Genomic DNA, 114037 nt, shown 5'->3' with positions numbered 1-114037 from the left:
AAGACGAAGGCTTCGATGGGGCCGATGTCGCGCTCGATAGTCTCCACCAGTTCGATCACCGCTTCTTCCTTGCGGGCGTCGGAGGCAAAGCCGTGGGCCTCGCCGCCTTCGGCGCGGATGGCATCCACCAGCGGCTGCAGTTTGTCCGCCGAGCGCCGGGTGACGCAGGCGACGTAGCCTTCGCGGGCGAAACGGCGGGCGATGGCGCCGCCGGTGGCATCGCCGGCGCCGATGACCAGGACGACTTTCTTGTTCGACATTCTCGTTTCCTCTGGGGTGCGCGAAATTTGGTAAACGGTCGTTAGGTAAACGAACGTTATGTTAATATTCGACGCATCGTCAACCGCTTCGACGGAGGCGCTCCATGCGCTACTCAGCAACCCACAAGGAAGAAACCCGCCAGCGCCTGCTCGACAGCAGCGGCTCGCTCGCCAAGCAGGGCGGTTTCGCCACCACCGGCGTGGACGGGCTGATGAAGGCCGTGGGGCTGTCCGGCGGGGCGTTCTACAACCACTTCGGTTCGAAGGACGAACTGTTCGCCGCCATCGTCGAGCGCGAGCTGAGCCAGAGCGTCGAGCGCCTCGCGGCGAAGGGCAAGGTGCTCGACCGCGCGCGCCTGGAGCGCGGGTTGAAGCGCTACCTGAACGTCACCCATGTGCAGGATTCGGCTGCCGGTTGCGCGATTCCGGCGCTGGGCGCGGAGATTGCCCGCGCCGACGAGTCAGTGCGACAAAGCGCCGAGGATGCGCTGGTGGAATTGCAGCAGGCCTGGGCTGAGGTGCTGGGTTCGGCGGAAGACGCCTGGGCATTGCTGGCGCAGTGCGTCGGCGCGCTGGTGCTGGCGCGCATGGTGGCCAGCGAACAGGCACAGAAGGCGATCGTCGAGTCGAGCCGGGATTTCCTGCTACAGCATCTGGACGAAGCTGTGCGGGATTAACACTTGCAGGAGCGAGGGGACGCCTCGTTCTTGCTCGCGAACAAACCCTCGCTCGGGGCCGGGTTCGCGAGGCCGAATCCGTTCCCTTCGGATAACGGCATTCCCCACATCCCTGTGGGTCACAAGCTCGCTCCTACAGAAAAGCAATCCGGCGCGAGATCAAATACCGCGAACTGCGAGGTCCGCGCCCAGCAGCAACAGCCCGCCGAAGAAGCAGCGGCGGAATGCCAGCGGGCTGATCTGCGAACGCAGCCAGGTGCCCAGGTACATGCCTGCCAGCGCCGGCAGCAGGGCCAGTAGGGACAAGCCGAGCACATCCGCCTGCAACAGCGAGCCGTGCTGGCTGAGGGTGATCGCCAGGGCCAGCGTCGAGACGGTGAAAGACAGCCCGAGCGCCTGCACCAGGTCGTCCTTCTCCAGGCCGAGGGCCTGCAGGAAAGGCACGGCGGGAATCACGAAGACGCCGGTCACGGCGGTGACGCCGCCGGTGATCAGACCGATCACCGGCGATAGCCAGCGCTCGTGCTGCGGCGCCACGCTGAAGCGTTGGTTCGACAGTCCCAGCAACGCATAGAGGATCAGCGCCACGCCCAGCAGCGGCGTGGCTGCCGGCCAGTTTCCCCCCGCCAGCAGCCAACCCACCGCCAGCGTTCCGACGACGATGCCGAGCAGCATCCCCCACAACCGTTTGAGCAACCCGAGGAAGCGCGGGCCGGCAGCCAGCTGCCAGATATTGGTGACGGTGGAGGGGACGACCAGGATCGCGGCAGCCTGCATCGGCGGCATCACCAGCCCGAGCAGCCCGACGGCGACCGTGGGCAGGCCGAGCCCGACCACGCCCTTCACCAGGCCGGCGAGGAGGAAGGTGAGGACGATCAGTTCGAGGTGTTGCGGGAGGGCGTCGAACATGGCCGGGCCTTGTTGAAAGCAAGGCCGGCAGGATACGAGGGATTGGCAGTCAGGGGAAAGCGCGGGTGGCTCTCTGTAGGAGCGAGGTGGACGCTCAGTTCTTGCTCGCGAACCCGGCCCCGTAGCGGAGTTGTTCGCGAGCAAGCTCGCTCCTACAGAAAAGCGGTTTGCCGGATCAGATGTTGGCCACCGGCTGATACGCCTTCGGCTTGAAGTACAGCGTCTCGCCACGCGCCAGGCCAGTCAGGCTGTCGTGGTCCTTCACCACTTCGGCCTCGATCAGCTCGTCCTGGCCGTCGACCTTGAGGGTCACGCGGGTGATCGCGCCCAGCGGGCGGATGTCGCGGACCTCGGCGGCGCGGTGCTCGGCCACTTCGGAGCGCGACAGCGAGATCTCGTGTGGGCGGAACAGCACGTGCTCGTCCCCGCCGAGGTGCAGGCGGTTGGAGTCGCCGAGGAAGTGGTAGACGAAGTCGCTGGCCGGGTTCTCGTAGACCTCGCCCGGCGAGCCGATCTGCTCGATCACGCCCTTGTTCATCACCACGATGCGGTCGGCCACTTCCATCGCTTCTTCCTGGTCGTGGGTGACGAACACGCTGGTCAAGTTGATCTCCTCGTGCAGGCGCGCGAGCCAGCGGCGCAGCTCCTTGCGCACCTTGGCGTCGAGGGCGCCGAAAGGTTCGTCGAGCAGCAGGATCTTCGGCTCCACCGCCAGGGCGCGGGCCAGGGCGATACGCTGGCGCTGGCCGCCGGAGAGCTGCTCCGGGTAACGGTCGGCGAGCCAGTCCAGCTGCACCATGTTCAGCAGTTCGTGGACCTTCTCGGCGATGCGCGCTTCGCTTGGGCGTTCCTTCTTCGGTTTCATGCGCAGGCCGAAGGCGACGTTGTCGAACACTGTCATATGGCGGAACAGCGCGTAATGCTGGAACACGAAGCCGACGTTGCGATCGCGCACGTCGTGCTGCGAAACGTCTTCGCCGTGGAAGACGATTTTGCCGGCGTCCGGGGTTTCCAGGCCGGCGATGATGCGCAGCAGGGTGGTCTTGCCGCAGCCGGACGGGCCGAGCAGGGCGACCAGCTCGCCGCTGTGGATGTCCAGGTTGATGTCGTTCAGCGCCTTGAAGGCGTTGAAGTTCTTGCTGACGTTACGGATCTCGATGCTCATGGCTGGGCTCTCACTTATTCATCGTCAGCTTTGACTTTGGTGCGGGACAGGCGCGACTCGCTCCACTGCTTGAGCAGCAGGATGACGAGGGCCATCAACAGCAACAGGGTGGCAACGCTGAAAGCGGCGACGTGGTTGTACTCGTTGTAGAGGATTTCGACGTGCAGCGGCAGGGTGTTGGTGACGCCGCGGATGTGCCCGGAGACCACCGACACGGCGCCGAATTCGCCCATGGCCCGCGCGGTGCACAGCACCACGCCGTAGATCAGGCCCCATTTGATGTTCGGCAGGGTCACGTGCCAGAACATCTGCCAGCCGTTGGCGCCGAGCAGGCGCGCGGCTTCTTCTTCCTGGGTGCCCTGTTCCTGCATCAGCGGGATCAGTTCGCGGGCGACGAAGGGGAAGGTGACGAAAATGGTGGCCAGGACGATGCCGGGCACGGCGAAGACGATCTGGATGTCGTGCTCGCTCAGCCACTCGCCGAAGTAGCCCTGGGCGCCGAACAGCAGCACGTAGATCAGGCCGGCGATCACCGGCGAGACCGAAAACGGCAGATCGATCAGGGTCACCAGGATGCTCTTGCCGGGGAACTCGAATTTGGTCACGCACCAGGCGGCGGCGACGCCGAACACCAGGTTCAGCGGCACCGAGATGCCCACGGCGATCAGCGTCAGCTTCAGCGCGGCCAGCGCGTCGGGCTCCAGGATGGCTTCGAAGAAGGTGCCGAAGCCCTGCTTCAGCGCCTCGCTCAGGACCACGAACAGCGGTAGCAGCAGGAACAGCGCGAAGGCCAGCCAGGCCAGCGCGATCAGGGCGCGGCGGCCCCAGACATTACCCCGGCGAGCAGCGTTGGCAGCGGCCGCGGCGGAAAGGCTTGCGGTACTCATGGCGCGCTCCTCAGGGCGTTTCGATGCGGCGCTGCAGCAGGTTGATCAGCAGCAGCAGGACGAAGGCGACGACCAGCATCAGCACGCCGATGGCGGTGGCGCCGGTGTAGTCGTACTGGTCCAGCTTGACCATGATCAGCAGCGGCAGGATCTCGGTCTTCATCGGCATGTTGCCGGCGATGAAAATCACCGAGCCGTACTCGCCGACGCCGCGGGCGAAGGCCAGGGCAAAGCCGGTCAACCAGGCGGGGAGCAACGCCGGCAGCAGCACGTGACGGAATACCTGCAGCGGCTTGGCGCCCAGGCAGGCGGCGGCTTCTTCCACTTCACGCGGTATGTCCGCCAGCACCGGCTGCACCGTGCGCACCACGAAGGGCAGGACCACGAAGGTCAGCGCCAGGGTGATGCCCAGCGGGGTATAGGCGATCTTCAGGCCGATCTCGGTGGCGAAGCGCCCGACCAGGCCGTTGGGCGCATACAGCGCGGTGAGCGCGATGCCGGCCACGGCGGTGGGCAAGGCGAAAGGCAGGTCGATCATCGCGTCGATGATCTTGCGGCCGGGGAAGCGGTAGCGCACCAGCACCCAGGCCAGCAGCGTGCCGATCACGCCGTTGATCAGGGCGGCGATCAGCGCGGTGCCGAAGCTCAGCTTGAGCGCGGCGATGACGCGCGGCGCGGTGATGATGGTCCAGAACTGATCCCAGGAAAGCTGGGTCGTCTTGAGGAACATGGCCCCCAGCGGAATCAGCACCAACAGGCTGAGGTACACCAGGGTGTAGCCCAGAGTCAGCCCGAAGCCGGGTATGACCGGGGAGATGCGTCGCGACATTGTCTGTCCTTTCTCGTGAACGCGTTAAGCCCCCGCCATGGGGCGGGGGTTTTCGTTCCGGCGGGCTGTGCACCGCCCGCCGGATCGGACCGCCCGGCGCAGGGCCGGGCGGGTGGCGCATCACTGCGCCTGGTAGATCTTGTCGAAGATGCCGCCGTCGTTGAAGAACTTCGGCTGTGCGGATTTCCAGCCACCGAAGTCCTTGTCGATGGTCACCAGGTTCAGTTTCGGGAACTGGCTGGCGAACTCGGCAGCGACCTTGGCATCACGCGGGCGGTAGAAGTTCTGCGCGGCGATGCGCTGGCCTTCTTCGCTGTACAGGTACTTCAGGTATTCCTCGGCGACCTTGCGGGTGCCTTTCTTGTCGACGGTCTTGTCGACCACGGCCACCGGCGGTTCGGCCAGGATCGAGATGGACGGAACGACGATCTCGAAGTTCTCGCCACCCTGTTCCTTCTTGGCCAGGAAGGCTTCGTTCTCCCAGGCCAGCAGTACGTCGCCAATGTTGTTGTTGACGAAGGTGATGGTCGAACCGCGGGCGCCAGTGTCCAGAACCGGGACGTGCTTGTACAGGTTCTGCACGTATTCCTGGGCTTTCTCGTCGCTACCGTATTGCTTCTTGGCCCAGGCCCAGGCGGCCAGGAAGTTCCAGCGGGCGCCGCCGGAGGTCTTCGGGTTCGGGGTGATGACTTCCACGCCCTGCTTGGTCAGGTCGCCCCAGTCCTTGATGCCCTTGGGGTTGCCCTTGCGGACCAGGAACACGATGGTCGAGGTGTAGGGCGTGCTGTTGTCGGGCAGGCGTGCCTGCCAGTCGGCGGGCAGCAGCTTGCCCAGCTTGTTCAGTTCGTCGATGTCGCCGGCCAGGGCCAGGGTCACCACGTCGGCCTTCAGGCCGTCGATCACGGCGCGGGCCTGCTTGCCCGAGCCACCGTGGGATTGCTGCACGGTCAGGTCATCACCGCCCTGGGCCTTCCAGTGCTTGATGAAGGCGGCGTTGTAGGCCTGGTACAGCTCGCGGGTCGGGTCGTAGGAAACGTTCAGCAGTTGGGTGGCGGCGGATACCGGGCCGGCAATCAGGGCGCTGGCCAGTGCGGCCAGGGCGAAACGGCGGATGGACATGTGCAGCTCCTGAAAAAATGCAGTTCTTTATGTTTGTTGGGCAGGGTCTTTCGGGGGAGGGGCGTTGTCAGCCACGCATTCGCGGCTGACAGCTGCAGTACCGGTGGGGCAGTTTGCTCATGGCGAGGCTCCGGTGGTCCAGTCATGCCCCTTGATAAAGGGACGAAAGGCTCAGGCGGGCTTGCCCGGGCTCTGTTGCAGGCGGAATTTTTCCTTGCGCTCGATCTGCACGACCTGGCCGTTGTGCACGGTGATCTCGACGGCGCCGAAACGCAGGCCACGCAGGGCGCTCTGCACTTCGCGCAGGATGTTGGCTTCGTCCTGGCCGTCCAGGCTACGGAGGGTTGCGCTCATGGGTATCTGCTCCTAATGGGTTGACCACCGGCCGATTCACCAACGGCGCGTGCGGTGTGAGCGCATAGTAAGCAGGAGCTGGATATTCTTAAAAATACTGTTTAAGAATTTTTATATATCAGAAAGTTTTTAGCCTGTTTTAGGCCGTGTCGCGCGGCAATTGCGGCAGCAGGAGCTCGGCCGGCTGCGGGGCGCCGTACCAGTAGCCCTGGCCGAAATTGCAGGCATGGGTGAGGAGGAAGGCGGCCTGGTCCGGGCGTTCCACGCCCTCGGCGACCACCTGCAGCCCCATGCTCTGGCCCAGGGCGATCACTGCGCAGGCGATGGCGGCGTCCTCGGAGTCGTCCGGCAGACCAGCGACGAAGCCCTGGTCGATTTTCAGCTTGTGTACCGGCATACGCTTCAAGCGCATCAGCGAGGAATAGCCGGTGCCGAAGTCGTCGATTGCCAGGTGCACGCCCAGCAGGCGCAACTGGCAAAGCAGTTCCAGCGCCTGGTCGAAATTTTCCATCACCGCGCTTTCGGTGACTTCCAGCTCCAGGTGATGCGGTGCCAGGCCACTCTGTTCCAGGGCCAGGGCCACGCGTTCCTCCAGGCCGCCGCGGCCGAACAGTCGGCTGGAGACGTTCACAGCGATGAAGTCCAGGTGGATTCCGTCGTCCAGCCACTGGCGCATCTGCCGGCAGGCGCGCTCCAGTACCCAGGCGTCGATGGCGGTGATCAGGCCACTTTCCTCGGCCACCGGGATGAATTCGCTGGGGGCAATGAGGCCGTGTTGCGGGTGCTGCCAGCGCACCAACGACTCGACGCCGACCATGCGGCCGCTGGCGAGGTCGTGTACCGGCTGGAAATACAGGCGCAGTTCGTCGTGGTCCAGCGCATGGCGCAGCGCCGACTCCACCTGCACGTGGGAGCGCGCGCGGGCGGTCAGCTCGGGGGTATAGAAGGCATAGAGGTTGCGTCCGCTGGCCTTGGCCTGGAACAGCGCGGCGTCGGCGTGCTGCATCAGGTGATCGACGTTGCGTGCATCCTCGGGGAACAGGCTGACGCCCAGGCTCACCGACATATAGATGAGCTGGCCATTGACCTCGAAGGGCGCGCTCATCGCCTCCAGCAGGCGCTGGGCGAGGCTGCTGGCGTGATGCGGCTGCTGGCTTTCGAGGACCACGGCGAACTCGTCGCCGCCCAGGCGCGCCAGGGAGCAGCGCTCGTCCAGGCAGTCTTCCAGGCGCTCCGCCACGGCGCGGATCAGCAGGTCGCCGATGTTGTGGCCGAGGCTGTCGTTGATGTGCTTGAAGTGGTCCAGATCGATGCTCAGCAGCGCGCCGCCGCTGCCTTCACGTTCGGCGCGGGCCAGCGCCTGCTCGATGCGCTCGCGCAGCAGCAGGCGGTTGGGCAGGCCGGTGAGCGGGTCGTGGTGGGCGAGGAAGTCCAGCTCGTGCTGGGAGCGCTTGAGGCTGCTGAGGTCGGAGAACACCGCCACATAATGCGTCAGTTCGCCTTCGTCGTTGCGCACGGCGCGGATGTGCTGCCACTGCGGGTATACCTCGCCGCTCTTGCGGCGGTTCCAGATTTCGCCGCTCCAGACACCCTGTTCATGCAGGGCGGTCCACATGCGCTGGTAGAAGGCGGCATCCTGGCGGCCGGACTTGAGCACCGAGGGCTGGCCGCCGAGCACGTCTTCGGCGCTGTAGCCGGTGATGCGCGAGAAGGAGGGGTTGATGTGCACGATCACGCCGCGAGCATCGGTGACCAGCAGGCCTTCCTGGGTCGCCTCGAACACGGCGGCGGCCTGGCGCAGGTGGTCTTCGTTGCTGCGCTGGTGGGTGATGTCGCGGTTGATACCGGTCAGGCGCAGGGGGCGGCCGTCTTCGGCGCGGGTCAGGCGACCGCTGCTGCGTACCCAGCGATAGCTGCCGTCGCCGTGGCGGATGCGGTAGACGCACTCCAGGTGGGTGCGCAGGCCCTGGATGCAGTCCTGGTGGAGGGCGAGGATGCGCGCGCGGTCGTCCGGGTGCAGGCGGTTCTCCCAGAGCAGCAGGTCATCGCTCAGGTGCTCCAGGGGCAGGCCGATCAGGTTGGCATAGCCGGGCGAGTAGTAGATGCGCTGGGATTCCAGGTCCCAGTCCCAGATGCCGTCCTCGACCACCGCGAAGGCGCGGCTCAGGCGCTGTTCGCTGTCGGTCAGCGCGGCAAGGGCGGCGTGCTGCCGGCGAAAGTGCCGCCAGAGCAGAAAGAACAGCAGCAGGAAGGTAATCGCGAGGAAGACGTACTTCTTCAGCTCCAATGCCCGCGCCAGCGAGGCCGGGTCGCGCAGGACATTTTGTAACCATTGGTCACCCAGCCAGACCCATAGGGTGGCGGCGACCAGGTACAGGAAGCTGATGCGCAGGGCGCTGAGGCGTGGATTCATGCGGTAGTGGGTTGGAATTATTGGCTGAGCAGTATAAATGATGGCCACTTGGCCTTGTTCGTATCTAAAAGACCGGATGGTAATCCGGACCCGCTTAGTGATAATGCGGGCTGGCTTTTCCCGGCAACGCATGCCCAGCAAGGCGTTGCCCACACCCCTTCCGAGGTACAGTATCGCCTATGTGGTACAACGGTTTCCTTGATCTGTCGCCGTGGCAATTGGTGGCGGTCACCCTGATCCTGACCCATATCACCATCGTCGGTGTCACGGTCTACCTGCATCGCTATTCCGCGCACCGGGCGCTCGAACTGCACCCGGCTCTGAAGCATTTCTTCCGCTTCTGGCTGTGGCTGACCACGGCCATGAACACCCGCGAGTGGACTGCCATCCATCGCAAGCACCACGCCAAGTGCGAGACCGCCGAAGACCCGCACAGCCCGGTGTTCAAGGGCCTGGGCACCGTGCTGCGTACCGGCGCCGAGCTCTATCGCAAGGAGGCGGAGAACGCCGACACCCTGCGTATCTACGGCAAGAACTGCCCGGAAGACTGGATCGAGCGCAACCTCTACTCGCGCTTCCCCATCGGCGGCGTGGTGCTGATGGCGATCATCGACCTCGCCCTGTTCGGCGTACTCGGCATGACCGTCTGGGCCGTGCAGATGATGTGGATCCCCGTGTGGGCCGCCGGCGTGATCAACGGCCTGGGCCACGCCATCGGCTATCGCAACTTCGAGTGCCGCGATGCCGCCACCAACCTGGTGCCCTGGGGCATCCTGATCGGCGGTGAAGAACTGCACAACAACCACCACACCTACCCGAACTCGGCGAAGCTGTCGGTGAAGAAGTGGGAGTTCGACCTGGGCTGGGCCTGGATCAAGGTGTTCAGCTTCCTGCGCCTGGCCAAGGTGGCCCGCGTGGCGCCCATCGCCCACCGCGTGGAAGGCAAGGGCAGCCTGGACATGGACACCGCCATGGCGATCCTCAACAACCGCTTCCAGATCATGGCCCAGTACCGCAAATTGGTGATCGGCCCGCTGGTGAAGCAGGAACTGGCCAAGGCCGACGAGTCGGTGCGCCACCTGTTCCGTCGCGCCAAGCGACTGCTCTCGCGGGAAACCAGCCTGCTGGAAGAGCGCCATCACGCGCGCATCCAGGACCTGCTCGCGCAGAGCCAGTCCCTGCAGGTGATCTACGAGAAGCGCCTGGCGCTGCAACAGATCTGGGTGAAAACCAGCGCCAACGGCCACGACATGCTCGCCGCGATCAAGCAGTGGGTGCACGAGGCGGAAGCCAGCGGCATCCAGTCGCTGCGCGAATTCGCCGAGCAGCTGAAGACCTACTCCCTGCGCCCTGCCGTCTGAATGGCGGAAGCGTCCTAGGACGTTGAGAGATGCGTCTCAAGAAAAGCCCGCCGTTCGGCGGGCTTTTCGTTTAATTTGCAGCAGCCTGGCGTAGTTTGCGGTCATAGCCCCGGTCAATGAACGGGAGGACGCTGATACATGGATGAGAATAAATTGCCGGCCGATCAGGAAGAGGCCCTGCTGGCATTGCTGCACAGTCGCGCCGAGGTGACGCGCCTGAAGGAGCGCGAACAGCTTTTCAGCGCACTGCTGGCCAGTGTGAACTCGGTGCTCTGGGCCTTCGACTGGCAGGCGCAGCGCATGGTCTATGTCAGCCCGGCGTACGAGCGCATCTTCGGTCGCTCCGCGGCGCTGCTGCTGGCGGATTACAACGAGTGGCGCAACTGCATCTATCCCGATGACCTGGATTACGCCCAGAGCACCCTGCAGGAAGTACTCGAGCGCGGCGCCATCGAGCAGCGCGAGTACCGGATCCTGCGGGCCGACGGCGAGGTGCGCTGGCTCAGCGACAAATGCTTCGTCAGCCAGCACAGCGATGCCGGCCTGCCGCTGATGATCGTCGGCATTGCCGAGGACATCACCGACAAGAAGCACCTGGAAACCGAGCTGCACCGTCTGGCCACCACCGACGTGCTGACCCAGAGCAGCAACCGCCGCTACTTCTTCGACAGCGCCGAGCAGGCCTTCCGCGACTGCAAGGCGACCTCCACGCCGCTGGCCTTCCTGCTGCTGGACGTGGACGACTTCAAGAAGATCAACGACGTCTACGGCCACCAGGTCGGCGACGTGGTACTGCAACGCATCGCCCAGAGCGGTGCTGGCGCGCTGCGCCGCGGCGACCTGTTCGGGCGTATCGGTGGCGAGGAGTTCGCCGTGCTGCTGCCCGGCTGCGACGAGAACATGGCGCGGCAGATTGGCGAGCGCCTGCAGCGGGAAGTGCAGCGTCTGCGCTTCAACGAGGCCGAGCATTTCTTCAGCGTGACCATCAGCCAGGGGCTCACCCTGTTGCAGCCCGATGACCAGAATCTTTCCGCGCTCTACAGCCGCTCCGACGCGGCGCTGTACCAGGCGAAACGCACCGGCAAGGACCGCATAGTTCAGGGATGAAACACATCCGCCGTGTCCGCGGCGGATACATTAATACTTTCCGACTAATACTTTTAATGCAGATTCGAAAGTGTACGTTTATGCTGTCAAAACGCCTGTGTCGGGTTTATGGCGCGTTATAAATCAATAAGTTACAGAGACTGATTTGCCTTCTGTCGGATTCCTGGCGTAGTGGCGCTTCCTACGTTGACATGCCTTTGTTCCCCCCTCTATTACTATCCACATAGCAATATCGTGTGGTGTCCGGATGAGACACCTCAGGGAGTAGTCGCAAGAGCAGTAAGGTCAAGGAAGATTCTGCCCCCCTCTTCTTCCTGTCATTTTCCTATCGCTGCCTGACAACTTTCGCCAGCCTTCTTTGCTGCGGAAGCGCGATAGCTTTTTGCTGTTGTTTTTCCAGATTTTCGGAACAGGCCGAAGGGCGGTAGCTTTGCCCAGTGAAAACTAGCGGCCACTCCAGGGACGAACAGTTGATTGTCGTTGTTTGAATCGGGTCGTTCGAACTCGGGCGGTAGCCTTGTCTTCGAATTTTGTGAAAGGCCCGGTGCAGAGCTTCTCCTGGATTGGAGTCAGTGACGATGGCCGCTCGAAGAATGGATAACGACGGAACTTTGCGTTCCCTCGAAGCAGGCAGAAAGAACAGCCCGTTGCACTCGGAAAGTGTTTCTTTCACGGGGCTGCGAAAGTCTGGCGTCAAACTTTGCGGTATTCATGAGCAATATGCTTTCGCCCGCTTAGTTAATTTGGCGATGAGTTATGCCATGTATCCATGGTGTAACGATTCTGAACTTTCGTCGAAACTTTCCCTGCGTCATTCAGTGCCTGTTTCATTGTCGAAACACTCACTTCCATTTATCCCCGAAGTTACCTCGCCGGCATCCGCCATCCATTCCGAAGACTCTCCCGCCACCTTCTCGACGAGGGTGCGCGTGCCTGCGGCTGCGCCGCGAGTGACGGAATTCCGGCGCGAGCGCTGCCACCCTGCCGGCCGACAGTGCCGGTATCACGAAAGCCGCGCGCCCCGTCGCGCTGGGAGTCAAGGCTGATGGCCGAGCAATCTCTTCGTTCCAACTATGCCTGTGTGGTCGGCGGCGCCGGCCCGGCAGGCATGGGGTTCCTCTTCAACGCCTACAAGACCGGCGCGCTGGCGAGCCTCGCCCGTGATGGCCTGCTGGTCGTGGACGCTGCACTGGCGGTCGGCCGTGGCCGCCTGGGGGACTATCACATCACCGCGAACTCGGTGGGCGATGTGTTCCTCGACTGCCTGCGCGATCCGGCGTTGTTGCCCATCTTCGCGCCGCTGGCGCATTCGCCCGCGTTTCGCGCGCTGCAGAACGATCCCCATGGTGCGCCGATGCTCACGCAGGTGGGCGAGTTGCTGGCCCATGCCTCGACCCTGTTCATGCGCTACGTCACCGAGCACCTGGGCGTCGAAGTGGCGCTGGGTACCCGCATCGAGAAGATCACCGCGCAGGACGACGGCAGCTTCCAGCTGGCGCTGCGCAGTGGCTCCCATAGCGTGCAGATCGGCGCCGGCACACTGGTGATGAACCTCGGCGGGCGGCAGAACCGCGAGTACCTGAACTGGAGCCTGGCCGAGCAGGACCTGCACCTGGCCCACGACGGCCCGACGGTTTACTCCTCCGACGCGCTGCTCAGCCTGAACCCTGCCGAGCTGGTGGAGCTGTTCGGCGACCGGGTCACCCCGGGCACCCGCTTTACCGTGGTCGGCGGTTCCCACAGTGCCTTCTCGATCCTCGACAACCTCGCGTGCGCGCTGGACTGCCTGGGGCTGGAGCAGATCACCCTGCTGCACCGCGCGCCAATCCGCCTGTTCTTCGAGAGCGTCGAGGAAGCCCGCGCGGCTGGCTACGTGGTCGACGAAGGCATGGATGTCTGCCCGGTCTCAGGCCGGGTCAACCGTTCCGGCGGCCTGCGCTACCGCGCCCACCAGGTCGGCACCGACGTACTGGCCAACGGGATCGTCAGCGGCACGCGGGTGAAGGTCGAGCTGCTGTGCCTGGAGGACCGCTCGCCCGCCGTGCGCGAGCGTCTGGCGCAGGTCTGCAGCGAAGACGGCGTGATCGTCCAGGCCATCGGCTACCAGCCCTGCCTGCCGGCGCTGCGCCGCGCCAACGGCGAGCCGCTGCAGGTGCGCGAGAGCAAGGGCGGACTGGATTCGGACGCCGCCGGCTGCCTGCGCGATCTCAATGGCCGGCCGATTCCCGGCCTCTACAGCTTCGGCCTCGGCTCGGGCCTCGCGGCCAATCCGATGCTGGGCAGCGAGCGCTCCTTCGACAGCCGCATCTATGGCGTCTGGCAGTTCCACCATGACGCCAGCGGCCGGGTCATCGAGGCCCTGCAGGAGCACCTGGCCAGCCGCGCGACGTCAGCCGTGCAACCCATGGAAAGCGGCATCGACGACGCGCCTTTCGCGCTGTCGGCGCTGGGCTGAGCGGCGCGCACGCCGGCTGCGAGCTAACGGATTTTCCATCCAACAGAGGGATGCGACCGTGATTAATGTGACCAAGACCTACCTGGGCAACCTGGACAAGTTCAAGGCCTATGTGGAACAGATCTACGCCTCCGGCTGGATCACCAACCACGGCCCCTTCGTCACGGAGTTGGAAGAGCGCCTGCAGGATTACTTCGGCGTTCGCCATGTGATTCTCACCAACAACGGCACCATCGCCCTGCAGGTGGCCTATCGTGCCCTGGGCGTGACCGGCAGTGCCGTCACCACCCCCTTCAGCTTCGTTGCCACCAGCAGCACGCTGCAGTGGGAGAGCATCCGTCCGCGCTTCGCCGATATCGATGCGCGGACCTGGAACCTCGACCCTGCCCGCATCGAAGCCAGCCTTGCGCCGGATACCACCGCCATCGTCGCCACCCACGTGTTCGGTAATCCCTGTGCGGTGGAGGAGATTCAGGCGGTGGCCCAGCGCAACCGGTTGAAGGTGATCTACGACGGCGCCCACGCCTTCGGTTCGCGCTACCGCGACCGCTCGGTCCTGGCCTGGGGCGATGCGACCACCCTGAGCTTCCACGCCACCAAGCTGTTCCACACCATCGAGGGCGGCGCCATCGTCACCTCCGATGACGAGCTGGCGAAGCAGATTCGCCTGATGTGCAACTTCGGCATTGCCGGCGTCGACCAGATCGTCGGCCTGGGGATCAACGCCAAGCTCAACGAGTTCTCCGCGGCCATGGGCTTGTGCGTGCTCGACGAGATCGACGACATCCTCGCCCAGCGCGAGGAAATTGCCGCCCGCTACACCGCGTCGCTCAGTGGCTACTACGACCTGCAGGCCAGCGAGAGTTATGCCCGGCTGAACAACAGCTACTACCCCATCGGGCTGCGTGACGAAGCCCAGGTGCTGCGCGTGCGTACTGCGCTGAACGAGATCGGCGTCAACCCGCGGCGCTACTTCTACCCGTCGCTGGACACCCTCGATTACCTCGCCCCGCAGGTGCCGCAGGTGCAGTCCCGCGAACTGAGCCAGCGCATCCTCTGCCTGCCCCTGTACCCGGGCCTGCCGCAGGAAATCCAGCGCGCCGTGATCGAAGTGCTGCTGCTGGAAAGCGGCCGCGTCGCGGTCGCGGTGTAAGGGGACGATGATGCGCACCGCACGCTCGCTGTCGATGGTCCGCAACACCCTGCTCAACTATGCAGGGCAGGCGTACGCCATCGTCATCGGCATCCTGATCCAGCCGTTCTACCTCGGCCACCTGGGCGCCGAGGCCTACGGCCTGATCGGCTTCTTCGCGGTGTTGCAGACCTGGTTGCTGCTGCTCGATGTCGGCTTGTCGCCGGCGCTGGTGCGCCAGGTGGCCCACGGCCGTGGCGCCCGTGGTCGTAACGTGAGCGGCGAAGGTCAGGACCAGGCACGCCTGCTGCGTTCGTTCGAGCTGATCCTGCTGCCGCTGACGGCCGCCAGCACCCTGGCCGTGTTCGGCGGCAGCGGCTGGATCGCCGGGCAGTGGCTGAACGTGCAGCAGTTGTCGCCGGAACTGGTGGCGCAGTGCATCAGCCTGATGGGGCTGCTGGTCGCCCTGCGTCTGTACGCCACGCTGTACCGCAGTGCACTGCAGGGCCAGGAACTGCACGCCTACATCAATGGCGTGAACGTGTTCATCACCACCCTGCGTTACTTCGGCGGCCTGTTGCTGGTGGCGCACATCAGCCAGGACCCGCTGGTGTTCTTCCAGTTCCAGGTTGCGGTATCGCTGATCGAGGCGCTGCTGCTGGGCGGCAAGGCCTACCTGTGGATGGACGTGCGCCTGCTGACCCGCTTCTGCTGGGACACGGTGCGCCCGGTGCTGCCCTTCGCCCTGGGCATGTCGCTCACCTCCTGCCTGTGGATCGTGCTCACCCAGCTGGACAAGGTCCTGCTGTCGAACCTGCTGCCCCTGCAGCAGTACGGTTATTTCTCCCTGGTGGCGCTGATTTCCGGCGGCATTCTCAGCCTGGTCAACCCGCTGGCGCAGTCGCTGCTGCCGCGCATGACCATGCTGGTCGCCGAAGGGCGCCACGACGACATGCAGCAGCTCTATCTCAAGGCGAACCGCTTCGTCTGTGTGCTGCTGTTCCCGATGGTCGCGGTGATCGCTGCTCATGGTCATGACCTGGTCCTGGCCTGGAGCGGCGATGCCGTGGCCGCCAGTTGGTGCCGGCCGATCCTCGTCTGGTACGTGCTGGGCGCAGGCCTGCTGGCAGTCGCCAGCTTCCAGTTCTACCTGCAGTACGCCCATGGCCAGCTGCGCATGCACGTCTGGTACAGCGTCGTTTCCACCCTGGTGAGCGTGCCGCTGGTGATCGCCAGCGCCTACCTGTACGGCGTCGTTGGCGTGGCGCTGTGCTGGTTCGGCCTGCGCCTGGTGTCGTTCCTGATCTGGCCGCTGATCGTGCACCGCACCTTCGCTCCGGAACTGTACGGCACCTGGCTGCGCGACACCCTGCAGATCGCCGCGCTCAGCGCCGCCGGCCTGCTGCTCAGCGAGCCCTTCTACGCGCTGCTGGCCCGCTCGGGTGAGCGCCTGTGGCTGCTGGCGGCGCTCGCCGCGTGCGGCCTGATCACCCTGTTCCTCGTTGGCGCGGGCTCTGCCCCGGCTCTGCTGCGCCTGTTCAAACCGTCCCACAAGCCGAGTGTCTAGACATGGATATCCGCTCCGAGCTGCAGATCCTCTCCAACTGGCCGGAAGACCCGAAGCCTCTCTTGAGTGTCGTTTGCCTGGCCTACAACCAGGTCAACTACATCGGCCGCACGCTGGACAGCTTCCTGGAGCAGGTCACCGACTTCCGCATCGAAGTGCTGGTCAACGATGACGCCTCCACCGACGGCACCAGCGAAGTGATCGCCGACTACGCGGCGCGCTATCCGCACATCATCAAGCCGATCTTCCACAAGGAAAACCAGTACTCCAAGGGCCTGTCCCACGGCCTGCCGGTCTTCCGCAAGGCGCGCGGCCGCTACATCGCCTACTGCGAGGGCGACGACTACTGGACCGACCCGCGCAAGCTGCAGATCCAGGTCGATTTCCTCGAGAAGAATCCCGACTACGTCATCACCTACCACGACGCCTACACCTTCAACGAGGACGGCGTGATCAAGCCGATGCAGCTCACCGGCAAGTTCCGCCGTGACGCCAGCCGCCTGGAGCTGCAGCAGGCGCGGGCGATCTCCACGCTGACCACGGTGTTCCGCAACGTGCTCACCGAAATGCCCGAGGAGCTGCTCACCACGCGCATGGTCGACCTCTGCTGGTGGTCGCTGCTGGGTGCCTACGGCAAGGGGCGCTTCATGGAGGAAATCCGTCCCGCCGCCTACCGCGTGCACAAGGGCGGGATCTTCTCCATGCAGGCCGACCGTGTGCAGCAGCACATGACCCTGCACACCTACTACTGCCTGTCGCGCTACTACCAGCGCCTGGGGAACCAGGAGCTCAACGAGTATTTCCTGATGCAGGTCTGCCGGATGTCCATGGCCGCCATTTCGCCCATGCGCAAGGTGCAGGCGTTCCTGATGTTGATCGGCAACCACGGCGTCAACCTGCTCAAGCGGCTGAACCCGATTCAGGCGCGCTGAGCCGCGCTACCTCAATGGAGGATGGAAGTCCATGAGTGTCATGCCCCGCTCGTCCCTGGAAACGCTCCAGGACACCCGCATCGATGTCGCCGGCCTGCTGCGCCTGCTGTTCGATCACAAGAAGATGATCCTCGCCGTCACTGGCCTGTTCGCCGTACTCGGGCTCTTCTATGCAGTGGTCGCCACGCCCATCTATGTCTCCGGCGCGATGATCCAGATCGAGCAGAAGAAGAACGGCCTCAACGGCACGCCCGAGGTGATCAATCGCCCCGACTCGGTGTCGATCGCCTCCACTGAGATCGAGCTGCTGAAATCCCGCGCGGTGCTCGGCAAGGCGGTCGAACTGCTGAAGCTGGACATCGTCGCCAAGCCCAAGCGCCTGCCGCTGATTGGTGACTACCTGGCGCGGCGCTACCAGCCGGAAGCCGGCCAGACCCTCGCTGCACCCTGGCTGGGCATGGGCGCCTACGGTTGGGGTGGTGAGCAGATCAAGGTGTTCTCCCTCGACGTGCCGGAGGAATACCTGGGTGAGCCGCTGACCCTGGTGGCCGACGGCGGCGACGCCTATCACCTGCTCAACGCCGATGGCCAGCTGCTGCTGCGCGGCGAGCTGAAGAAACCGGTGCTGGAGAAAGGCTTCAGCATCGAGGTGGACGAACTGGTGGCACGCCCCGGTACCGAGTTCATCGTGGCGAAGAACCGCCTGCTGACCACCACCCTGAACTACCAGAAGCTGCTCAAGGTGGCCGAGGCGGGCAAGGACTCGGGGATCATCTACATGACCCTGGAGGACCCGAACCCGCTGCAGGCTGACCGCATCCTCGACAAGATCAGCCAGCTCTATGTGCTGCAGAACGTCGAGCGCAGTTCCGCCGAAGCCTCCCAGCGCCTGCAGTTCCTGCGCTCGCAGCTGCCGGTGGTGCGCATGGACCTGGAAAAGGCCGAAGCCGCCTACAACGCCTACCAGACCACGGCCAAATCTGCCGACATCAGCGTCGAGACCCGTGGCGTGCTGGACCAGGTGGTGGGCATCGACAACCAGCTCTCCGAGCTCAAGCTCAAGCGCGCCGAGTACGACCGCCTGTACACCCCGACCCACCCGACCTACCAGGCCCTGCTCAAGCAGATGAGCAGCCTGGAAGACCGCAAGGCGCAACTGCAGAAACGCATCCAGACCCTGCCGGCGACCCAGCAGGAACTGCTGCGCCTGTCCCGTGACATGCAGGTCACCCGGCAGACCTACACCACCCTGCTGAACAAGGCCCAGGAGCAGGACATCATCCGCGCCGGCACCATCGGCAACGTGCGGGTGATCGACACCGCCCAGGCCAACGTCGAGCAGCCGGCCAAGCCCATGCGCAAGGTCATCGTGCTGCTCGCCACCCTGCTCGGCTTCTGTGTCGCCCTGGGCATCCTGTTCCTGCGCCAGGCCTTCTACCGTGGCGTGGAGAATCCCGAGGCGATCGAACAGCTCGGCCTTTCCGTGCTCGCCGCGATTCCCTACTCGCGGCAGCAGGAGCGCCTGGAGAAGGAGCGCAAGGGCGACATCCTCGGCCATACGCCGAAACTGCTGGCCGCCTCCACCCCCGGCGACCTGGCCAACGAGGCCATCCGCAGCCTGCGCACCAATCTGCACTTCGCCCTGCTCGAAGCGCGCAACAACGTCGTGATGCTCACCAGCCCCGCGCCGGGAGCCGGCAAGTCGTTCGTCTCCAGCAACCTGGCGGCCATCGTCGCGCAATCGGGCCTGCGCACCCTGCTGATCGATGCCGACATGCGCAAGGGCTACCTGCACCGGGTATTCGGCCTGACCCCGCGCCACGGCCTGTCCGACGCGCTGAGCGCGCACCGCCCACTGAGCGAGGTGATCCTGCCCACCGAGGTGCCGGAGCTGGACTTCATTTCCTGTGGCTTCGCCGCACCGAACCCGTCCGAGCTGCTGATGCACGACAACTTCGCCCAGCTGCTGCGCGATGCCTCGTCGATGTATGACCTGGTGATAGTCGACACCCCGCCGGTGCTGGCGGTGACCGACGCCGCGCTGGTCGGCCGGCTGTGCGGCATCTGCCTGCTGGTGACCCGCTTCGGCCAGAGCCCGGCCAGCGAGATCGACACCGCGCGCCGCCGCCTGGGGCAGAGCGGCATCCACCTGCAGGGCGCGATCCTCAATGGCGTGAAGCGCAAGGCCTCCACCGCAGCCTACGACTACGGTGCCTACGCCTATCGCTACGACGCCAAGGACTGAAGCCGCAGGCAGGGAAGGAGTACCGACATGGTCCATATCGTCAGCCTGATGCAGCCGTACCTGTTCCCCTACCTGGGGTACTTCCAGCTGATCGCCGCGAGCAGTCTGTTCATTCTCGGCGACAGCCTGCAGTACACCCGGCGCGGCTGGATCAACCGCAATCGGGTGCTGGTCGGCGGCAAGATCTGGCAGTTCAGTTTTCCCCTGGAACAGGGCTCGCAGACCCAGGCGATCAACGAACGACGCCTGAGTGACGAGATGCGGCTGACCAACCAGCGCTTGCTGCACACGATCCGCCATGCCTACCACCGTGCGCCGTGCTACGAGCAGGTGATGCCGCTGCTGGAGGAAATCCTCGAACACCCCGAGCGCAACCTGTCGCACTTCGCCGAGCACTCGATCCGCCGCATCTGCCAGTACATGAAGATCGACACGCCGATGACGCGTGTCTCCGAGCTGGACCTGGCCGACGACATCGGCCGCGACCAGCGCCTGATCGAAGCGGTGAAGCAGACTGGTGGCGACGTCTACCTCAATCCCGAAGGTGGCCGCCACCTGTACTCGCCGGACGTGTTCAACGCCCACGGCCTGGAGTTGCAGTTCCTGCGCATGGAGCCGGTGAGCTACCCGCAGTTCGGCCCGGATTTCGTCCCCAGCCTGTCGATCATCGACGTGCTGATGTTCAACCCGCCAGACGAACTGCAGCGCCTGCTGGGCCGCTACACCGTGGAGCGGCCCGCGCCCTCCTCGGACATCCTCGGAGAGTACGAATCATGAGCGCCGTCGCCATCTCCACTGCCGGGCAATACCGCTGGTACCTGATCCAGACGAAGCCGCACCAGGAGCTGCGCGCCGAGGAGAACCTCGGCCGCCAGGGCTTTTCCTGCTACCGCCCGGTGGTGGGGCAGGGCGGCCGGGCGCAGCCGCTGTTCCCCGGCTACCTGTTCATCCGCCTCGATCAGCAGCACGACAACTGGTTCCCGATCCGCTCCACCCGTGGCGTGGCGCGCCTCGTCAGCTTTGGCGCGCAGCCGCTGGCAGTGGCCGACGACCTGGTGGAAGGCATCCGCCAGCGCCTGGCCGCCATGCCGGAGCGCCGTGCCAGCGGCTTCCACGAAGGGCAGATGGTGCGCGTGAAGTGCGCAGGCGATTGCGAAGTGGATGCGATCTTCCTCTGCGAGGACGGCACCGAGCGCGGGTTGATCCTGCTCAACCTGCTGCAACGCGAACAACGCATCCGGGTCCCGCTCAGCCAGCTCTCGGCGGTGGTTGGCAACGACGGCTGGCGCGCCTGAGGCGCTCGACTCTCACAGGATCAACTGCAAGGAGGTGTGGCGAGATGAATGGATCGACCGTGCTGGTGACGCTGACCTATGGCGACCGCCTCGAGTACTTGGAAGAGCTGCTGGCCCGCGCCTTCCGCGAGAAGGACATCACCCGCGCCATCGTCGTCAGCAATGCCTCGGTGGCTGAACTGGACCAGTTGTTCATGCTCTGGCCCAACCGCGTGCAGGTGATCGAGCTGGACAGCAACACCGGCTCGGCCAATGGCTATGCCGTGGGCATCGAGGCCGCGCTGAAGAGCGGCTGCGACTTCATCTGGCTGATGGATGACGACAACGCGCCGACGCCGGGCTCGTTCCCGCTGCTCAAGCAGCGCCTGATCGATTGCGCGCTGCGCCATGGCACCGACAACACGGCCGTGCTGGGCTTCCGCCCGACCCACCAGGCCGACGTCGCTTCCGGAGTGCCGACCCGTTTCATCACGCCGCCGCGCTCCAGCTACTTCGGTTTCCACGTTCGCCAGCTGCCCTACAAACTCTGGCGCCGCACGCCCTGGGGCAAGCCGAAGCCGCGCCCGGCGCAGCCGCTGCTGGAGCTGCCGTTCGCCTACTACGGCGGCCTGCTCGGGCATGCCGATCTGTTCCGCCGCATCGGCCTGCCGCGCCGCGACCTGGTGCTCTACGCCGACGACACCGAATACACCTTCCGTATCGGCAACCTGGGTGGCCACCTCTACCTGGTGCCCGAGGCGGGCCTGGATGACCTGGAGAACTCCTGGAACATCAAGGCGCGCACCTCGAACATCTACGAGACCTACCTGCTGGGCAGCTCCGACCTGCGCGCCTACTACGCCGCGCGCAACCAGGCGTGGTTCGACAAGAACCTGTGGGTGACCTCGCCGCTGATGTACCGCTTCAACCGCTGGGTGTTCATCCGCCTGCTGCACTTCTTCGCCCGCCGCCACCAGCGCGAAAGCCGCCTGGCCCTGCTGCTGCAGGCGATCCGCGATGGCGAAGCCGGTGCGCTCGGCATGAACCGGGCCTACCCGCTATGAGACTGCTGCTGCTCAACACCCTCTACGCCCCGCACATCGGCGGCGGGGCGGAGGTCATGCTGCAGCACATGGCCGAGGGCCTGCGCGCACGCGGCCATGAGGTGCAGGTGCTCTGCACCGGGCCGGACGCCGGCCTGCAACGCGAGACGGTGAACGGCGTGCCGGTGCTGCGAGCCGGCCTGCGCAACCTTTACTGGCCCTTCGACGACAAGAGCCAAGGCGCGCTGAAACGCCTCGCCTGGCACGGGCTGGACCGCTACAACCGCGGCATGCGCAGTCTGCTGGCGAAGGTGCTCGAAGAGGTCGAGCCGGACGTGGTGATCTGCCACAACCTGTCGGGCTGGTCGATCTCCGCCTGGGATGCGATCCGTGCCGCCGGCCTGCCTATCGTGCAGGTCCTGCACGACCAGTACCTGACCTGCCCGCGTGGTGTGCGCTTCAACAAGGGCCGCCATTGCGAGCAGCAATGCGCCCCCTGTGCGTTGTTGCGGCGCTCCCATGCTGCGGCTTCGAGCGATGTCGACGCGGTGGTCGGTGTCAGTCGCTACCAGCTCAATACGCTGCTCGACGCCGGTTACTTCTCCAGCAGCCAGACCCACGTGGTGTACAACGGCTCGCCGATGGCAGAAGTGCCTGTCGCGCCGCCGGCTTCCGGGCGCCGCCCGTTGCGCTTCGGCTTCATCGGTGCGCTGACGCCGAACAAGGGCGTGGAGTGGTTGATCGAGCAGTTCCAGGCGCGCGGCGACAATGCCTCGCTGCTGATCGCCGGACGCGGCGACGCGGCCTACGTGAACCAGCTGAAGTCCGCCGCCGACCCGCAGCGCGTGCACTTCGTTGGCTACCGCAAGGCCTCCGAGTTCTTTACCGAGATCGATGTCGCCGTGGTCCCCAGCCTGTCGCCGGAGTCCTTCGGTCTGGTGGCGCTGGAGGCCTGCGCGCATCACCTGCCGGTAATCGCCTCGCGCATGGGCGGGCTGGTGGAAGTCGTCCAGGACGAGATCAACGGCCTGCTCTGCTCGCCCGAGCAACCCGGCTCGCTCGGTGACGCCATCCAGCGCCTGGCCCGGGACCCCGCGCTGCGCCAGCGCCTCGCCTCGCGAGCCCATGAATACGTGGCGCCGATGCTCAGCCTGGAGCGGATGCTCGACGAGTACGAAACCATCCTGCGCCACACCCTGCTTACCCGCGGAGTCCAGCATGGAACTGCAATCCCCGTATCCACGCTTTGAGCTCGACCGTCGTGTGACCTTCGACCGCTCGTTGCTGGCGCTCGGGGTGCTGGTGGCATTGCTGCTGGTGGAGACCTTCAACGGCGCGTTGCGCTTCTATACCGACCAGGCCGGACTGTCGGCGATCGTCTACCTGCCCAAGGTGGCCTGCATCATCGCCGTGGCCTGGGAGTTGATCACCCGCCCGCAGCAGCGCGGGCTGTGGCTGTTGCTGATCCTCGCCGCGGCTTCGCTGCTGCTCGGGCGGCTGCATGGCGCCGAGTTCAAGAGCGGCTTCTTCGCCGTTTTCATTTACGCGCCGCTGCTGTTCGGCCTGCTCTGCGGCCCCTACCTGGAAATGCATCGCAAGGCGGTAGGCTGGATCATCGCCTTCTGCCTGGTCGCCTCCCTCATCGGCATCGCGCTGGACCTGCTGATCAATGTGCCGTGGAAGGGCTACACCTACTCCATGGGCGGCGTCGAGGTCAGCGCCAACCGCTCCTGGAGCGCCTACGGCCTGGATCGCATCGCCGGCTTCTCGCGGATGTCCTCCAGCCTGGCGATGATGCTGGCGGTGTTCAGCCTCTACCTGGGGTCGTTCCGCCTGCCGCTGCTGGCACGCGGTCTGCTCTACGCGGTGGCGCTGGTGGGCATCGTGCTCACCACCAACAAGTCCTCCGCCGGCGCCTTCTTCCTCGCCCTGATGGTGATGAGCATTGCCCGCCAGCGCCTGCTGTTCCTGTTCGCCGCGCTGCTGGTGGTTCTCGGCGCGCTGCTGCTGCCGCTGTACGGCCTGTATGCGCAGGTCGACCCCTACCTGGCCAGCGCCACTGGCGACAACCTGATGGGGTCGATGGTGGATCGCCTGGTCAACACCTGGCCGAACCTGATCAAGGTGATGGACTACAACGGCTGGATCTACACCGGCGCCGGGCTGGGCATGACCGGCAGCGCCTATGCCGCCTTCCCGATCTTCGGTGTCGAGCAGCTGGCAGTGGCCGACAATTCGCTGCTCTACCTCTGGTGCCTGTTCGGCGTGGCCGGCGTCGCCCTCTACCTGCTCGGGGTGCCGATGCTGATGCGCCTGCAGCGCCAGCCCGGCCAGGAAGCCCGCGCGCTGCTGGGGATCGCCTATTGCATCCTGCTGATCGGCTGGACCAGCGACGTACTCGAATCGCCCATACCCAGCCTGTTCCTCGGCCTGGCCATCGGTCGCGCCCTACGCCTGCCGGGTGAGGCCGCGCCGCAACCGGCGCCCCGCACCCTGCGCCTGCAGGGCGGCATGCTCAGCCTGCTGGCCTGCGCGCTGCTGATCGGCGGCCTGCTGCAATCGCCGCGCACCCTGGCCAACCAGGCGCCGGTGGAAAACCCCGGTGCAGCGGAATTCATCGTCGGCGCCAGCACCCACCAGAACATCCGCGCCGGCAACCGTGATGGCATCAATCGCCTCGGGCGCGAGGCCGGCATCACCTCGTTCCGCGACGACGCCTACTGGTCCAGCGTCGAGCGCGAGCGCGGCAAGCTGGCCATCGATGCCGCGTGGCGCGCACAGCTGCGCAGCACGCGCAGCCTGGGTATCAGCACGCTGCTGATCCTGGGCAACGAGAACCAGTTCTACGGCAATGCCAAGCCGCGCGACGACGCCTCCCGCGAGGGCTACCTGCGCTACGTGCGCTATGTGGTCCGCAGCTTCAAGGGGCAGGTCGCCTTCTACGAAGTGTGGAACGAGTGGGACTCGGAAAACGCCACCGACAAGGACTTCAGCGACGATTACCTGACCCTGGTGCGCGCCGCCGCCAAGGTGATCCGCGAGGAAGACCCGCAAGCCAAGGTGCTCGCTGGCGCCGTCACCCTCAAGGGCATCCGCCAGGGCTTCGCCGAACGCATCGCCGGTGGTGGCGTGCTCGATGTGGCCGATGGCATCTCACTGCACCCGTCGGTGTATTGCGAGGGCGAGATGTCCACGCCCGAGGCCTGGCTCAACTGGTTCCAGGGCGTCAACCAGAAGCTGGAAAACGCCGCCGGCAAGCCGGTGCCGCTGTACTTCACCGAATTCAGCTGGCCGGCCCACGAAGGCGATTGCGGCATCAGCCGCGAACGCCAGGCCGCATACCTGGCCCGCGCCTATGTGCTGGTGCGCAGCCTGCCCAATGTGAAGGGCGCCTGGTGGTATGACCTGGTGGACGACGGCATCGACCGCACGGACATGGAACACAACTTCGGCCTGCTCACCGCCAGCGGCCAACCCAAGCCGGCCTACCACGCCATGGCCAGCGTCGCCGACATCATCGGCCGCTACCGCTTTGTCGGCCGCGTGCCCAACCAGGACCCGAACGTCTACCTGCTGCGCTTCGCCAAGGCCAGCGAGGAAATCCTGGTGGCCTGGACCCTGGGCCACGAACAGATCCTGAACATCACCAGCAAGCCCGGCAGCAGCGACACCCTCTGGCGCCTCGACGCCGTGGAGGGCATCGCCCGCCGCGAGGGCCGGCCGGTGCCCTGGCAATGCCCCGCAGGCGGCGGCGATTGCCAGGCCAGCATCCGCATCGACGAGTCGCCCACCCTGGTGCGCAGCGCGTCGGCCCCGCAACTGTCGCTGCGCTGACGCCTCGCGGAGAACCCTTCATGATCGTGATCAACGCGCGTTTCCTCACCCAGCAGTTGAGCGGTGTGCAGCGCTTCGCCGAGCAGATATCGCTGTCGCTGGCACGCCTGCGCAGCGACCTGCACTTCGTGGCGCCGCCAGGGGAAATCCTCCGCCCGGAGATCGCCCGACAACTGAACGTCGAGCAGGTCGGGCGCAACGGCGGGCACCTCTGGGAGCAGGTCGACCTGCCGCTATGGCTGGCGCACCACGGCCGGCCGCTGCTGGTCTCGCTGTGCAGCACGGCGCCACTGGCGTACTCGCGGCAGGTGATGACGCACCACGACATTACCTACGTGCGCCACCCGGAAAGCTTTTCCTGGAAGTTCCGCGCCCTGTACCGCGTGATGATTCCCCTGCTGCTGCGCCGCTCGCTGGCGCAGGTCACGGTCAGCGAATTCTCCCGCCAGGAGATCGCCACACACTATGGCGTCGACCCCAAGGGCATCCATGTGATCGCCAACGCGGTGTCCGCCGAGTTCTGTACCGGCCTGGAACCGGCGACGCCCGAGCGGCCCTATGTACTGGCGGTTTCCTCGCCGGCCACGCACAAGAACTTCCAGCGGCTGATCGAAGCCTTCCGCCTGCTGGGTGAGCTGGACGTGGAGTTGCGCATCGTCGGCGCCGCCAACCGCAGCTTCGTCGACGCGCAGCTGCAGCAGAGCGGGCAGGGCGATCGCGTGCGCTGGCTGGGACGGCTGGACGACGACCAACTGATCGAGCAGTACCGCCACGCGGCCGTCTTCGCCTTTCCGTCGCTGTATGAAGGTTTCGGCATTCCACCGCTGGAAGCGCAGGCCTGCGGCTGCCCGGTGGTCGCCGCCAGCAGCGCCTCGATTCCCGAAGTGCTGGGCAACTCGGTGCTGTACTTCGACCCCCTCGACCCTCCCGGCATCGCTGCGGCCCTGCGCCGCGTGCTGCTCGACCACCAGCTGCGCGCCGACCTTTGCCGGCTGGGGCAGGAGAATGTCCTGCGCTACTCCTGGGACATCTCCGCCCTGCGCCTGTCGAGCCTGATCGACACCTTTCTGATGGAGCGCTCGGGCTACCCGGCGCGCTTCGACGCCAAACAGATCGCCAAGCAAGGAGGCAGATCATGAAGGGCATCATCCTCGCCGGCGGCTCCGGCACTCGCCTGCACCCGATCACCCTGGGCGTGTCCAAGCAGCTGCTGCCGATCTACGACAAGCCGATGGTGTACTACCCGCTCTCGGTACTGATGCTCGCCGGCATCGACGACATCCTGCTGATCTGCACGCCCACCGACCTGCCGAACTTCCGCGCCCTGCTGGGTGACGGCGAGCAGTTCGGCGTGCAGCTGCAGTACGCCGTGCAGCCTTCGCCGGATGGCCTGGCCCAGGCCTTCCTGATCGGCGCCGAGTTCATCGGCGATGACTCGGTATGCCTGGTGCTGGGCGACAACATCTTCTACGGCCAGGGCTTCACCGAAACCCTGCGTGAAGCGGCGGCGCGCACCCAGGGCGCCACCGTGTTCGGCTACCAGGTGGCGGACCCGGCGCGCTTCGGCGTGGTCGAGTTCGACGACCAGGGACGCGTGCTCTCCATCGAAGAGAAACCGCGCGTGCCGCGTTCGAACTACGCCGTCACCGGCCTGTATTTCTACGACAACCGTGTGGTGGAGATGGCCCGCCAGATCCGCCCTTCGGCCCGTGGCGAGCTGGAAATCACCGACATCAACAACCTCTACCTGGAGCGGGGCGAACTGCACGTGAGCCTGCTCGGTCGCGGGTTCGCCTGGCTGGACACCGGCACCCACGAATCGCTGATGGAAGCCGGCCATTTCGTGCAGACCATCGAGCAGCGCCAGGGACTGAAGGTGGCCTGCCTTGAGGAGATCGCCTTCCAGCAGGGCTGGCTCAGCGAAACGTACCTGGCCCTGCAGGCCGAGCGGCTGAGCAAGACCGGCTATGGCCGTTACCTGCAGCAGTTGCTGCTGGACAAGCGACAGTGAATTCGCACCCGGCGAACCCGAGGCGGGTTCGCCGGCCCTGCGCCCGTTAACGGACTGCGATAACGAAGCAGCGGCACAAGGAGCGATGCCGGACATCGCGAGGTCATCATGCCCAACAAGACAAAAGGAATTCTGCGTGCGCACCAGTCACTGATCTCGCTGGCGCACCGCCTGAGCGACATCCTGGTGATCGTGCTCAGCGGGGTGATTCTGCTCAGCGCCGGCAATGGCGTTCTGGACGCACAGATCTGGGTCTCGGTGCTGCTCTGCGTCATGCTGTTCCACTGGCTCGGCGAGCTGAACCAGCTCTACGGCTCCTGGCGCGGCGAGTCGCTGCTGCGCGAGTCGCTGAGTGTCACCCTGTACTGGTCGCTGGCGTTCTTCGCCGTGCTGCTGCTGGACATCTCGCTGCGCCACGTGGAGCTGGAGGAGCCGCGCCGGCTGGGGTGGTTCGCCGCCGCGCTGCTGATCATGTGCGGCTATCGCCTGGCCATCCGCATGTTGCTGCGCGTCGCCCGGCGCCATGGCTTCAACAGCCGCAACGTGGCCATCTACGGCACCGGAGAGGTCGGTGCTCGGCTCGCCGAAACCATCCTCAATGCCCCGTGGATGGGGCTGCGCCTGATCGGCTTCTACGACGACCGCCCGCAGCAGATGGAGCTGGGCGAGCGGGTGCCGGTAAAGGGGGATCGCCTGGCGCTGATCGAAGCCGCGCGCTCGGGGCAGATCGACAAGGTCTACCTGACCCTGCCCCTGTCCCGCGAGCCGCTGCTCAACGAGCTGATCCGCGAGCTGTCCGATACCACGGTGTCGGTGTACCTGATCCCCGACCTGTTCATGTTCGACCTGCTGCACGCGCGCAGCGAAAGCATCAACGGCCTGGCCACCATCAGCATCTTCGACACGCCCATGGATGGCCCCAACGCCGTGCTCAAGCGTATCGAGGACGTGGTGCTGGCCTCGCTGATCCTGCTGCTGATCGCCGTGCCCATGCTCTTCATCGCGGTGGCCGTGAAGCTCAGCTCGCGCGGCCCGGTGCTGTTCCGCCAGACCCGCTACGGCATGGATGGCCGGCCGATCCGCGTCTGGAAATTCCGCAGCATGACGGTGATGGAAGACGGCGCCGCCGTCATCCAGGCCTCGCGCAACGATTGCCGCATCACCCCGCTGGGCGCCTTCCTGCGGCGCACCTCGCTGGATGAACTGCCACAATTCTTCAACGTCTTGCTCGGCGACATGTCCGTGGTCGGCCCACGCCCCCACGCCGTGGCGCACAACGAGCAATACCGGCGTCAGGTCAGCCGCTACATGCTGCGTCACAAGGTCAAGCCGGGCATCACCGGCTGGGCCCAGGTGAACGGCTGGCGCGGCGAAACCGACACCCTGGAGAAGATGCAGAAACGCATCGAGTTCGATCTGGACTACATCGAGAACTGGTCCGTCTGGTGGGACCTGAAGATCGTCCTGCTGACCCTGTTCAAGGGTTTCGTACACCGCAACGCCTACTGAGTTTTCACACTCGTTTCAAGGAAGGATTGCCATGAAAAACCTGCTCGCTTTCAGCTTTGTAGTCGGCAGTCTGGCGCTACAAGGCTGCGTGTTCTCCCCCGGTCAGTACATGACGGATTCCGATGTCCAGCGCGAGGCGCAGAAGCAGGGGATGAACATTACCCTCGTGCCTATCACGCCACAGGTGCTGCAGCGCCAGGAGGCCTCGTTCGCCGCCAGGCCCGGTGTGCCCGCGGAGCTGCTGAACTACCGCCCGCCGCAACAGGACTACGTGATCGGCGGCGGCGACGTACTGCTGGTGACCGTCTGGGACCACCCGGAACTGACCAGCCCCGGCTCGACCCAGCAGATGGAAGCCAACGGCCGCGTGGTCGGCGCCGACGGCAACATCTTCTTCCCCTACGCCGGCGTGGTGCGAGCCGAAGGGCAGACCCCGGCACAATTGCGTTCGAGCCTGGCCCGCCGGCTGGCGAACAAGGGCATCGTCGACCCGCAGGTGGATGTCACCGTGCTGCGCTATGCCAGCCAGCACGTGGTGTTCTCCGGCGCCTTCCAGAACGGCGGCCAGGTCGAGCTGAACAACACGCCCACGACCCTGGTGCAGGCGGTCAGCAAGGCGGGAGTGATTGCCGGCGAGGCGGACCTGTCCGGACTGACGCTCAAGCGTGACGGCCGCGAATACGTGATCGACGTCGACGCGCTGAACCGCTCCGGCTCGACGCTCAGCGGCATCTACCTGAAGAACGGCGACCAGGTCCACCTGCCCTACAACGACCGCAAGAAAGTCTATGTGGTCGGCGAGGTGGAACGCCCGCAGGTCGTGACCTACCGCACCACCGGCCTGTCACTGCTGGAAGTGCTGGGCAACGCCGGCGGCCTGGCCCCGGAAACCTCCGATGGTGACTCCGTGTACGTGATCCGCGGCAACCCGCAGCAGGCCGATGGCAAGGGGCAGGGTACCTTCCAGGCGCAGGTCTTCCACCTGGAAGCCAAGCGTCCGACCGCCTACGCCCTGGCCAAGGACTTCGCCATGCAGCCGCAGGACGTAGTGTTCATCGGCCCGGCCAACATCACTCGCTGGAACCGCTTCATCAGCCAGCTGCTGCCGTCGGCCTCGATCGTCGCCACCAGTGCGGCAGTGGGCAACTGACGCCCAGGCCTGATACCGGCGGGAATGCCAGGCTTCCGCCCACAGCAGTCGCGAATATTCCTACGGCTGTGGGCGGTTCTTTGGAATCGACTCTTCATCACCGACTGGCCATCATCGCCGCCATCCGGTGCCGAGCAGCACCACTCCTACTGGCGGAAGCGATTCCGCCGCTCTCCTTTGGGGTCTTCCCCTAGCACAAGGCCCCGAACCCGCCCGCGTTGCAGCGCCGGCGGGTTTTTTTTGCCTGGCGTTCCACCGTGTATGGATTCCTACGCCGGAGTTGCCTTTGGAGGTACCTCCAGCGATGAGCAGTCGAACGCCGCTGAGAGGCGTATCATATATTCCATAAAGACATTACATATTAAGAATTAATTCTTTTTGGATTTATGAAGGTTCTTTTATCGTTGCCCTGCGTTGCCGCGAGCTGTCTCGGACAGAGCGGAAGGGGTTGGCGGTTTGCCGCCGGCCAGAGGTGATGGGGTGGCGGTTTTCCGCTGATCCGGCCCTGGGGAATGGCTCGAGAGTCGAGCCGGAGGCCGGAAAGACGGGAGTGTCGGACAGGGTAGGCCGGTTGGCCTGGGGATTGCCTTGTCAGGTGGCGAATGCCCAGCGCATCGCCACAACAACAAGACACGAGAATCGATCCATGCCCTTCCCATCTTCTGCCGTATCCCTGTCCGCCTGCCTGCGCGTCGCTCCAGCCTAGCGGGGCGTCGAAACAACCAACGAATCCTGCATGCCCGTCGTGCTCGCCACGTCGCGGCCGCTGCCTGCCATTCGGTCGGACTCCCGGGGGAGCCAGTCGTTGTTGCGAATGGCGTGTTTCCAAGATCAATAAAATGGGGAAATTCCAATGAAAAGCCGCACTCTCACGCAATCGGGCCTCGCGCTCGCCATCGCTGCCGCAGGCCTCGCGCAATCCGCCGTCGCCGCTGGGTTCATCGAAGACAGCAAGGCCAGCCTGACCCTGCGCAACTTCTACATCAACACCGACAACCGCAACGGTCCCGCCAATCCGAGCAAACAGGAAGAGTGGGGCCAGGGCTTCCTGCTCAACTACACCTCCGGCTTCACCGAAGGTACCGTGGGCTTCGGCGTCGACGCCCTCGGCCTGCTGGGCGTCCGTCTCGACAGCGGTAAAGGCACACACTACAACCCGACCAGCTCGAACTTTTCCGGTACTGTCTTCCCCACCGATGGTGACGGCCGCGCGGTCGACGATTTCTCCCACCTGGGCGCCACCGGCAAGGTGAAGGTTTCCAGCACCGTGCTGCAATACGGCACCCTGCTGCCCAAGCTGCCGGTCGTGACCTACAACGACGGTCGCCTGCTGCCGCAGACCTTCGAAGGCGGCCAGGTCACCTCCAACGAGTTCAAGGACCTGACCCTGCTCGGCGGCCAGCTGGAGCACATGAAGGGCCGTAGCTCCAGCAACAACGAAGGGCTGTCCATTGCCGGCGCCAATAACGCGCGCACCGGCGAATTCGTCAACAAGTTCTACTACGGCGGCGCCGACTACAAGCTGACCAAGGACCTGACGCTGCAGTACTACTACGGCAACCTGCAGGACTTCTACAAGCAGCACTTCCTCGGCCTGCAACACAACTGGGCGATCGGCCCGGGCGTGCTGAAGAGCGACCTGCGCTACTTCCACAGCAGCGACGACGGCAAGAACGGCCACGACAAGAACTACTACACCAGCGGTTACTACGGCAACGGCGTAACCAAGGGGGAAGTCGACAACCGCGCCTGGAGCGGCCTGTTCACCTACACCGTCAGCGGCCACAGCTTCGGTGCCGGCTACCAGCAGCTCAGCGGCGACAGTGACTTCCCGTTCATCAACAACGGCGACGGCGCCACGGCCTACCTGATCACCGACGTGCAGATCGGCAAGTTCCTGCGCGCCGGCGAGCGCACCTGGCAGGTGCGCTACGGCTACGACTTCGCCCAGGCCGGCCTGCCGGGTCTGACCTTCCAGACCCTGTACCTGCACGGCGATAACATCGACACCAAGTACGGCGACCAGAGCGAGTGGGAGCGTGATATCTCCCTGGCCTATGTCATCCCGGACGGCACCCTCAAGGGCCTGGGCTTCACCTGGAAGAACGCTGCCCTGCGCAGTGGCCTGCCAGTCAGCGGCTCGGGCACTGCGACCCAGCGCGACCAGGACGAAAACCGCCTGATCGTCAGCTACACCATCCCGCTGCTGTAATTCTCTCAGGCTGAAAAAGCCGCCGTTCTCGCAAGAGACGGCGGCTTTTTCATGTCGCCGCCCACCTTCGGACGTTGCTCTTCGTAGGAGCGAGCTTGCTCGCGAACAAGTCCCGTCGCGAAGTCGTTCGCGCGCAAGCTCGCTCCTACAGAGGCATTCCTCTGCCAATGAAAAAGGCCGTCGTTCCGGTGGGAGCGACGGCCCTTTTCTTCAGCAAATCCGCTTCAGCGAATCAGCGCTTCTGCGGCGCCGGCTGCTGCTGGGTGATGCAGTGGATGTTGCCGCCGCCCAGGAGAATCTCGCGGCCCGGCACCATCACCACTTCGTGTTCGGGGAAGATGCGCTTCAAGGTGGCTTCGGCCTCTGCGTCCGCCGGATCGTCGAAGCGCGGCGCGATGATGCCGCCGTTGACGATCAGGAAGTTGACGTAGGAGCCGGCCAGGCGGATCGACGGATCGCGCGGTTGGGTGCCGATCACCAGGTCGATGCCTTCGCACTCGGCTTCGGTCGCGTGGATCGGGCCGGGGATGACGATCTTGTGCACGGTGAGCTGGCGGCCCTTGGCGTCGCGGGCGGTTTCCAGCACGCGCATGGCGGCCTGGCAGCGCTCGTAGTTCGGGTCGTTCTGATCGTCGGTCCAGGCCAGCAGGACTTCGCCGGGGCGCACGTAGCAGCAGAAGTTGTCGACGTGGCCGTCGGTCTCGTCGTTGAACAGGCCGTCCGGCAGCCAGATCACGCTGTCGATGGCCAGGTGCTCACGCAGCACGGCCTCTATTTCTTCGCGGCTCATGTGCGGGTTGCGGTTGTGATTGAGCAGGCATTCCTCGGTGGTGATCACCGTGCCTTCGCCGTCCACATGGATCGAGCCGCCTTCCAGCACGAAGCCTTCGGTGCGGTAGCCGTCGCAACGCTCGATGCCGAGGACCTTGCTCGCCACCTGGTCGTCGCGGTGCCACGGGAAGTACAGGCCGCCTTCCAGGCCGCCCCAGGCATTGAAGGTCCAGTCCACGCCGCGTACTTCGCCGTCGTTATTGGTGACGAAGGTCGGGCCGGTGTCGCGCACCCAGGCATCGTCGTTGCTGATTTCCACCACGCGGATGTTGGCCGCGTCGGCCAGCTGGGCGCGGGCGTTCTCGTACTGGCCGGCGGAAACGCCGATGGTCACAGGCTCGAAGCGGGCGATGGCGCGGGCCACGGCGCTGAAGGCGGCCTGCGCGGGCTTGCCGCCCAGGCGCCAGTTGTCCGGCCGCTCGGGCCAGACCATCCAGGTCTGGGTGTGGGGTTCCCATTCCGCCGGCATGCGGAAGCCATCGGCGCGGGGAGTGCTGGTCAACGTAGTCATGGGGCGATCCTGGGGGCTGCTCAGTTGGGGACGTACGGCGCTATGCGCGTCGCCCCATCCTGCGCTTTGGGTTGTGTCATTCGAGAGTGCATCACGAGCGGCCAGTATAGGTCGCTGCGGGCAGTGTCTGATTTTATATCCGATAAAAATCGATTTATGAAGCGAATTTTTCTCGAATATTGCCCGTTTATTCGGATTTTAATCGGATATAAATCGATTTATTTCAGGAGTGAGGGGCGCTTCGGCAGGCAGGGCGGCAGGTACAGCGAGAGGTAGGCATCGATCACCCGCATGCCTTCTTCGGCCAGGCGTTCGGTAATCAGCCCGTGACGCTGCACGGAGAGGGCGTAAACGCGATCACCCAGTTCGATGGCGAGGCTGAACACCTCGATATCCTGCGGCAGTGGCGGCAGCTCGAAATGCCGCTCGAACAGGGCGCGCATGGCCTGGCCGAGTTGCACGTCATGCTGGCTGTCGGCCTGGGTGACTTCGGCAAGGCCGTGGCTGGCGAGGATCAGCTGGCGTGCGGCGGCGTCTTCGGCGTACACGGCCAGGGTACGTTGTTCGACCAGTCGTGCGAGGTCGCGCCAGTCGCGCAGGGCGGCGTGATCGACGGGCTGTTCCAGGCAGGCGCGGAAGGCGGCGTGGACGTCATTGGTCAGGCCCTGCAGCAACGCCGGGACGCTGGGGAAGAAGTGATAGACGGAAGAAGGGGGAATGTCCGCGCGTTCGGCCACCGCGTAGATCGACAGCCCTGCTGCGCCGCTTTCGGCCAGCAGGGCGCGGGCCGCGTCGAGGATCACGGCGATTCTTGCCTGGCTGCTGGCGCGAGGTTTGCGGGTGGGAGCGGGCATGGCTGTCTCCGGAGCTGGGCGGCTATTGGACGCCAGCTCCGGTGCGCTCGGCAAGTCAGCTGCCGCCGTCGCGCAGCTTGGCCCAGACTTCGGTGATCACCGGGGCGGTCTTCTCCGGTGCGGTTTCCAGGGCAAACAGGCGGCGCTTGGTTTCCTGGTCCGGGTACAGGCCCGGCTGGTCGCGCAGGGCGGCATCGAGGAACTGCGCGGAGTCCTTGTTGCCGTTGGGGTAGAGGGTGGCGGCGGTGATCTGCGCGGCGACCTTGGGTTGCATCAGGTAGTCGATGAACTTCAGGGCCAGGTCCGGATGCTCGGAGGCGCTGGGGATCACCAGGTTGTCGATGAACAGCACCGAGCCTTCCTGCGGCACCACGAAGCGCACCGGCTGGCCGGCGTTGGCGGCGCCCAGGGCGTCGCCGACCCAGGCCATGGCGACGCACAGTTTGCCGGCGTTGAGGTCCTGGATGTAGCGCTCGCTGTCGATGTAGCGCAGGTTCGGGCGCAGCTGTGCGAGCACTTCGCCGGCACGGCGGATCTGCGACGGCGCGCTGCGGGCGAAGTTGCGGCCCTGGTAGTTCATCAGCACCGAGAAGGCCTCGTCCGGAGCGTCCAGCAGGCTCATGCCGCAGGCCTTCAGGCGCTGGCTCTGCTGCGGGTCGAACATCACGCTCCAGCTGTCGGGCAGCTTGCCGCCGTAGGCCTTCTCCGCTTCGGGTTCGTTGATTGCCAGGCCCACGGCACCCCACAGATAAGGGATGGCGTGCTGGTTGTTGGGGTCGACGGCGGCCAGCTTGCTCAGCAGCTGGGTGTCGAGGTGGCTGCGGTTGGGCAGCTTGGAGAAATCCAATGCCTGGATGCGCTTGTCGCGGATCAGCGCCGGCAGGTCGTTGTGCGAGGGCACAGCGACGTCGATCTTCTCACCGCTCTCCAGGGCCTTCTTGACCTCTTCGGCGGTGCTGTAGGTCTTGTAGTCGACACGGATGCCGGTGTCCTTCTCGAAGTCCTTGAGCACTTCGGGGGCGATGTAGTCGTTCCAGTTGTAGACATGGATGACCTGCTCGGCCCAGGCAGACAGCGGGCACAACAGCATCAGAATCACGGCGTACAGGCGTGGCATTGGCGATCTCCCTGAATGAACCACGTAATCAGCGGATGCGGCATTCGCCGCTCGATAGCGCGACAGCAAAGACACGACAGACGCGATGGCGCCCGGGCGGGCGGATGGAGACATCGCGAGCAGGAAGGAACGACGGATGTGACTCGCCCTGGCGCCCCTCCTCGCCGTTGCGATGTCGCAGTTCCCCGGGTGTGCCAGAGGCACAAGGAAACGCCGGCACGAGGGCCGGCGTTTCGTTTACCACTTATACGGTGTGCAAGTACCAGTTGTACTCGAGATCGGAAATCGAATACTCGAACTCCTGCATCTCATGCTCCTTGCACGCGACGAAGATGTCGATGTACTCGGGGCTGATGTACTTGTTCATCACATCGCTGTCGTCCAGCTCGCGCAGGGCATCGCGCAGGTTGTTCGGCAGGCTTTGTTCCAGCTGCTCGTAAGCGTTGCCTTCGATCGGCGCGCCCGGCTCGACCTTGTTGGTCAGGCCGTGGTGGACGCCGGCCAGTACTGCCGAGAGCAGCAGGTACGGGTTGGCGTCGGCACCAGCGACGCGGTGTTCCAGGCGCACCGCTTCCGGCGCTCCGGTCGGCACGCGCAGGGCGACGGTACGGTTGTCCAGGCCCCAGCTCGGCGCGTTCGGCACGAAGAAGGCCGAACCGAAACGGCGGTACGAGTTGACGTTCGGGCAGAGGAACGCCATCGACGCCGGCAGGGTCTCGAGCACACCGCCGATCGCGTGGCGCAATGCGGCGTTCTGCTCGGGATCCTCGCTGGTGAAGATGTTCTTGCCGTCCTTGTCGAGCAGCGAGACGTGGACGTGCAGACCGTTGCCAGCCTGACCCGGGTAGGGCTTGGCCATGAAGGTCGAGTCCATCTCGTGGTCGTAGGCGACGTTCTTGATCAGGCGCTTGAGCAGGACTGCGTAGTCGCAGGCCTTCAGAGCGTCGTCAACGTGGTGCATGTTGACTTCGAACTGGGCCGGTGCGCTTTCCTTGACGATGGCGTCGGCGGGGATGCCCTGGGCGCGGGCGCCGTCGATGATGTCCTGGAGGCAATCAGCGTATTCGTCGAGGTCGTCGATGGAGTAGACCTGGACCGATTGCGGGCGCTTGCCGGAGATCGGCGAGCGCGGCGGCTGCGGCCGGCCGTTCACGTTCTCCTGGTCGATCAGGTAGAACTCGAGCTCGAAGGCCGCGACGATGGTCAGGCCGATGTCGGTGAACTTCTGTACCACCTGGCGCAGTACTTCACGCGGGTCGGCGAAGAACGGCGTGCGCTCTTCCATCTCGTGCATGGTCATCAGCAGTTGCGCGGTCGGGCGCTTCTGCCAGGGCTCCATGGAGAGAGTATTGGGGATCGGGAAACAGACGCGGTCCGCGTCGCCAATGTCCAGGCCGAGGCCGGTGCTTTCCACGGTGGAGCCGGTGATGTCGAGAGCGAAGAGAGAGGCGGGGAGGTTGATGCCCTTCTCATAGACTTTGGGCAGGTTGGTGCGTTCGATGCGCTTGCCGCGGACCACACCATTCATGTCTGCAATAAGGAGGTCGACGAACTGGACCTCGGGGTGTTCCTTCAGGAACTCACTCGCTTCTTCGAGCGACACGGCACTCTGGGGTACCGACATGATGTCACACCTTTATTGTTAAAAATTTCAATCATTCGAAAGCTGAGGTGTGAGTCAATCCGAATTGGCAAGGGTTGTCAATGTCGCACCAAAGTGGGGCGCATCAGTCCTGATGGGCCGTTTTTGGGGCGTTTCGAGCCGCTTTTGATCCGCGGAGAGCCTTTGCTGGCGGGCTGTTCAGTGGGGCGTGTTTGATTTTTTACATGGCTATTGTGTAAAAAAATGAACAAGGCTAAGCTCGGCCTCAAGCCCATAACACTTACAAACACGGGTGTCCCATGTCTCGCCTGCCGTTAATCGGCGTGTCCGCCTGCCTCAAGCAGATCGGTTCCAAACCCTACCATGTTGCTGGCGACAAATACCTCAGAGCGCTGATCTCCGGGGCCTCGGGCATTCCTTTGATCATTCCCTCCCTGGGCGATGCCATCGACCAGGAAGACATGTTGGCCGCGTTCGACGGCCTGCTCTTCACAGGCTCGGCGTCGAACGTCGAACCCCATCATTATAGTGGCTCCGCCAGCGTTGCAGGCACCCCCCATGATCCCGAGCGCGACAGCACGACGCTGCCGCTGATTCGCCGCGCCGTCGCGGCCGGGATTCCGGTGCTGGGCATCTGCCGTGGCTTCCAGGAAATGAATGTCGCCTTCGGCGGTTCGTTGCACCAGAAGGTGCACGAAGTCGAGGGCTTCATGGACCACCGCGAACCTGCCGGTGAGCCGATCGAAATCCAATATGGTCTGCGGCATGTCGTCGACGTGCAGCCGGGCGGCGTATTCGCCGGTATCGGGCTACCCTCGCAGTTCCAGGTCAATTCTATTCACGGCCAGGGCGTTGATCGTCTGGCGCCCGGCCTTCGTGTAGAAGCTCTGGCGCCTGACGGGTTGGTTGAAGCCTTCTCCGTCGAAGGTGCGGCCTTCGCCGTCGGGGTGCAGTGGCACCCGGAATGGCAGGTCGAAACGAACCCCAACTATCTCGCTATCTTCCAGGCATTCGGCAAAGCCTGCAGCAAGAGGGCGGGGAACCGCTGAGTCCGGCGTTGGGGCCGGGCTCTCAAACCCTGAGGTCTTTATGACTAGCAAGCTAGACCAGCTCAGTGGCTGGTTGAAGGAACGCAAGATCACTGAAGTGGAATGCATGATCGCCGACCTGACCGGGATCGCCCGGGGCAAGATCGCGCCGACTGCGAAATTCCTCAACGAAAAGGGCATGCGCCTGCCGGAGAGCGTTCTCCTGCAGACCGTGACCGGCGACTACGTCGAGGATGACATCTATTACGACCTGCTGGACCCGGCCGACATCGATATGGTCTGCCGCCCGGACGAGAATGCCGTGTTCCTCGTCCCCTGGGCCATTGAGCCGACCGCGATGGTCATCCACGATACCTACGACAAGCTGGGCAACCCCATCGAGCTGTCGCCGCGCAACGTCCTCAAGCGCGTCCTCCAGCTATACGCCGAAAAGGGCTGGAGGCCGATCGTGGCTCCGGAGATGGAGTTCTACCTGACCAAGCGCAGCGACGACCCCGACTACCCGCTGCAGGCTCCGGTGGGCCGTTCCGGCCGCCAGGAGACCGGTCGCCAGTCCTTCTCCATCGACGCGGCGAACGAATTCGACCCGCTGTTCGAGGACATGTACGACTGGTGCGAACTGCAGGGCCTGGATCTGGACACCCTGATCCATGAAGAAGGCACCGCGCAGATGGAGATCAACTTCCGTCACGGCGATGCCCTGGACCTGGCCGACCAGATCGTGGTGTTCAAGCGCACCATGCGCGAGGCCGCTCTCAAGCACAACGTGGCCGCGACCTTCATGGCCAAGCCGATGACCGGCGAGCCGGGCAGTGCCATGCACCTGCACCAGAGCATCGTCGACATCAAGACCGGCAAGAACATCTTCTCCAACGCCGACGGCAGCATGAGCGAGCTGTTCCTGCATCACATCGGCGGCCTGCAGAAGCTGATTCCCGAGGCGCTGCCGCTGTTCGCGCCGAACGTCAACTCGTTCCGCCGCTTCCTTCCCGACACCTCGGCGCCGGTGAACGTGGAATGGGGCGAAGAGAACCGCACCGTGGGCCTGCGCGTACCGGATTCCACCCCGGACAACCGGCGCGTGGAAAACCGCCTGGCCGGCGCCGACGCCAACCCCTACCTGGCCCTCGCCGCCAGCCTGCTGTGCGGCTACATCGGCATGGTCGAAGGCCTCAAACCCAGTGCGCAGGTCAAGGGCCGCGGCTATGAACGGCGTAACCTGCGCCTGCCGCTGACCATCGAGGCTGCACTGGAGTGCATGGAAGGTAGCAAGACCCTGGAGAAATACCTGGGTGACAAGTTCATTCGAGGCTATGTCGCGGTGAAGCGCGCCGAGCACGAGAACTTCAAGCGAGTAATCAGTTCCTGGGAGCGCGAGTTCCTCCTGCTTTCTGTCTGATCGGCGTGGGGGCCGGCGCGTGGCCGGGCCCCGTGTTTCTTAGAGAAGAGGTTTTATCAAGATGACTAACCAGACCAGCGCCAACACCCAACACTGGCAGGCGCTCAGCCGCGATCACCACCTGGCTCCGTTCACCGACTACAAGCAGCTGAACGAGAAGGGTGCGCGCATCATCACCAAGGCCGAAGGCGTGTACCTGTGGGACAGCGAGGGCAACAAGATCCTCGACGGCATGGCTGGCCTGTGGTGCGTGAACGTCGGTTACGGTCGCAAGGAACTTGCTGAAGCCGCCTACAAGCAGATGCAGGAACTGCCCTACTACAACCTGTTCTTCCAGACCGCACACCCGCCGGTACTGGAGCTGTCCAAGGCCATCGCCGACATCGCTCCCGAAGGCATGAACCACGTGTTCTTCACCGGCTCGGGTTCGGAGTCCAACGACACCGTGCTGCGCATGGTCCGCCACTACTGGTCGATCAAGGGGCAGCCGCAGAAGAAAGTGGTCATCGGCCGCTGGAACGGCTACCACGGCTCCACCGTCGCCGGCGTCAGCCTGGGCGGCATGAAGGCGCTGCACGAGCAGGGTGACCTGCCGATCCCGGGTATCGAGCACATCGCCCAGCCTTACTGGTTCGGCGAAGGCGGCGACATGGACCCGGAAGAGTTCGGCGTCTGGGCTGCCGAGCAGCTGGAGAAGAAGATTCTCGAAGTCGGCGAAGACAAGGTCGCCGCCTTCATCGCCGAGCCCCTGCAGGGCGCGGGTGGCGTGATCGTTCCGCCGAAAACCTACTGGCCGAAGATCCGCGAGATCCTCGCCAAGTACGACATCCTGTTCATCGCTGACGAAGTGATCTGTGGTTTCGGCCGTACCGGCGAATGGTTCGGCAGCCAGTACTTCGGCAACGCCCCGGACCTGATGCCGATCGCCAAGGGCCTGACCAGCGGTTACATCCCCATGGGCGGTGTGATCGTTCGCGACGAGATCGTCCATACCCTGAATGAGGGTGGCGAGTTCTACCACGGCTTCACTTACTCTGGTCACCCGGTAGCCGCTGCGGTGGCGCTGGAGAACATCCGCATCCTGCGCGAAGAGAAGATCGTCGAGCGAGTGAAGAGCGAAACGGCACCGTATTTGCAACAACGCTGGCAAGAGCTGGCCGACCATCCCCTGGTAGGCGAAGCCCGCGGGGTAGGCCTGGTGGCAGCACTGGAGCTGGTGAAGAACAAGAAGACCCGCGAGCGCTTCGAAGGCAAGGGTGTCGGGATGCTGTGCCGCGAGCACTGCTTCCGCAACGGTCTGATCATGCGCGCGGTGGGAGACACTATGATTATCTCGCCGCCGCTGGTGATCGAGAAATCGCAGATCGATGACCTGATCACCCTGGCGCGCAAGTGCCTCGATCAAACCGCCGCAGCCGTTCTGTCTTGAGTCTTTCACCAGACCTTTGACAGACTGCGCCTGTGCGTTGGCCAGGCTCACCGGGTGGTGACGGAAGGAGATGTCCACGCCACCCGGAACATCAAAAAAACAAACGGAGCTACCCGCATGTTCAAGACCTTCGGCAAATCCCTGCTCGCTGTAACGCTGGCAGGCGCTGTGGCTGGTATGGCGCAGGCTGATGACAAGGTGCTGCACGTCTACAACTGGTCGGACTACATCGCGCCGGACACGGTCGACAAGTTCACCAAGGAAACCGGTATCAAGGTCGTCTACGACGTCTACGACAGCAACGAAGTGCTGGAAGCCAAGCTGCTGGCCGGCAAGTCGGGCTACGACATCGTGGTGCCGTCCAACTCCTTCCTGGCCAAGCAGATCAAGGCGGGTGTGTATGTGCCGCTGGACAAGTCCAAGCTGCCGAACTGGAAGAACCTGAATCCGGACATCATGAAGACCCTGGAGATCAGCGACCCGGGCAACCAGTACGCGATCCCCTACATGTGGGGCACCATCGGCATCGGCTACAACCCGGACAAGGTCAAGGCCGCGCTGGGCGACAACGCCCCGGTGGACTCCTGGGACCTGGTGTTCAAGCCGGAAAACATTCAGAAGCTGAAGGCCTGCGGCGTGAGCTTCCTCGACTCGCCGACCGAAATGATCCCGGCAGCCCTGCACTACCTGGGCTACAAGCCCGATAGTCAGGACCCCAAAGAGCTCAAGGAAGCCGAGGCACTGTTCCTGAAGATTCGTCCGTACATCTCCTACTTCCACTCCTCCAAGTACATTTCCGATATCGCCAACGGCAACATCTGCGTGGCCATCGGTTACTCGGGTGACGTGTACCAGGCCAAGTCCCGCGCTGAAGAAGCCAAGAACAAGGTCACTGTGAAGTACAACATTCCGAAGGAAGGTGCTGGCGCGTTCTTCGACACCGTTGCCATTCCGAAGGATGCCGAGAACCAGGAAGCCGCGCTGAAGTGGATCAACTTCCTGCTCGAGCCGGCCGTCATGTCCGAGATCACCAACGTCGTGCAGTTCCCGAACGGCAACGCCGCGGCCACCCCGATGGTGAACGAGGCGATCCGCAACGACCCGGGCGTGTATCCGACTCCGGAAACCATGAAGAAGCTGTACGCCTTCCCGGATCTGCCGGCAAAGACCCAGCGTCTGATGACCCGCAGCTGGACCACTATCAAGTCCGGCAAGTAATCGGGTAGTCGCTGCCGCCTGACGCGGCAGCGGATGGTCCGGGACCGCGGCGGGGGAGTGCCCTTCCTCGCCGCTACCGGCAGCAACAAACAGCTTCCATCGGTGGAATGGCTGCGCAGGCCCTGGCGCTCTCGTGCTGATGAAGGGTTCGGCGCTATCCACGGACCGGCCGTCGAAACCCCGGCAGCAACCGACAGAAGTAGTAAAAAACAACGAGAGGACTCACGTGTGCGCATTCCCTTCCGCAGAACCCTGATCGCTGCAGTCTCCGTCCTCGGCCTGACTTCGCAGGTGCAGGCGCAAGAGACCGTCCACATCTACAACTGGTCGGACTACATCGGTGAAACCACCCTCGCCGATTTCGAGAAGGAAACCGGTATCAAGCCGGTGTACGACGTCTTCGACTCCAACGAAACCCTGGAAGGCAAGCTCCTGGCCGGTCGCACCGGTTATGACGTGGTCGTGCCGTCCAACCACTTCCTCGGTCGCCAGATCAAGGCCGGTGCGTTCCAGAAGCTGGACAAGAGCCAGCTGCCGAACTGGTCGAACCTCGACCCGCACCTGATGAAACAGCTCGAGGCCAACGACCCGGGCAACGAGTACGGCGTGCCGTACCTGTGGGGCACCAACGGCATCGGCTACAACGTCGACAAGGTCAAGGCCGTGCTGGGTGTCGACAAGATCGATTCGTGGGCTGTGCTGTTCGAGCCCGAGAACATGAAGAAGCTCAGCCAGTGCGGCGTCGCCTTCCTCGATTCGGGCGACGAGATGATGCCGGCTGTGCTCAAGTACCTGGGGTTGGACCCCAATAGCACCAATCCGGACGACTACAAGAAGGTGGAAGAGAAGCTGATGGCGGTGCGCCCATACGTCACCTACTTCCATTCCTCCAAGTACATTTCCGACCTGGCCAACGGCAACATCTGCGTGGCGGCCGGTTTCTCCGGTGACGTATTCCAGGCCGCCAACCGCGCCAAGGAAGCCGGCAAGGGCGTGAACATCGCCTACGCCATTCCCAAGGAAGGCGCCAACCTCTGGTTCGACATCCTCGCCATTCCGAAGGATGCCTCCAACCCGAAGGCAGCCCATGCGTTCATCAACTACCTGCTCAAACCCGAAGTGATCGCCAAGGTCAGCGATTACGTCGGTTACGCCAACCCGAACCCCAAGGCTGGCGAATTCATGGATGAGTCCGTGCGCAACAATCCTGAGGTGTACCCATCCCAGGAGGTTCTCGACAAACTCTTCGTGCAGCATGAGCTGCCGCCGAAGACCCTGCGCCTCATGACCCGTTCCTGGACCAAGATCAAGTCAGGCAAGTAAGGCGGATTTCCCCCAATCCGTCCGCGCGGGCACGGAGCGTCGGAGAGCCCCTCGAAAGGTTTTCCGACGCACGTAAACTGCGCCAGCCCTGAGTAATACCAAGCATGCCCGGCCGCGGGGGCCGGGCCTCTATGATTTGGGAGTTGTGGTAATGGCAATAGCCTCCGGTGCCTACAAGAAAGCCTTGAGTGGCGACCAGAAACCGAAAGAGGTTCTGGTAAAAATCGACCGGGTCAGCAAGCAGTTCGACGAAACGCTGGCTGTGGACAGCGTGACCCTGGACATCAAGAAGGGCGAGATCTTCGCCCTGCTGGGTGGTTCGGGTTCGGGCAAGTCGACCCTGCTTCGCATGCTGGCTGGTTTCGAGCGTCCCACTGAAGGTCGCATCTTCCTCGATGGCCAGGACATTACCGACCTGCCGCCCTATGAGCGGCCGATCAACATGATGTTCCAGTCGTACGCCCTGTTCCCCCACATGAGCGTGGCGCAGAACATCGCTTTCGGCCTCAAGCAGGACGGCCTGCCCAAGGCAGAGATCGACAAGATCGTCGACGAGATGCTCAAGCTCGTACAGATGACCCAGTACGCCAAGCGCAAGCCGCACCAGCTCTCCGGTGGCCAGCGCCAGCGCGTGGCCCTGGCCCGTTCCCTGGCCAAGCGTCCGAAGCTGCTGCTGCTCGACGAGCCCATGGGCGCGCTGGACAAGAAGCTGCGTTCGCAAATGCAGCTGGAACTGGTGGAGATCATCGAGCGCGTAGGCGTGACCTGCGTGATGGTGACCCACGACCAGGAAGAGGCCATGACCATGGCCCAGCGCATCGCCATCATGCACCTGGGTTGCATCGAGCAGATCGGCAGCCCGATGGACATCTACGAGACGCCGGCCAGCCGCCTGATCTGCGAGTTCATCGGCAACGTCAACCTGTTCGACGGCGAGATCGTCGAAGACCTGCAGGACCACGCGGTGATCGCCTGCCCGCAGCTGGAAAACCCGATCTACATCGGCCACGGCATCAGCACCCGTGCCGAGAACAAGCGCATCACCTACGCGCTGCGCCCGGAAAAGGTCATGGTCAGCGCGCAGAAGCCTGCCGACCTTGAGCACGAAGGCTTCAACGTTGCCCAGGGCACCGTGCATGACATCGCCTACCTGGGCGGCCACTCGGTGTACTACATCAAGCTGGCTTCGGGCTTCATCGTCCAGGCCTTCATGGCCAACGCCGAGCGCCACGTGGCGCGTCCGACCTGGGACCAGCCGGTTTACATCAGCTGGTACGACGACAGCGGTGTGGTACTGCAATCATGAACATCAGCAAATCGCTCATGAAACGCCTGCCGAACGGCCGGCATGCCGTGATCGGTGTGCCGTTCTTCTGGCTGTTCCTGTTCTTCCTGCTGCCCTTCGCCATCGTGCTGAAGATCAGTCTGGCAGCCGCAGACGTGGCCATTCCGCCGTACACCGAAGTGTTCCAGTACGCCGACCAGACCCTCCAGGTCGTGATGAACCTGGGCAACTACCTGATGCTGACGGACGACCCGCTCTACATCGACGCCTACCTGGGCTCGCTGAAGATGGCGGCGATCAGCACATTCCTCTGCCTTGTGATCGGTTATCCGATGGCCTACGCCATCGCCCGCGCCAGCAAGGAAATGCAGACCGTCCTGCTGCTGCTGATCATGATGCCGACCTGGACGGCGATCCTGATCCGCGTGTACGCCTGGATGGGCATCCTGTCCAACAACGGCCTGCTCAACAGCTTCCTGATGTGGCTGGGTATCATCAACGAGCCGCTGACGATCCTGAACACCAACTTCGCGGTGTACATCGGCATCGTCTACTCGTACCTGCCCTTCATGGTCATGCCGCTCTACGCCAACCTGGTGAAGCACGACATGAGCCTGCTCGAAGCCGCGTCCGACCTCGGCGCGCGCAGCTTCACCAGCTTCTGGAAGATCACCGTGCCGCTGTCCAAGAACGGCATCATCGCCGGCTGCATGCTGGTGTTCATCCCGGCGGTGGGTGAGTTCGTGATTCCGGAACTGCTCGGCGGCCCCGAGACGCTGATGATCGGCAAGGTGCTGTGGCAGGAGTTCTTCAACAACCGTGACTGGCCGGTGGCGTCTGCCCTTGCCGTGGTGATGCTGGCCATCCTGATCATCCCCATCATTCTCTTTAACAAGAACCAGGCTAAAGAGCTGGAGGGCAAGGTATGAGTTTCTTCAAGGCAATCTGCCCATCATTCTCTTTAACAGACTCTTTACCCACGAGCCTGGCTAAAGAGCTGGAGGGCAAGGTATGAACAAGCGTTGGTCGTTCTCCAACATCATGCTGGTGTTGGGCCTGCTCTTCATCTACGTGCCGATGATCATCCTGGTCATCTACTCCTTCAACGGCTCCAAACTGGTGACCGTGTGGGGCGGCTGGTCGGTGAAGTGGTACGTCGGCCTGCTGGACAACCAGCAGCTCGTTGGCTCGGTGTTCCGCTCGCTGGAGATCGCCTGCTACACCGCGATCTCCTCGGTAGCCCTGGGCACCCTGGCCGCCTTCGTGCTGACCCGCATCCCGCGCTTCCGCGGCCGTACGCTGTTCGGCGGCATGGTCACCGCGCCGCTGGTCATGCCCGAGGTCATCACCGGTCTGTCGCTGCTGCTGCTGTTCGTCGCCATGGCCCAGCTGATCGGCTGGCCGCAGGAACGCGGCATCGTGACCATCTGGATCGCCCACACCAGCTTCTGCTCGTCCTACGTAGCGGTGGTGGTGTCGGCACGCCTGCGCGAGCTGGACCTGTCCATCGAGGAAGCGGCCATGGACCTGGGCGCCAAGCCCTGGAAAGTGTTCATGCTGATCACCATCCCGATGATCGCCCCCTCGCTGGCCGCGGGCGGCATGATGTCCTTCGCCCTGTCGCTGGATGATCTGGTACTGGCCAGCTTCGTCTCCGGTCCTGGCTCCACCACCCTGCCGATGGAAGTGTTCTCCGCCGTGCGCCTGGGCGTGAAGCCGGAGATCAACGCCGTCGCCAGCCTGATCCTGCTGACCGTTTCGCTGTTCACCTTCTTCGCCTGGTACTTCACCCGTCAGGCCGAGGAGCGTCGCAAGCGTGCGATCCAGGAAGCCATGGAGTCCAACGCGACCGACTGGCAGAAGGGTTCGACAGCCACCGCCTGACGCCGTCTTGTCGGCCGGTAGTATCCGGCGATTGTCGAACCACGGGCCACCTTCGGGTGGCCCGTGTTTTTTGCTCACACGTTATTCCGAAGTGCTTGGAAGACTTGGGTTTATCGGAAAAATCCGTGGGTAGGAAAGCGCAACTCCCAGCGGATTGCGATCTACGCTTTAAACGTTCGGTTGCGCTTTCCGGTCTCCCCCGAACCAGGACCGGGGCGCGCCGCCGGCAAACTTCCAGTGACGCCTTTTGGCACTCCGTGCGGGAGACGGCGCCCAATACAACACCCCGATCGTTATCCCTTGGGGAAATAACGCGCCAGGGAGCTTCGGCATCTCCCGCAACACTCTCTACATGCACCCATGAAAAACCCCGCAGGAGCGGGGTTTTTCATTTTCGGCAGGCAACTCAGCGACGGACGGGGATCAGCCGCAGGATGCCCTTGGTGTTGGCCTTCACCTCGTTTTCATCGTAGTGCTGCGGCAGGTACTGGCCTTCGATGTAGGCTTCGGCCTGGTCGTCGTAGTGCTTGTCGAAGGGCACGCCGCTCTGGCCCACCGGGTTGATGCCCAGGCTGTGGGCCGGGTCGGCGAAGTCGATCAGGCGACGGGTGGACGGGCCGTAGACCACCTGCCAGGGTGCCGGGCCGACGCGGGCGGAGAGGTTGTTCGGTACCTCGTGGCCGCCCGGCGCGGCGAATGGGCCGACATTGAAGAGGCGATCCAGCGGCTTCTGCTGGCCCAGCGGGTGGCCGTGGGTCAGGGTGTGCGCCTTACCCCACAGCCACTGTTTCGAGTCCTGGCCGAGGGTGGTGCGCAGATGCGCCAGGCTGCCTTTCCAGGCGGCCTTGACGATATCCGCGCGAGTTTCCTTCTGCGGCGTCTTGCGGTTGTCCCACCAGGGCGAGCCCTCGTCGGCGGCCAGGCGCGGCAGGGCCACGTCGAGCACGCGGGTGGACAGCAGGTTGTCGAAGAAGGCGTCGCCCATCTCGTCGCGCATGGCGCCGTCTGCCACCTGGTAGAGGAGCTGGTTGAACAGCGTGGCGGTCACGGAGTCCAGCGGATGGTCGCCCTGCCAGTTGGCCAGGCTCTCCACCAGCGCCTTCTCTTCGTCGGTTGCCGCGGCTTCACGCAGGATCGGCAGCAGCGGCTTGAGGAAGCGCGGGCCATAGCCGGTGGCGGTGTCCAGTTGCAGCGCCTGGCTGTTCTGCAGGTCCCATTTCACCGAATCGTCGGACAGGCGCTTGTTCAGTTGCTGACCGCGGTCGGGCAGGTTGTAGTAGCCCGGCACCGGGCGACCGTTGGCCGGTACCGGCTGGAAGTTGGCCGAGACGATGTAGCCGCGCGCCGGGTTTTCTTCCTGCGGGTTCTCGCTGAAGGGGTAGAAGCCGGTCTTGTCGGCCTGGCCGCTGGCGCCGTCGAGCAGGAAGTTCGGGTTGACCCCGTCCGGGCGTACCGGCAATTGCGCCGATGCCCACCAGCCGATGTCGCCGCGGGCGTTGGCCCATACCACGTTGAGGCCCGGCGACTGGATCTTCGAAGCCGCCGTGCGGGCCTTGGCAAGGGTATCGGCGCGGTTCAGCTCGTAGAAGGCATCGAGGATCGGGTTCTGGGTTTCCAGGAAGGCCCACCACATGGCCACCGGCGTCTTGCCCGAGGCAGTGCCCAGCGCGTCATTGACCAGCGGACCGTGGGGCGAGCTGCGCAGGGTGATCTTCACTGGCGCCTCGCCTTTCACGGCGATGCTCTGCTCCTCGCTCTTCAGGTCCACCCACTGGCCGTGGTACCAGACCTGGTTGGGGTTGTCCGGGTTGACCTTCTCGGCGACCAGGTCGACGTCGTCGTTCTGGAACATGGTCAGGCTCCAGCCGAACTGCAGGTTATGGCCCAGCGAGGCGAACGGGTTGAGCGCCTGGTAGTGGCCGTACAGCTCGAACCCCGGCGCGCTGGCCTGCATCTCGTACCACACTGCCGGCACGGCGAAGCGGATGTGTGGGTCACCCGCCAGCAGCGGCTTGCCGCTCTTGGTGCGGCTGCCGGACACGGCCCAGGCGTTGCTGCCTTCGAACTGCGGCAGGCCGGCCTTCTCCAGGGCCGCGTGGCTGAGCTGGGCGATGGCGCTCATGTCCTGCCAGTCGGCGGCGGCCAACGGGGACGGCGTGAGGACGCCGTTGGGGTGCCAGTCGAGGTCGAAGACTTTCAGGTAATCCGCGCCCAGTTGGTCGCGCACGTAGGTCAGCACCGGTTCGGTACGGAAGGCGGCGGCGAAGCTGTAGGCCATGTAGCCGGCGACGCTGACGGTGTCCTCGGGCGTGAAGGGGCGCTTGGGTATGCCGAGGATGTCGAACTCCACCGGGCGCGGGTGGCTGTCCTGGAACTGGTTGACGCCATCGAGGTAGGCGACCAGGGCCTTCCAGGCCGGGGAATTCTTGTCCTGCGTCTTCACATACTCCGCCGCGTGGTCGCGGATGCGCAGGCTACGGAACATGCGGTCGGTGTCCACCAGCTTGGGCCCGAGCACTTCGGCCAGCTCGCCGCGGGACAGGCGCCGCAGTATTTCCATCTGGAACAGCCGGTCCTGGGCATGCACGTAACCGATCGCCCGGTACATGTCCTCCTCGCTGCCGGCCTTGATGTGCGGCACGCCACGCTCGTCGTAGCGAACCGTGACTTCGCTGGCGAGGCCGGCCAGCGGCAGTTGTCCGTCGCGTACCGGCTGCTTGCCGTGCAGGTACCAGCCAGCGCCCGCCGCGGTAGCGACGACAACGACAGCGAGGACAGTCAAAGTGCGTTTCATGGGGCAACTCCTTGTTGTTATGCGGCGATTCTGCAAAGGAAGTTGCGTGGCGTTCATTGACCAAATGCCTCATGGCTGGAACTCTTCGGTCAATCCCAGGAGGAAGCATGTCCGCCCCAGAGCTGAATTTCCCGGCAGCGCCAGCCATGACTCAGTCCGCCACCCTGCGCCGCCAGTTGTACGAGGCGCTGTCCGTGCTGGGCTTCGATCCGACCGACATCTACCGCCAGGCCTTGCAGAAGGTCCGCCTGCCGCCGCCGGCGCAGAGTGGCCGGCTGGTACATGACGATGCCCCGCTATTCTGGACGACCCTCGACGACATCACCGGCGATCCCGACATCGGCCTGCACCTGGGCGAGGCGATGAGGCCGCGTCTGCTCGATGTGGTCGGCTACCTGCAGATGGCCAGCGGCGACCTGCGCGAGGCGCTGCAGAGCTTCCTGCGTTTCCAGCACATCCTCTCCGGTGGCTTCGCCGCACAGATGCATGAAGAGGGCGACCGGGTACGGCTGATCCTCGACCTCAACTACCTGGGCATCAGCAACCTGCGGCAGCAGATGGAGTGCCTGATGCTGCTGTTTCTCAAGCAGCTGGCGCTGATCACCGACGATGAGTTCCGTGTCCAGGCCGTGGAGTTCCGCCACCCCCAGCCACGCCGCCTGAGCGAGCACCGACGGCTGTTCGGCCTGACGCCCAGCTTCGGCAAGCCCCATGACGCCTTGCTCTTCGACCGGGCCCTGCTGGCGAGGCCTTCGCGTACCGGCAACCCGGTGCTGCACCGCCTGCTCACCGAGCATGCGCGAGAACAGCTGGGCACGCTGGACGAGAACGACCTGCTCAATCGCCTGCGCTACCTGATTGGCATCCGCCTAGGGGAGGGGGAGTGCACCCTGCAAAGTTGTGCTCGCGAACTGGGCGTGCGCGCAGGGCTGCTGCAGCGCAACCTGGCGAGCCGGGCGCAGACGTTCAGGGAGGTGCGAGAGGAAGTACGCCGGCAGCGTGCGGCGCAGTTGCTGGAGCAGGGCGTGGCGATTCGCGAGGTGGCGCGGGCCTGCGGGTTTGCCGAGGTGTCGCCGTTCTATCGTGCCTTCAGGCGCTGGTATTCGGTGCCGCCCGAGCGCTATCGCCAGCGCCTGCGAGGCGGCACCGAAGGCTGAGGGCTACTCGGCCAGCGGGATTTCGCGGCTGACTTCCAGCAGCGCCATCGCGTCCAGCTGGTCTTCGATCTGCAGGAAGCGCAGCGCGCGCTGCGGCGAGACTTCCTTGGCGATGCGCTTGAGGTATTTCTCCTTGAGATCCTGGCGGTCGTCCTGCAGCTCCAGCACCTGTTTCTGCAGTTTCGCTGCCTCGTCGTTGCTCACCGAGCCGGTGTTATAGCTGTTGGCGTAGTCGATGATGATCGCCAGCGTCTGCTTGCTCAGCTTGTCCGCCTCGGTGCGGTAGCTGTTGTAGATCGGCCAGAACTTCTCAGTCTCCTGCGGGGTGAGCTTCATGTTGGCTTCGACGATGCGCTTGCGCTTGTAGTCGATGTCGGCGATGCGGTTGTTGATGGCCTGCTTGTGCTGCTCCATGACTTGGCTGCTGCTGGGGGTATCTTCGGCGTGGGCGGCCAGGGGCAGGGCGAACCCGGTGGAGAGAGCGGCGCAGAAGGCGAAGGCGGAATGAAGACGCATGCGAAAAGCTCCTTGGTGACGATCAGCCCTTCATGGGCCGGCGAACCAAGTGTAGTCACGGATTGGCCATCGTCTTCGTTGATGCGGCTCAGTGCTTCGTTTCGTCCCACGGGCAATAGCAGCCCACGGCCAGGGTGTGGGTCGCGTTGACCTGGCGCCCCTGCACCAGCGCGTCGAGGATCGGTTCGATGAAGCTGTTGCCCGAGGTGCACACCGCCCCTTCGCTGTAGGGCCCGAAATAGGCCAGCTCGCCCTGGGCGTTCCAGATCGCCACGGCGGGGCTGGCCGGCAATTGCCCGGCGCCGGGCAGTGAGTCCAGCGCGCGCATGGCGCTGAGCGTGTCGGGCAGGTGGCCGCGGGTGCCTGGCTTCTGCACGGCGAAGAATTCCACGCCCTGCGGGCCGAAGCGCTGGATCAGCTCGGCGAGGTGCTGCTGGTTGCCGACGTTGCACGGGCAGGCCGGGTCCCAGAAATGCACCAGGCGGATCTTTCCGGGACCGGCCAACTGCGCGGGCAGCATCAGGTGGTCGCCGGAGAACAACTGCGGCTGATGGCTGAATGGGCGGATGAAGCGGTTCTCGTACCACCAGTAGGTGGCGAGCAGCGTGCCCAGGCAGAGCGCGGCAATCAGCCAGGTAAGCAGCGACTTTTGACGTGAGGACATGGCAGCGACCAGTGACAGAGTCGGTAAGATAGCCGACAAGCTTGCCACGGGGGCGGGCGCGGCAGAATATCCGGCTGCTCCGCGCGCTCCTTCCGTTACCCGCCTGCCAGAAGCGAAACGCCTATGCCTGAAGCCTTCCAGCCCGATCTGCTGCGCACCCTGCTGCGACCTCTGACCGCAGAGGCGAACGAAGTCGGCATCGCGCTGTACCAGCATTTCTACGGCCTGGACCTGCATGGGCGCCACCCGGGACTGCAGAGCCGCCTGGGCACCTTCGAGGCCGGGGGCTACCAGATCGCCGCGCAGTACTGGCGGCCGGTGCTGGCGCGGGGGACGGTGGTGCTGCTGCATGGCTATTACGACCACATGGGGCTGTACCGCCACGTGATCGACTGGGCGCTGGACATGGGCTTCGCGGTGCTGGCCTGCGACCTGCCGGGCCACGGCCTGTCCGGTGGCGCGGCTGCCAGCATTGGCGACTTCGCCGAGTACCAGATAGTGCTGGGCGCACTGCTCAACCAGGCCCAGGCGCTGGACCTGCCGCAACCCTGGCACCTCTGTGGGCAGAGCACCGGCGGGGCGATATTGCTGGATTACCTGCTCACCGGCGCGCCGCGTCCGGAACTCGGGCGGACCATCCTCCTGGCGCCACTGGTGCGGCCCCGGGCCTGGGGCTGGTCGAAATTCAGCTATCAGTTGCTGCGACCGTTCGTGGACTCGATTCCGCGACGGTTCAGCGAGAACTCCAGCGACGCCGAATTCCTCGCCTTCCTGCGTGATCGCGATCCGCTGCAGCCGAAGATCCTGCCGACGGCCTGGGTGGGCGCACTGGCGCGCTGGATTCCGCGTATCGAGGCCGCCGGCCATGGCGCGCAGAGCCTGCTGGTGGTGCAGGGCGACGCCGACGAGACGGTGGACTGGCGCTACAACCTGAAGGTGCTGGAAGACAAGTTCGAGAAGATCGAATGCCTGCTGCTGACCGGCGCGCGTCACCACCTGGCGAACGAGAGCGAGACGCTGCGCAGACGTTACTTCGATTTTCTCAGTGAGCGGATGGCATAGCCGGGGGGACGCGGGGCGTGGAAGTCGCTGTAGTCGAGGGTGTGTCCTTCACTCCATGCGCCATGATCCTCAGGCGCCACCCTCTGTACAGCGGGCGCCATTCTAGGGGGAGCGCTTCTCGGAGTGGTCCGCTAGGACGGTAAGGTTATTCCTATCATTGCCCGCTGGAGGAAACGCTTAATCCGGCCTTAAGGGCGGCCAGTGCGGCGCGGTAATATTCGCGCCCGGCTGGCGACTCGCTGAAATCGGCGAACTGGCCCAGCTCGGCATCGCTCAGACCGCGATAGACGTACAGCAGGGTGTTGTCGAGATCGGCGCCAATCTGCCCCATCAGCTTCTGCCGCTGGCCTTCGAGCATGCCCTGGGTAGTGCCGCCGCCGAGCAGGCCGGGGAGCATCTGGCTGAGGCTGTCGGCGGCCACGCTGGCCAGCGCCAGGCTCACTTCGGCACCGGCTTCGCGGGCCGGCAGCACCTGGCTCAGGCGGTGGGCGATCTGCTTGCGCGCATCGCTGGCCTGCTGGCGTGGCAGGCCGTTGGCGTACTTCTGCAACTGGTCGCTGCGAGTGGCCAGGGTCTCGGCGCCGGCGACCTTGCGGCCCAGCGGGGATTCGAAGAAGTTCACCGCCGCGGAGCTGTCCGGTAGGTTCTGGCGCAGGCCATTGAGGGCGCGCTGGTCGATGTCGGCGGGGGCGAAGCGCTGGTTGCTGTTGTCCACCAGCGTCTGGTACAGCGCCGGCGGCAGATTGCCCTGGTAACGCTTCTGCGCGGCGTGCAGGGCGTCATTGAAGTGCGCTCGCTGTTCCGGCCAGCCGGCGGCCTGGTACAGGCGCTGGTAGTTGTCGGCCAGGGCAGGCATGCCCAGTACAAGAAGGGTGAGGGCCAGCAGTACGCGCATTGCAACTCCTTTTGGGCGGCAGGGTTCGCTCGCCGGGGGCTATTGTCGGCAAGGCTTGCCCCGCTTGTCGAGACACTGGCGCCGGACGTTACAATACGCGATGCATTTCGACGCCCCTTCTCCATTCATGCAAGGCCCCCTCCTGCAAAACATCGTTGACGACCTCGCCCAGAAGGGCTGGTCGCAGCAGGACGCCTTCCTTCCCGATGCCCTGATCGCTGAGCTGGCGACGGAATGCCGTGCCCGTGACGCAGCCGGCAAGCTGGCCGCTGCGGCCATCGGCCGGGGCGATGGGCAGGCCGTGCGCGAAGGTATTCGCGGCGACCGCATCCAGTGGCTCGAGCCCGGCCAGTCCAAGGCCTGCGACCTTTACCTGGGGGCGCTGGACGAGTTGCGCCGGCAGATCAATCGCTCCCTGTACCTGGGGTTGGAAGACTTCGAAGGGCACTTCGCGCTCTACCCGCCGGGCGCCTTTTATCAGAAGCATCTCGATCGCTTCCGCGACGACGATCGTCGCACTGTCTCGGCGGTGTTCTACCTGAATCGGGATTGGTCGGTGGAGCAGGGCGGCGAACTACGCATGTACTTCCCCGACGAACGGACGCTGGACCTGCCGCCACTGGCCGGCCGGCTGGTGGTGTTCCTCTCCGGCGAATTCCCCCATGAGGTGCTGCCGGCCAGTCACGAGCGCCTCTCGCTCACCGGCTGGTTCCGCCGCCGCGGTGACGCTCCGCTCTGAGGCGTCCGTGTGGGGTCAGTGCCCCCAGATCTTCAGTGTGCCGCTGATGTCCTGGATATCGCGCACCTCGATGGTTCCCAGCCGTCCACCGCCCACGTAAAGGTCGCCGGTCACCCGCATCCGGATGGTCTGCGACGGCAGGCCGCTCGCATTCAGCTGCTGGTTGATGGTGGTGAGATCCGGCAGGGTCAGTGCCAGTTGCTGCTGGCCGCCAGCGCCCTGCACCACATCCACCTGCAGGGTCGGTTGCTCGATGCCGAAGATCGGCAGGCTCAGGCCCAGTTGGGCGGGGCCGTAGGGCAGGTTGCCACCGCGGCCGTCCGGGCAGTCGCCGGCATTCACGCAACCGTTGTCGATGAACACGTTGCGCAGCGAGACGCTGCCGCCGTCGTCCTTCCAGGCCACGCTGTCCATGTGCGCCAGCACGTCGGTACGGATGCTGATGCCGTCCTGGCCGGTGACGGCGCCCAAGTGTTCGTTGTCCAGCGCCTGGAGCTCGGCGAAAGCCAGGGGCAGGTAGGACAGCGCAGCGAAGGTGGCGGTGCAGAGCAAGAAGCGAGGCATGAGGGAGGCTCCATGGCGATTGGCCGATGCGCGAGTCTGGGCGGCTGCCTGCGGGGCAGCCAGTGCCGGGCGGCTGTTCCCGTCGAAGGTTGTGTTTCAGCACAGTGCCGACGGCCGGCGAGCCGTTCAAGAACCCGACTTTCGGCGGGGCGGAAACCTGTTGCGACACACGGTCCGATGAAAGTTGCGTTACCCGGCGTGACCGCCAAACGGCGAGCGGCTAGTCTGTCCCCTTCCAAAAGGGAGTGATTCGCCCATGCAGAAGGTTCTCGTCAGCCGCTGCCTGCTTGGCCATCGCGTCCGTTACGACGGCGGTGCGCACGGGCCGTTCGACCTGCTATCGCGCTGGCTGGACCAGGGGCGGGTGGTGGCGCTGTGCCCGGAAGTCGCCGGCGGCCTGCCGACGCCCCGCGCTCCGGCGGAGATCCCCGGCGGCCAGGGCATGGCCGTTCTGGAACGTGTTCGGCCGGTGGTGACAGTGGACGGCGAGGACGTCAGCGACGCCTTCCTGCTCGGCGCCGAGGAAGCCATGGCACTGGTGCGTCGCCACGATATCCGACTGGCGGTGCTCAAGGCGCGCAGCCCCTCCTGCGGCAACCGCGAGAACTACGACGGCAGCTTCAGCGGGCGGAAGGTCGTTGGCGAAGGTGTGACCGCCGCTGCGCTCAAGCGCATGGGCGTTCTGGTGTTCAGCGAGGAAGAGCTGGATGCCGCCGCCGTCTGCCTGGCCGGGCTGGAAGCCGGAGGCTAGAGCACTCTGCGTCACTCGAAGATGCACTATTTTGCTTGAGCCTCGCGCCGCGGCGCCTATGCTTGTGCGTTCCATGCGTGAGGCAAGGCCGGCCTGAGCGGGTCCTTCGCCTTTCGATTTCCATGTAGAAGGAGAAGAACATGAGAACCCTGCTGCCTTGCCTGGGCCTTGCCGCGCTGCTCGCCGGCACCTCTGCCGTTGCCGCCGATATCCCGCGTACTCCGGCTCCGGAAGGCGCGAAGGTGTACTTCATCGAGCCGGTCGACGGTGCCACGGTGGACAAGACCTTCACCGTCAAATTCGGCCTCAAGGGCATGGGCGTCGCGCCGGCGGGCGTGGACTCGCCAGCCACCGGCCACCACCACCTGCTGATCGACCTCAAGGAGCAGCCAGTGATGAACCTGCCGCTGCCGATGACCGACCAGATCAAGCATTTCGGCAAGGGCCAGACCGAGACCCAGGTGACGCTGCCGCCGGGCAAGCACACCCTGCAACTGCTGGTAGGCGACAAGAACCACGTGCCGTTCGACCCGCCGGTGGAGTCGCAGCAGATCACCGTCAATGTGAAGTGATCTTTCTCCAGGCATGAAAAAAGGAGGCTGAAGCCTCCTTTTTTCTGACCGGGCTGCGCTTAGAACAGCACGCGGCTGCGGATGGTGCCGTTGACGTGCTGCAGCTTCTCCAGCGCCAGGTCCGAGTATTCGGCGTCGACGTCGATCACCACGTAGCCGACCTTGTCGTTGGTCTGCAGGTACTGGCCGGAGATGTTGATGCCGTTGTCGGCGAACACCTTGTTGATCTCGCTCATCACACCCGGGATGTTCTCGTGGATGTGCAGCAGGCGGTGCTTGCCCGGGTGCGACGGCAGGGCGACTTCCGGGAAGTTGACGGAAGATACCGAGGTACCGTTGTCGCTGTACTTGACCAGCTTCTCGGCCACTTCCAGGCCGATGTTGGCCTGGGCTTCGGCGGTGGAGCCGCCGATGTGCGGGGTCAGGATCACGCGATCCAGGCCGCGCAGCGGGCTTTCGAACTCGTCGTCGTTGGACTTGGGCTCGACCGGGAACACGTCGATGGCGGCGCCGATCAGGTGCTCGTCCTTGATCGCGGCGGCCAGGTGGTCCAGCTCGACCACGGTGCCGCGGGCGGCGTTGATCAGGATGCCGCCTTTCTTGATAGCGCGGATTTCCTTCTCACCGATCATCCACTGGGTGGACGGCAGTTCCGGCACGTGCAGCGAGACGATGTCGGACATGCCGAGCAGCTCGTGCAGGTTGCCGACCTGCTGGGCATTACCCAGCGGCAGCTTGGTCACGACGTCGTAGAAGTACACCTGCATCCCTAAGGCTTCGGCCAGGACCGAGAGCTGGGTGCCGATCGAGCCGTAGCCGACGATGCCCAGCTTCTTGCCGCGGATCTCGAAGGAGTTGGCGGCGGACTTGATCCAGCCGCCACGGTGGCAGGAGGCGTTCTTTTCCGGGATGCCGCGCAGCAGCAGGATGGCTTCGGCCAGCACCAGTTCGGCGACCGAGCGGGTGTTGGAGTAGGGCGCGTTGAACACGGCGATGCCGCGCTCGCGGGCCGCATTCAGGTCGACCTGGTTGGTGCCGATGCAGAAGCAACCAACGGCGATCAGCTTCTTGGCAGCGTCGAAGACTTCTTCGGTCAGCTGGGTGCGGGAGCGGATACCGATGAAGTGGGCATCGGCAATCTTTTCCTTCAGCTCGTCACCGGACAGTGCGGTCTTGAGGTACTCGATGTTGGAGTAGCCGGCCGCCTTGAGGGTGTCGACGGCGTTCTGGTGCACGCCTTCAAGGAGAAGGAATTTGATCTTGCTCTTGTCGAGAGAAGTCTTGCTCATCTGCTTTGAACCTGTAGTCCCGGGATGTGGCGAGAAATTGAACAGCTCAGGCCGGACCGGCCGGTGCCAAGCTTGGCGCCAGGTGGCGATCTGCGTGGGGTGCGTATGCTAGCATGTTCTCCCTTTTCCTTGCCCGGTTGCGACCTGAGCTGTTCTCAGGACGACCATGAACCATTTGAGAGTTCCTCCAATGACCCGCGACGCCCTGATCGAATCGCTCAAGCCCCTGCTGGATGCCGGGAAGCTGCTGACAGACGCCGATTCCCTCGACACCTACGGCAAGGATTGGACCAAGCATTTCGCCCCGGCACCCCTGGCGATCGCCTTCCCCAAGAGCACCGAGCAGGTCCAGGCCATCGTCCGCTGGGCCAACGAGCACAAGGTCGCGCTGGTTCCCTCGGGTGGCCGTACCGGGCTCTCCGCCGCTGCCGTCGCCGCCAATGGCGAAGTGGTCGTGGCCTTCGACTACATGAACAAGATCGTCGAATTCAACGAATTCGACCGCACCGCGGTCTGCCAGCCGGGCGTGATCACCAAGCAGCTGCAGACCTTCGCCGAAGAACACGGCCTCTATTACCCGGTGGATTTCGCATCGTCCGGTTCCAGCCAGATCGGCGGCAACATCGGCACCAATGCCGGCGGGATCAAGGTCATTCGCTACGGCATGACCCGCAACTGGGTGGCCGGCATGAAGGTCGTCACCGGCAAGGGCGACCTGCTGGAGCTGAACAAGGACCTGATCAAGAACGCCACCGGGTACGACCTGCGCCAGCTGTTCATCGGCGCCGAAGGCACCCTGGGCTTCGTGGTCGAGGCCACCATGCGCCTGGAGCGCCAGCCGAAGAACCTCACCGCGATGGTCCTCGGCACCCCGGACTTCGATTCGATCATGCCGGTGCTGCATGCCTTCCAGAGCAAGCTGGACCTGACCGCCTTCGAGTTCTTCTCCGACAAGGCCCTGGCCAAGATCATGGCCCGTGGCGACGTACCGCCGGCCTTCGAGACCGATTGCCCGTTCTACGCGCTGCTGGAATTCGAAGCGACCACCGAGGAAGTGGCCAACGAGGCGCTGGCGACTTTCGAACATTGTGTAGAGCAGGGCTGGGTGCTGGACGGCGTGATGAGCCAGAGCGAGCAGCAGCTGCAGAACCTGTGGAAGCTGCGCGAGTACATCTCCGAGACCATCTCCCACTGGACGCCGTACAAGAACGACATCTCGGTCACCGTGAGCAAGGTCCCGGCCTTCCTCAAGGACATCGATACCATCGTCGAAGCCAACTACCCCGACTTCGAAGTGGTGTGGTTCGGCCACATCGGCGACGGCAACCTGCACCTGAACATCCTCAAGCCCGAGAACCTGAGCAAGGACGAGTTCTTCGCCAAGTGCGCGACCGTCAACAAGTGGGTGTTCGAGACCGTGCAGAAGTACAACGGCTCGATCTCCGCCGAGCACGGCGTGGGCATGACCAAGCGCGATTACCTGGGTTACTCTCGCTCCGAGGCTGAAATCGGCTACATGAAGGCGGTCAAGGCGGTGTTCGACCCGAACGGGATCATGAACCCCGGCAAGATCTTCGCCGAATAAGCTGCGGTATCCAGAAGGGTCGGTTCTCTGGGATAGAGGGGCCGGCCCTTCGCACGTCAGCGTCACGGGAAGTGGCGCGTACGCCGGCAGGATGCGGGCAACTGTGCGGGATCACGAGCCCCGCGCGGATCATCTCTTCCATCCGTTGCAGGAGTCGGTCATGAGTTACCAGCATCAGTACGTCGATGGCACCCCGATCCATTTCACCCTGGGCAAGGTGGTGTGCGTCGGCCGCAATTACGCGGAGCACGCCAAGGAGCTGAACAACCCGGTGCCGACCGAGCCGCTGCTGTTCATCAAGCCCGGTTCCTGCACGGTTTCCCAGGCTGGCGGTTTCTCCATTCCCGAGGACCGCGGCTCGGTGCATTACGAGGCGGAAATCGCCGTGCTGATCGGCAAGCCGCTGTCGCGCAAGCCGAGTGCCGAGGAAGTGCTGGATGCCATTTCCGGCTACGCCCCGGCCCTGGACCTGACCCTGCGCGACGTACAGGCCAAGCTGAAGGAAAAGGGCCTGCCGTGGGAACTGGCCAAGTCCTTCGACGGCGCCTTCGTGTTGGCGCCCTTCGTCAGCGCCGACCACTTCCCGGACCCGACGGACATCGGCATCCGCCTGACCATCGACGGCGAAGTCCGCCAGGACGGCAACAGCCGCGACATGCTCAATCCCATCGTGCCGCTGATCCAGCACATCTGCGGCCATTTCTCGCTGCAGCCGGGCGACGTGGTGTCCACCGGCACGCCGGTCGGTGTCGGTCCGCTCAAGAGCGGCAGTGACGTGGTGCTGGAACTTCCCGGCGCCAGCCGATTCGAAAGCCGCGTGCTTTAACTCCATTGTCCCGCCGAAGGCCGCCGATTGTGCGGCCTTCGCTTGTTGCGGGATGCCTTGCCCGTGCTGATCAACAAGAGTCGCCATGACCATGTCCGTCCTTCGTCCTCGCTGGCTGTTGCTGGCCTTGCTGTTCATCCTGATTGTGCTCGGCTACCTGACATCCCGCTTCCACTGGGATGACCGTGCGCGTCTCTGGTTGCGCGAGCAGGACACCAGCACTCAGGCGCGCTCGCAAAGCATCTGGTTGCCCGGTTACCGGGCGGTCATCCAGGCCAAACCTCTCAAGGGCGGCATCGAGGGGCAGGAGACTTCCGACCTGGCCTACAACCCGGTGACCCGCACCCTGTTCACCGTGACCGGCAAGAAGCCGCTGCTGGCCGAACTGTCGCTCACCGGGGATGTGCTGCGGGTGATTCCGTTGCTGGGCATGTCGAACCCGGAAGGCGTGGCGGTGCTGGAAAACGGCAATATCGCCGTGACCGACGAGCGCCAGAATTCCCTGACCATCTTCCATGTCGACCCGCAGACCCGCGAGCTGAGCACCGCAAAGTTGTCCAGCTTCGATCTCGGCCCGCGCGGCAAGAAGAACAAGGGCATCGAGGGTATCGCCTGGGACCCACGGCAGCATCGCCTGGTGCTGGGCCAGGAACGTGACCCGCTGGCGCTGTTCAGCCTCGCCAGCGACGGCGGGGCCAGCTTGAACGGTGCGCTCCAGCCCCTGCCCAGTGATCTGCTGATGACCAACGTCTCGGCCCTGAGCATCGACCCGCGCACCGGCCATACCCTGGTGCTGTCGGCGGAGTCGCACCTGCTGCTGGAGCTTGACGAGAAGGGCGAGCCGATCAGCTTCATCAGCCTGCTCGGGGGGCTCAACGGCCTGGATGATCGGATCCCGCGTGCCGAGGGCGTCGCCATCGACGAGCAGGGCACCATCTACATGGTCAGCGAGCCTGACCTCTTCTACGTGTTCAAGCGCGAGGCGCAGTCCGGCGAGGGGAACTGATTTAGATCGGAGCAATGCGGGCGTTTGCGGTCTTAAGCTTGGATTAAGTCCCGATTCAGGATGGTTTCAGCCGTCGGCACTAGGCTGAGCCCATCGAAAACGCCCAAGGAGGCACTTCCATGAAACTGACTCACCTCCCGCTGATCGCCGCCGCTGGCCTGTTCTCCACCGTCACCTTCGCCGCTGGCGGTTACACCGGCCCGGGCAGCGATGCCCAGCCCGCCGCCGCCGCTGCCGGCCCGATCACCACGGTGAAGCAGGCCCAGGCCGCCGCCGATGACACCAAGGTCGTGCTCGAAGGCACCATCACCAAGCGCATCAGCAGCGAGCACTACGAGTTCAAGGACGCCACCGGCAGCATCCAGGTCGAGATCGACCACGACGATTGGCCAGCGGGTACTTCGGTCTCCGAGAACACCAAGGTGCGCCTGACGGGTGAGGTTGACCACCACAAGCAGAAGCCCACCGATATCGATGTGGATCGCGTGGAAATCCTCCAGTAATCCGCTCTCGATAAAAAAAGCCGCGCCGGGAACCCCATCCCCGGCGCGGCTTTTTTGCTTTCGAGTGCGTCAGCCGATGCTTTCGAAGCCCTGCAGCACGTTGATCGCATTGATACCGATCTCTTCCACCGCATAACCCCCTTCCATGACGAACAGGGTCGGCAGGCCGAGCTTGCCGATGGCCTCGCCCATGCGCAGGTAGTCCGGACTGTCCAGCTTGAACTGGGAGATCGGGTCTTCCTTGTAAGTGTCCACGCCCAGCGACACGATCAGCACGTCCGGCTTGTACGCCGAGATCTGCCGGATCGCCGCCTGCAATGCCAGGCTCCAGACCGACCAGTCACTGCCCGAGGCCAGCGGATAGTTGAAGTTGAAGCCTTCGCCAACGCCTTGGCCCTTCTCGTCGGCGTAGCCGAGGAAGTACGGATACTCGAACCGCGGGTCGCCGTGGATCGAGGTGAACAGCACGTCGGCGCGGTCGTAGAAGATGTCCTGGGTGCCGTTACCGTGGTGGTAGTCGACGTCGAGGATGGCCACGCGGTTCGCGCCCTGGTCGAGGATCGACTGGGCAGCGATGGCGGCGTTGTTGAAGAAGCAGTATCCGCCCATGAAGTCCGCTGAGGCGTGGTGGCCCGGCGGACGGCAGAGCGAGAACACCGAGCGCGCGCCCTTGGCCAGTTCGGCCTGGCCGGTCATGGCCACGTTCACCGAGCTGAGCACCGCCTGCCAGGTGCCGGCGGTGATCGGTGCGCCCGCGTCCAGGCTGTAGTAGCCCAGGCGGCCGTCGATGCTGTCCGGCTCTTTTTGCCGCAGGCGGCGGGTCGGCCAGCAGATCGGCAGCATGTCGTGGGTGCGGCCGGTGGCCAGCCAGTCACGCCAGGCGTGTTGCAGGAACCGCACGAAGCCTTCGCTGTGCACCCTCAGGATGGGTTCCAGGCCGAAGTCGCGTGGGGCCTGGATGTCGCCCAGTTTCACCACCTTGGCCCGGTCCAGCACCATGTCGGCGCGGCTGGGCTTTTCGAAGCAGGGGGTGAACTGGCCGCCGATCAGCTCGTGCTGACCGTGGTGCAAGCGATGGTCGTCGGTGTAGATCGTCAACATCACGCGCTCCTGAGGGCGCACAAGGCGCCCGGTTAGGTTCCGGTTATCTCGGCCTGTCTACGATCTGTTGCGCGTCGGCATAACTGCGTTGAAATCGGTCTCGGGATGCTCATTTACTGCGTGTAAATTCCGCTCCCTCCACCGATTTCGCCTTGTTCTGCTCTAGCTCGCGAGATCGTCAACGGGCTTTCAGGCGTTTTCCTCGAAATTCACACTCGGTGCCTTGCGGCGGAAGCCGCCGGTATGCACCGCCAGGTAGGCGAAGCCGACGGCGAACCAGCTCAGGCCCACGATCAGGGTCATCTGCGAGAGGCTGGTCCACAGCCACAGGGTCAGGCACAGGCCGATGAACGGGATGGCGCCGTACAGCAGGACGTTCTTCGCGCCGCGACGGCGCTCCACGCCCAGGTAGGTGCGGATCACCGCCAGGTTGACCACGGAGAAGGCCACCAGCGCACCGAAGCTGATCATCGAGGCGAGGGTGGTCAGGTCCAGCACGATGGCCAGCAACGAGATCGCCGAGACCACCAGGATCGCCACCACCGGGGTCTGGAAGCGCGCGTGCAAGGTGCCGAACAGGCTGCGCGGCAGGATGCCGTCGCGGCCCATGGTGAAGATGATGCGCGATACCGAGGCCTGGGATGCCAGCGCCGAGCCGATGCAACCGGCGATATAGGCGGAGGTGAAGAAGTTGCCGAGGAACTGGCCGCCGGCCTTGAGCATCACTTCGTTGGCCGCCGAGTCGGCGTTCTGGAACACGCTGCCGGGGAACACCAGCTGGCTGATGATCGCCAGCAGGGTGAACATCAGGCCGGCGATGACGGTGGTGATGATGATCGCGCGGGGAATGTCGCGGCGGGCGTCGCGGGTTTCCTCGGCCATGGTCGAGACCGCGTCGAAGCCCAGGAACGACAGGCACAACACCGCGGCGCCGGCCATCAGCGGAGCGAAGCCGGGCTGGGTGCCGTCACCGACGAAGGGCAGGCTGAAGTCGATCGCCGCGCCGCCGGCCAGTGTCTTGATCGACATGATCACGAACACCACGATGAACACCAGTTGCGCGCCGACAATGACGTTGCTCATGCCGGCCACCTGGCTGATGCCGACCACGTTGAGCACGGTCACCAGGGCGATGGAGGCGACCACGAACACCCAGGCCGGGATTTCGGGGAAGGCGATGTTCATGAACAGGCCGATGAGCAGGTAGTTGATCATCGGCAGGAACAGGTAGTCGAGCAGCAGCGACCAGCCGGACAGGAAGCCGACTACCGGGCCGAAGCTCAGGCTGGTGTAGGAATACGCAGAACCCGAGATCGGGTACTTGCGCACCATGAAACTGTAGGAAGCGGCGGTGAACAGCATCGCCAGCAGGGTGATCAGGTAGGCGCTGGCAGTGCGGCCGCCGGTCATCTCGGTGACCACGCCGTAGGTGGTGAACATGGTCAGTGGGACCATGTAGACCAGGCCGAAGAAGACCAGGGCGGGCAGGCCCAGGACGCGTTTCAGGCGGGCGTCGGCGTTGGCCGGGGTGCCCTGTTGGGTGTGAGCTGTGCTGGCGCTGTGTTGGCTGGCCATGGGGGAGTCCTCGCGATTGTTGTTGTCTTGCGGGCGGGCGGCGTTCGGTGGCCGTCCTGAAGTCATCGGTTTACGGCTCAGCCGCAGCGATGACGACGCGCGAGGAATGAGGGTGTGTGTTGCAGGGTGACGCAAAAGCTGGTCATGGGCGTTCTCGGGGCATTTGTTCTTGTGGATAACGCGCTCGCGTTCCCTCGGGAAATCCCTGCGCCATCTGCGATGGTGCAGGGGCTGGCCGCCTTTCCAGCCGCTCCCTGCGCGAGCCGCCCGACTCTAGCAACCAGGGGTGCCGGGCAGAACCCTGCAAAGGGTCAAAAAGGGATCGAAATGGCCAAAATGGCTGTCAGAATCACCCGGCGCGCACCGCCGCGCCGGGTGACCTGTGGGTCATTTCTTCAGTTTGGTCCAGACCTTGGAGCGCAGTTGCAGCGCCTTGGGCGAACAGAGCTTGAAGGGCTTCAGGCGATCCAGCTTGTCCGCCGGGGTGTTGATCGCCGGGTCGTCGAACAGCTCCTTGTCCATGAACTTGTCCGAGCCTTCGATCGCGTTGTTGTACTTGGCGAAGTTGGAGGCCAGGGCGATGTTCTCGGGCTGCATCATCCAGTTCAGGAAGGCGTGGGCCTCCTTGATGTTGGTGGCGTCCTTGGGAATGGTCAGGTTGTCGATGAACAGGCGCACGCCTTCCTTGGGATAGACGTAGACCAGGCTGGCGCGCTGGGCGTGGGCGCGGTGGAAGGCGCCGTTCCATTGCTGGTGCATGGAGACCTCGCCGGCGGCCATGCGCTCGATGGTGCCGTCGCTGTTGTACATGGCCAGCATGGGTTTCTGCTTGAGCAGCAGGTCCTGGATCTTCGCCGCCTCTTTCGGGTCCTCGGTGCATTCGTCGACGCCCAGGTAGTAGGACGCGGGGGCATAGAGCTCCTCGATGGAGTTGAGCGCCACCACCTTGCCTTTCAGCTCCGCCGGCGGCTCGAAGAACGGCTTCCAGCTTTCATCCAGCTTGCCACCCGGCACCTTGGCGCTGTCGTAGCTGTAGCCGGTGGTGCCCCACAGGTAGGGCACGGAGTAGTCGTGGCCCGGGTCGTAGGTCAGGGTCTTGAACTTGTCCTTGAGGTTGGCCAGGTTCGGCAGCTGCGACTTGTCGAGCTTCTGCAGCAGGCCTTCCTTGACGAAGATCTCGATGAAACTGTCCGACGGTACGACCACGTCGTAGGCGCCGCCGCCGGCCTTCAGCTTGGCCAGCAGGGTTTCGTTGCTGTCGTAGGAGTCCAGGGTGGCGTGGATGCCGGTGTCCTTCTCGAACTTCTTCAACAGTTCCGGCGGGAAGTAGTCGGACCAGTTGGCGAAGTGCAGGGTGCCGTCGGCATGGGCGCTGCCGGCCAGCAGCAGGCTGGCGGCGACGAGCGTGCGGGCGATGGGGGTACGGCGGAATTTCATCGGTGAAGCTCCTTGCAATGTTGTTTTGATTGGCGGCAGGAGGTCAGCGGCGACGCTGGCCGACGTAGTACGACAACGCAACGAACGCGATGGAAATCAACAGTATTATTGAAGATATGGCGTTGATCTTCGGGGAAATCCCCATTCGGATGGAGCTGAAGATATACACCGGCAGGGTAGTGGCACCGGCACCGGCGACGAAGTAGGTGATGACGAAGTCGTCCATCGAGATGATGAACGCCAGCATCGCCCCGGACACGATCCCAGGCGTCAGCAGCGGGAAGGTCACCTTCCAGAAGGTCTTCCACGGCGAGGCATAGAGGTCCGCCGCCGCTTCCGCCAGCCGTGGGTCCATGCCTTCGAGACGGGCGCGGATCGGCAGGTAGGCGAAGGGAATGCAGAACACGATGTGCGCCAGCAGGATGGTGAACAGCGACAGCTTCAGGCCGATGAAGGCGAAGAACATCAGCGTCGCCACGGCGGTGACGATCTCCGGCACCAGCAGCGGCAGGCCCAGTACGCCGCTCATCAGCGTCTGCCCGCGGAATGTGCGACCGCGCATGCCTAGCGCGGCGAGCGTGGCCAGGGTGGTGGCGACGACGGTGGCCAGGGTGGCGACGATCAGCGAGTTCTTCGCTGCGCGGAGGATTTCCGGATCGTCCGCCACCACGGCGTACCATTTCAGGCTGAAACTTTCCCACAGCGTGGCTGACTGGCCGCTGTTGAAGCTCAGCACCACCAGCACGAAGATCGGGATATAGAGGAAGGCGAAGAACAGCCAGGCGGCGGGCCGGACCCCGGTGAACTTCCACAGCGGGTTGGCCGACTTCATGGATGACCTCCCGATGCGCCCTGTTTGAACCGCATGCTGTAGATCAGCATCGCCAGCAGCACGAAGGCGAGTAGGGCGAAGGACAGCGCCGCGCCGAACGGCCAGTTGTGCGCCGTGCCGAACTGCAACTGGATCAGGTTGCCGATCATCAGCGACTTACCGCCCCCCAGCAGCTCGGGAATGATGTAGCTGCCCAGCGAGGGAATGAATACCAGGATGCAGCCGGCGACGATGCCGGGCATGGCCAGCGGAATGATGATCCGCTTCAGCGCCTTCCAGCGGTTGGCGCCCAGGTCGAAGGCCGCTTCCACCAGGCGCCAGTCCATCTTCTCCAGGCTGGTGTAGATGGGCAGGACCATGAACGGCAGGTAGGTGTAGAGCAGGCCGATGATCACCGCGTTGTCGGTGTAGAGGATGCCCAGGGATGCGTCGGAGAAGCCCAGCCCGTGCAGCCCTTCGTCGATCAGCCCGCCGTTGCGCAGGAGCAGCATCCAGGCGTAGACCCGCACCAGCAGGTTGGTCCAGAACGGCACGGTGACCAGGAACAGCAGCAGGTTGCGCCGGCGTTCGTCCTGCAGCGCCAGGTACAGCGCGGTGGGGAAGCCGATGAGCACGCAGCCCAGGGTGGTCAGGATCGACAGCCAGAACGAGCGCTGGAAGATGCCCAGGTAGTCGGCGTTGAACGACAGGCTGTCGTCCAGGTCGCGCTCCCAGAGGAAATTGATGTAGGCCTCGACGGTGTGCTGGCCCCATTTCACGCCGCCATAGTCCCCCGGTGCCTGGACCGATACGGCGAACATGATGCCCAGCGGCAGGACCAGGAACACCACCAGCATGATCATCGCCGGGCTGGTCAGGGCCAGGCGCTTGAACAGTGATTGGCGTTCCGCTTGCGCGCGTAGTGTTGTACTCATTCGGCCAGCACCCGGATGGCGGTGGCGGGAACACGGACCCGCACCCGCGCGCCGGGCGCGTGGGTGGAAAGAGCGCCGTCGCGGTTCTGCTGACGTACGCGGAAGCCGCCCTGACCGGCGACATTGAGGTGGTACACGGTGTCGGTGCCGACGTAGACGATGTTCTCGACTACGCCTTCGAGCTGGCCGTCCTGCGCCAGCTCGGTGCGCTCCGGGCGGATCGCCAGGGTCACCTTGCCGGGCAGGGTGGTGGCGGCCGGCAGCGTCTGGCCGTCGGCCAGGCGTACGCTATCGCCGCTGGATTCGCCTTCGAGGAAATTGGTCTCGCCGATGAAGTCGGCCACCAGGCGGTTGACCGGTGCCTCGTAGATCTCGGTGGGCGTGCCGATCTGCATGACCTTGCCGCGGCTCATTACCGCGATGCGGTCGGACATGGTCAGCGCTTCTTCCTGGTCGTGGGTGACGAAGATGAAGGTGATGCCGGTCTCGTGCTGCAGGCGCTTGAGCTCGATCTGCATTTCCTTGCGCAGCTTCAAGTCGAGTGCCGAGAGGGATTCGTCGAGCAGCAGCACCTTGGGCCTGCTGGCCAGCGCGCGAGCTAGAGCGATGCGCTGTTGCTGGCCGCCGGAGAGCTGGTCGGCGCGGCGCTTGCCGACGTCGGGCAGGCGCACCAGGTCGAGCATCTTCTGCACGGTGGCGTCGATGTCGCTGCGTTGCTTGCCCTGCATTTCCAGGCCGAAGGCGATGTTCTCCGCCACGGTCATGTGCGGGAACAGGGCATAGCTCTGGAAGACGGTATTGACCGGGCGCTTGAAGGGCGGAAGGCCTTCCATCGCGTCGCCATACAGGCGAATGCTGCCGGAGGAGGGTTGTTCGAAGCCGGCGATCAGTCGCAGCAAGGTGGTCTTGCCGCAGCCCGACGGCCCGAGGAGGGTGAAGAATTCGTTGGCGCGGATTTCCAGTGACACGTCGTCCAGGGCCTTGAGGCCTTGTCCGGGTGTACCGAACTCCATGCATATCCGCTCGATGGTGATCGCGCTGGTCATGCTCGTACCATGCAGTTAAGCAGTTGTTATTGTTGAGGTTTTACGGTTTCTAGGGCCGTTTCACCTAGCTGCGGATTGATAATGACCAAGCGCCGGGATGCGCAGAACGATAGATCAGGCCAATAAGGGATAAATCAGGCCAAGTTGAAAATGGTGCCTGGAACGCTGGATTTCGGGCGTCAGCGGTGTGTCGTCTGCCGGACTTTTTGTAGGAGCGAGCTTGCTCGCGAACCGATCGGCTCCGGCGCGTGGACTGGCTTTGCCCTCTCCCTAACCCTCTCCCTTCAGGGAGAGGGTTAGGGAGAGGGGGCGCCGGTCTGCACCTAGCCCCGATACAGGCTCGGACTCGCCCCACTCCAGCGCTGGAAGGCATGCCGGAAGCTGGCCGTCTCGCTATAACCTAACTGCTCGGCGATCAGGTAGATCGGCAGGTCGGTGTCCTTGAGGAGTTGCCGCGCACGGTCGAAGCGCACTTCATCGAGCACCTGTTGATAACTGGTGTTCTGCTGCTGCAGGTGGCGGCGCAGGGTACGGGTGGAGCGGTGCAGGTGGCGCGCCACGGTGTCCAGGCTGGCGGTGTCCTGCAGGTGGCTGGCCAGGTGCTCGCGCAACTGGTCGATCATGTCGCCGCGGCTGCTGAGCGTGGCGCTCATGCGCAGGCATTGCTGCACGCCGTTGTGGCAGCTGACCGGGTCGGCCAGTGGCAGCGGGCGATCCAGCAGGCCGGGGCTGAAGCACAGCGCGCTGGTTGGCGCGCCGAAATCCACCGGGCAGCCGAGGCGCTCGGTGTAGGTCTCCGCGTGCAGCGGCGGACGGTAGGCGAGCAGCAGCCGGCGCGGGCGCACCGATTCGCCGAGCAGGTCGCGGATCACCGTCAGCAGCGAGGTCAGGCACAGTTCGGTGTTGAACACCGTCAGCTCCGGCGCGTAGCGGTAGCCGTCGGCAGTCAGGTGCACCTCATCGCCCTGCGGCGTCAGCGCCAGGCGGAAGTAGGTGCCTAGCAGCTCGGGAAAGGACAGCGCCAGTTGCAGCGCATCGCGCAGGGTGCGGCTGGCGAGCATGCTGTAACCGAGGATGCCGTAAGCCGAGACGTGCATGCGCAGGCCCAGGTAGAGGCCCAGCGCCGGGTCGTGGTGGCAGTTCAGGGCGTTGGCGAAGACCCGCAGCTCCTGAGCGTGGGTGATCAGCTTCTCCGGTGTCAGCAGGTCCGCTTCGCCAATGCCGCTGCCTTCCAGCAGCTTCGGGCGCGGCACGCCCGCGTGGTGCAGCACCTCGGTCGCCAGCACCACGGTGTGCAGGGTCGCCTGCTGGCGTTGTTCGGGGAGCAGATGCTGGGCCATCGATACGCCTCTTGTAGCCTCTTGCAAAAGAAACACAGGACAGACTTGCGCTAACCTGACTCTAGCCTGCCCGCAAGCTCTGGTGGCCTTTAAGTTTGGCTTCAGGCGCTGCTGCCAATCTGCCATGCCAACCCCACCCAGAGTCCTCCATGCGTCGTTTGCTCAAGCCCCGTCGTCTGTTCCTGCTGCTGGCGCTGCTTGCCTTGGCCATGCTGCTCGCGCTGGGCCAGAGCTTCCGCGTCTACGAGCGCGCCTGGTTCAAGTTCAACGAGTGGCGCCATGCTGCGCTGTGGCAGGACAAATCCATCTGGCTGCCCGACTACCGTGTCGTGCTGGAGGCGCAGCCGATCAAGGGGCTGGAGGAAAATGTCTCGGCGCTGACCTACGACCCGGATCGGCAGACCCTCTTCACCGTCACCAACAAGCAGAACGAGCTCGTCGAGCTGTCGCTCGAAGGCGAGGTGCTGCGCAGGATCGAGCTGCACGGTTTCGGCGATACCGAGGCGATCGAATACATCAGTCGCAACGTCTATGTGATCACCGACGAAACCCACCAGCGCCTGATCCGTGTTGAGCTGCGCGACGACACCAGGGAGTTGCGCATCGAAGACGCCCAGCAACTCGCCCTGGCCCTCGGGCGTGGCGGTAACAGTGGCTTCGAGGGGCTGGCCTATGACTCGGTAGGCAAGCGGCTGTTCGTCGCCAAGGAGCGCAAGCCTGTGCATATCTACGAAGTGCGCGGCTTCCCTTACGAGCAGTCCGAGCAGCCCATCGCCGTCCACGTGATGGAAGACCTCCAGCACAATCGCAACCTGTTCGTCCGCGATCTTTCCAGCCTGCAGTACGACGAGCGCAGCGGCCACCTGCTGGCGCTGTCCGACGAGTCCCGGCTGGTACTGGAGCTGAGCGCCGATGGTGAGCCGATCAGTTCGCTGTCGCTGCTGCGCGGCATGAGCGGCCTGCGTCGCAGCGTGCCGCAGGCCGAAGGTATCGCCATGGACGACCAGGGCACGCTGTACCTGGTGAGCGAGCCCAACCTCTTCTACGTATTCAAGAAACGCGAGGCGCACTGAGGGCGCCTCGCTGTCCCGCGATCAGAACTGCCACTGCACGCCGAGAGAATACGACGCCTGGCTGCCCTCGCTGTGGGCGAAGCGCGAGTTGGCCTCGGCGAACACGCCCAACTGCTCGGTGACCGCCAGCAGGGCGCCGGCCTGGGCACGGCCGAAGTCCTTGTCCACGCCGCCCAGGTTGGCGACGCGAGTGCGGCCATCGCCCAGGGCGGTCAGCGCGATGTCGTCCAGGCGGCCATCGGCCAACTCCCTCACCCAGCGCACGCTGGCGTACGGCTGCACGGCCATGCGGTTACCCAGCGGCAGCTCGCCGCGCAGGCCCCAGCCAAGGCTGGCTTCGACCGAGTCGTAGTCCTGCTTCTCGTAGCCCAGCGCGGTGCGCAGGTCGTCGTCTTCGTTGAAGTCGTCGATCTTGTAGTGCACAAAGTCCAGCCCGCCCTGCGGCCCGGTCTTGATGCCGGCGATATCGAAGTCGTAACCGCCGTCGACCCGCGCACCCCAGAACCAGGCGTTGGTGTCGCCGTCGATGCGCTGGTCGAGCAGCACCGGGCCGTTCTTCGCCTTCAGGTACACCGAGCGCTTGCTGTCGAAGTCGGCATAACCGGCGCTCAGCTCGCCGCCCAGCCAGGCCGGGCCGCCGTCGTTGAGCAGGCCATAGAGTCCCAGTTGCCAGGTTTCCGCTTCCAGTCGTGCACTGTGGTCGAGATTGTCGCGGCTGCGCTGGAAGCTCAGGCTGCCGCCGACGGTCACGGCTTCGCTGGCGCGGTAGTCACCCAGCAGGTTCACCCCGGCGCGGTGTGAGCGCGGGTCGCCGGGCATGTCGAAACCGCTCTCGGGGGTGGTTTCACCTTCCACGCCAACGGCGCCATCGAAGCTGCCGACCGGGCGCGAGCTGCCCAGCAGGCTCAGCCAGCGGCGGTCATGCAGGCGGGTCAGGGCCAGGTGCTGGCGCTGCAACTGGTCTTCCATCTGCCGCGCCATGGCGCCGCCGGAGGCGGTGGAGGCGAGCAGGTCGGCGTTGGTCAATTCCAGCACCAGGCGCGTGAGCAGGCGCGAGAAATCCCGCAGGCGCTGGTCGATGCGCTCCTGGCCGAAGGCGCCAGTGAGTACCTGCTCGTTGTCCAGCGCCGGATTGTGCCAGGTGGCGCCGCCGGGGATGGCGGGGTTGTCGGTCTGTTCGTAGCCGTCCAGGTCGCCCAGTTCCCAGTTGGTGGCTTCGATGAACAGCACCGGGACGTTCAGGCCCTCGAAGCTTTCGCCGTCGCTGCAGCAACCGGTACCCGCGGGATATTCCTCGTTCAGGCCGGGGTTGGTGAACAACGGGATCTTCAGCTCCTGGGCGATGCGCAGCAATTGGTCGCGGTAAGCGCCCAACGCAGGGTTGTCGACGCTGTTGAAGCCGGCGTGGGCGTACATCTTGTCGCCGGTGATCAGGCTGTCGAGGTTGATCATGCCCAGCAGGTTGCTGCGCTGTTCCTCACTGAGCGAGGCGACGTAGGCGCGCGAACCGCGCAGACCTTCCTCTTCGGCTCCAAAGCCGACCACTTCCAAACCGTTCTCCAGCTCGATGCCGCCCAGGTTGCGGGCGATCTCGGTCAGTACGGCTGCGCCTGAGCCATTGTCGTCCAGGCCCTGCAGGGTGGGGCGGCCGTAGTAGGTGTCATAGTGCGCGCCCAGCACCACGTACTGGCCGCTGCTGCCTGGGGCACTGGCGATGACGTTCTGCGAGCGGCGGTTGCCGGCCCAGGTGAAGTCCTGGATCTGCGTCTGGTAGCCGAAGCCCAGGCGCGACTGCATGAGCGCGGTGGCGCCGGCGAAGCTGGCGGTGCCACGGTAACGGCCGGGGTAATCGTTGATCAGGGTGTCGAGGGTGTCCTCGGCGTAATCCCCGTACTCATAGGCGCTGGCGTCGATCGAAAACGCGGCGCATCCCAGGCTGACCGCAACGGCTAAAGGTTTGAACACGGCACTTTCCTCTGTGTCGATTGGAATCGCATCGGTCTTCGATGCGTGCGCCGGAGGAAAGCAGGATGCAGGCCGGTTCGCCGGAGATGGGCGGAATTTGACGCGTCAGTGACCGAGGGTGTCGCGCCACTGTAACAATGTTGATACACGGCCGGCGACTGTGCCGGCCGTGCAAGACGGCTGTGTGAAGACGCTCACCGAAACGGTGCGCGATCAGGTGTCGTCGCTGATCGGCGCATCCCCCGCGTAGCGTTTGACCGCCGCGATGCCGGCATCGGCGGTGGCCTTGCTGGCGTACATCTGGCTCTGTCCGACGACCTGGCCGTTGGTGGCCTTGAGCACGAAGTAGTGCTTGCCGTTGGTGGCGACCTTGACCTCGAAGGCACCTTCGCGCTGCGAGTTCTTGCGCACCGACTCGATGCCGTCGATGGCCGAGGTCTTGGCCTTGTACAGCTCGCTGGTCAGGACGATCTCGCCATTGCTGGCGTGCAGGTTGAAGTGGAACTGGCCATCACTGGCCTTTTTCAGATGGTATTTGGCGGCCATGCTGCGTCTCCGTTGGGGCTTGAGGTCATCCCAGCGTAGACGGCAGCAGAGGCTCTGGAAGGCGCCATCCGGCGGATGGCGCCTGAGGGTGTCAAACCTTGAGGGTCTTCACGCCTTCGGCGGTTCCCAGCAGCAGCAGGTCGGCCGGGCGGGCGGCGAACAGGCCGTTGGTGACCACGCCGACGATGTTGTTGATCGCCTCTTCCAGTTGCACCGGGCTGTCGATGCGCAGGTTGTGCACGTCGAGGATGATGTTGCCGTTGTCGGTCAGCACGCCCTCGCGGTACACCGGGTCGCCGCCCAGCTTCACCAGTTGGCGGGCGACGTGGCTGCGGGCCATGGGGATGACTTCCACCGGCAGCGGGAACTCGCCGAGGATCGGTACCAGCTTGCTGCCGTCGGCGATGCAGATGAACTTGCGGGCCACTGCAGCGACGATCTTCTCGCGGGTCAGTGCGGCGCCGCCGCCCTTGATCAGCTCCAGGCGCTCGTTGGTCTCGTCGGCGCCGTCCACATAGAACTCCAGCTCGCTGACGGTGTTCAGGTCGTAGACCGGGATGCCATGGCCCTTCAGGCGCTGGGCGGTGGCTTCGGAGCTGGCCACGGCGCCGTCGAACTCGGCCTTGTGCTGGGCCAGCAGGTCGATGAAGAAGTTGGCGGTGGAGCCGGTGCCGACGCCAACGATGCTCTTGCTGTCGAGGTGCGGAAGAATGTGGTCGACGGCGGCCTGGGCCACAGCCTGCTTGAGCTGATCCTGGTTCATGGCGAAGGGTCTTCTTACCTGGAAGGGCGCAACGGCGCCGGAGAAAGTTCGAGTGGGCGGATTATAGCGGCCGATGACGCGCCGGTGTTGCGCCGCCGGGCAACTGTTCTGGTCGTTTCCGCACGGATTGTTCGGTGGCCCGCGCCGCGCCGGCTGGAGTAGACTCGCGGTTCCTCGAAAAGCCGCCGATATAGCCCTTCCGATGCTCGAACACTACGTCAAGAAGATCCTCACCTCGCGTGTCTACGACGTTGCCGTGGAAACGCCCCTGCAGCCCGCCCGCCAGCTCTCCGAGCGCCTGGGCAACCAGATTCTGCTCAAGCGCGAAGACCTGCAGCCGGTGTTCTCCTTCAAGATTCGCGGCGCCTACAACAAGCTGGCGCAGCTGAGCCCGGAAGAACTCGCCCGCGGCGTCGTCACCGCGTCCGCCGGCAACCACGCCCAGGGCGTGGCCCTGGCCGCCCGCGAGCTGGGCATCAAGGCGACCATCGTGATGCCGCGCACCACGCCGGAGCTGAAGGTCCAGGGCGTACGCGCCCGCGGCGGCAAGGCCGTGCTGCATGGCGATGCCTTCCCCGATGCGCTGGCGCATTCGCTCAAGCTGGTGGAAGAGAAGGGTTACGTCTACATCCATCCCTACGACGATCCGGACGTGATCGCCGGCCAGGGCACCGTGGCGATGGAAATCCTCCGCCAGAACCCGGGCCGCATCGACGCGATCTTCGTGCCCGTCGGCGGCGGCGGCCTGATCGCCGGCATCGCCGCCTACGTCAAATACCTGCGTCCGGAGATCAAGGTCATCGGCGTCGAGCCGGACGACTCCAATTGCCTGCAGGCTGCCATGGCCGCCGGCGAGCGCGTGGTGCTCGGCCAGGTCGGGCTGTTCGCCGACGGGGTCGCCGTGGCGCAGATCGGTAAGCACAACTTCGAGCTGTGCAAGGACCATGTCGATGAAGTCATCACCGTCAGCACCGACGAGATCTGCGCGGCGATCAAGGACATCTACGACGACACCCGCTCCATCACCGAACCGGCCGGCGCGCTGGCGGTGGCCGGGATCAAGCGCTACGTCGAGCGCGAAGGCGTGAAGGGCGAGACCCTGGTCGCCATCGATTCGGGCGCCAACATCAACTTCGACCGCCTGCGCCACGTGGCCGAGCGCGCCGAACTGGGCGAGAAGCGCGAAGCGATCATCGCCGTGACCATCCCGGAGCGCCCGGGCAGTTTCAAGGCCTTCTGCGAGGCCATCGGCAAGCGCCAGATCACCGAGTTCAACTACCGCTACAACACCGACAGCGAAGCGCACATCTTCGTCGGCGTGCAGACGCACCCGGAGAACGACCCGCGCGCGGCGCTGGTGCAGCAACTGCAGGAGCAGGGCTTCCCGGTGCTGGACCTGACCGACAACGAACTGGCCAAGCTGCACATCCGCCACATGGTCGGCGGCCATTCGCCGCGGGTTTCGGGCGAGCAGGTGTTCCGCTTCGAATTCCCCGAGCGTCCCGGCGCGCTGTTCAACTTCCTCAACCGCCTGGGTGGCCGCTGGAACATCACCCTGTTCCACTACCGCAACCACGGCGCCGCCGACGGTCGAGTGGTGGCGGGCCTGCAGGTGCCGGAGGATGAGCGCCACCTGGTGTCGGCCGCGCTGGAAGAGATCGGCTACCCCTACTGGGATGAAACGGACAACCCAGCCTATCGCCTGTTCCTCGGCTGAGGTCAGGCAGAGGCGGCGCGACTGCTGCTAGGCTTGTCGGAAAGCCGCATCGATCACAGGGACTTGAAATGGAAAGCCTGCAGACCTTCCGCATCCTCCACGGCATCGCCGCAGTGCTGCCGTTCCTGGCCATCATCGGCCTGGCCTGGTACGGCTGGCGCAGCTGGCGGAGCGGCGACGCCGGGTTGATCGCCAAGGCGCTGCAGCGCATCGGCCTGATCGGCTGGGTGCTGGTCGCCGGCAGCGTCGCCAGCCTGCCGGTCACCGGTTATCGCATGGTGCAGACTGTTGGCTGGCCGCTGGGGCAGACCTGGCTGCTGGGCAGTGCCTGCCTGCTGATCATGGCCACGATCTTCTGGCTGCTGTTCACCACCCGCCTGTGGCGCATCCGCGACCTGGCGCTGGTGGCGCAGAGCAGTGGCGAGCCGATCTCCGCGGGTGCGGCACGGCAGTGGAAGTTCGGCCTGGCCTTCTTCGCGCTGGCGCTGCTGAGCGTGGTCGCCATTCTGGTGCTGATGATCAGCAAGCCGGTGTGATGCCCGCCGCGTGAACCTTTACCTGCTGCTCAAGACCCTGCACATCCTGTCCTCCACACTGCTGTTCGGCACCGGGCTGGGCTCGGCCTACTACAGCTGGCGCGCCTGGCGCAGCGGCAACCTGCAAGCGATCCGCATCACCTTCCGCCACCTGGTCACCGCCGACTGGCTGTTCATCGCCACCACGGCGGTCTTCCAGCCGCTGAGCGGCATCGCCATGGCGCATATGGCCGGCTGGCCGCTGGATTCGGGCTGGCTGCTGTGGAGCCTTGGGCTGTATGTGTTCGCCGGCGCCTGCTGGCTGCCGGTGGTCTGGCTGCAGATCCGCGTACGCGACATGGCCGAAGCGGCGCATCGGGAAGGCACGGCGCTGCCGCCGCAAGCCTTCCTCTATATGCGCTGGTGGTTCGCCCTCGGCTGGCCGGCGTTCCTGGCCTTCCTGGCGATCTTCCACCTGATGGTCAACAAGGGCTACTGACGGCTCAGCCGCGCAGGCTGATCACCGGCCAGCCGCGTTCGATGGCGGTGGCGCGCAGGGTGTCGTCCGGGTCGACGGCCACCGGGTTGGCGACCTGCTCGAGCAGCGGCAGGTCGTTGCGCGAGTCGCTGTAGAAGTACGCGTCGTGCAGTGTCAGGCCGGATTCCTCGAGCCAGCTGTTCAGGCGTGTCACCTTGCCGCCCTGGAAGCAGGGCACTCCGCAGGTCTGGCCGGTATAACGGCCGTCCTGCATCGCGCACTCGGTGGCGATCAGGGTTTCCACGCCCAGGCGCTCGGCGATGGGAGCGGTGATGAAACGATTGGTAGCGGTGATGATCACCAGCTTGTCGCCTGCAGCGCGGTGTTCGGCCAGCAGCGCTTCACCCTTGGCCAGGATGATGGGCTCGATCACCTCTTCCATGAACTGGCGATGCCAGACGGCCAGCTGCGCCAGGTCGGTGCGGCCGAGAATGGCCTGGGTGAACGCCTGGTAGGCGAACACGTCGAGGGTGCCGGCGACGTAGTCGGCATAAAAGGCGTCGTTGCGCGCCTGATACTCGCCAGCGTCCACCAGTCCGCGCTGGCACAGCCATTCGCCCCAGCTATGGTCGCTGTCGCCGGCCAGGAGGGTGTTGTCGAGATCGAAGAGAGCCAGTCGCACGTTGGATTACCGCCAGTTGCCAATACCGAAAAGTCGCCTAGAGTAACGGCTTTTGCCCACCCAGCACAGGACGCCGCAGCCCGCGTTGCCGCTGTCACAAGCTTTGTGGAACAATGCGGGCACACGCGATTTCGAGGATGTACCGCCGTGATCGATCCCGATGGTTTTCGCCCCAATGTCGGCATCATCCTTTGCAACGATGTCGGACAGGTCCTGTGGGCACGGCGCATCAACCAGGAAGCCTGGCAATTTCCCCAGGGTGGTATCAACGCCCGCGAAACCCCTGAGGAAGCGCTGTACCGCGAACTGAACGAAGAAGTCGGCCTGGAAGAGCAGGACGTCAAGATCCTCGCCTGTACCCGGGGCTGGCTGCGTTACCGCCTGCCGCAACGCCTGGTGCGTACCAACAGCCAGCCGTTGTGCATCGGGCAGAAACAGAAGTGGTTCCTGCTGCGCCTGACCGGCGAGGAAAGCCGGGTACGCATGGACGTGACCGGCAAGCCCGAATTCGACGGCTGGAAATGGGTGAGCTACTGGTACCCGCTGGGCCAGGTCGTGACCTTCAAACGCGAGGTCTACCGCCGGGCTCTGAAGGAATTGGCACCGCGCCTGCTGGCGCGCGACTAGCACGAAGTTCAAGGAGTTAGACCCCGAGCCATGCTCAACACGCTGCGTAAGATCGTCCAGGAAGTGAACTCCGCCAAGGACCTCAAGGCGGCGCTGGGCATCATCGTGCAGCGCGTGAAGGAGGCGATGGGCACCCAGGTGTGCTCGGTCTACCTGCTGGACCCGGAGAGCAACCGCTTCGTGCTGATGGCCACCGAAGGCCTGAACAAGCGCTCCATCGGCAAGGTCAGCATGGCGCCCAACGAGGGCCTGGTCGGCCTGGTCGGCACCCGCGAGGAGCCGCTGAACCTCGAGAACGCCTCCGAACACCCCCGTTACCGCTACTTCGCCGAGACCGGCGAGGAACGCTACGCCTCCTTCCTCGGCGCACCGATCATTCACCACCGTCGGGTGATGGGCGTTCTGGTCGTGCAGCAGAAGGAAAAGCGCCAGTTCGACGAAGGCGAGGAAGCCTTCCTCGTCACCATGAGTGCGCAGCTCGCCGGCGTCATCGCCCACGCCGAGGCCACCGGTTCGATCCGTGGCCTGGGCAAGATGGGCAAGGGCATCAGCGAAGCCAAGTTCGTCGGCGTTCCCGGCGCCCCCGGCGTGGCCGTGGGCAAGGCCGTGGTGGTGCTGCCGCCGGCCGACCTGGAAGTCGTCCCGGACAAACCCATCGACGACGTCGAGGCCGAAATCGAGCGCTTCAAGCAGGCGCTGGAGTCGGTCCGCGAAGACATGCGCAACCTGTCCAGCAAGCTGGCCACCCAGCTGCGCAAGGAGGAGCGCGCGCTGTTCGACGTCTACCTGATGATGCTCGACGACGCCTCCATCGGCCTCGAAGTCAAACGCATCATCCGCACCGGCCAATGGGCCCAGGGCGCCCTGCGCCAGGTGGTCATGGAGCACGTGCAGCGCTTCGAGCTGATGGACGACGCCTACCTGCGCGAGCGTGCCTCCGACGTCAAGGACATCGGCCGACGCATCCTCGCCTACCTGCAGGAAGAGCGTAAGCAGACGCTGACCTATCCGGACCAGACCATCATCGTCAGCGAAGAGCTGTCGCCGGCGATGCTCGGCGAAGTGCCCGAGGGCAAGCTGGTGGGCCTGATCTCGGTGCTCGGCTCGGGCAACTCCCACGTGGCTATTCTCGCTCGTGCCATGGGCATTCCCACGGTCATGGGCGCGGTCGACCTGCCGTACTCCAAGGTCGACGGCATCGACCTGATCGTCGACGGCTACCACGGCGAGATCTACACCAACCCGTCGCCGCAGCTGGTCAAGCAGTACGGCGAAGTGGTCGCCGAAGAGAAGGAACTGAGCAAGGGCCTGGCCGCGCTGCGCGAGCTGCCCTGCGAGACCCTGGACGGCCATCGCATGCCGCTGTGGGTCAACACCGGCCTGCTGGCGGACGTGGCGCGCGCCCAGGAGCGCGGTGCAGAAGGCGTCGGCCTGTACCGCACCGAAGTGCCGTTCATGATCAACGACCGCTTCCCCAGCGAGAAGGAGCAGCTCGCCATCTACCGCGAGCAGCTCTCCGCCTTCCACCCGCTGCCGGTGACCATGCGCACCCTGGACATCGGCGGCGACAAGGCGCTGTCCTACTTCCCGATCAAGGAAGACAACCCCTTCCTCGGCTGGCGCGGCATCCGCGTCACCCTCGACCACCCGGAAATCTTCCTGGTGCAGACCCGCGCCATGCTCAAGGCTAGTGAGGGCCTGGACAACCTGCGCATCCTGCTGCCGATGATCTCCGGCACCCATGAGCTGGAAGAGGCGCTGCACCTGATCCACCGCGCCTGGGGCGAAGTGCGCGACGAAGGCGTGGATATCCCCATGCCGCCGATCGGCATGATGATTGAGATTCCAGCTGCGGTGTACCAGATACGTGAGCTGGCGCGTCAGGTGGACTTCGTATCGGTCGGTTCCAACGACCTGACCCAGTACCTGCTGGCGGTCGACCGCAACAACCCACGGGTCGCCGATCTTTACGATTACCTGCACCCGGCCGTGCTGCAAGCGCTGCGGATCGTGGTCAACGGCGCGCACGACGAAGGCAAGCCGGTGAGCATCTGCGGCGAAATGGCCGGCGATCCGGCGGCTGCCGTACTGCTGATGGCCATGGGCTTCGATTCCCTGTCGATGAACGCCACCAACCTGCCCAAGGTGAAATGGCTGCTGCGCCAGATGACCCTGTCCAAGGCCCGCGAGCTGCTTGGCCAACTGATGACCTTCGACAACCCTCAGGTTATCCACAGCTCGCTGCACCTGGCCCTGCGCAATCTCGGCCTGGGCCGCGTGATCAACCCGGCGGCGACCATCCAGGCCTGACGCCAGCGAAAGCCGCCTTCCGGAGCCGTGCATTTCCGGAAGGTCAGACGATGACTCGGCCGGCACGCCGGCCAGGACGATGCTTATGGAAGAGCTCGACGTCACGCCTTGCACGGAGGCCGATAGAAGCGCCCGCACCCTGCGCTATGCCCTGAGCATCGTCAGCGACGGCATCTGGGACTGGGACATCCGCAGCAACCACGTCACCCGTAGCCCGAGCTGGTACGCCATGCTCGGCTACGACCCCGACAGCCTCCCGGAAAACGTCGCTACCTGGCACGAGATCATCCATCCCGAGGATTTCGGCCGGGTCATGTTCGCCTTCGATGCCTATGTCGAGGGTCGCAGCGGCGTCTACCGCGAGGAGTATCGCTGCCGCTGCCTGGACGGCAGCTACCTGTGGGTCAGCGATCACGGGCGCTTCTTCGAGTTCGACGGGGACGGCAAGCCAACGCGGATGATCGGCGCGCACCGCAATATTCATGAGCGCAAGCTGGCGGAACTGGCACTGCAGGACAAGAACCACGAACTGCACCAGCTCAACCTGCGCCTGGAGCTGCTGGTGCAGACGCGTACTGAGGCTTTGCGCCAGGCCAACCAGGCACTGGCCGAGCAGGCTGCGGTCGCGCTGCGCCTTTCCGAGATCGATCCGCTGACCCAGATCGCCAACCGGCGGCGCTTCGAGCAGCAATTGCACGCCGAATGGCAGCGCCTGCAGCGGCACCATCACGGTTGCTCACTGATGATGTTCGACCTCGACCACTTCAAGCGCATCAACGACAGCCTCGGCCACCAGGCCGGCGACCGCGTGCTCGTGGCGGTGGCCGAGGTGGTGCGGCGGCGCCTGCGTGAAGAGGATTGCTTTGCCCGCTGGGGCGGCGAGGAGTTCATCGTGCTGCTGCCCGAGACCGATGCCGAGGCGGCACGGGAGCTGGCCGAGCGCCTGCGCTTGAGTCTGCGCCGGGCGGATGTTTCGTTGCCGACCCAGCTCACCGCCAGCTTCGCCGTGACCCAGATGCAGCCCGGCGAGGACCTGATGGCGATGCTGCGCCGCCTGGATGACGCGCTCTACCGCGCCAAGCGCCAGCGCGACTGTATCGTCGTCTGTTAAATGCTCAGCGCGACCTCGCCCAGGCGTGCGCCACTGGGGCCGAAGCTGTGTTCGAGCAGCTCGCGGCGGCCGTCCGCATGGACGATCAGCGCGGTGCTGGCGCGGGTACCGTAGTTCGGGCTGGCGATGAACACGCTGGACAGCAGGCGCTCGGTGGCCAGGCCGACGCCGGTGTCCGGCAACTCGGCTTCACTGGGCTGGCGATTGTCCGCCAGTAGCGCGACCAGGGAGCCGGTATCAGGCTTCTCCAACGCTGCCTCCAGAGCGTCACGCGCGGTAAGAAGCTTGGGCCAGGGCGTGTCCAGCGCTGCATTGGACAGTCCGTGCACCCCCGGAGCAACCGCCACAGGCGGGCCGACGCGGGGATTGAAGTAGCACAGTTGCGCACCGTCGCCGACCAGCAGGTTGAAGCCGCTGTAGTCCGAAGCGCGGCGGGCAACCTGCTGCAGGTATTCCAGCGGCGACTGCCCGCCTTGCAGGAAAGCCGCTACCAGCTCGCCACGGGAACGCGGGCCGATCGGCTGGCCGGGATCGCGCACGTTGGTCAGGGCGGCGAAACGCCCACCCGCGGCCACTCCCATCCAGGTGCCGCCGGCCTCCAGGTCGCGGCCGGCATACACGCCGGGATACTCCTCCCAGGCCGCCAGCGGCAGGGTCGGGCGGGCATAGAATTCATCGCGGTTGGCCGCGACGATCAGGGGCGTGGCGTGCTCGGGGCGCCAGGCGAAGACGATCAGGCACATGGGTCGAACTCCGTAGTGTGCCGGCAGTCTATCAACATCCGCCGATGTCCCGGAGTGGCTGGAGCGCCCGGGAGCCTTCGGCTACCATGCCCGCTTTGTTGCCCGAGGTTGCCCATGGAGTTCGTGCTCTACCTGGTGCTTGGCGCCTGTGCTGGCGTGCTCGCCGGCCTGTTCGGCGTCGGCGGCGGGTTGATCATCGTTCCGGCCCTGGTGTTCAGCTTCACCGCCCACGGCTTCTCGCCCGATGTACTGACGCAGATGGCGGTCGGGACGTCGCTGGCGACCATCATCTTCACGTCGATCAATTCGATTCTCGAACACCACCGCCGTGGCGCCGTGCGCTGGCGGGTGTTCGCCTGGATGACCGTCGGCATCCTAGTCGGCAGCGCGCTGGGCGCATTGACCGCGTCGAAGATTCAGGGGCCGGTGCTGCAGAAGATCATCGGTACCTTCGCCATCCTGGTGTCGATCCAGATGGCCCTCGGGCTCCAGCCCAAGGGCGGGCGCGACCTGCCGGGCCGCTTCGGCCTTGGCGTGGCGGGCGGCTTGGTGGGCTGGGCTTCGGCGATCTTCGGCATCGGCGGCGGTTCGCTGACTGTGCCGTTTCTGTCCTGGCGTGGCGTCTCCATGCAACAGGCGGTTGCGACTTCTTCGGCGTGCGGCCTGCCGATCGCCATCGCCGGCGCGATATCCTTCATCGTCGTCGGCTGGCACAACGCCAAGCTGCCGGAGCTGAGCCTGGGCTTCGTCTACCTGCCGGCGCTGCTGGGCATCGCCGTTACCAGTATGTTCTTCGCCCGCATCGGGGCGCGGCTGGCGCATCGCCTGCCGGCCAAGGTCCTGAAGCGTTTGTTTGCCCTGCTGCTGTTCAGCGTGGGTTTGAGTTTCCTGATCTGAGTTCCTGCTAGGAGAAGCGGATGCTGCCTTATCCACAGATCGACCCGGTTGCCGTAGCGCTCGGGCCGCTGAAAATCCACTGGTACGGCCTGATGTACCTGATCGGCATCGGCGGCGCCTGGCTGCTGGCCTCGCGCAAGCTGAAGGAGTTCGACCCGACCTGGACCAAGGAGAAACTCTCCGATCTGGTGTTCTGGGTGGCGTGCGGCGTGGTCCTGGGCGGTCGCCTGGGCTACGTGTTGTTCTACAACCTGGACGAGTACATCGCCAACCCGACGCTGATCTTCGAGGTGTGGAAGGGTGGCATGTCGTTCCACGGTGGCCTGATCGGCGTGATGCTGGCCACCTGGTGGTTCGGCAAGCGCAACAACAAGAGCTTCTTCCAGCTGATGGACTTCATCGCGCCGTTGGTGCCGATCGGACTGGGCGCCGGACGTATCGGCAACTTCATCAACGGCGAGCTGTGGGGCAAGGTGTCCGACGTGCCCTGGGCGATGATCTTCCCCACCGGCGGCCCGGAGCCGCGCCACCCGTCGCAGCTGTACCAGTTCGCGCTGGAAGGCGTGGCACTGTTCGTCGTGCTCTGGCTGTTCACCCGCAAGCCGCGCCCGACTGCCTCGGTGTCCGGCCTGTTCGTGCTGTGCTACGGCATCTTCCGCTTCATCGTCGAGTTCGTCCGCGTGCCCGATGCCCAGTTGGGCTACCTGGCGTGGGGCTGGCTGACCATGGGCCAGGTGCTGTGCGTGCCGATGGTTCTGGGCGGCATCGCGCTGATGGTCTGGGCCTATCGTCGCGCCCCGGCGCAGCCGGCCGCGAGCTGAGCATTGCCTGAATGAAAAAGCCCGCCGATTGGCGGGCTTTTTTATTGAGCTTTGTAGGAGCGAGCTTGCTCGCGAACAGACTCCGCTGCGGGGTTTGGTTCGCGAGCAAGCTCGCTCCTACAGGTACTGGCTCAGACGGGTTCCACCAGCAACAGGACACCGTCCTGCCCGATCACGCGCACCTGCGCGCCCACGGGCAGGTCCGGCCCGCTGACCAGCCAGACGCTGTCGCCGACGCGGACCTTGCCGCGCCCGCCGACGATGGCGTCATGCAGGGCGAACTGCCGGCCCACCAGTTCGCTGCCGCGGCGATTCAGGCTGGACGGTTCGGCTGTGCGCTTGTTGATGCGCTGGTGGTTCCACCAGTACAGCGCGGTGAGGATCGCCAGCACGCCGAAGGCCAGGCACTGCCAGACCCAGTCGAGCCCCGGCACGAGGAAGGACAGCACGCCGGTGAGCGCGGCGGCGATGCCGATCCACAGCAGGTAGCCGCCGGCGCCGAAGATCTCCAGGATCAGCAGGACGATGCCCAGGCCCAGCCAGTCCCAGAAACCGAGGTTCTGGAGAAAGGCGGCCATCAGCTACGGCCCTTGGTGTCGCCGAAGGTGGCCTTGACGATCTCGCCGATGCCGGCGACCGAGCCGATCACCTGGCTGGCTTCCAGCGGCATCAGCACGATCTTGCTGTTGTTCGAGCTGGCCAGCTTGCCCAGCGCGTCGACGTACTTCTGCGCGACGAAGTAGTTCACAGCCTGCACGTTGCCATGGGCGATGGCTTCGGAGACCACCTGGGTTGCACGCGCCTCTGCTTCGGCCTGGCGCTCGCGGGCCTCGGCTTCGAGGAAGGCGGCCTGGCGCTGGCCTTCGGCCTTGAGGATCTGTGCCTGCTTCTCACCTTCGGCGGTAAGAATGTCGGCGGCGCGCTTGCCTTCGGCTTCGAGAATCTGCGCGCGCTTGAGGCGCTCGGCACGCATCTGTCCGCTCATCGCTTCCACCAGGTCGGCCGGCGGGCTGATGTCCTTGATCTCGATACGGGTGACCTTCAGGCCCCAGGGCGCGGTGGCTTCATCGACGGTACGCAGCAGGCGCTCGTTGATCGAGTCGCGCTGGCTGAGCATATGGTCCAGCTCCATGGAGCCGAGCACGGTGCGGATGTTGGTCATCACCAGGTTGCGCACGGCATTTTCCAGCCCGCTGACCTCATAAGCGGCGCGTGCCGCGTCCACTACCTGGTAGAAGCACACCGCGTCGATCTCGACGATGGCGTTGTCGGCGCTGATCGCCTCCTGCGGCGGGATGTCCAGCACGCGTTCCATCATGTTGATCTTCTGGCCGACGCGATCCACCACCGGAATGATGATGCTCAGGCCCGGCTTGAGCGTGACGGTATAGCGACCGAAGCGCTCGATGGTCCATTCGAAGCCCTGGGGAACGACCTTGAACCCCATGAGCACGATGACGATGGCGAGGATGACGAAGAGCAGGGCAACACTGCCGATTTCCATGTGAAGAACTCCTTGTGGTGCAAGACGGACGGTTTTGCTGCAGGGCATCAGTATAAGGCTGCAGAGCCGGCCGACTGGATAAGCATAGTCCCCGCAACTTCCCGGGATTGCGCCAGTGAGAGGGCGCATTAAGAAATATCCGTGCCCCTGCTTCCAGACTTCTGATTGAGCGCGGCGGCACGGACAGCGGACTCTGCACACCCTTCGGATCATCCTATCAGCGCGGAGGTTGGTCCCGCCCGGCTCCATCGCAATCTATCCGTCGATGCGCGGCGTGCGGGACTCATGGAGCCGGTGTTGTCGTGAAATTGTTGCTCATCCACCAGAACTTTCCTGGCCAGTTCCTCCACCTGGCACACGGTCTGCTCAAGGACAGTCGCTGCCAACTGCTGGCCATTGCCCGTGATACGGCACGGGGTGTGCCGGGGGTACGTACGCTGCGCTACAGCCCCAGCCGGGCGGTTTCCCCGCAGATCCACCACTATCTGTACACCGTCGAGGACGCCGTCCTGCATGGTCAGCAGGTAGCCAGGCTGTTGCTGCAACTGCGCGGCACTGGCTATCGCCCGGACGTGATCCTGGCGCACCCGGGCTGGGGAGAAACCTTGTATGCCAAGGACGTCTACCCGGATGTTCCGCTGATGCATTTCTGCGAGTACTACGGCGCCATGGAGGGGGCGGATATCAATTTCGATCCGGAGTTTCCGTCGAGTTTCGACGAGTGTGCTCGCAGCCGGACGCGCAATGCCCTGCACCTGCTGAATCTGGAGCATTGCGACCTGGGCATCAGCCCCACCCCGTGGCAGCGCGGCCTGCATCCGCTGGCATACCGGGAGAAAATCCAGGTGGCTCACGAAGGTATTCCCCTCGATATGCTGCGCCCGGACCCGCGAGGTTCCTTGCGCCTACCCTCCGGGCAGGTGCTCAGGGCTGGCGATCCCGTGGTGACTTACGTGGCGCGCAATCTGGAACCCTATCGGGGCTTCCACATCTTCATGCGCGCGTTGCCGCAGATTCTCGACCGCCACCCGCGGGCACAGGTCCTGATACTGGGGGGCGACGAGGTGAGCTACGGCATGCCTCCCCAGGGGGCGCCCAACTGGCGCACGCGCATGCTCGAGGAGGTGAGGCTGGACCGCTCACGCGTGCACTTCCTTGGCAAGGTTCCCTATGCCACCTACGTGAAAGCGCTGCAGGTTTCCTGTGCACACGTCTACCTGACCTACCCCTTCGTCCTGTCGTGGTCGATGCTCGAGGCCATGGCGTGCGGCTGCCTGCTGGTCGCCTCCGACACGGCACCGGTCCGCGAGGTGGTTCGCGATCGAGAGAATGGCTATCTGGTGGACTTCTTCGCCGTCGACGACCTGGCCGAGCGCGTGCTCGAGGTCCTGCACAATCCGTCGGCGCATGCCGGCCTGCGCCAGATTGCCCGTCTCACTGCACAACGCTTTGACACCCGCAGTGGGGTCAGCGCCTATCGTCGTCTGCTGGAGATGGCCATGGACCCTGCGCGGGCTCAAGGCTGAGGCTGGGTGGCGGCGCGACCTGCGCCGCCGTGGCGTCCAGAGGGGCTACTTCTGTTCGCTCTGCGGGGTCACCCGCATGACTTCCTCGATGGTCGTCAGGCCCGCCGCAACCTTCTGCGCGCCGGACAGCCGCAGGCTGCGCATGCCTTCCTTGAAGGCCTGGCGGCGCAGCGGGATGAGGTCGGTGTCGGCGGTGATCAGCTCCTTCAGCGACTCCGTCAGCAGCATGATCTCGTACACGCCGGCGCGTCCGCGGTAACCGGTGTCGCGGCATTCCAGGCAGCCGACGGCCTGCTGCGCACCGGTGGGCAGCGGGGCGTTCCAGGGGCGGGTGACTTCCTGCCAGTCTTCCTCGTGCAGCTCCATCGGCGCCTTGCAGTGCGGGCAGAGCGTGCGCACCAGGCGCTGGGCCATGACGCCGAGCACGGTGGCGCGGATCAGGTAGTAGGGCACGCCCAGTTCCAGCAGACGGGTGATGGCGGTGGGCGAGTCGTTGGTGTGCAGCGTGGAGAGCACCAGGTGGCCGGTGAGTGCCGCCTGGATCGCCATTTCGGCGGTTTCCAGGTCACGGATCTCGCCGACCATGATGATGTCCGGGTCTTGCCGCAGCAGGGCGCGCACGCCGCTGGCGAAGGTCAGGTCGATGTTGTGCTGGACCTGCATCTGGTTGAACGAGGGCTCGATCATCTCGATCGGGTCCTCGATGGTGCAGAGGTTCACCTCATCGGTCGCCAGCTGCTTGAGCGTGGTGTAGAGCGTGGTGGTCTTGCCCGAACCGGTGGGGCCGGTGACCAGGATGATGCCGTTGGGCTGGCTGGTCATGCTTTCCCAGCGGCGCAGGTCGTCGGGGGAGAAGCCGAGCTGGTCGAAACTCTTGAGCAGCACCTCGGGATCGAAGATCCGCATCACCATCTTCTCGCCGAAGGCCGTGGGCAGGGTGGACAGGCGCAGCTCCACCTCGGCGCCTTCCGGGGTCTTGGTCTTCACCCGGCCGTCCTGCGGCTTGCGCTTCTCGGCGACGTTCATGCGCCCCAGGGATTTCAGGCGGCTGACCACCGCCATGCTGACCTGCGGCGGGAACTGGTAGACGTTGTGCAGCACGCCGTCGATGCGGAAGCGTACCGTGCCCTGCTCGCGGCGCGGTTCGATATGGATATCGCTGGCGCGCTGTTGGAAGGCGTACTGGAACAGCCAGTCGACGATGGTGACGATGTGCGCGTCGTTGGCATCGGGTTCCTGATCGCTGGCGCCCAGGTTGAGCAACTGCTCGAAGTTGCCGACCCCGCTGATCTTCTGGTCCGCCGAGCTGGCACCGGTCACCGACTTGGCGAGACGGTAGAACTCGACGGTGAAGCGCTGAATGTCCGCGGGGTTGGCCACCACGCGTTTGATCGGGCGCTTGAGAACGTGGGTGAGGTTGCTCTCCCAGGCGTGCACGAAGGGCTGTGCACTGGCGATGGTGACTTCGTCCGGCGCTACCGCGACCGCGAGGATATGGTGGCGCTGGGCGAAGGCGTAGGACATCAGCGGCGTGACCGCGGCGACATCGATCTTCAGCGGGTCGATGCGCAGGTAGGGCTGCCCGGCGTAGTCCGCCAGCCACCTCACCAGCGTATCCAGGTCCAGCTTGTGCCCCGGCCGCTGGCGATCCTCGACCTGCTGCGCGGCGAGGAACTCCAGCGGGTGCTGCTGGTTCTTCACCGCGCTGCGGCGGATCGCCAGGCACTGCTCGGCGTCATCCTGGGCGACGCGGCCCTGGGTGACCAGCTCGCGCAGGATGTCGCCCAGGTCGAGCGGACGGTCCTGGGCGGAAGGGGCAAAGACGGACATGCAGACTCCCTACTTCAATGGCGGGTCGACAGGCCCGCGACGTCGCCGGGCCAGCTTATTTCAAAAGCGCCTTCCACGGCTTGAGGGTCAGCACAGTATGGGCCTGGGCCGCGAGGGCATCCAGGCGCCCCTCGGCCTCGGGAGTGGCGAGCAGCTCCTGCAGCTTGGCCAGTTCGCCGTAGAGGCGGTCGGTTTCCGGCAGCTCCAGTACGCTGCGCGCCAGGCGCAGCCAGACCAGCATGCGCTGCAGGCGCGGCAGCTGGTCGGCGAGTACCTCGGGCAACTGCTGGGCGCGTTGCAGCGGCATGGCCTGCGCCTCTTCGGCAAGGGTGCGCTGCAGCCACTTGCCGACGGCGGAGCCGCCCAGCCGGTTGGCACGGTCGTTGCGCTCGGCGGTCCAGGCCTTGCCCAGCAGCCAGCGCGAGGTGCTCAGGGAGAACTGACCCCAGCGCACATTCGCCAGTTCCTCGCGGAAGACTGCCGGCATCTGCTGGCGCAGCGCCTCGTCATCGCGAGCCTGTTCGATGCGCGGTTGCCAGTCGGCGATCAGCGCGTCGAGAGCAGTACGCAGTTCGCGGGTGGTGGCGCGCGGCACGGCCTGGCCAAGACTGCCGAGCAAAGCGCGCAGGTCGAGCAGTTGCTGCAGCCAGCTTTCCAGCATGCTCCAGTGGCCATTGAAGCGGTATTGCTCGGCCAGGCGCTGGCTGCTGCCCAGCAGCGACCAGGACAGCGCGGCAAAGGCGCCGTCCAGCGGGGTCTCATGCAGCAGCTTCTGGGTGTCGGGCTGGATGCTGTAGCTGGCCGGGTCGAACAGGCGGTAGCCGCGCTCGGCCTTGCTGATGTCGCAGGGCATCAGCGCGAGGTCGGCGGCCAGTTCGATGGCCAGGTCCAGCAGCGCCTCGGGCTCGCCCTGGCGCAGTTCCAGCTCCAGTTCGCAGATATCCTCTTCCTGTTTGCCGGCGACGACCTTGCCCAGGTCGAGCGCGGCCTCGATCACCACCTTGGTCTTGCCGCGGCCCCAGGCGATCTCGGCGCGCTGGCGGGTGAAGTCGGTGCTGAAGATCGGCTTCAGGGTCTTCTTGTCCAGGTCCGCCAGGGCAGCTGGCCAGCACTGGTCGTCGAGCTTCTTGATATCGAGCTTGTTCTTCTCCAGGTACCAGTCCCATTCGTTGCGCTCGGACAGGCCGGCGATGCTCTGGCCGCGGGTCTTCAGGGTCTGGATGAACTGCTCGCCATCCTTGCGCATGCGCAGCGCCACACGGGCGCGGGCCAGATCGCGGCCAGGGGTGTCGTAGTACTGGTTGAACAGCTCGCGGGGCTCCCAGCCGGATTTGTTGCGCTTCTTCAGCGCCGGGTGATCGCGCAGGGCTTCGAGGGTCTCGCGGCTGACGCGCAATTTGATTTCGGTTTCTTTCTGCATGGCGGGGGTCCGGTTCAGAGCGGCCGCGCCCGGATTCCCGACCTGCTGTAGGAAGGACGGAACGACGGGCGCGAAAAAGACTTCAAAGTCATGCAGTCTACAGGACTTCGGCGTTCCTGCCGGGCGCCGCGAGGTTTTACCGCAGCGTGGCATGGTCCATAGTGGGAGCACATCTTCGGAGGACGCCATGCCGTTGCCGCCCCTGAAACAACGCTTTGCCGAGCTGATCGCGGTTCCTTCCGTCAGCTGTACCCAGCCCGCGCTGGACCAGTCCAATCGCCCGGTGGTCGAGTTGCTCGGCAACTGGCTGGTGGACCTGGGTTTCGCCTGCGAGATGCAGCCGGTGTCACCGGGCAAGTTCAACCTGATCGCGACCCTGGGCAGCGGCCCCGGCGGCCTGGTACTGGCGGGGCATACCGATACCGTGCCCTACGACGAGGCCCTGTGGAAAAGCGACCCGCTGGGCCTGGATGAACGCGACGGGCGCTGGTTCGGCCTGGGCTCCTGCGACATGAAGGGCTTCTTCGCCCTGGCCATCGAAGCGCTGTTGCCGCTGCTGGAGCAGCCGTTCAGGCAGCCGCTGATCATCCTCGCCACCTGCGACGAGGAAAGCTCCATGGCCGGTGCCCGTGCGCTGGCCGACGCGGGGCGGCCGTTGGGGCGCGCCGCGGTGATCGGCGAGCCGACCAACCTCAAGCCGATCCGCCTGCACAAGGGCGTGATGATGGAGCGCATCGACATCCTCGGGCAAAGCGGCCATTCCTCCGACCCGAGCCTGGGACGCAGTGCGTTGGAGGCCATGCAGGCGGTGATGGGCGAACTGCAGGGCCTGCGCAGCCAGTGGCAGCAGGAGTTCAACAACCCGCAGTTCAGCGTGCCGCAGCCGACGCTCAACCTGGGCTGCATCCACGGCGGCGACAACCCCAACCGCATCTGCGGCCAGTGCGCCCTGGAGTTCGACCTGCGCCCGCTGCCGGGAATGGCCCCGGAAGCCCTGCGCCAGAGCATACGCGAGCGGCTGCGGCCGGTTGCCGAGCGCCACGCCGTGAAGATCGATTACGCACCGCTTTTCCCTGCTGTGCCGCCCTTCGAGGAGCCGGCGCAGAGCGAGCTGGTGCGACTCGCCGAAAGTCTGACCGGGCATACGGCGGAAGCGGTAGCCTTTGGCACCGAAGCACCGTATCTTCAGCAGCTCGGCTGCCAGACCCTGGTGCTGGGCCCCGGCGACATCGCCTGTGCCCACCAGCCCGATGAACACCTTGAACTGGACCGCATTGAGCCGACCGTAGCGTTGCTACGCGGATTGATCCGTCATTACTGTCTATAAATAGCCCTGTGTAGGCAGTTGCCTGTAGAGCGCCCGGAAAGCGGGCCCAACGTAGCCAAGAGGAGAAACCTGTCGATGTTCCTGCGACGACGATAACCGCGCCGCCACTGGCCGCCTTTCGGCCGCATCCGACAGATTTCCGCCCACTCGAACGACAGGCTTTTCAAGCAATGCACGACTACGTCAACTGGCTGCGCCACGCTTCCCCCTACATCAACTCGCACCGGGACTGCACCTTCGTGGTCATGCTCCCCGGCGAGGGCGTCGAAGACCCCAATTTCGGCAATATCGTCCACGACCTGGTGCTGCTGCACAGCCTGGGTGTGCGCCTGGTGCTGGTGCACGGCTCGCGTCCGCAGATCGAGGCGCGTCTGGCCCAGCACGGGCTGGCGCCGCGTTTCCATCGCGGCCTGCGGGTGACCGATGCGCCGACCCTGGGCTGCGTGATCGACGCGGTGGGCAGCCTGCGCATCACCATCGAGGCACGCCTGTCGATGGACATGGCCGCCTCGCCCATGCAGGGCTCGCGCATGCGCGTGACCTCGGGCAACTTCGTCACCGCACGGCCGATCGGCGTAGTCGATGGCATCGACTACCACCACACCGGCGAAGTCCGCCGGATCGACCGCAAGGGCATCAATCGCCAGCTCGACGAGCGCAGCATCGTCCTGCTCTCGCCGCTGGGTTATTCCCCCACCGGGGAAATCTTCAACCTCGCCTGCGAGGACGTGGCCATGCGTGCGGCCATCGACCTGGGCGCGGACAAACTGATTCTCTACGGGGCCGAGCGCGGCCTGATGGACGAGGCCGGCAAGCTGGTGCGCGAGTTGCGCCCGCAGCAGGTGCCGGCGCACCTGGAACGCCTCGGGTCGAGTTATCAGGGCGAGTTGCTCGATGCCGCCGCCCAGGCCTGCCGCGCGGGTGTGCGGCGCAGCCATATCGTCAGCTACACCGAGGACGGCTCGCTGCTGTCGGAACTCTTCACCCGCACCGGCAACGGCACCCTGGTGGCGCAGGAGCAGTTCGAACAGCTGCGCGAAGCGGGCATCGAGGACGTTGGTGGACTGCTGGAGCTGATCCGTCCGCTGGAAGAGCAGGGCATCCTGGTGCGTCGTTCCCGCGAGGTATTGGAGCGCGAGATCGAGCAGTTCAGCATCGTCGAGCGCGAAGGGCTGATCATCGCCTGCGCGGCGCTCTATCCCATCGCCGACTCCGACGCGGGCGAACTGGCATGCCTGGCGGTGAATCCGGAGTACCGCCACGGCGGACGCGGCGACGACCTGCTGGAGCGTATCGAACAGCGCGCGCGCAACCTGGGACTGAAAACCCTTTATGTGCTCACCACCCGCACGGCCCACTGGTTCCGTGAGCGTGGCTTCCAGCCCAGCAGCGTCGAGCGCCTGCCGGCGGCGCGGGCGTCGCTGTACAACTACCAGCGCAATTCCCAGGTATTCGAGAAGACGCTCTGATCAGACCCGGTCTTTACCGGATACCGAATGCCTGATCTGCACGCTCAGCCGCGGCGCCTGGCCTGGCTCTGCGCAGGGCCTGGCCTGTTCCACCTGCTGCTGGCGCAGTCGCTCGCCGCCGTCGCGCCAGCCGGCTTCCCAGCTGGCCGCCAGAATCTCATGTGGCGGACAGCGCGGGGCGCGGCCGAGCAGCGCTTCCAGGTAGCCTTGCCGGTAGGCGACTTCCAGCTGATGGAGTGTCCAGGAGGGAGAGTGGGGGAACATGCGCGCTTTCCTGCGAGGTCTTGCGCGGATCGCGCCGGCCGGGGCCGGACGATCCGCAGGGAGGGAGGATTCTCCCCCCGCACTCGCAGGTTGCCGATCAGAACTCTATGAGCTGCATGTCAGCGATTTCTTGCACCGTCAGACGCTGAGCAGGCCCAGGATGCTCGCCTGATACGCGGCGACGAAGGTGTCGAAATCGCCTTCGGGCTGCTTCTCCAGCTCCGCCTGTTCGGCCAGGGATTCGCTGGCCATGCTCTCGAAGCGCGCCTGCTCCTCGGCCGGCAGCGGCTCACCCTGCAGGGTGGCGGCATGCTGGCGGCTGTAGCGCAGGGCGAAGGCCTCGAAGCTCTCGCCGCGCTCGCGCATCTCCGCCAGGACCTTCGCCGACGGCGTCAGGCTGGCGTCGGCAACCTTGGTGCGCTGCTCGGCCAGGCTCTGCGCGTGCAGGCCCGTACCGTTGGCGCGGTCGAGCAGTTCGATGATCGGCGCGATGCCGTCGAGCAGGGCGTTCGCCCAGTCCTTCATCTCGAGCTGCTGGCCTGCGCGCTCCAGCTTCAGGCCGGGACGACGACCTTCCTTGACCACCTTGAGGAAGTTGCTGGTGGCCGCGCCGCACTCGCAACCGCCCAGCGGCGGGCTGTCGGACAGCGCGCAGTAGAGCAGGAAGGCGTCGAGGAAGCGCGCCTCGGTGACGTCGATGCCCAGCGGCAGGAAGGGGTTGATGTCCAGGCAGCGCGCCTCGACGTACTGCACGCCGCGGGCCATCAGCGCCTGGATCGGGCGCTCGCCGGTGTAGGTGACGCGTTTCGGGCGGATGCTCGAGTAGTACTCGTTCTCGATCTGCAGGATGTTGGTGTTGAGCTGTACCCATTCGCCATCGACCTTGGTGCCGACCTTCTCGTACGGCGCGTACGGCGTGCTCACCGCGCGGCGCAGGCTGTCGATGTAGCTGTCCAGGTCGTTGTAGCAGGGCGTCAGGCCGGCCTGGGCGTTGTTCTGGTAGCCCAGGTCGCTCATGCGCAGGCTGGTGGCGTAGGGCAGGTAGAGCGTGTGTTCGTCGAAGGCTTCCAGGCCGTGCGGGCGGCCGCGCAGGAAGCCGGCGTCCAGCGCCGGCGAGGCGCCGAACAGATACATCAGCAGCCAGCTGTAGCGGCGGAAGTTGCGGATCATCGCGATGTAGCGGTGCGACTGGAAGTCCCGCGCGCTCTTCTCGCTGCCTTCGTCCTGGCGCAGCAGCTCCCAGATGCCTTCGGGCAGGGAGAAGTTGTAGTGGATGCCGGCGATGCACTGCATGGTCTTGCCGTAACGCAGGGCCAGGCCCTTGCGGTAGACGTACTTCAGGCGGCCGATGTGCGAACTGCCGTAGCGAGCGATCGGGATGGTCTCTTCATCCGGCAACTCGCAGGGCATGGACGGGCTCCACAGGTATTCGCCGTCGAGCTTGCCGCTGGCGAAGCGGTGGATTTCATCCAGTTCTTCCAGGGTCTTCTCGACGCTGGTCGAAGTCGGCGTGATGAACTCCAGCAGCGACTCGGAGTAGTCGGTGGTGATCTGCGGGTTGGTCAGTGCCGAGCCCAGGGCGCGCGGATGCGGGGTCAGGGCAAGCTTGCCGTGCCCGTCGACGCGCAGGCATTCGCGCTCGATACCGTGCAGGCACTGGGTGAGCAGGGACAGGTTGGCGGCATCGCCCAGCAGGGCCAGGCGGCGGGAAAGTTGGTCGCTCAAGTTGGAAGTCCTTCACACGGCAATCGCCCCACTATGGGGGTGGACTGGGCGGTCTACAAGGGGAGAACACAACCGGCGTGGTCGCCTGGCTTCATCGAGGCGCTGCGCCGGCGCCCGCAAATCCGGGGCTCCGGCGTACAGCATAGGTCAGTTGTCACGGCGCGAATTACAGCTGGGCGAAGGTGCCTTGTCCCTTGGCGACCAGCTTGTCGCCCTGGTGGATGTCGGCCTCGACCACCAGCGAGCGCCGCCCGGCATGCAGGACTTTCGCTACACAGCGCACTTCGCCCTCGGCGACCGCGCGGATGTAGTTGATCTTGCATTCCAGGGTGACGCTCTGTCGGTCGAAGCCATGGGCGCTGGAGCAGGCCAGGCCCATGGTCATGTCCATCAGCGTGAAGAGCGCGCCGCCGTGCATGACGTTGCCGCGATTGCGCAGGTGCTCGGCCATCGGCAGCAGCACCTCGGCTTCGCCGTCGGCGACACGGATCGGCTGCACGCCAAGGGTGTCGCTGAAGCGGCTGATCATCAGCTCGCGGGCGGGCATCTCGCTCATGGACCTTCCTTACTTCTTCTTCAGTTGCTTGGCGTTGGCGAACAGCGAGGCCATGGCATTGTTCGCCGGGGCCTTCTCCTGCTGGCGCGGAGCGCTGCGCTCGCCACGCGGCGCGCCGTTGCCGGGGCGGCCGCCGCCACGCGGGCCGTCGACCTTCTCGCCGGGGGTGTCGCTCATGCGCATGGACAGGCCGACGCGGTTGCGCGGGATGTCCACTTCCATGACCTTGACCTTGACGATGTCGCCGGCCTTGACCACTTCGTACGGGTCCTTGACGAACTTCTCCGACAGCGCGGAGATGTGCACCAGGCCGTCCTGGTGGACGCCGATGTCGACGAAGGCGCCGAAGTTGGTGACGTTGGTCACCACGCCCTCGAGCACCATGCCGGGCTTCAAGTCCTTCAGGCTCTCGACGCCTTCCTGGAACTCGGCAGTCTTGAACTCCGGGCGCGGGTCGCGGCCGGGTTTGTCGAGTTCCTTGAGGATGTCGGTGACGGTGGGCAGGCCGAACTGCTCGTCGGTGAACTTCTTCGGGTCCAGGCGCTTGAGGAAGCCCGAATCGCCGATCAGCGAGCGCACGTCGCGGCCGGTATCGGCGGCGATACGCTGCACCAGCGGGTAGGTTTCCGGGTGCACCGCGGAGGCGTCCAGCGGGTTGTCGCCGTTCATCACGCGGAGGAAGCCGGCGGCCTGTTCGAAGGTCTTCTCGCCCAGGCGGCTGACTTTCTTCAGTTCGTCGCGGGTCTTGAAGGCGCCGTTAACGTCGCGGTGCGCGACGATGTTCTGCGCCAGGGTGCTGTTGAGGCCGGAGATGCGCGCCAGCAGGGCGGCGGAGGCGGTGTTGACGTCCACGCCGACGGCGTTCACGCAGTCTTCCACCACCGCGTCCAGGCTGCGGGCGAGCTGCAACTGGGACACGTCGTGCTGGTACTGGCCGACGCCGATGGATTTCGGCTCGATCTTCACCAGTTCGGCCAGCGGGTCCTGCAGGCGACGGGCGATGGACACGGCGCCGCGCAGCGACACGTCCAGCTCCGGGAATTCCTTGGCGGCCAGTTCGGAGGCCGAGTACACCGAAGCGCCGGCCTCGCTGACCATGATCTTGGTGCACTTCAGCGCCGGGTATTTCTTGATCAGCTCGGCGGCCAGCTTGTCGGTCTCGCGGCTGGCGGTGCCGTTGCCGATGGCGATCAGCTCCACCTGGTGCTTGGCGCACAGCGCGGCGAGCACCGCGATGGTCTGGTCCCACTGGTTCTTCGGCGCGTGCGGGTAGACGGTGGCGGTGTCCAGCAGCTTGCCGGTGGCATCGACCACGGCGACCTTCACGCCGGTGCGCAGGCCTGGGTCCAGGCCCAGGGTGGCGCGCGGGCCGGCCGGAGCGGCCAGCAGCAGGTCGTGCAGGTTGCGCGCGAATACGTTGATCGCCTCGAGGTCGGCGCCTTCGCGCAGCTCGCCCAGCAGGTCGGTTTCCAGGTGGGTGTAAAGCTTGACCTTCCAGGTCCAGCGCACCACTTCGGAGAGCCACTTGTCAGCGGCGCGGCCCTGGTTACTCACGCCGAAGCGCTCGCCAATCATGATTTCGCAAGGGTGCGAGGTGCCCGGCAGTTCTTCGCCGACCTTTAGGGCGACGCTGAGGATGCCCTCGTTGCGCCCACGGAAGATCGCCAGTGCACGGTGCGATGGGGCGTTCTTCAGCGGTTCGTCGTGCTCGAAGTAGTCGCTGAACTTGGCGCCTTCGGTTTCCTTGCCCGGCACCATGCGCGCGGTGAGGGTGGCGTTGTCCTTGAGGAAGCTGCGCAGGCGGTCGAGCAGCGTGGCATCCTCGGCGAAGCGTTCCATGAGGATGTACTTGGCGCCTTCGAGCACGGCCTTGGTGTCGGCGAAGCCCTTCTCGGCATCGACGAAGCGCGCGGCTTCGCTTTCCGGGGTCAGGCTCGGGTCGGCGAACAGCGCGTCGGCCAGTTCGCCCAGGCCGGCTTCCAGGGCGATCTGGCCCTTGGTGCGGCGCTTCTGCTTATAGGGCAGGTAGAGGTCTTCGAGGCGGGTCTTGGTGTCGGCCAGGTTGATCTCACGGGCCAGTTCCGGGGTCAGCTTGCCCTGTTCCTCGATGCTGGCGAGAATCGCGCCGCGGCGCTCGTCCAGTTCGCGCAGGTAGCGCAGGCGCTCTTCGAGCATGCGCAGCTGGGTGTCGTCCAGGCTGCCGGTGACTTCTTTCCGGTAGCGGGCGATGAAGGGGACGGTGGAGCCTTCGTCGAGCAGGGCGACGGCAGCGGCGACTTGCTGCGGTTGAACGCGGCCGGAGGGCAGTGCGGAAAGCTCTTCGGCGATACGGGTGTTGATGCTGTCCATGAATCCACCTGACAAAACAATCGAATTACGGGACGTCAGGACCGGAGTTCCGGCCTCACGACAGGCTCTGTGACAACGCCCCGCCGCAAAAGCGCCGCATTATACCCACGACAATTTCACCGGGTGGGCGGCTGGTCGGGGAAAAATCTGCTAACAATGGACAAGCCGTGATGCGCGGCTGCTGGGCGATAATGCCCGCCGAATCAGATTCTGGGAGTTTCCATGAGCAACGCTGCCACCCTGCCCGAAGGCGAAAAGATCCTCGTGGTCGATGACGACGCGCGCCTGCGCCGTCTGCTCGAACGCTTCCTCGACGAGCAGGGTTATCGCGTCCGCGCCGTCGAAAACACCGAGCAGATGGACCGCCTGCTGGCCCGCGAACTGTTCCAGCTGGTGGTGCTCGACCTGATGATGCCCGGCGAGGATGGTCTCTCGGCGTGCAAGCGCCTGCGCGAGTCGAACAACCAGATCCCGATCATCATGCTCACCGCCAAGGGCGACGAATCCAGCCGCATCTCCGGCCTGGAACAGGGCGCTGACGACTACCTGGCCAAACCCTTCAATCCGCGCGAATTGCTGGCGCGGATCAAGGCCGTGCTGCGCCGCCAGGCGCCGCTGGTACCGGGCGCGCCGGCGGGCGAAGACGAGATCGTCACCTTCGGCGACTATGAACTGCACCTGGCGACCCGCGAACTGAAGAAGGGCGAGGAAGTGCACATGCTCACCACCGGTGAGTTCGCCGTGCTCAAGGCCCTGGTACAGCACGCCCGCGAGCCGCTGACCCGCGACAAGCTGATGAACCTGGCCCGCGGCCGCGAGTGGGATGCCTTGGAGCGCTCCATCGACGTGCAGATTTCCCGCCTGCGCCGGCTGATCGAGCCCGATCCGTCGAAGCCGCGCTACATCCAGACCGTCTGGGGCGTGGGCTACGTATTCGTACCGGACGGCGCCGCTCGCAAGTGATCGACCTCGCCGGGGCGAAGCCCTTCGCCCCGGCCGTTTGTGTTTCCCTGGTAACGCCTTCTTGAAGACACCCCTCTGGTTCCCGCAAAGCTTCTTCGCCCGCACCCTCTGGCTGGTGCTCATTGTCGTGCTGTTCTCCAAGGCACTGACCCTGGTCTACCTGCTGATGAACGAAGACATGCTGGTCGACCGCCAGTACAGCCACGGCGCAGCGCTGACCGTGCGCGCCTACTGGGCGGCCGACGAGAAGTCGCGCGAAGCGATCGCCCAGTCTGCCGGGCTGAAGTGGGCACCCCACGAGCAGGGGCAGCCGGAGGAAGTGCACTGGCCATACACGGAAATCTTCCAGCGGCAGATGCGCATGGAGCTGGGCATCGATACCGAGACGCGCCTGCGCATCCATCATCCGTCGATGCTCTGGGTGCGCGCGCCGACCCTGGGCGATGGCTGGATCGGCGTACCGCTCTACCCGCACCCACTGCGCGGCCAGCAGATCTGGAGCGTGCTGGGCTGGTTCCTCGGCATCGGCCTGTTGTCCACCGCGGCGGCGTGGATCTTCGTGCGGCAGCTCAGCCAGCCGCTCAAGCGCCTGGTCTTCGCCTCCCGCGAGTTCGGCAAGGGGCGCAGCGTGCGCCTGCCGCTGGGGCAGGAAACGCCAAGCGAGATGGCCGAGGTGTACCGCGCCTTCAACCAGATGGCCGACGATGTCGAGCAGGCCGGGCGTGAACGTGAGCTGATGCTGGCCGGCGTCTCTCACGACTTGCGCACGCCGTTGACGCGTCTGCGCCTGTCGCTGGAGCTGATGCCCGAAAGCGACCGCGAGATGGTCGAGGACATGGTGCGTGACATCGAGGACATGGATGCCATCCTCGACCAGTTCCTCGCCTTCATCCGCGATGGCCGCGACGAGCCGGTGGAGGAGGGCGACCTCGCCGACCTGATCCGTGAAGTCGCCGACGCCTTCAACCAGACCGGCAACCGTGTGCGCCTGTGCCTGGAGACGCTGCCGCTGTTCCGCTTCCGTCGCGTATCGATCAAGCGTCTGCTCGGCAACCTGATCGAGAACGGCCTCAACCACGGCGGTGGCAAGGTCGAAGTGGCGGCCCACGTCGCCGGTGGCGGCGGTGCGCCCTACGTGGTGCTCAGCGTGCTGGACCGTGGCGCGGGCGTCGATCCGCAGGAGTTGGACAACATCTTCAACCCCTTCTTCCGTGGCGACAAAGCGCGCGGCGGCAAGGGCACCGGCCTGGGGCTGGCGATCGTCAAGCGTATCGCCGAACAGCACGGCGGCAGCATCGAACTGCGCAACCGCGAGGGTGGTGGCGTGGAAGCGCGCGTCTGCCTGCCGCTGGGCCTGCTGCTGCCGCGCGACGCGCATTGAGAGCCTGCTTGCGATCTGCTGCGCGTCGGCATAACTGTGTTGAGGCCAGCCGAGAAGTGCTCATTGACTGCAGTCAACTCCGCTTTCTCAGCTGTCCTCGCCTTGTTCTGCTCTAGCTCGCGAGATCGTAAACAGACTCTAATCCCAGCGCAGGGATTTTCCTTCCAGCACCGCCCTGCGCCCGTAGGGCCAGGCGCGGTTGTGCGCACCGTGGCCGCTGGGCAGGCCGTGGTAGAGCGGGGCGCCCAACCGCGCAGCGTACTCGGCGAAGATTTCTTCCAGGCTGTGGGCCACGCCCTTGCGCGGGCAATCGGTGAAGGTGCCGAGGCAGATCGCGCCCAGGCGCGCGCCGTTCAGGCTGTTGAGTAGCTGCCAGAGGCTGCGTTCGATTCGGTAGTAGGGCTCGCCGACGTCCTCGAGGATCAGGATCGCGCCATCAGGCACATACAGCGCACCGGCGGTGCCGGCCATGCAGGCCAGTGCGGTGAGGTTGCCGCCGATCAATTCGCCTTCCACCGCTGTCTTCGGCCCCGCCAGATGCTGTGTCGCCAGCTTGCCGGGGCCGCCGGCCAGTACGTGGCTGATCGAGGCCAGGGAAGCCAGGCGCTCACGCTGCTCGCTGGGCGCGCTCAGCGGTTGCAGGCCCAGCCCGGTGGCGACCATGCCGTGGATCGCTGGCAGGCTCTGGCGGTGGAAAGCGCTGAGCAAAATGGAGATGTCCGAGAAGCCGATCAGCGGGCGCGGTGAGGCTGCCTTGAGGCGTTGCCAGTCCAGTTGCGGGATGAGTTGTCCACAGCCGTAGCCGCCACGCAGGCACCAGACGGCGCTGACGCCATCCAGCTCGAAGGCGGTGTGGAAGTCTTCCAGGCGTTGCTCAGGCGTGCCGGCCAGGTAGCGATAGCGTGCGTCGGCGTGGGTGCCCAGGTGGTAGTCCACGCCCAGCACTTCAAGTTGGCGCAACGTGGCTTCCAGCACCTCTTCTGCGATGGCCGAGGCTGGCGCCACCAGGGCGACACGGCGTTCGATGGGCGACCATTGGAGTTGGGAGAAGCGCGGTGATTTGGGCATAGGGGCATTCAAAGGCGTGCAGTGGTTCAGTTTGAGGGTGGGAGTGCCTTATGAGGCGTCTGAGTGGACATCCCTGCCGAGACATTGTGCCCGTCGGAGTCCCCGGCCTGACCATCCCTGGCCAGTCGTTCGCCGGGATGACGCATGCGCCCCGGCTCACCCCTTGCCCTTGGTCCGCGCCAGGTGCGGCCCGCCGTTCTTCTCCAGGTACTCGATGATCACCCCGGCGATGTCCTTGCCGGTGGTGGTCTCGATGCCCTCCAGGCCCGGCGAGGAGTTCACTTCCATCACCAACGGCCCATGGTTGGAGCGCAGGATGTCGACGCCGGCGACGTGCAGGCCCATCACCTTGGCGGCGCGGATGGCGGTCATGCGCTCCTCGGGGGTGATCTTGATCAGGCTGGCGCTGCCGCCGCGGTGCAGGTTGGAGCGGAACTCGCCGGCTGCGGCCTGGCGCTTCATCGATGCGATCACCTTGTCGCCGACCACGAAGCAGCGGATATCGGCGCCACCGGCTTCCTTGATGTACTCCTGCACCATGATGTTGTGCTTGAGCCCCATGAACGCCTCAAGCACGGATTCGGCGGCCTTCTCCGTCTCGCAGAGCACCACGCCGATGCCCTGGGTGCCTTCCAGCAGCTTGATCACCAGCGGCGCGCCGCCGACCATCTCGATCAGGTCCGGTACGTCATCGGGGGAATGGGCGAAGCCCGTCACCGGCAGGCCGATGCCCTTGCGCGACAGCAGTTGCAGCGAGCGCAGCTTGTCGCGGGAGCGGGCGATGGCCACCGATTCGTTGAGCGGGAATACCCCCATCATCTCGAATTGGCGCAGCACGGCGCAGCCATAGAAGGTCACCGAGGCGCCGATGCGCGGGATCACCGCGTCGAAACCTTCCAGCGGCTTGCCGCGGTAGTGGATCTGCGGCTTGTGGCTGGCGATGTTCATGTAGGCGCGGAGGGTGTCGATCACCACCATCTCGTGGCCGCGTTGCTGCCCGGCCTCCACCAGCCGACGGGTGGAATACAGACGCGGATTGCGCGACAGCACAGCAATTTTCATTGATCACCTGGAAGGGTGGCGGGAACCATGATGAGGGGTTTGTCTTGTACGTAGGTGAGGCCGGGGTTGACCACGAGCTGGCCCTGAACCAGCGCCTTGGAGCCTAGCAGCACGCGGTAGCGCATGGTCTTGCGGCAGGCCAGGGTGAATTCCACTGACCAGGCGCGATCGCCGAGGGCCAGCAACGTGCGGATCACGTAGCGGGTCTGGGCCTGGCCGTTGGAGCTCTTGATGGTCTTCATCGTCACCACCGGCGCTTCGCAGCGGTGGCGGCGCTGCACCTGGGTACCCAGGTGGGCGATGAAGCGTACCCAGTCCTGGCCGCCACGCTGGAACGGCACGATGTCACTGGCATGCAGGGTGGAGGTGCTGGCGCCGGTATCGATCTTCGCACGCAGGCCCACCATGCCCAGTTCGGGCAGGGCGATCCATTCGCGCAGACCAATTACCGACAGCTGGTCGAAAGTCTTCAAGGCAGGCGTCCCCGGCGTTTGCCGGCATTCTAGTCAGGCCGGTTGTGCCCCGCCAGCGGGGTGCACGGTACACTCGCAGGCCCGCATGACGAGGTTGTGACGTGAGCGAGAAAGACGACAAGGTCCGCCTGGACAAGTGGCTGTGGGCGGCGCGCTTCTACAAGACCCGCTCCCTGGCCAAGGAAGCCATCGACGGTGGCAAGGTGCATTGCCGGGGCGAGCGCTGCAAGCCGGGTAAGGAACCCAAGGTTGGCGACGAATACGTGATCCGCACCGGCTTCGACGAGCGCACGGTCGTGGTGAAGGCGCTGTCGATGGTGCGTCGTGGCGCACCTGAGGCGCAGTTGCTCTACGAAGAGACCGCCGACAGCGTGAAGCGCCGCGAGGATGCTTCTGCCATGCGCAAGGCCGGCGCGCTGGGCGTGCAGACCGACGGGCGGCCGACCAAGAAGCAGCGTCGCCAGCTGTTCAGCTTCCGCGATCAGGAGTGAGCAGCCGGCGAGGGCCGCAGGCGCCTCGCCGGGGGCGAACGGCCGTCAGGCCGCGACGACGCTCAGGCGCTTGAGCAGCGGTATTTTCGCCGCCAGGCGGAACAGCGGATCGGTCCAGCGAACCAGCGCGGCGCTGGCCACGGCGGCGAAGGGCGTGAAGCAGCTCCAGGCCAGGGCCACCAGCGCCATCTGCACGCCGCCGATGTAGTCATCCTGGCCCCAGTGGGCTCCGGCTACCAGGCGCGGCAGCATGAACAGCAGCGCGAGGCCCCAGATCACCACCCATTGCAGGGCGGTGCGGGCGAACAGGGTGAGGAACAGCGCCCAGATCAGCAACACCGAGGCGTGGTCGCCAGGGAAACTGCGGGCCGACTCGTCCTTCACCTCGAAGGGCGTGTCTTCCCACTGCGGGAAGAAGTGCTCCAGGCGCACGGCATCCGGCGCAATGCTGGAAATGCTTGCATGCTGCCAGCCCAGCTTGTGGGCGATCTTCGCGTAAAGGATGCGGACCACCACCAGAACCACGGCTGCGCATAAAAAGCCGAAAGTCGCGGCGCGGGCCTGGCTGGCCTTGAAGATCCAGTCACCACGGATCAGCAGGAGCAGCAGGATCACCCCGACCAGCAGGTCGAACGGCCGGGTGCTGGCCACGGCCCAGGTCAGGCGCCAGGCTTCGTTGGTCGCCAGCGGCTGGTTGAGCAGGCTGAACAGGCTGAAATCGAACAGGTCCATCGCACTGCGAGTAGGCTCCCAGAGCCACAGCAGAAGCAGGGCGAGGGCCATCAGGTGACAGGCGATGAAGGGCTTCCAGGACCAGGTGGCTTGGAACGGCGTGGTTTTGTCCATAAAATCGATTCCCCCTTCTGACAACGGTTCCGGGTTGCCGGATACGACAAAGCGCGCTTTATAGGCCTTTGCCATCAACTTGTCATTTATTTGTGCCTATCGCAGCGTTGTGCCCAGCATGTCTCAGATCGATCAAAGTCAGCGTTTCCTGTTCGACAACACCGATGTTCGCGGTGAGCTGGTGGAGCTCGACCGCAGTTATGCCGAAGTGTTGGCCAAGCACCCCTATCCGCAGCCGGTCGCCCAACTGCTGGGAGAAATGCTAGCCGCGGCCGCGCTACTTTGCGGCACTCTCAAATTCGACGGTCTGCTGGTGCTGCAGGCGCGCTCCGCCGGCGCCGTTCCGCTGCTGATGGTGGAGTGTTCCAGTGCTCGTGAAGTGCGTGGCCTGGCCCGCTACGACGCCGAGGCCATCGGTGACGCCGCCGGCCTTGCCGAGCTGATGCCCCATGGCGTGCTGACGCTCACCGTCGATCCGAAGAACGGCAAACGCTACCAGGGCATCGTGCCGCTGGAGGGCGCGACCCTGGCCGAGTGCCTGTCGACCTACTTCGCCACCTCCGAGCAGTTGCCGACCCGCTTCTGGCTCAACGCCGACAGCCGCCGCGCCCGCGGCCTGCTGTTGCAGCAATTGCCAGCGGACCGCCAGCGCGACATCGAGTCGCGGGAAGCCAGCTGGCAGCACGTCACCACCCTGGCCGATACCCTCACCGCCGAGGAACTGCTGGGCCTGGACAATCCCACCGTGCTGCATCGCCTGTACCACGAAGACGACGTGCGCCTGTTCGAGCCGCAGCCGCTGGTATTCCGTTGCAGCTGTTCCCGGGAACGCTCGGCCAATGCGCTGGTCAGTCTTGGGCAGGACGACGCCGAGCGTCTGCTGGCCGAAGAGGACGGCGAAATCGTCATCGACTGCCAGTTCTGCAACCAGCGCTACCGTTTCGACGGCTCCGACGTTGCCCAACTGTTCTCGGGTGGCGGAAGCCAGACGCCGTCAGAAACCCGCCATTGACCGCTTCGATTTGTCCGATAGCCGAACCAATGGCGCTCTCGCCAGATCAGAGGCTGCACGAGAACAGTTCTTTTCTGGCATAATCCCGCGACTTTTTTCCGCGGTAGTGGGAATCAGAAGTCACTACGCAATGTTTGGAGGACTCGGCTTCGGCCGACGGGGACCCACATGACGCAAGCCAACAAAGCCGTTTACACCGATATCAGCGTTGCCCAACTGGTTGAAGAAGCCATTCGCCGCGGCGAAGGCGAACTCGCCGACAACGGCTCGCTGGTCGTGAAAACCGGCCACCGCACCGGCCGCTCGCCTGCCGACCGTTTCATCGTCGAAGAGCCGGGCAGCAAGGATTCCATCGCATGGGGCGCCATCAACCGTCCGTTCCCGGCCGACAAGTTCGATGCCCTGTGGGACCGTGTCCAGGCGTTCAATAACGCCCAGGAACACTTCGTCTCCCACGTTCATGTAGGTTCCGCCGCGGATCACTACCTGGCCGTCAAGATGACCACCGCCACTGCCTGGCAGAACCTGTTCGGCCGCGCACTGTTCATCGAGCCCGAGCAGTACAACCCGGCCGGCCGCGAAGAGTGGCAGGTGCTCAACGTCGCCAACTTCGAGTGCGTGCCCGAGCGTGACGGCACCAACTCCGATGGCTGCGTGATCCTCAACTTCGCCCAGAAGAAAGTGCTGATCGCCGGCATGCGCTACGCCGGTGAAATGAAGAAGGCCATGTTCGGCGTGCAGAACTACCTGCTGCCGGAAAAAGACGTGCTGCCGATGCACTGCGCCGCCAACATCGGTGAAGCCGGCGACGTGACCCTGTTCTTCGGCCTGTCCGGCACCGGCAAGACCACCCTGTCCGCCGACGAAAGCCGCTACCTGATCGGCGACGACGAGCACGGCTGGGGCGAAGGCGTTGTCTTCAACATCGAAGGCGGCTGCTACGCCAAGTGCATCGACCTGTCCGAGAAGAACGAGCCGGTCATCTGGAAAGCCATCAAGTTCGGCGCCGTGCTGGAAAACGTCGTCCTCGACGAAAACCGCACCCCGAACTACGCCGATGACAGCCTGACCCAGAACTCCCGCGCGGCCTACCCGCTGGAAAACGTCGAGAAGCGTTCCGAGAAGAACCTCGGCGGCGAGCCGAATGCCGTGATCTTCCTGACCTGCGACCTGACCGGCGTTCTGCCGCCGGTGTCGATCCTGAACAACGAGCAGGCGGCCTACCACTTCCTGTCCGGCTACACCGCGCTGGTGGGGTCCACCGAAATGGGTTCGGGCGGCGGCATCAAGTCGACCTTCTCCACCTGCTTCGGCGCACCGTTCTTCCCGCGTCCGGCTGGCGTTTACGCCGAGCTGCTGATCAAGCGCATCCAGGCCTTCGGTTCCAAGGTCTACCTGGTCAACACCGGCTGGACCGGCGGTGGCTACGGCGTCGGCAAGCGCTTCAACATCCCGACCACCCGTGGCGTGATCGCCGCCATCCAGAGCGGCGCTCTGGTCGGCGCCGAGACCGAGCACCTGGACATCATCAACCTGGACGTACCGAAGGTCGTTCCGGGCGTCGAGACCAACCTGCTCAACCCGCGCAACACCTGGGAAGACAAGGCTGCCTACGACGAAGCTGCCAAGGGCCTGGCCAGCAAGTTCATCGAGAACTTCAAGAAGTTCGACGTGAGCGACGCCATCAAGAACGCCGGCCCGCAGCTGTAAGCGAGCCTGTTCTGGAGAGAGCCGCCTTCGGGCGGCTTTTTCATTGGTGCCTGGGATCGGTCATGCTCCTGGTGCTCTGCGTACGAGCGAGCCTGTGCCCAACAAGGGTGTGGGGCAATGCCGTTATCCATGAGGAATGGATTCGGCCTCGGCAACCGGCGTTTGGCTGTTCGCGAGCAAGCTCGCTCCTACAACAGACATCCTTAGGCTCAAGGCATCGTCCATGACAGGCAAGGGAGTTATCCACATGCACGACACCCTCGAACGCGTCTTCGGTTTCCGCCAGTTCCGCCCCGGCCAGGAGGCGGTGGTCAGCGCCGTGCTGGCCGGGCGCTCGGCTGCCGCGATCTTCCCCACCGGCTCGGGCAAGTCGTTGTGCTACCAGTTGCCTGCGCTACTGCTGCCGCACCTGACGCTGGTGGTCTCGCCGCTGCTGGCGCTGATGCAGGACCAGCTCGCCTTCCTCGCCCGCCACGGCATCGCCGCCGCGAGCATCGATTCGGCGCAGAGCCGCGAGCAGACCGCGCAGACCATGGCCCGCGCGCGTAGCGGCGAACTGAAGGTGCTGATGATTTCGGTCGAACGCCTGAAGAACGAGCGCTTCCGCCACTTCATCAGCGAGGTGCCGATTTCCCTGCTGGTCGTGGACGAGGCGCACTGTATCTCCGAATGGGGCCACAACTTCCGCCCCGACTATCTGAAGCTGCCGGACTACCAGAAGCAGTTCCGCATTCCCCAGGTGCTGCTGCTCACCGCCACGGCGACGCCCGCGGTGATCGCCGACATGCGCAGCAAGTTCGCCATCGCCGAGAGCGACGTGGTCACCACCGGTTTCTACCGAGCCAACCTCGACCTGCAGGTAGAGCCGATCTCCAGCGCCGCTCGCCGTGCCCGGCTGGTGGAGTGGCTGCGCGAGCGTCCGGGCAGGCCGGCCATCGTCTACGTGACCCAGCAGAAGACCTCCGAGGAGATCGCCGCGCACCTGGCCGAGCGCGGTATTCCCGCCTGTGCCTACCACGCCGGGATGGAACACCCGGAGCGCGAGACTATCCAGCGCCGCTTCATGGAGGGCCGGCTGAACTGCATCGTCGCCACCATCGCCTTCGGCATGGGCATCGACAAGAGCGACATCCGCCAGGTAGTGCACTACGACCTGCCCAAGTCGCTGGAGAACTACAGCCAGGAAATCGGCCGCGCCGGGCGCGACGGCCAGCGCTCGGAATGCCTGGTGCTGGCCAACCGCGACAGCCTCAACGTGCTGGAGAACTTCGTCTACGGCGACACACCCGAGCGTGAAGGCATCCGCAGCGTACTGGAGGACATCCGCCAGGCGCCGAATGGCCAATGGGAGACCATGCTGGTGCCGTTGTCGGACCAGTCGAACATCCGCCAACTGCCACTCAAGACGCTGCTGGTGCAGCTGGAGCTACGCGGCATCATCGCGCCACGCTTCGCCTATTTCGCCGAATATCGCTACAAGCTGCTGATCGATTCCTCCGCGCTGCTGAGCCACTTTGAGGGCGAGCGGCGGCAGTTCGTCGAAGCCATCCTCACCACTTCGGCCCGCGCGCGAACCTGGGCGACCCTGGACTTCGACACACTCTACAGCCGCCATGGCGCCGAGCGCTCACGGGTGGTGAAGGCGCTGGATTACTTCCAGGAGCGCGGCTGGGTGGAGCTGGAGAGCAAGCAGATGACGGAGGTTTACTCGGTGCGCGACGCCTCCTTCGCTGTGGATCAGTTGAGCGAGGAGCTGCACGGTTACTTCAAGCGCCACGAGGAAAGCGAGATCGCCCGCATCGGCGCCATGCTCGATTTGCTGGGCAGCTCCGAATGCCTGAGCTGGCGCCTCGCCCGGTACTTCGGCGACCAGCAGGCGCCGCGCCAGTGTGGTCACTGTTCGGTATGCGCCGGCCATGTCGCCCGCCTGCCGGAACCGCCTGCACTGCCGGCTCTGGATGGCCAGTCGCTGCACAACCGATGCGACGCCTTCCTGGAGAAGTACCGCAGTGCCCGAGGCACCGCGCCCAGCGCCGACTGCATCACGCGCTTCCTCTGTGGCATCAGCGTGCCGGCCTTCACCCGCATGCGCGCGCGTGGATTGCCGGGCTACGCCACGCTGGAAGACTACCCCTACGCCCAGGTGCGCGACTGGGTACAGGCGCAGCTCTGAACGGCTGAATTCGGCGGTGCCACGCACGACTAAAGGTCGGCGTGATGCCGCCCGGGCTGCTTGTAGGGTGAGGGGAGGAAATTCCTCCTAGACTCACCAGGCACTGCCTGCCCAACGGCCGAGGAGCCCCAAGCATGTCCGTCGAGCACCTGGATGTACTGATCATCGGCGCCGGCCTGTCCGGCATCGGCGCCGCCTGTCACCTGCAGAAGCAATGCCCCGGCAAGTCCTACGCCATCCTCGAAGGCCGCGAGGCCATGGGCGGCACCTGGGACCTGTTCCGCTACCCTGGCATCCGCTCCGACTCGGACATGTACACCCTGGGCTACAACTTCAAGCCCTGGACCGATCCCAAGGCCATCGCCGACGGCCCGTCGATCCTCAACTACATCCGCGAAACCGCCCGCGAGTACCGCGTCGAGGACAAGGTGCGCTACCGCCACCGCGTGCTCAAGGCCGACTGGGACAGCAACACCGCACGCTGGAACCTCAGCGTGCAGCGCGGCGATGAAGAGGAGCCCGTGCGCATGAGTGCGCAATTCCTCTTCATGTGCACCGGCTACTACCGCTACGACGCCGGCTACACCCCGGACTTCCCGGGCCGCGAAAGCTTTGGCGGGCAGGTCATCCACCCGCAGCTGTGGCCGGAGAATTTCGACTACAGCGGCAAGCGCATCGTGGTGATCGGCAGCGGCGCCACCGCCGTCACGCTGATCCCCTCGCTGACCGACAAGGCCGCCCATGTCACCATGCTGCAGCGCTCGCCGTCCTACGTGATTACCCTGCCGGCGAAGGACCCGATCTCCAACTTCCTGCGCAACTTCCTGCCGGAGAAGTGGGTGTACCGCCAGGCGCGGGCGCGCAACGTGACCATGCAGATGATCTTCTTCATGGCTTCCAAGGCGTTCCCCGGCGCGGTGCGCAAGCTGATGCTCAAGCTGGCCAACCTGCAGCTGGGCAAGGATTTCGACATGCGTCACTTCAGCCCGCGCTACAAGCCGTGGGACGAGCGCGTGTGCTGCGTGCCCGATGGCGACCTGTTCAAGGCACTGCGCCAGGGGCGAGCCTCGGTGGTCACCGAGCACATCGAGCGCTTCACCGAGAAAGGCATCCTGCTCAAGTCCGGGCAACTGCTCGAAGCGGACGTGATCGTCACCGCCACCGGGCTCGACCTGGTGATGTTCGGCGGCGCGGAACTGGCCATCGACGGCAAGCCGTTCGACGTCACCCAGAGCATGGGCTATCGGGGCATCATGCTGCGCGATCTGCCCAACCTGGCGGCCATCGTCGGCTACACCAACGCCAGCTGGACGCTCAAGGCGGACCTGTCCAGCGAGTACTTCTGCCGCCTGATCAACCACCTCGATGCCATCGGCATGCGCCAGTGCACGCCGCGTCAGACCGATGGATCGGTGAAGGAAGAACCCTTCCTCAACCTCAATTCCGGCTATATCCAGCGCGCTGCCGACCGCATGCCCAAGCAGGGCGACCGCACGCCGTGGAAGCTCTACCAGAACTACGCGCTGGATCTGGCCCTGCTGCGCTTCGGCAAGGTCGAGGATGGCTACCTGAGCTTCACCTCGCCCAGGCAGCGCCAGGCCAGCGCGGCGCCGGTGGAAGCGCTGGAGAGCTGATTTCCGTGTTTGGAGCCCGCCGGTCCGGGCGGGCTTCGTTCTATCGAGGCATCGGATAGACATTATCGATACGCCGCTCTGCAACGGAGCTGCCTCTGGGCTTACCATGCGCGCCATTCCCGCCCATGCCAGCCAGAGGATTTTCCATGCTGATCGAAGATGCCATCCGCAGCCGCCGCTCCATCCGCGGTTTCGACACTTCCTACGTGATGAGCCGTGAGGAGAAGGACGACCTGTTGCAACAGGCGCTGCTCGCGCCCACCTCCTTCAACCTGCAGCACGTGCGCCTGGTGGAAGTCAGCGACCCGCAGCTGCGTGCGCAGATCCGCGAAGCCGGCTGGGACCAGGTGCAGATGACCGACGCTTCGATGCTGGTGATCGTCTGCGCGCAGGTCGACAGCTGGGAGAAGAATGCCGAACGCGTGTGGGACGGCGCCCCGGTTGAAGTGAAGAACTACATGGTCGGCGCCATCGACGGCTACTACAGAGGCAAACCGCAGACCCAGCGCGACGAAGCCATGCGCAGCAGCGGCCTGGTGGCCCAGACCCTGATGCTCGCCGCCCGTGGTCGTGGCCTGGACAGCGTGCCGATGGTCGGTTTCGATTTCGACGCCGTGGGCAAGCTGATCAACCTGCCGGCCAACCATGCCATCGGCCTGATGATCGCCGTGGGCAAGCAGGCGGTTGAAGCCAAGCCGCGCATTGGTCGCCTGCCGCTGGAAGAGACGATCGTTCGCGATCGCTTCTGATCCCCATGAAACGCGCCTCCGGGCGCGTTTCTGCTTTCTTCTGCACACCGCCCGCCTCCGAGCCTGTGTCTTCCCTCACCCTAACCCTCTCCCAGAGGGAGAGGGGACTGGAGCGTGCCGGCTGTAACCGTGCCATCAGCCGGTGCGGACAGCTCCCTCTCCCTCTGGGAGAGGGCGGGGGTGAGGGTAGCCCTCGAGCGCAAGGTTCACATTTGCGTGCCCCGCCCTCAATCCGGCGCCGCCTCGATGATCCGCTCGACCAACCACTGCAACGCCGCATCCCGCTCGCGCTGGGCGAGGTACACCAGCTCCAGATGGAACTGCCCCACGTCGAACGGCAGCTCCAGCACCTGCAACGGCAGCAACTCGGCGAAGTAGGCCGCCAGCCGCGTCGGCAGCACCGTCAGCAAATCCGTGGTTGCCACCAGATGCGCCGCCTGCAGGTAGTTGGGCGTGGTGTAGGCGATTTCCCGCTTGAGTCCCTGGCTGGCCAGCCACTGGTCGACCATGCCCTTGGTCTGCCCGCCGGAAACCCACAGGTGCCTTTGTTGGAGAAACGTCTCCAGATCGATCCCTCCATCCACCTGCGAATGCCCGCGCCTGGCTAGCAGGCGCAGCGTCTCGCTCACCCAAGGGCGGCGCTGGAAGCGCGCTGGCAAGTCTTCGAAGCGGCCCAGCACGAGATCGAGATTGCCCTTGTCCAGCGCCTCGGCCGGTAGCGTTGGTGTCAGGTGCTGGATGGCCAGGCCCATGCCCGGCGCCGTACTGCCCAGACTTTCGAGCAGGTGTGGCATGCACAAAGCTTCCACATAGTCGGTCAGTGCCAGGGTGAAGCGCTGGCGGCTGCGCGCCGGGTCGAAGCTGTCGCCGCCGGCCAGGCTCTGGCCGATGCGCTGCAGCGCATCGCGGATCGGCGCTTCCAGCTCCAGCGCCCGGGGCGTCGGCTGCATCGCCCGGCCGACACGCACCAGCAGCGGATCATCGAGCAGCTCGCGCAGGCGGTTCAGCGCGTTGCTCACCGCCGGCTGGCTCAGCGACAGGCGCTCCGCCGCGCGCGAGACGTTGCGCTCGCGCAGCAGCGCGTCCAGCACCCGCAGCAGGTTGAGGTCGAACGTATTCATATTCATCGGCTGAATGCCACTTATCACAACTCAAAATTTCAAAAATAGTACCGCCTTCCCTAAGGTGAGTGGTCTTCAAACGAGCGTTTCAGGCTGACAAGAGGATCAACATGAGCCAGAACATCCGCATCGCCAGCGCCGCCGTCATTGGCGCCGGCACCATGGGCCGGGGCATTGCCATGTGCCTGGCGAACGCCGGCGTGCAGGTCCTGTGGCTGGACAACAACCCGCAGATGCTGACCCAGGCCCTCGGCGCCGTGGCCGACACCTACGCCCACAACGTCCGCCAGGGCCGCATCGACGAGGCCGAGGCGGCGCGCCGCCGCGCGCGTATCTCCCAGGTGGCGAACTACGCGGCGATCCGCGAAGTGGACCTGGTGATCGAGGCGGTATACGAGAACCTGGAGCTCAAGCAGTCGATCTTCCGCGAGCTGGACGCGGCGCTGAAACCCTCGGCGATCCTGGCATCCAACACGTCCTACCTGGACGTCGACGCCATCGCCGCCGTGACCTCGCGGCCGTCCCAGGTGCTCGGCCTGCACTTCTTCAGCCCGGCGCACATCATGAAGCTGCTGGAGATCGTGCGCGGTGCGAAGACCGCGCCCGCCGTGCTCGAAGCCGCGCTGGAACTGGGCGAGCGCATGGGCAAGGTCAGCGTGGTGGCCGGCAACTGCCACGGCTTCATCGGCAACCGCATGCTGGAGAAGTACGTCCAGGAGTCGCGCCGGTTGATCCTCGAAGGCTCGCTGCCGCACCAGGTGGACGCGGCGATCCAAAGCTTCGGTTTCGCCATGGGGCCGTTCCGCATGTTCGACGTGGTCGGTATCGACCTCGAATGGCGCGCCCGCGAGTTGGCCGGCAAGGGCCAGGACGCGCCGACCGTGCAGGTGGATAACCGCCTGTGCGAGATGGGCCGTTTCGGCCAGAAGAGCGGCAACGGCTTCTATCACTACGAGCCGGGCAGCCGCCAGGCCGAGCATGACCCGGAAGTCGACGCCCTGGTGGTGCGCGAATCCGAGC

At 64.9% G+C, this 114037-nt stretch carries 99 protein-coding genes (2 of these 99 cut by a window edge); 56 read left to right on the top strand and 43 right to left on the bottom strand.

The genetic code is table 11. From position 1 onward, the window contains the following. On the bottom strand, positions 1 to 260 hold the 5' end (the start) of the coding sequence (locus GJV37_RS28760) for an SDR family oxidoreductase (RefSeq protein ID WP_024762115.1). It extends 469 nt beyond the left edge of the window; the window shows 260 of its 729 coding nt (coding positions 1-260); its start codon is at positions 258 to 260; its stop codon lies off the left edge, out of view. 104 nt (positions 261 to 364) lie between these two features. Between GJV37_RS28760 and GJV37_RS28755 the strand changes: the two genes are divergently transcribed. Next, on the top strand, positions 365 to 937 hold the full coding sequence (locus GJV37_RS28755; RefSeq protein WP_065085326.1) for a TetR/AcrR family transcriptional regulator: 573 nt from the start codon (positions 365 to 367) through the stop codon (positions 935 to 937). Positions 938 to 1096: 159 nt separating this feature from the next. Here the strand turns inward: GJV37_RS28755 and GJV37_RS28750 are convergent, their stop codons facing one another. The 7 genes from GJV37_RS28750 to GJV37_RS28720 form a co-directional block, all read right to left on the bottom strand. Beyond that, the gene (locus tag GJV37_RS28750) at positions 1097 to 1846 is read right to left on the bottom strand and encodes a sulfite exporter TauE/SafE family protein (RefSeq protein ID WP_193453219.1); all 750 of its coding nucleotides are present in this window, start codon (positions 1844 to 1846) and stop codon (positions 1097 to 1099) included. A gap of 175 nt (positions 1847 to 2021) precedes the next feature. Continuing rightward, complete coding sequence (locus GJV37_RS28745; RefSeq protein WP_024762118.1) at positions 2022 to 3011, bottom strand: sulfate/molybdate ABC transporter ATP-binding protein; 990 nt, start codon at positions 3009 to 3011, stop codon at positions 2022 to 2024. Positions 3012 to 3025: 14 nt separating this feature from the next. Further along, positions 3026 to 3898 (bottom strand): sulfate ABC transporter permease subunit CysW, encoded by an 873-nt coding sequence (cysW, locus tag GJV37_RS28740; RefSeq protein ID WP_024762119.1) that lies wholly within the window; start codon positions 3896 to 3898, stop codon positions 3026 to 3028. A gap of 10 nt (positions 3899 to 3908) precedes the next feature. Continuing rightward, positions 3909 to 4727 carry a sulfate ABC transporter permease subunit CysT gene (cysT, locus tag GJV37_RS28735; RefSeq protein WP_017520777.1) on the bottom strand — a complete coding sequence of 273 codons (819 nt, stop codon included), beginning with the start codon at positions 4725 to 4727 and terminating at the stop codon, positions 3909 to 3911. Between the two features lie 120 nt (positions 4728 to 4847). Then, positions 4848 to 5846, bottom strand: a complete 999-nt coding sequence (locus GJV37_RS28730) for a sulfate ABC transporter substrate-binding protein (RefSeq protein ID WP_024762120.1) — start codon at positions 5844 to 5846, stop codon at positions 4848 to 4850. A 171-nt stretch (positions 5847 to 6017) separates the two neighbouring features. Then, entirely contained in the window at positions 6018 to 6200 is a 183-nt protein-coding gene (gene oscA / locus GJV37_RS28725; RefSeq protein ID WP_017520779.1) for a sulfur starvation response protein OscA, read from the bottom strand. 139 nt (positions 6201 to 6339) lie between these two features. Then, positions 6340 to 8613, bottom strand: coding sequence for a putative bifunctional diguanylate cyclase/phosphodiesterase (locus GJV37_RS28720; RefSeq protein ID WP_193453218.1), 2274 nt, complete (start codon positions 8611 to 8613; stop codon positions 6340 to 6342). 179 nt (positions 8614 to 8792) lie between these two features. Between GJV37_RS28720 and desA the strand changes: the two genes are divergently transcribed. The 17 genes from desA to GJV37_RS28635 all read left to right on the top strand — a co-directional run bounded on the left by desA (position 8793) and on the right by GJV37_RS28635 (position 32445). Further along, entirely contained in the window at positions 8793 to 9974 is a 1182-nt protein-coding gene (gene desA / locus GJV37_RS28715) for a delta-9 fatty acid desaturase DesA (protein WP_024762122.1), read from the top strand. A 138-nt stretch (positions 9975 to 10112) separates the two neighbouring features. Then, a complete protein-coding gene (locus tag GJV37_RS28710; RefSeq protein ID WP_024762123.1) occupies positions 10113 to 11081 on the top strand; it encodes a GGDEF domain-containing protein in 969 nt (322 codons plus the stop codon). 1045 nt (positions 11082 to 12126) lie between these two features. Next, positions 12127 to 13536 carry a hypothetical protein gene (locus GJV37_RS28705; protein WP_169887066.1) on the top strand — a complete coding sequence of 470 codons (1410 nt, stop codon included), beginning with the start codon at positions 12127 to 12129 and terminating at the stop codon, positions 13534 to 13536. Between the two features lie 58 nt (positions 13537 to 13594). Then, positions 13595 to 14689, top strand: a complete 1095-nt coding sequence (locus GJV37_RS28700; protein WP_024762125.1) for a DegT/DnrJ/EryC1/StrS family aminotransferase — start codon at positions 13595 to 13597, stop codon at positions 14687 to 14689. A 10-nt stretch (positions 14690 to 14699) separates the two neighbouring features. Next, a complete protein-coding gene (locus GJV37_RS28695; protein WP_193453217.1) occupies positions 14700 to 16235 on the top strand; it encodes a lipopolysaccharide biosynthesis protein in 1536 nt (511 codons plus the stop codon). A 2-nt stretch (positions 16236 to 16237) separates the two neighbouring features. Next, entirely contained in the window at positions 16238 to 17167 is a 930-nt protein-coding gene (locus GJV37_RS28690) for a glycosyltransferase family 2 protein (RefSeq protein ID WP_024762127.1), read from the top strand. 31 nt (positions 17168 to 17198) lie between these two features. Then, on the top strand, positions 17199 to 19412 hold the full coding sequence (locus GJV37_RS28685) for a polysaccharide biosynthesis tyrosine autokinase (protein WP_037011021.1): 2214 nt from the start codon (positions 17199 to 17201) through the stop codon (positions 19410 to 19412). A gap of 27 nt (positions 19413 to 19439) precedes the next feature. After that, positions 19440 to 20189, top strand: a complete 750-nt coding sequence (locus GJV37_RS28680) for a WbqC family protein (RefSeq protein ID WP_037011018.1) — start codon at positions 19440 to 19442, stop codon at positions 20187 to 20189. Next, complete coding sequence (rfaH, locus tag GJV37_RS28675) at positions 20186 to 20707, top strand: transcription/translation regulatory transformer protein RfaH (protein ID WP_089285854.1); 522 nt, start codon at positions 20186 to 20188, stop codon at positions 20705 to 20707. The genes GJV37_RS28680 and rfaH overlap by 4 nt, the downstream gene beginning before the upstream one ends. A gap of 44 nt (positions 20708 to 20751) precedes the next feature. Beyond that, positions 20752 to 21750: a glycosyltransferase gene (locus tag GJV37_RS28670; protein ID WP_065085322.1), complete on the top strand. Its 999-nt coding sequence runs from the start codon at positions 20752 to 20754 to the stop codon at positions 21748 to 21750. Beyond that, positions 21747 to 22979 (top strand): glycosyltransferase family 4 protein, encoded by a 1233-nt coding sequence (locus tag GJV37_RS28665; protein ID WP_170859034.1) that lies wholly within the window; start codon positions 21747 to 21749, stop codon positions 22977 to 22979. Before GJV37_RS28670 ends, GJV37_RS28665 begins: the two co-directional genes overlap by 4 nt. After that, positions 22948 to 25563 carry a GH39 family glycosyl hydrolase gene (locus GJV37_RS28660; protein WP_170859033.1) on the top strand — a complete coding sequence of 872 codons (2616 nt, stop codon included), beginning with the start codon at positions 22948 to 22950 and terminating at the stop codon, positions 25561 to 25563. Before GJV37_RS28665 ends, GJV37_RS28660 begins: the two co-directional genes overlap by 32 nt. Before the next feature lie 20 nt (positions 25564 to 25583). Beyond that, positions 25584 to 26702: a glycosyltransferase family 4 protein gene (locus GJV37_RS28655; protein WP_065085320.1), complete on the top strand. Its 1119-nt coding sequence runs from the start codon at positions 25584 to 25586 to the stop codon at positions 26700 to 26702. After that, positions 26699 to 27574, top strand: a complete 876-nt coding sequence (gene rfbA, locus GJV37_RS28650) for a glucose-1-phosphate thymidylyltransferase RfbA (RefSeq protein ID WP_024762134.1) — start codon at positions 26699 to 26701, stop codon at positions 27572 to 27574. Before GJV37_RS28655 ends, rfbA begins: the two co-directional genes overlap by 4 nt. Positions 27575 to 27682: 108 nt before the next feature. Beyond that, positions 27683 to 29083, top strand: coding sequence for an undecaprenyl-phosphate glucose phosphotransferase (locus tag GJV37_RS28645; RefSeq protein WP_037011012.1), 1401 nt, complete (start codon positions 27683 to 27685; stop codon positions 29081 to 29083). 31 nt (positions 29084 to 29114) lie between these two features. After that, positions 29115 to 30233, top strand: a complete 1119-nt coding sequence (locus GJV37_RS28640; protein WP_024762136.1) for a polysaccharide biosynthesis/export family protein — start codon at positions 29115 to 29117, stop codon at positions 30231 to 30233. 853 nt (positions 30234 to 31086) lie between these two features. Continuing rightward, a complete protein-coding gene (locus GJV37_RS28635; protein WP_170859032.1) occupies positions 31087 to 32445 on the top strand; it encodes an OprD family porin in 1359 nt (452 codons plus the stop codon). 232 nt (positions 32446 to 32677) lie between these two features. On the opposite strand, the gene aguA is transcribed toward GJV37_RS28635, so the two are convergent. The 4 genes from aguA to GJV37_RS28615 form a co-directional block, all read right to left on the bottom strand. Then, positions 32678 to 33787 (bottom strand): agmatine deiminase, encoded by a 1110-nt coding sequence (gene aguA, locus GJV37_RS28630; protein ID WP_170859031.1) that lies wholly within the window; start codon positions 33785 to 33787, stop codon positions 32678 to 32680. 218 nt (positions 33788 to 34005) lie between these two features. Further along, positions 34006 to 34641, bottom strand: a complete 636-nt coding sequence (locus tag GJV37_RS28625) for a TetR/AcrR family transcriptional regulator (RefSeq protein WP_037011010.1) — start codon at positions 34639 to 34641, stop codon at positions 34006 to 34008. A gap of 55 nt (positions 34642 to 34696) precedes the next feature. Further along, positions 34697 to 35758 (bottom strand): polyamine ABC transporter substrate-binding protein, encoded by a 1062-nt coding sequence (locus GJV37_RS28620; RefSeq protein ID WP_065085316.1) that lies wholly within the window; start codon positions 35756 to 35758, stop codon positions 34697 to 34699. Between the two features lie 244 nt (positions 35759 to 36002). After that, on the bottom strand, positions 36003 to 37382 hold the full coding sequence (locus GJV37_RS28615; protein ID WP_024762139.1) for a glutamine synthetase family protein: 1380 nt from the start codon (positions 37380 to 37382) through the stop codon (positions 36003 to 36005). A gap of 278 nt (positions 37383 to 37660) precedes the next feature. Between GJV37_RS28615 and GJV37_RS28610 the strand changes: the two genes are divergently transcribed. The 8 genes from GJV37_RS28610 (at position 37661) to GJV37_RS28575 (ending at position 46948) form a co-directional block, all read left to right on the top strand. Beyond that, complete coding sequence (locus GJV37_RS28610; RefSeq protein WP_024762140.1) at positions 37661 to 38410, top strand: gamma-glutamyl-gamma-aminobutyrate hydrolase family protein; 750 nt, start codon at positions 37661 to 37663, stop codon at positions 38408 to 38410. Between the two features lie 40 nt (positions 38411 to 38450). Then, entirely contained in the window at positions 38451 to 39809 is a 1359-nt protein-coding gene (locus GJV37_RS28605) for a glutamine synthetase family protein (protein ID WP_024762141.1), read from the top strand. Positions 39810 to 39870: 61 nt separating this feature from the next. Continuing rightward, on the top strand, positions 39871 to 41238 hold the full coding sequence (locus GJV37_RS28600) for an aspartate aminotransferase family protein (RefSeq protein WP_024762142.1): 1368 nt from the start codon (positions 39871 to 39873) through the stop codon (positions 41236 to 41238). A 117-nt stretch (positions 41239 to 41355) separates the two neighbouring features. Next, the gene (locus GJV37_RS28595; RefSeq protein WP_038803551.1) at positions 41356 to 42456 is read left to right on the top strand and encodes a polyamine ABC transporter substrate-binding protein; all 1101 of its coding nucleotides are present in this window, start codon (positions 41356 to 41358) and stop codon (positions 42454 to 42456) included. A gap of 228 nt (positions 42457 to 42684) precedes the next feature. Continuing rightward, positions 42685 to 43779, top strand: coding sequence for a polyamine ABC transporter substrate-binding protein (locus GJV37_RS28590; protein WP_065085314.1), 1095 nt, complete (start codon positions 42685 to 42687; stop codon positions 43777 to 43779). Positions 43780 to 43930: 151 nt separating this feature from the next. After that, a complete protein-coding gene (locus GJV37_RS28585; protein ID WP_024762144.1) occupies positions 43931 to 45085 on the top strand; it encodes an ABC transporter ATP-binding protein in 1155 nt (384 codons plus the stop codon). 26 nt (positions 45086 to 45111) lie between these two features. Next, on the top strand, positions 45112 to 45993 hold the full coding sequence (locus GJV37_RS28580; protein WP_089285861.1) for an ABC transporter permease subunit: 882 nt from the start codon (positions 45112 to 45114) through the stop codon (positions 45991 to 45993). An 82-nt stretch (positions 45994 to 46075) separates the two neighbouring features. Beyond that, positions 46076 to 46948, top strand: a complete 873-nt coding sequence (locus GJV37_RS28575; RefSeq protein ID WP_024762146.1) for an ABC transporter permease subunit — start codon at positions 46076 to 46078, stop codon at positions 46946 to 46948. A 406-nt stretch (positions 46949 to 47354) separates the two neighbouring features. Here the strand turns inward: GJV37_RS28575 and GJV37_RS28570 are convergent, their stop codons facing one another. Continuing rightward, a complete protein-coding gene (locus GJV37_RS28570; protein ID WP_170859029.1) occupies positions 47355 to 49742 on the bottom strand; it encodes a penicillin acylase family protein in 2388 nt (795 codons plus the stop codon). Positions 49743 to 49849: 107 nt separating this feature from the next. On the opposite strand from GJV37_RS28570, the gene GJV37_RS28565 reads away from it, so the two are divergent. Next, positions 49850 to 50899, top strand: a complete 1050-nt coding sequence (locus GJV37_RS28565; protein WP_024762148.1) for an AraC family transcriptional regulator — start codon at positions 49850 to 49852, stop codon at positions 50897 to 50899. Between the two features lie 3 nt (positions 50900 to 50902). Here the strand turns inward: GJV37_RS28565 and GJV37_RS28560 are convergent, their stop codons facing one another. Beyond that, positions 50903 to 51415 carry a transcriptional regulator gene (locus tag GJV37_RS28560; protein ID WP_170859028.1) on the bottom strand — a complete coding sequence of 171 codons (513 nt, stop codon included), beginning with the start codon at positions 51413 to 51415 and terminating at the stop codon, positions 50903 to 50905. A gap of 88 nt (positions 51416 to 51503) precedes the next feature. Next, positions 51504 to 52079, bottom strand: a complete 576-nt coding sequence (locus tag GJV37_RS28555) for a DUF6436 domain-containing protein (RefSeq protein WP_169887078.1) — start codon at positions 52077 to 52079, stop codon at positions 51504 to 51506. A gap of 123 nt (positions 52080 to 52202) precedes the next feature. On the opposite strand from GJV37_RS28555, the gene bipL reads away from it, so the two are divergent. Continuing rightward, a complete protein-coding gene (bipL, locus tag GJV37_RS28550) occupies positions 52203 to 53141 on the top strand; it encodes a phospholipase BipL (RefSeq protein ID WP_037011438.1) in 939 nt (312 codons plus the stop codon). A 154-nt stretch (positions 53142 to 53295) separates the two neighbouring features. On the opposite strand, the gene GJV37_RS28545 is transcribed toward bipL, so the two are convergent. Next, entirely contained in the window at positions 53296 to 54036 is a 741-nt protein-coding gene (locus GJV37_RS28545) for a hypothetical protein (protein WP_024762152.1), read from the bottom strand. Between the two features lie 127 nt (positions 54037 to 54163). On the opposite strand from GJV37_RS28545, the gene GJV37_RS28540 reads away from it, so the two are divergent. Further along, positions 54164 to 54775 carry a 2OG-Fe(II) oxygenase gene (locus GJV37_RS28540; protein WP_420875898.1) on the top strand — a complete coding sequence of 204 codons (612 nt, stop codon included), beginning with the start codon at positions 54164 to 54166 and terminating at the stop codon, positions 54773 to 54775. Positions 54776 to 54790: 15 nt separating this feature from the next. Here the strand turns inward: GJV37_RS28540 and GJV37_RS28535 are convergent, their stop codons facing one another. Next, entirely contained in the window at positions 54791 to 55339 is a 549-nt protein-coding gene (locus GJV37_RS28535) for a DUF6160 family protein (protein WP_024762154.1), read from the bottom strand. Positions 55340 to 55595: 256 nt separating this feature from the next. On the opposite strand from GJV37_RS28535, the gene GJV37_RS28530 reads away from it, so the two are divergent. Both GJV37_RS28530 and GJV37_RS28525 read left to right on the top strand, forming a co-directional pair. Further along, positions 55596 to 56090 (top strand): 2-thiouracil desulfurase family protein, encoded by a 495-nt coding sequence (locus GJV37_RS28530; protein WP_037015473.1) that lies wholly within the window; start codon positions 55596 to 55598, stop codon positions 56088 to 56090. 140 nt (positions 56091 to 56230) lie between these two features. Next, complete coding sequence (locus tag GJV37_RS28525) at positions 56231 to 56662, top strand: DUF4399 domain-containing protein (protein WP_024762155.1); 432 nt, start codon at positions 56231 to 56233, stop codon at positions 56660 to 56662. A 59-nt stretch (positions 56663 to 56721) separates the two neighbouring features. Here the strand turns inward: GJV37_RS28525 and serA are convergent, their stop codons facing one another. Further along, positions 56722 to 57951: a phosphoglycerate dehydrogenase gene (serA, locus tag GJV37_RS28520; protein WP_024762156.1), complete on the bottom strand. Its 1230-nt coding sequence runs from the start codon at positions 57949 to 57951 to the stop codon at positions 56722 to 56724. 190 nt (positions 57952 to 58141) lie between these two features. Here serA and GJV37_RS28515 point away from each other — a divergent pair, with 190 nt between their 5' ends. The 4 genes from GJV37_RS28515 to GJV37_RS28500 all read left to right on the top strand — a co-directional run bounded on the left by GJV37_RS28515 (position 58142) and on the right by GJV37_RS28500 (position 61871). Next, positions 58142 to 59536, top strand: coding sequence for an FAD-binding oxidoreductase (locus tag GJV37_RS28515; protein WP_024762157.1), 1395 nt, complete (start codon positions 58142 to 58144; stop codon positions 59534 to 59536). A 160-nt stretch (positions 59537 to 59696) separates the two neighbouring features. Further along, the gene (locus tag GJV37_RS28510; protein WP_024762158.1) at positions 59697 to 60362 is read left to right on the top strand and encodes a fumarylacetoacetate hydrolase family protein; all 666 of its coding nucleotides are present in this window, start codon (positions 59697 to 59699) and stop codon (positions 60360 to 60362) included. An 85-nt stretch (positions 60363 to 60447) separates the two neighbouring features. After that, positions 60448 to 61368 (top strand): SdiA-regulated domain-containing protein, encoded by a 921-nt coding sequence (locus GJV37_RS28505; protein ID WP_065086554.1) that lies wholly within the window; start codon positions 60448 to 60450, stop codon positions 61366 to 61368. Positions 61369 to 61487: 119 nt separating this feature from the next. Next, positions 61488 to 61871, top strand: a complete 384-nt coding sequence (locus GJV37_RS28500; RefSeq protein WP_024762160.1) for a NirD/YgiW/YdeI family stress tolerance protein — start codon at positions 61488 to 61490, stop codon at positions 61869 to 61871. 69 nt (positions 61872 to 61940) lie between these two features. Here GJV37_RS28500 and GJV37_RS28495 read toward each other — a convergent pair whose 3' ends face one another. The 7 genes from GJV37_RS28495 to GJV37_RS28465 form a co-directional block, all read right to left on the bottom strand. Further along, the gene (locus tag GJV37_RS28495) at positions 61941 to 62972 is read right to left on the bottom strand and encodes a histone deacetylase family protein (RefSeq protein WP_193453216.1); all 1032 of its coding nucleotides are present in this window, start codon (positions 62970 to 62972) and stop codon (positions 61941 to 61943) included. A gap of 189 nt (positions 62973 to 63161) precedes the next feature. Then, positions 63162 to 64547, bottom strand: a complete 1386-nt coding sequence (locus GJV37_RS28490) for an APC family permease (protein ID WP_038803550.1) — start codon at positions 64545 to 64547, stop codon at positions 63162 to 63164. Positions 64548 to 64934: 387 nt separating this feature from the next. Continuing rightward, positions 64935 to 65984, bottom strand: coding sequence for an ABC transporter substrate-binding protein (locus tag GJV37_RS28485; protein ID WP_024762162.1), 1050 nt, complete (start codon positions 65982 to 65984; stop codon positions 64935 to 64937). A 43-nt stretch (positions 65985 to 66027) separates the two neighbouring features. Next, positions 66028 to 66816 (bottom strand): ABC transporter permease, encoded by a 789-nt coding sequence (locus GJV37_RS28480; protein ID WP_065086552.1) that lies wholly within the window; start codon positions 66814 to 66816, stop codon positions 66028 to 66030. Next, positions 66813 to 67730, bottom strand: coding sequence for an ABC transporter permease (locus tag GJV37_RS28475; protein WP_024762163.1), 918 nt, complete (start codon positions 67728 to 67730; stop codon positions 66813 to 66815). Before GJV37_RS28475 ends, GJV37_RS28480 begins: the two co-directional genes overlap by 4 nt. Next, on the bottom strand, positions 67727 to 68776 hold the full coding sequence (locus tag GJV37_RS28470) for an ABC transporter ATP-binding protein (RefSeq protein ID WP_065086551.1): 1050 nt from the start codon (positions 68774 to 68776) through the stop codon (positions 67727 to 67729). The genes GJV37_RS28475 and GJV37_RS28470 overlap by 4 nt, the downstream gene beginning before the upstream one ends. Positions 68777 to 69099: 323 nt before the next feature. Continuing rightward, the gene (locus GJV37_RS28465) at positions 69100 to 70116 is read right to left on the bottom strand and encodes an AraC family transcriptional regulator (protein ID WP_065086550.1); all 1017 of its coding nucleotides are present in this window, start codon (positions 70114 to 70116) and stop codon (positions 69100 to 69102) included. 149 nt (positions 70117 to 70265) lie between these two features. Between GJV37_RS28465 and GJV37_RS28460 the strand changes: the two genes are divergently transcribed. Then, positions 70266 to 71189 carry an SdiA-regulated domain-containing protein gene (locus GJV37_RS28460; protein ID WP_193453215.1) on the top strand — a complete coding sequence of 308 codons (924 nt, stop codon included), beginning with the start codon at positions 70266 to 70268 and terminating at the stop codon, positions 71187 to 71189. A gap of 21 nt (positions 71190 to 71210) precedes the next feature. On the opposite strand, the gene GJV37_RS28455 is transcribed toward GJV37_RS28460, so the two are convergent. From GJV37_RS28455 to rpiA, 3 genes are all read right to left on the bottom strand, one after another. Beyond that, the gene (locus tag GJV37_RS28455) at positions 71211 to 73154 is read right to left on the bottom strand and encodes an autotransporter outer membrane beta-barrel domain-containing protein (protein ID WP_193453214.1); all 1944 of its coding nucleotides are present in this window, start codon (positions 73152 to 73154) and stop codon (positions 71211 to 71213) included. 213 nt (positions 73155 to 73367) lie between these two features. Beyond that, positions 73368 to 73700: a YegP family protein gene (locus tag GJV37_RS28450; RefSeq protein WP_024762168.1), complete on the bottom strand. Its 333-nt coding sequence runs from the start codon at positions 73698 to 73700 to the stop codon at positions 73368 to 73370. Between the two features lie 91 nt (positions 73701 to 73791). Continuing rightward, positions 73792 to 74463, bottom strand: a complete 672-nt coding sequence (rpiA, locus tag GJV37_RS28445) for a ribose-5-phosphate isomerase RpiA (protein WP_024762169.1) — start codon at positions 74461 to 74463, stop codon at positions 73792 to 73794. 190 nt (positions 74464 to 74653) lie between these two features. Here rpiA and ilvA point away from each other — a divergent pair, with 190 nt between their 5' ends. The 3 genes from ilvA to GJV37_RS28430 all read left to right on the top strand — a co-directional run bounded on the left by ilvA (position 74654) and on the right by GJV37_RS28430 (position 77194). Continuing rightward, a complete protein-coding gene (ilvA, locus tag GJV37_RS28440) occupies positions 74654 to 76180 on the top strand; it encodes a threonine ammonia-lyase, biosynthetic (RefSeq protein ID WP_170859085.1) in 1527 nt (508 codons plus the stop codon). Between the two features lie 68 nt (positions 76181 to 76248). Continuing rightward, on the top strand, positions 76249 to 76716 hold the full coding sequence (locus GJV37_RS28435) for a DUF2269 domain-containing protein (protein ID WP_169887084.1): 468 nt from the start codon (positions 76249 to 76251) through the stop codon (positions 76714 to 76716). A 10-nt stretch (positions 76717 to 76726) separates the two neighbouring features. Then, the gene (locus GJV37_RS28430; RefSeq protein WP_084358815.1) at positions 76727 to 77194 is read left to right on the top strand and encodes a DUF2269 family protein; all 468 of its coding nucleotides are present in this window, start codon (positions 76727 to 76729) and stop codon (positions 77192 to 77194) included. A 4-nt stretch (positions 77195 to 77198) separates the two neighbouring features. Here GJV37_RS28430 and GJV37_RS28425 read toward each other — a convergent pair whose 3' ends face one another. After that, positions 77199 to 77855, bottom strand: a complete 657-nt coding sequence (locus GJV37_RS28425; protein ID WP_065086544.1) for a histidinol-phosphatase — start codon at positions 77853 to 77855, stop codon at positions 77199 to 77201. 147 nt (positions 77856 to 78002) lie between these two features. Here GJV37_RS28425 and GJV37_RS28420 point away from each other — a divergent pair, with 147 nt between their 5' ends. From GJV37_RS28420 to GJV37_RS28410, 3 genes are all read left to right on the top strand, one after another. Further along, complete coding sequence (locus GJV37_RS28420; RefSeq protein ID WP_017520843.1) at positions 78003 to 78482, top strand: RNA pyrophosphohydrolase; 480 nt, start codon at positions 78003 to 78005, stop codon at positions 78480 to 78482. 30 nt (positions 78483 to 78512) lie between these two features. Then, positions 78513 to 80792, top strand: a complete 2280-nt coding sequence (ptsP, locus tag GJV37_RS28415) for a phosphoenolpyruvate--protein phosphotransferase (protein WP_024762172.1) — start codon at positions 78513 to 78515, stop codon at positions 80790 to 80792. 85 nt (positions 80793 to 80877) lie between these two features. Further along, positions 80878 to 81903: a sensor domain-containing diguanylate cyclase gene (locus GJV37_RS28410; protein ID WP_193453213.1), complete on the top strand. Its 1026-nt coding sequence runs from the start codon at positions 80878 to 80880 to the stop codon at positions 81901 to 81903. Here GJV37_RS28410 and GJV37_RS28405 read toward each other — a convergent pair. Continuing rightward, positions 81900 to 82646 (bottom strand): NRDE family protein, encoded by a 747-nt coding sequence (locus GJV37_RS28405; RefSeq protein ID WP_024762174.1) that lies wholly within the window; start codon positions 82644 to 82646, stop codon positions 81900 to 81902. The genes GJV37_RS28410 and GJV37_RS28405 overlap by 4 nt on opposite strands. 114 nt (positions 82647 to 82760) lie before the next feature. Here GJV37_RS28405 and GJV37_RS28400 point away from each other — a divergent pair, with 114 nt between their 5' ends. Further along, entirely contained in the window at positions 82761 to 83543 is a 783-nt protein-coding gene (locus GJV37_RS28400; protein WP_024762175.1) for a sulfite exporter TauE/SafE family protein, read from the top strand. 20 nt (positions 83544 to 83563) lie between these two features. Beyond that, the gene (gene lgt, locus GJV37_RS28395; RefSeq protein ID WP_024762176.1) at positions 83564 to 84364 is read left to right on the top strand and encodes a prolipoprotein diacylglyceryl transferase; all 801 of its coding nucleotides are present in this window, start codon (positions 83564 to 83566) and stop codon (positions 84362 to 84364) included. A gap of 131 nt (positions 84365 to 84495) precedes the next feature. On the opposite strand, the gene GJV37_RS28390 is transcribed toward lgt, so the two are convergent. Beyond that, on the bottom strand, positions 84496 to 84942 hold the full coding sequence (locus GJV37_RS28390) for an NfeD family protein (RefSeq protein WP_024762177.1): 447 nt from the start codon (positions 84940 to 84942) through the stop codon (positions 84496 to 84498). Further along, complete coding sequence (locus tag GJV37_RS28385) at positions 84942 to 85868, bottom strand: SPFH domain-containing protein (RefSeq protein ID WP_024762178.1); 927 nt, start codon at positions 85866 to 85868, stop codon at positions 84942 to 84944. The genes GJV37_RS28390 and GJV37_RS28385 overlap by 1 nt, the downstream gene beginning before the upstream one ends. 302 nt (positions 85869 to 86170) lie before the next feature. Between GJV37_RS28385 and GJV37_RS28380 the strand changes: the two genes are divergently transcribed. Further along, entirely contained in the window at positions 86171 to 87394 is a 1224-nt protein-coding gene (locus GJV37_RS28380) for a glycosyltransferase family 4 protein (RefSeq protein WP_193453212.1), read from the top strand. Between the two features lie 45 nt (positions 87395 to 87439). Here the strand turns inward: GJV37_RS28380 and tfpB are convergent, their stop codons facing one another. Both tfpB and GJV37_RS28370 read right to left on the bottom strand, forming a co-directional pair. After that, positions 87440 to 89224 carry a type IV pilus assembly ATPase TfpB gene (tfpB, locus tag GJV37_RS28375; RefSeq protein ID WP_037012496.1) on the bottom strand — a complete coding sequence of 595 codons (1785 nt, stop codon included), beginning with the start codon at positions 89222 to 89224 and terminating at the stop codon, positions 87440 to 87442. Between the two features lie 55 nt (positions 89225 to 89279). After that, positions 89280 to 90644 carry a CYTH domain-containing protein gene (locus GJV37_RS28370; protein WP_193453211.1) on the bottom strand — a complete coding sequence of 455 codons (1365 nt, stop codon included), beginning with the start codon at positions 90642 to 90644 and terminating at the stop codon, positions 89280 to 89282. A gap of 187 nt (positions 90645 to 90831) precedes the next feature. Between GJV37_RS28370 and argE the strand changes: the two genes are divergently transcribed. Continuing rightward, positions 90832 to 91971: an acetylornithine deacetylase gene (gene argE, locus GJV37_RS28365; RefSeq protein WP_169887088.1), complete on the top strand. Its 1140-nt coding sequence runs from the start codon at positions 90832 to 90834 to the stop codon at positions 91969 to 91971. A 170-nt stretch (positions 91972 to 92141) separates the two neighbouring features. Next, entirely contained in the window at positions 92142 to 93440 is a 1299-nt protein-coding gene (gene argA / locus GJV37_RS28360; protein WP_024762181.1) for an amino-acid N-acetyltransferase, read from the top strand. Here the strand turns inward: argA and GJV37_RS28355 are convergent, their stop codons facing one another. The 4 genes from GJV37_RS28355 to GJV37_RS28340 form a co-directional block, all read right to left on the bottom strand. Next, the gene (locus tag GJV37_RS28355; RefSeq protein ID WP_193453243.1) at positions 93441 to 93704 is read right to left on the bottom strand and encodes a ribosome modulation factor; all 264 of its coding nucleotides are present in this window, start codon (positions 93702 to 93704) and stop codon (positions 93441 to 93443) included. It lies immediately after the preceding gene. A 138-nt stretch (positions 93705 to 93842) separates the two neighbouring features. After that, positions 93843 to 95429 (bottom strand): glutamate--cysteine ligase, encoded by a 1587-nt coding sequence (gene gshA, locus GJV37_RS28350; RefSeq protein ID WP_065086538.1) that lies wholly within the window; start codon positions 95427 to 95429, stop codon positions 93843 to 93845. Positions 95430 to 95595: 166 nt separating this feature from the next. Continuing rightward, positions 95596 to 95958 (bottom strand): PaaI family thioesterase, encoded by a 363-nt coding sequence (locus tag GJV37_RS28345; RefSeq protein WP_045216869.1) that lies wholly within the window; start codon positions 95956 to 95958, stop codon positions 95596 to 95598. A 36-nt stretch (positions 95959 to 95994) separates the two neighbouring features. Then, positions 95995 to 98334 (bottom strand): Tex family protein, encoded by a 2340-nt coding sequence (locus GJV37_RS28340; protein ID WP_169887089.1) that lies wholly within the window; start codon positions 98332 to 98334, stop codon positions 95995 to 95997. Positions 98335 to 98556: 222 nt separating this feature from the next. Here GJV37_RS28340 and ompR point away from each other — a divergent pair, with 222 nt between their 5' ends. Both ompR and GJV37_RS28330 read left to right on the top strand, forming a co-directional pair. Continuing rightward, positions 98557 to 99297: an osmolarity response regulator transcription factor OmpR gene (ompR, locus tag GJV37_RS28335; protein WP_024762186.1), complete on the top strand. Its 741-nt coding sequence runs from the start codon at positions 98557 to 98559 to the stop codon at positions 99295 to 99297. 61 nt (positions 99298 to 99358) lie between these two features. After that, positions 99359 to 100678: an ATP-binding protein gene (locus GJV37_RS28330; RefSeq protein WP_024762187.1), complete on the top strand. Its 1320-nt coding sequence runs from the start codon at positions 99359 to 99361 to the stop codon at positions 100676 to 100678. A gap of 138 nt (positions 100679 to 100816) precedes the next feature. On the opposite strand, the gene GJV37_RS28325 is transcribed toward GJV37_RS28330, so the two are convergent. The 3 genes from GJV37_RS28325 to rimB all read right to left on the bottom strand — a co-directional run bounded on the left by GJV37_RS28325 (position 100817) and on the right by rimB (position 103281). After that, complete coding sequence (locus tag GJV37_RS28325) at positions 100817 to 101746, bottom strand: S66 peptidase family protein (RefSeq protein WP_024762188.1); 930 nt, start codon at positions 101744 to 101746, stop codon at positions 100817 to 100819. A 156-nt stretch (positions 101747 to 101902) separates the two neighbouring features. After that, positions 101903 to 102808 (bottom strand): 30S ribosomal protein S6--L-glutamate ligase, encoded by a 906-nt coding sequence (rimK, locus tag GJV37_RS28320; protein WP_038803545.1) that lies wholly within the window; start codon positions 102806 to 102808, stop codon positions 101903 to 101905. Continuing rightward, positions 102805 to 103281: a retropepsin-like aspartic endopeptidase RimB gene (rimB, locus tag GJV37_RS28315; RefSeq protein WP_024762189.1), complete on the bottom strand. Its 477-nt coding sequence runs from the start codon at positions 103279 to 103281 to the stop codon at positions 102805 to 102807. Before rimB ends, rimK begins: the two co-directional genes overlap by 4 nt. Before the next feature lie 101 nt (positions 103282 to 103382). On the opposite strand from rimB, the gene GJV37_RS28310 reads away from it, so the two are divergent. Beyond that, positions 103383 to 103772 carry an RNA-binding S4 domain-containing protein gene (locus GJV37_RS28310; protein ID WP_024762190.1) on the top strand — a complete coding sequence of 130 codons (390 nt, stop codon included), beginning with the start codon at positions 103383 to 103385 and terminating at the stop codon, positions 103770 to 103772. 45 nt (positions 103773 to 103817) lie between these two features. Here the strand turns inward: GJV37_RS28310 and GJV37_RS28305 are convergent, their stop codons facing one another. After that, positions 103818 to 104618: a phosphatase PAP2 family protein gene (locus GJV37_RS28305; protein ID WP_024762191.1), complete on the bottom strand. Its 801-nt coding sequence runs from the start codon at positions 104616 to 104618 to the stop codon at positions 103818 to 103820. Between the two features lie 118 nt (positions 104619 to 104736). Here GJV37_RS28305 and hslO point away from each other — a divergent pair, with 118 nt between their 5' ends. The 5 genes from hslO (at position 104737) to GJV37_RS28280 (ending at position 111896) form a co-directional block, all read left to right on the top strand. Next, on the top strand, positions 104737 to 105630 hold the full coding sequence (gene hslO, locus GJV37_RS28300; protein WP_038803544.1) for an Hsp33 family molecular chaperone HslO: 894 nt from the start codon (positions 104737 to 104739) through the stop codon (positions 105628 to 105630). Positions 105631 to 105798: 168 nt separating this feature from the next. Continuing rightward, entirely contained in the window at positions 105799 to 107340 is a 1542-nt protein-coding gene (locus GJV37_RS28295) for a phosphoenolpyruvate carboxykinase (RefSeq protein WP_024762192.1), read from the top strand. Between the two features lie 247 nt (positions 107341 to 107587). Next, entirely contained in the window at positions 107588 to 109513 is a 1926-nt protein-coding gene (locus GJV37_RS28290; protein WP_169887090.1) for a RecQ family ATP-dependent DNA helicase, read from the top strand. 134 nt (positions 109514 to 109647) lie between these two features. Then, positions 109648 to 111147: a flavin-containing monooxygenase gene (locus GJV37_RS28285; RefSeq protein ID WP_169887091.1), complete on the top strand. Its 1500-nt coding sequence runs from the start codon at positions 109648 to 109650 to the stop codon at positions 111145 to 111147. A gap of 146 nt (positions 111148 to 111293) precedes the next feature. After that, complete coding sequence (locus GJV37_RS28280; protein ID WP_024762195.1) at positions 111294 to 111896, top strand: nitroreductase family protein; 603 nt, start codon at positions 111294 to 111296, stop codon at positions 111894 to 111896. Between the two features lie 227 nt (positions 111897 to 112123). Here the strand turns inward: GJV37_RS28280 and GJV37_RS28275 are convergent, their stop codons facing one another. Then, entirely contained in the window at positions 112124 to 113023 is a 900-nt protein-coding gene (locus GJV37_RS28275; RefSeq protein ID WP_024762196.1) for a LysR family transcriptional regulator, read from the bottom strand. A 104-nt stretch (positions 113024 to 113127) separates the two neighbouring features. Between GJV37_RS28275 and GJV37_RS28270 the strand changes: the two genes are divergently transcribed. Then, positions 113128 to 114037, top strand: partial view of a 3-hydroxyacyl-CoA dehydrogenase gene (locus tag GJV37_RS28270; protein WP_065086533.1) — the 5' portion only. 326 nt of this gene lie beyond the right edge of the window; 910 of the gene's 1236 nt are visible here — the first part of the coding sequence; it begins with the start codon at positions 113128 to 113130; the stop codon falls past the right edge of the window.

This window comes from Pseudomonas nitroreducens, from assembly GCF_010994165.1.
Classification (GTDB): Bacteria; Pseudomonadota; Gammaproteobacteria; order Pseudomonadales; family Pseudomonadaceae; genus Pseudomonas; species Pseudomonas nitroreducens.
The sequence above is the reverse complement of the archived record's forward strand: the minus strand, read 5'-3'. Positions and strand labels throughout refer to the sequence as shown.

What these genes read in the sequence shown, in the direction of transcription:
- GJV37_RS28305 (WP_024762191.1), bottom strand. Translation starts at nt 104,618, where the DNA reads ATGGACAAAACCACGCCGTTCCAAGCCACCTGGTCCTGGAAGCCCTTC.
- GJV37_RS28670 (WP_065085322.1), top strand. Translation starts at nt 20,752, where the DNA reads ATGAATGGATCGACCGTGCTGGTGACGCTGACCTATGGCGACCGCCTC.
- GJV37_RS28690 (WP_024762127.1), top strand. Translation starts at nt 16,238, where the DNA reads ATGGATATCCGCTCCGAGCTGCAGATCCTCTCCAACTGGCCGGAAGAC.
- GJV37_RS28695 (WP_193453217.1), top strand. Translation starts at nt 14,700, where the DNA reads ATGCGCACCGCACGCTCGCTGTCGATGGTCCGCAACACCCTGCTCAAC.
- GJV37_RS28685 (WP_037011021.1), top strand. Translation starts at nt 17,199, where the DNA reads ATGAGTGTCATGCCCCGCTCGTCCCTGGAAACGCTCCAGGACACCCGC.
- GJV37_RS28530 (WP_037015473.1), top strand. Translation starts at nt 55,596, where the DNA reads ATGCAGAAGGTTCTCGTCAGCCGCTGCCTGCTTGGCCATCGCGTCCGT.
- GJV37_RS28555 (WP_169887078.1), bottom strand. Translation starts at nt 52,079, where the DNA reads ATGTCCTCACGTCAAAAGTCGCTGCTTACCTGGCTGATTGCCGCGCTC.
- GJV37_RS28495 (WP_193453216.1), bottom strand. Translation starts at nt 62,972, where the DNA reads ATGTTGACGATCTACACCGACGACCATCGCTTGCACCACGGTCAGCAC.
- GJV37_RS28370 (WP_193453211.1), bottom strand. Translation starts at nt 90,644, where the DNA reads ATGCAGAAAGAAACCGAAATCAAATTGCGCGTCAGCCGCGAGACCCTC.
- GJV37_RS28460 (WP_193453215.1), top strand. Translation starts at nt 70,266, where the DNA reads ATGCGTCGTTTGCTCAAGCCCCGTCGTCTGTTCCTGCTGCTGGCGCTG.
- GJV37_RS28410 (WP_193453213.1), top strand. Translation starts at nt 80,878, where the DNA reads ATGGAAGAGCTCGACGTCACGCCTTGCACGGAGGCCGATAGAAGCGCC.
- GJV37_RS28345 (WP_045216869.1), bottom strand. Translation starts at nt 95,958, where the DNA reads ATGATCAGCCGCTTCAGCGACACCCTTGGCGTGCAGCCGATCCGTGTC.
- GJV37_RS28560 (WP_170859028.1), bottom strand. Translation starts at nt 51,415, where the DNA reads ATGCGTCTTCATTCCGCCTTCGCCTTCTGCGCCGCTCTCTCCACCGGG.
- aguA (WP_170859031.1), bottom strand. Translation starts at nt 33,787, where the DNA reads ATGACTACGTTGACCAGCACTCCCCGCGCCGATGGCTTCCGCATGCCG.
- GJV37_RS28295 (WP_024762192.1), top strand. Translation starts at nt 105,799, where the DNA reads ATGACGCAAGCCAACAAAGCCGTTTACACCGATATCAGCGTTGCCCAA.
- GJV37_RS28470 (WP_065086551.1), bottom strand. Translation starts at nt 68,776, where the DNA reads ATGACCAGCGCGATCACCATCGAGCGGATATGCATGGAGTTCGGTACA.
- GJV37_RS28745 (WP_024762118.1), bottom strand. Translation starts at nt 3,011, where the DNA reads ATGAGCATCGAGATCCGTAACGTCAGCAAGAACTTCAACGCCTTCAAG.
- GJV37_RS28290 (WP_169887090.1), top strand. Translation starts at nt 107,588, where the DNA reads ATGCACGACACCCTCGAACGCGTCTTCGGTTTCCGCCAGTTCCGCCCC.
- cysW (WP_024762119.1), bottom strand. Translation starts at nt 3,898, where the DNA reads ATGAGTACCGCAAGCCTTTCCGCCGCGGCCGCTGCCAACGCTGCTCGC.
- GJV37_RS28545 (WP_024762152.1), bottom strand. Translation starts at nt 54,036, where the DNA reads ATGCGCGTACTGCTGGCCCTCACCCTTCTTGTACTGGGCATGCCTGCC.
- GJV37_RS28585 (WP_024762144.1), top strand. Translation starts at nt 43,931, where the DNA reads ATGGCAATAGCCTCCGGTGCCTACAAGAAAGCCTTGAGTGGCGACCAG.
- GJV37_RS28465 (WP_065086550.1), bottom strand. Translation starts at nt 70,116, where the DNA reads ATGGCCCAGCATCTGCTCCCCGAACAACGCCAGCAGGCGACCCTGCAC.
- GJV37_RS28385 (WP_024762178.1), bottom strand. Translation starts at nt 85,868, where the DNA reads ATGGAAATCGGCAGTGTTGCCCTGCTCTTCGTCATCCTCGCCATCGTC.
- GJV37_RS28705 (WP_169887066.1), top strand. Translation starts at nt 12,127, where the DNA reads ATGGCCGAGCAATCTCTTCGTTCCAACTATGCCTGTGTGGTCGGCGGC.
- hslO (WP_038803544.1), top strand. Translation starts at nt 104,737, where the DNA reads ATGTCTCAGATCGATCAAAGTCAGCGTTTCCTGTTCGACAACACCGAT.
- GJV37_RS28525 (WP_024762155.1), top strand. Translation starts at nt 56,231, where the DNA reads ATGAGAACCCTGCTGCCTTGCCTGGGCCTTGCCGCGCTGCTCGCCGGC.
- GJV37_RS28660 (WP_170859033.1), top strand. Translation starts at nt 22,948, where the DNA reads ATGGAACTGCAATCCCCGTATCCACGCTTTGAGCTCGACCGTCGTGTG.
- GJV37_RS28610 (WP_024762140.1), top strand. Translation starts at nt 37,661, where the DNA reads ATGTCTCGCCTGCCGTTAATCGGCGTGTCCGCCTGCCTCAAGCAGATC.
- GJV37_RS28570 (WP_170859029.1), bottom strand. Translation starts at nt 49,742, where the DNA reads ATGAAACGCACTTTGACTGTCCTCGCTGTCGTTGTCGTCGCTACCGCG.
- GJV37_RS28655 (WP_065085320.1), top strand. Translation starts at nt 25,584, where the DNA reads ATGATCGTGATCAACGCGCGTTTCCTCACCCAGCAGTTGAGCGGTGTG.
- GJV37_RS28500 (WP_024762160.1), top strand. Translation starts at nt 61,488, where the DNA reads ATGAAACTGACTCACCTCCCGCTGATCGCCGCCGCTGGCCTGTTCTCC.
- GJV37_RS28285 (WP_169887091.1), top strand. Translation starts at nt 109,648, where the DNA reads ATGTCCGTCGAGCACCTGGATGTACTGATCATCGGCGCCGGCCTGTCC.
- rimK (WP_038803545.1), bottom strand. Translation starts at nt 102,808, where the DNA reads ATGAAAATTGCTGTGCTGTCGCGCAATCCGCGTCTGTATTCCACCCGT.
- GJV37_RS28355 (WP_193453243.1), bottom strand. Translation starts at nt 93,704, where the DNA reads ATGTTCCCCCACTCTCCCTCCTGGACACTCCATCAGCTGGAAGTCGCC.
- GJV37_RS28280 (WP_024762195.1), top strand. Translation starts at nt 111,294, where the DNA reads ATGCTGATCGAAGATGCCATCCGCAGCCGCCGCTCCATCCGCGGTTTC.
- ptsP (WP_024762172.1), top strand. Translation starts at nt 78,513, where the DNA reads ATGCTCAACACGCTGCGTAAGATCGTCCAGGAAGTGAACTCCGCCAAG.
- GJV37_RS28480 (WP_065086552.1), bottom strand. Translation starts at nt 66,816, where the DNA reads ATGAAGTCGGCCAACCCGCTGTGGAAGTTCACCGGGGTCCGGCCCGCC.
- serA (WP_024762156.1), bottom strand. Translation starts at nt 57,951, where the DNA reads ATGAGCAAGACTTCTCTCGACAAGAGCAAGATCAAATTCCTTCTCCTT.
- GJV37_RS28620 (WP_065085316.1), bottom strand. Translation starts at nt 35,758, where the DNA reads ATGCCACGCCTGTACGCCGTGATTCTGATGCTGTTGTGCCCGCTGTCT.
- GJV37_RS28665 (WP_170859034.1), top strand. Translation starts at nt 21,747, where the DNA reads ATGAGACTGCTGCTGCTCAACACCCTCTACGCCCCGCACATCGGCGGC.
- GJV37_RS28640 (WP_024762136.1), top strand. Translation starts at nt 29,115, where the DNA reads ATGAAAAACCTGCTCGCTTTCAGCTTTGTAGTCGGCAGTCTGGCGCTA.
- GJV37_RS28600 (WP_024762142.1), top strand. Translation starts at nt 39,871, where the DNA reads ATGACTAACCAGACCAGCGCCAACACCCAACACTGGCAGGCGCTCAGC.
- GJV37_RS28645 (WP_037011012.1), top strand. Translation starts at nt 27,683, where the DNA reads ATGCCCAACAAGACAAAAGGAATTCTGCGTGCGCACCAGTCACTGATC.
- GJV37_RS28490 (WP_038803550.1), bottom strand. Translation starts at nt 64,547, where the DNA reads ATGGCCAGCCAACACAGCGCCAGCACAGCTCACACCCAACAGGGCACC.
- GJV37_RS28325 (WP_024762188.1), bottom strand. Translation starts at nt 101,746, where the DNA reads ATGCCCAAATCACCGCGCTTCTCCCAACTCCAATGGTCGCCCATCGAA.
- cysT (WP_017520777.1), bottom strand. Translation starts at nt 4,727, where the DNA reads ATGTCGCGACGCATCTCCCCGGTCATACCCGGCTTCGGGCTGACTCTG.
- oscA (WP_017520779.1), bottom strand. Translation starts at nt 6,200, where the DNA reads ATGAGCGCAACCCTCCGTAGCCTGGACGGCCAGGACGAAGCCAACATC.
- GJV37_RS28450 (WP_024762168.1), bottom strand. Translation starts at nt 73,700, where the DNA reads ATGGCCGCCAAATACCATCTGAAAAAGGCCAGTGATGGCCAGTTCCAC.
- bipL (WP_037011438.1), top strand. Translation starts at nt 52,203, where the DNA reads ATGCCTGAAGCCTTCCAGCCCGATCTGCTGCGCACCCTGCTGCGACCT.
- ompR (WP_024762186.1), top strand. Translation starts at nt 98,557, where the DNA reads ATGAGCAACGCTGCCACCCTGCCCGAAGGCGAAAAGATCCTCGTGGTC.
- rpiA (WP_024762169.1), bottom strand. Translation starts at nt 74,463, where the DNA reads ATGAACCAGGATCAGCTCAAGCAGGCTGTGGCCCAGGCCGCCGTCGAC.
- GJV37_RS28730 (WP_024762120.1), bottom strand. Translation starts at nt 5,846, where the DNA reads ATGTCCATCCGCCGTTTCGCCCTGGCCGCACTGGCCAGCGCCCTGATT.
- GJV37_RS28625 (WP_037011010.1), bottom strand. Translation starts at nt 34,641, where the DNA reads ATGCCCGCTCCCACCCGCAAACCTCGCGCCAGCAGCCAGGCAAGAATC.
- GJV37_RS28400 (WP_024762175.1), top strand. Translation starts at nt 82,761, where the DNA reads ATGGAGTTCGTGCTCTACCTGGTGCTTGGCGCCTGTGCTGGCGTGCTC.
- lgt (WP_024762176.1), top strand. Translation starts at nt 83,564, where the DNA reads ATGCTGCCTTATCCACAGATCGACCCGGTTGCCGTAGCGCTCGGGCCG.
- GJV37_RS28475 (WP_024762163.1), bottom strand. Translation starts at nt 67,730, where the DNA reads ATGAGTACAACACTACGCGCGCAAGCGGAACGCCAATCACTGTTCAAG.
- GJV37_RS28435 (WP_169887084.1), top strand. Translation starts at nt 76,249, where the DNA reads ATGGAAAGCCTGCAGACCTTCCGCATCCTCCACGGCATCGCCGCAGTG.
- GJV37_RS28755 (WP_065085326.1), top strand. Translation starts at nt 365, where the DNA reads ATGCGCTACTCAGCAACCCACAAGGAAGAAACCCGCCAGCGCCTGCTC.
- GJV37_RS28615 (WP_024762139.1), bottom strand. Translation starts at nt 37,382, where the DNA reads ATGTCGGTACCCCAGAGTGCCGTGTCGCTCGAAGAAGCGAGTGAGTTC.
- desA (WP_024762122.1), top strand. Translation starts at nt 8,793, where the DNA reads ATGTGGTACAACGGTTTCCTTGATCTGTCGCCGTGGCAATTGGTGGCG.
- GJV37_RS28595 (WP_038803551.1), top strand. Translation starts at nt 41,356, where the DNA reads ATGTTCAAGACCTTCGGCAAATCCCTGCTCGCTGTAACGCTGGCAGGC.
- GJV37_RS28710 (WP_024762123.1), top strand. Translation starts at nt 10,113, where the DNA reads ATGGATGAGAATAAATTGCCGGCCGATCAGGAAGAGGCCCTGCTGGCA.
- tfpB (WP_037012496.1), bottom strand. Translation starts at nt 89,224, where the DNA reads ATGTCCGTCTTTGCCCCTTCCGCCCAGGACCGTCCGCTCGACCTGGGC.
- argA (WP_024762181.1), top strand. Translation starts at nt 92,142, where the DNA reads ATGCACGACTACGTCAACTGGCTGCGCCACGCTTCCCCCTACATCAAC.
- GJV37_RS28535 (WP_024762154.1), bottom strand. Translation starts at nt 55,339, where the DNA reads ATGCCTCGCTTCTTGCTCTGCACCGCCACCTTCGCTGCGCTGTCCTAC.
- rfaH (WP_089285854.1), top strand. Translation starts at nt 20,186, where the DNA reads ATGAGCGCCGTCGCCATCTCCACTGCCGGGCAATACCGCTGGTACCTG.
- GJV37_RS28340 (WP_169887089.1), bottom strand. Translation starts at nt 98,334, where the DNA reads ATGGACAGCATCAACACCCGTATCGCCGAAGAGCTTTCCGCACTGCCC.
- GJV37_RS28720 (WP_193453218.1), bottom strand. Translation starts at nt 8,613, where the DNA reads ATGAATCCACGCCTCAGCGCCCTGCGCATCAGCTTCCTGTACCTGGTC.
- GJV37_RS28750 (WP_193453219.1), bottom strand. Translation starts at nt 1,846, where the DNA reads ATGTTCGACGCCCTCCCGCAACACCTCGAACTGATCGTCCTCACCTTC.
- GJV37_RS28505 (WP_065086554.1), top strand. Translation starts at nt 60,448, where the DNA reads ATGACCATGTCCGTCCTTCGTCCTCGCTGGCTGTTGCTGGCCTTGCTG.
- GJV37_RS28515 (WP_024762157.1), top strand. Translation starts at nt 58,142, where the DNA reads ATGACCCGCGACGCCCTGATCGAATCGCTCAAGCCCCTGCTGGATGCC.
- GJV37_RS28405 (WP_024762174.1), bottom strand. Translation starts at nt 82,646, where the DNA reads ATGTGCCTGATCGTCTTCGCCTGGCGCCCCGAGCACGCCACGCCCCTG.
- GJV37_RS28510 (WP_024762158.1), top strand. Translation starts at nt 59,697, where the DNA reads ATGAGTTACCAGCATCAGTACGTCGATGGCACCCCGATCCATTTCACC.
- GJV37_RS28575 (WP_024762146.1), top strand. Translation starts at nt 46,076, where the DNA reads ATGAACAAGCGTTGGTCGTTCTCCAACATCATGCTGGTGTTGGGCCTG.
- rfbA (WP_024762134.1), top strand. Translation starts at nt 26,699, where the DNA reads ATGAAGGGCATCATCCTCGCCGGCGGCTCCGGCACTCGCCTGCACCCG.
- GJV37_RS28390 (WP_024762177.1), bottom strand. Translation starts at nt 84,942, where the DNA reads ATGGCCGCCTTTCTCCAGAACCTCGGTTTCTGGGACTGGCTGGGCCTG.
- GJV37_RS28565 (WP_024762148.1), top strand. Translation starts at nt 49,850, where the DNA reads ATGTCCGCCCCAGAGCTGAATTTCCCGGCAGCGCCAGCCATGACTCAG.
- GJV37_RS28680 (WP_037011018.1), top strand. Translation starts at nt 19,440, where the DNA reads ATGGTCCATATCGTCAGCCTGATGCAGCCGTACCTGTTCCCCTACCTG.
- GJV37_RS28635 (WP_170859032.1), top strand. Translation starts at nt 31,087, where the DNA reads ATGAAAAGCCGCACTCTCACGCAATCGGGCCTCGCGCTCGCCATCGCT.
- GJV37_RS28485 (WP_024762162.1), bottom strand. Translation starts at nt 65,984, where the DNA reads ATGAAATTCCGCCGTACCCCCATCGCCCGCACGCTCGTCGCCGCCAGC.
- GJV37_RS28275 (WP_024762196.1), bottom strand. Translation starts at nt 113,023, where the DNA reads ATGAATATGAATACGTTCGACCTCAACCTGCTGCGGGTGCTGGACGCG.
- GJV37_RS28540 (WP_420875898.1), top strand. Translation starts at nt 54,164, where the DNA reads ATGCAAGGCCCCCTCCTGCAAAACATCGTTGACGACCTCGCCCAGAAG.
- GJV37_RS28605 (WP_024762141.1), top strand. Translation starts at nt 38,451, where the DNA reads ATGACTAGCAAGCTAGACCAGCTCAGTGGCTGGTTGAAGGAACGCAAG.
- argE (WP_169887088.1), top strand. Translation starts at nt 90,832, where the DNA reads ATGCCGTTGCCGCCCCTGAAACAACGCTTTGCCGAGCTGATCGCGGTT.